Annotated in this window: 101 protein-coding genes and 1 pseudogene; 52 read left to right on the top strand and 50 right to left on the bottom strand. The window is 66.1% G+C overall.

Annotation, left to right across the window (positions count from 1 at the left end; genetic code table 11):
* Window positions 1–31: 31 nt before the first annotated feature.
* The 3 genes from ADADO0_RS02500 (at window position 32) to ADADO0_RS02490 (ending at window position 2737) form a co-directional block, all read left to right on the top strand.
* Window positions 32–1150, top strand: a complete 1119-nt coding sequence (locus ADADO0_RS02500) for a methionine ABC transporter ATP-binding protein (RefSeq protein ID WP_511303505.1) — start codon at window positions 32–34, stop codon at window positions 1148–1150.
* Entirely contained in the window at window positions 1143–1820 is a 678-nt protein-coding gene (locus tag ADADO0_RS02495; protein ID WP_511303504.1) for a methionine ABC transporter permease, read from the top strand. Before ADADO0_RS02500 ends, ADADO0_RS02495 begins: the two co-directional genes overlap by 8 nt.
* 137 nt (window positions 1821–1957) lie before the next feature.
* Window positions 1958–2737 (top strand): MetQ/NlpA family ABC transporter substrate-binding protein, encoded by a 780-nt coding sequence (locus tag ADADO0_RS02490; protein WP_511303503.1) that lies wholly within the window; start codon window positions 1958–1960, stop codon window positions 2735–2737.
* 43 nt (window positions 2738–2780) lie between these two features.
* Here ADADO0_RS02490 and ADADO0_RS02485 read toward each other — a convergent pair whose 3' ends face one another.
* From ADADO0_RS02485 to ADADO0_RS02470, 4 genes are all read right to left on the bottom strand, one after another.
* Window positions 2781–3059, bottom strand: coding sequence for a hypothetical protein (locus ADADO0_RS02485; protein WP_511303502.1), 279 nt, complete (start codon window positions 3057–3059; stop codon window positions 2781–2783).
* A 55-nt stretch (window positions 3060–3114) separates the two neighbouring features.
* Complete coding sequence (gene tam, locus ADADO0_RS02480) at window positions 3115–3888, bottom strand: trans-aconitate 2-methyltransferase (protein ID WP_511303501.1); 774 nt, start codon at window positions 3886–3888, stop codon at window positions 3115–3117.
* Window positions 3889–3907: 19 nt separating this feature from the next.
* Window positions 3908–4441, bottom strand: coding sequence for an RNA 2',3'-cyclic phosphodiesterase (thpR, locus tag ADADO0_RS02475; protein WP_511303500.1), 534 nt, complete (start codon window positions 4439–4441; stop codon window positions 3908–3910).
* A 126-nt stretch (window positions 4442–4567) separates the two neighbouring features.
* On the bottom strand, window positions 4568–5236 hold the full coding sequence (locus ADADO0_RS02470) for a GyrI-like domain-containing protein (RefSeq protein WP_511303499.1): 669 nt from the start codon (window positions 5234–5236) through the stop codon (window positions 4568–4570).
* A gap of 199 nt (window positions 5237–5435) precedes the next feature.
* On the opposite strand from ADADO0_RS02470, the gene dapF reads away from it, so the two are divergent.
* The 4 genes from dapF (at window position 5436) to ADADO0_RS02450 (ending at window position 10395) form a co-directional block, all read left to right on the top strand.
* Complete coding sequence (gene dapF / locus ADADO0_RS02465) at window positions 5436–6290, top strand: diaminopimelate epimerase (RefSeq protein ID WP_511303498.1); 855 nt, start codon at window positions 5436–5438, stop codon at window positions 6288–6290.
* On the top strand, window positions 6287–7555 hold the full coding sequence (gene mtaB, locus ADADO0_RS02460; protein WP_511303497.1) for a tRNA (N(6)-L-threonylcarbamoyladenosine(37)-C(2))-methylthiotransferase MtaB: 1269 nt from the start codon (window positions 6287–6289) through the stop codon (window positions 7553–7555). The genes dapF and mtaB overlap by 4 nt, the downstream gene beginning before the upstream one ends.
* A gap of 3 nt (window positions 7556–7558) precedes the next feature.
* Window positions 7559–8833 carry a signal recognition particle-docking protein FtsY gene (gene ftsY, locus ADADO0_RS02455; protein ID WP_511303496.1) on the top strand — a complete coding sequence of 425 codons (1275 nt, stop codon included), beginning with the start codon at window positions 7559–7561 and terminating at the stop codon, window positions 8831–8833.
* Between the two features lie 434 nt (window positions 8834–9267).
* Window positions 9268–10395, top strand: coding sequence for a zinc-dependent alcohol dehydrogenase family protein (locus ADADO0_RS02450; protein ID WP_511303495.1), 1128 nt, complete (start codon window positions 9268–9270; stop codon window positions 10393–10395).
* Window positions 10396–10786: 391 nt separating this feature from the next.
* Here ADADO0_RS02450 and ADADO0_RS02445 read toward each other — a convergent pair whose 3' ends face one another.
* The 5 genes from ADADO0_RS02445 to ADADO0_RS02425 form a co-directional block, all read right to left on the bottom strand.
* Window positions 10787–11794, bottom strand: a complete 1008-nt coding sequence (locus tag ADADO0_RS02445; RefSeq protein WP_511303494.1) for a Bug family tripartite tricarboxylate transporter substrate binding protein — start codon at window positions 11792–11794, stop codon at window positions 10787–10789.
* 39 nt (window positions 11795–11833) lie between these two features.
* The gene (locus tag ADADO0_RS02440; protein WP_511303493.1) at window positions 11834–13540 is read right to left on the bottom strand and encodes a CocE/NonD family hydrolase; all 1707 of its coding nucleotides are present in this window, start codon (window positions 13538–13540) and stop codon (window positions 11834–11836) included.
* 135 nt (window positions 13541–13675) lie between these two features.
* Window positions 13676–14854: an NAD(P)/FAD-dependent oxidoreductase gene (locus ADADO0_RS02435; RefSeq protein WP_511303492.1), complete on the bottom strand. Its 1179-nt coding sequence runs from the start codon at window positions 14852–14854 to the stop codon at window positions 13676–13678.
* A 62-nt stretch (window positions 14855–14916) separates the two neighbouring features.
* Window positions 14917–19191, bottom strand: a complete 4275-nt coding sequence (locus ADADO0_RS02430) for a translocation/assembly module TamB domain-containing protein (protein WP_511303491.1) — start codon at window positions 19189–19191, stop codon at window positions 14917–14919.
* Window positions 19191–21116 carry an autotransporter assembly complex protein TamA gene (locus ADADO0_RS02425; protein ID WP_511303490.1) on the bottom strand — a complete coding sequence of 642 codons (1926 nt, stop codon included), beginning with the start codon at window positions 21114–21116 and terminating at the stop codon, window positions 19191–19193. Before ADADO0_RS02425 ends, ADADO0_RS02430 begins: the two co-directional genes overlap by 1 nt.
* A gap of 366 nt (window positions 21117–21482) precedes the next feature.
* Between ADADO0_RS02425 and ADADO0_RS02420 the strand changes: the two genes are divergently transcribed.
* A complete protein-coding gene (locus ADADO0_RS02420; protein ID WP_511303489.1) occupies window positions 21483–22754 on the top strand; it encodes a dicarboxylate/amino acid:cation symporter in 1272 nt (423 codons plus the stop codon).
* A gap of 60 nt (window positions 22755–22814) precedes the next feature.
* Here the strand turns inward: ADADO0_RS02420 and ADADO0_RS02415 are convergent, their stop codons facing one another.
* Window positions 22815–25346, bottom strand: coding sequence for an AsmA family protein (locus tag ADADO0_RS02415; RefSeq protein ID WP_511303488.1), 2532 nt, complete (start codon window positions 25344–25346; stop codon window positions 22815–22817).
* A 30-nt stretch (window positions 25347–25376) separates the two neighbouring features.
* Entirely contained in the window at window positions 25377–27104 is a 1728-nt protein-coding gene (gene poxB / locus ADADO0_RS02410) for a ubiquinone-dependent pyruvate dehydrogenase (protein WP_511303487.1), read from the bottom strand.
* A 90-nt stretch (window positions 27105–27194) separates the two neighbouring features.
* On the opposite strand from poxB, the gene ADADO0_RS02405 reads away from it, so the two are divergent.
* Window positions 27195–28379, top strand: coding sequence for an FUSC family protein (locus ADADO0_RS02405; protein ID WP_511303486.1), 1185 nt, complete (start codon window positions 27195–27197; stop codon window positions 28377–28379).
* Window positions 28380–28433: 54 nt separating this feature from the next.
* On the opposite strand, the gene ADADO0_RS02400 is transcribed toward ADADO0_RS02405, so the two are convergent.
* Both ADADO0_RS02400 and ADADO0_RS02395 read right to left on the bottom strand, forming a co-directional pair.
* A complete protein-coding gene (locus tag ADADO0_RS02400; RefSeq protein WP_511303519.1) occupies window positions 28434–28931 on the bottom strand; it encodes a prolyl-tRNA synthetase associated domain-containing protein in 498 nt (165 codons plus the stop codon).
* 77 nt (window positions 28932–29008) lie between these two features.
* Window positions 29009–30508 carry a phosphomannomutase/phosphoglucomutase gene (locus tag ADADO0_RS02395; protein WP_511303485.1) on the bottom strand — a complete coding sequence of 500 codons (1500 nt, stop codon included), beginning with the start codon at window positions 30506–30508 and terminating at the stop codon, window positions 29009–29011.
* A 232-nt stretch (window positions 30509–30740) separates the two neighbouring features.
* Here ADADO0_RS02395 and putA point away from each other — a divergent pair, with 232 nt between their 5' ends.
* Window positions 30741–34589, top strand: a complete 3849-nt coding sequence (gene putA / locus ADADO0_RS02390) for a trifunctional transcriptional regulator/proline dehydrogenase/L-glutamate gamma-semialdehyde dehydrogenase (RefSeq protein WP_511303484.1) — start codon at window positions 30741–30743, stop codon at window positions 34587–34589.
* Between the two features lie 89 nt (window positions 34590–34678).
* A complete protein-coding gene (locus tag ADADO0_RS02385) occupies window positions 34679–35401 on the top strand; it encodes a carbonic anhydrase (protein ID WP_511303483.1) in 723 nt (240 codons plus the stop codon).
* A 6-nt stretch (window positions 35402–35407) separates the two neighbouring features.
* Here ADADO0_RS02385 and ADADO0_RS02380 read toward each other — a convergent pair whose 3' ends face one another.
* From ADADO0_RS02380 to ADADO0_RS02360, 5 genes are all read right to left on the bottom strand, one after another.
* Window positions 35408–35674 carry a MoaD/ThiS family protein gene (locus tag ADADO0_RS02380; protein WP_511303482.1) on the bottom strand — a complete coding sequence of 89 codons (267 nt, stop codon included), beginning with the start codon at window positions 35672–35674 and terminating at the stop codon, window positions 35408–35410.
* Window positions 35675–35676: 2 nt separating this feature from the next.
* Window positions 35677–36759, bottom strand: a complete 1083-nt coding sequence (locus ADADO0_RS02375; protein ID WP_511303481.1) for a WD40/YVTN/BNR-like repeat-containing protein — start codon at window positions 36757–36759, stop codon at window positions 35677–35679.
* Window positions 36760–36782: 23 nt separating this feature from the next.
* Window positions 36783–37205 (bottom strand): VOC family protein, encoded by a 423-nt coding sequence (locus tag ADADO0_RS02370; protein ID WP_511303480.1) that lies wholly within the window; start codon window positions 37203–37205, stop codon window positions 36783–36785.
* A gap of 84 nt (window positions 37206–37289) precedes the next feature.
* Window positions 37290–37697 (bottom strand): VOC family protein, encoded by a 408-nt coding sequence (locus ADADO0_RS02365; protein WP_511303479.1) that lies wholly within the window; start codon window positions 37695–37697, stop codon window positions 37290–37292.
* A 176-nt stretch (window positions 37698–37873) separates the two neighbouring features.
* Window positions 37874–39748 carry a sigma-54 interaction domain-containing protein gene (locus tag ADADO0_RS02360; protein ID WP_511303478.1) on the bottom strand — a complete coding sequence of 625 codons (1875 nt, stop codon included), beginning with the start codon at window positions 39746–39748 and terminating at the stop codon, window positions 37874–37876.
* A 230-nt stretch (window positions 39749–39978) separates the two neighbouring features.
* Here ADADO0_RS02360 and ADADO0_RS02355 point away from each other — a divergent pair, with 230 nt between their 5' ends.
* The 4 genes from ADADO0_RS02355 to cynS are packed head-to-tail and all read left to right on the top strand — an operon-like array spanning window position 39979 to window position 43583.
* A complete protein-coding gene (locus ADADO0_RS02355) occupies window positions 39979–41334 on the top strand; it encodes a CmpA/NrtA family ABC transporter substrate-binding protein (RefSeq protein ID WP_511303477.1) in 1356 nt (451 codons plus the stop codon).
* Between the two features lie 3 nt (window positions 41335–41337).
* The gene (gene ntrB / locus ADADO0_RS02350; RefSeq protein WP_511303476.1) at window positions 41338–42177 is read left to right on the top strand and encodes a nitrate ABC transporter permease; all 840 of its coding nucleotides are present in this window, start codon (window positions 41338–41340) and stop codon (window positions 42175–42177) included.
* 5 nt (window positions 42178–42182) lie between these two features.
* Window positions 42183–43070: an ABC transporter ATP-binding protein gene (locus ADADO0_RS02345; RefSeq protein WP_511303475.1), complete on the top strand. Its 888-nt coding sequence runs from the start codon at window positions 42183–42185 to the stop codon at window positions 43068–43070.
* Window positions 43071–43100: 30 nt separating this feature from the next.
* On the top strand, window positions 43101–43583 hold the full coding sequence (gene cynS, locus ADADO0_RS02340; protein WP_511303474.1) for a cyanase: 483 nt from the start codon (window positions 43101–43103) through the stop codon (window positions 43581–43583).
* A gap of 232 nt (window positions 43584–43815) precedes the next feature.
* On the opposite strand, the gene ADADO0_RS02335 is transcribed toward cynS, so the two are convergent.
* From ADADO0_RS02335 to ADADO0_RS02320, 4 genes are all read right to left on the bottom strand, one after another.
* Window positions 43816–44829: an esterase-like activity of phytase family protein gene (locus tag ADADO0_RS02335; RefSeq protein ID WP_511303473.1), complete on the bottom strand. Its 1014-nt coding sequence runs from the start codon at window positions 44827–44829 to the stop codon at window positions 43816–43818.
* Between the two features lie 8 nt (window positions 44830–44837).
* Window positions 44838–46733: a cobaltochelatase subunit CobT gene (gene cobT, locus ADADO0_RS02330; RefSeq protein ID WP_511303472.1), complete on the bottom strand. Its 1896-nt coding sequence runs from the start codon at window positions 46731–46733 to the stop codon at window positions 44838–44840.
* A 73-nt stretch (window positions 46734–46806) separates the two neighbouring features.
* A complete protein-coding gene (cobS, locus tag ADADO0_RS02325) occupies window positions 46807–47790 on the bottom strand; it encodes a cobaltochelatase subunit CobS (protein WP_511303471.1) in 984 nt (327 codons plus the stop codon).
* A gap of 130 nt (window positions 47791–47920) precedes the next feature.
* The gene (locus ADADO0_RS02320; RefSeq protein WP_511303470.1) at window positions 47921–48511 is read right to left on the bottom strand and encodes a J domain-containing protein; all 591 of its coding nucleotides are present in this window, start codon (window positions 48509–48511) and stop codon (window positions 47921–47923) included.
* Window positions 48512–48740: 229 nt separating this feature from the next.
* Here ADADO0_RS02320 and ADADO0_RS02315 point away from each other — a divergent pair, with 229 nt between their 5' ends.
* The 3 genes from ADADO0_RS02315 to ADADO0_RS02305 are packed head-to-tail and all read left to right on the top strand — an operon-like array spanning window position 48741 to window position 50082.
* Complete coding sequence (locus ADADO0_RS02315) at window positions 48741–49022, top strand: BolA family protein (RefSeq protein ID WP_511303469.1); 282 nt, start codon at window positions 48741–48743, stop codon at window positions 49020–49022.
* The gene (gene queC, locus ADADO0_RS02310) at window positions 49019–49741 is read left to right on the top strand and encodes a 7-cyano-7-deazaguanine synthase QueC (RefSeq protein ID WP_511303468.1); all 723 of its coding nucleotides are present in this window, start codon (window positions 49019–49021) and stop codon (window positions 49739–49741) included. The genes ADADO0_RS02315 and queC overlap by 4 nt, the downstream gene beginning before the upstream one ends.
* Window positions 49738–50082 (top strand): lysozyme inhibitor LprI family protein, encoded by a 345-nt coding sequence (locus tag ADADO0_RS02305; RefSeq protein WP_511303467.1) that lies wholly within the window; start codon window positions 49738–49740, stop codon window positions 50080–50082. Before queC ends, ADADO0_RS02305 begins: the two co-directional genes overlap by 4 nt.
* A 10-nt stretch (window positions 50083–50092) precedes the next feature.
* Here the strand turns inward: ADADO0_RS02305 and ADADO0_RS02300 are convergent, their stop codons facing one another.
* Window positions 50093–50620, bottom strand: a complete 528-nt coding sequence (locus tag ADADO0_RS02300; protein WP_511303466.1) for a GNAT family N-acetyltransferase — start codon at window positions 50618–50620, stop codon at window positions 50093–50095.
* A 160-nt stretch (window positions 50621–50780) separates the two neighbouring features.
* A complete protein-coding gene (locus tag ADADO0_RS02295; protein ID WP_511303465.1) occupies window positions 50781–51563 on the bottom strand; it encodes a Bax inhibitor-1/YccA family protein in 783 nt (260 codons plus the stop codon).
* Window positions 51564–51789: 226 nt separating this feature from the next.
* On the opposite strand from ADADO0_RS02295, the gene ADADO0_RS02290 reads away from it, so the two are divergent.
* Window positions 51790–52575 (top strand): hypothetical protein, encoded by a 786-nt coding sequence (locus ADADO0_RS02290; protein WP_511303464.1) that lies wholly within the window; start codon window positions 51790–51792, stop codon window positions 52573–52575.
* A 24-nt stretch (window positions 52576–52599) separates the two neighbouring features.
* On the opposite strand, the gene ADADO0_RS02285 is transcribed toward ADADO0_RS02290, so the two are convergent.
* Window positions 52600–53205: an arylesterase gene (locus ADADO0_RS02285; RefSeq protein ID WP_511303463.1), complete on the bottom strand. Its 606-nt coding sequence runs from the start codon at window positions 53203–53205 to the stop codon at window positions 52600–52602.
* A 124-nt stretch (window positions 53206–53329) separates the two neighbouring features.
* On the opposite strand from ADADO0_RS02285, the gene ADADO0_RS02280 reads away from it, so the two are divergent.
* Together ADADO0_RS02280 and ADADO0_RS02275 are read left to right on the top strand one after the other, a co-directional pair.
* Window positions 53330–54040, top strand: a complete 711-nt coding sequence (locus ADADO0_RS02280) for an ABC transporter ATP-binding protein (RefSeq protein WP_511303518.1) — start codon at window positions 53330–53332, stop codon at window positions 54038–54040.
* Window positions 54037–56583: an ABC transporter permease gene (locus tag ADADO0_RS02275; RefSeq protein ID WP_511303462.1), complete on the top strand. Its 2547-nt coding sequence runs from the start codon at window positions 54037–54039 to the stop codon at window positions 56581–56583. The genes ADADO0_RS02280 and ADADO0_RS02275 overlap by 4 nt, the downstream gene beginning before the upstream one ends.
* A gap of 5 nt (window positions 56584–56588) precedes the next feature.
* Here the strand turns inward: ADADO0_RS02275 and ADADO0_RS02270 are convergent, their stop codons facing one another.
* Window positions 56589–56852, bottom strand: coding sequence for a hypothetical protein (locus ADADO0_RS02270; protein ID WP_511303461.1), 264 nt, complete (start codon window positions 56850–56852; stop codon window positions 56589–56591).
* A 98-nt stretch (window positions 56853–56950) separates the two neighbouring features.
* On the opposite strand from ADADO0_RS02270, the gene clpS reads away from it, so the two are divergent.
* Window positions 56951–57256: an ATP-dependent Clp protease adapter ClpS gene (clpS, locus tag ADADO0_RS02265; protein WP_511303460.1), complete on the top strand. Its 306-nt coding sequence runs from the start codon at window positions 56951–56953 to the stop codon at window positions 57254–57256.
* Window positions 57257–57262: 6 nt separating this feature from the next.
* On the opposite strand, the gene ADADO0_RS02260 is transcribed toward clpS, so the two are convergent.
* The 3 genes from ADADO0_RS02260 to ADADO0_RS02250 all read right to left on the bottom strand — a co-directional run bounded on the left by ADADO0_RS02260 (window position 57263) and on the right by ADADO0_RS02250 (window position 61045).
* A complete protein-coding gene (locus ADADO0_RS02260; RefSeq protein ID WP_511303459.1) occupies window positions 57263–58186 on the bottom strand; it encodes a pirin family protein in 924 nt (307 codons plus the stop codon).
* Between the two features lie 134 nt (window positions 58187–58320).
* Window positions 58321–60483, bottom strand: coding sequence for an FUSC family protein (locus ADADO0_RS02255; protein ID WP_511303458.1), 2163 nt, complete (start codon window positions 60481–60483; stop codon window positions 58321–58323).
* 247 nt (window positions 60484–60730) lie between these two features.
* A complete protein-coding gene (locus ADADO0_RS02250) occupies window positions 60731–61045 on the bottom strand; it encodes a hypothetical protein (protein WP_511303457.1) in 315 nt (104 codons plus the stop codon).
* 260 nt (window positions 61046–61305) lie between these two features.
* On the opposite strand from ADADO0_RS02250, the gene zapE reads away from it, so the two are divergent.
* The 7 genes from zapE to lpdA all read left to right on the top strand — a co-directional run bounded on the left by zapE (window position 61306) and on the right by lpdA (window position 72108).
* A complete protein-coding gene (gene zapE, locus ADADO0_RS02245) occupies window positions 61306–62490 on the top strand; it encodes a cell division protein ZapE (protein WP_511303456.1) in 1185 nt (394 codons plus the stop codon).
* A 160-nt stretch (window positions 62491–62650) separates the two neighbouring features.
* Window positions 62651–63613, top strand: a complete 963-nt coding sequence (gene mdh, locus ADADO0_RS02240; RefSeq protein ID WP_511303455.1) for a malate dehydrogenase — start codon at window positions 62651–62653, stop codon at window positions 63611–63613.
* A 123-nt stretch (window positions 63614–63736) separates the two neighbouring features.
* On the top strand, window positions 63737–64936 hold the full coding sequence (gene sucC, locus ADADO0_RS02235; RefSeq protein WP_511303454.1) for an ADP-forming succinate--CoA ligase subunit beta: 1200 nt from the start codon (window positions 63737–63739) through the stop codon (window positions 64934–64936).
* A gap of 3 nt (window positions 64937–64939) precedes the next feature.
* On the top strand, window positions 64940–65824 hold the full coding sequence (gene sucD, locus ADADO0_RS02230; protein WP_511303453.1) for a succinate--CoA ligase subunit alpha: 885 nt from the start codon (window positions 64940–64942) through the stop codon (window positions 65822–65824).
* Window positions 65825–66236: 412 nt separating this feature from the next.
* Complete coding sequence (locus ADADO0_RS02225) at window positions 66237–69185, top strand: 2-oxoglutarate dehydrogenase E1 component (RefSeq protein ID WP_511303452.1); 2949 nt, start codon at window positions 66237–66239, stop codon at window positions 69183–69185.
* 149 nt (window positions 69186–69334) lie between these two features.
* Window positions 69335–70594, top strand: coding sequence for a 2-oxoglutarate dehydrogenase complex dihydrolipoyllysine-residue succinyltransferase (gene odhB, locus ADADO0_RS02220; protein ID WP_511303451.1), 1260 nt, complete (start codon window positions 69335–69337; stop codon window positions 70592–70594).
* Between the two features lie 113 nt (window positions 70595–70707).
* On the top strand, window positions 70708–72108 hold the full coding sequence (gene lpdA, locus ADADO0_RS02215) for a dihydrolipoyl dehydrogenase (protein WP_511303450.1): 1401 nt from the start codon (window positions 70708–70710) through the stop codon (window positions 72106–72108).
* 81 nt (window positions 72109–72189) lie between these two features.
* On the opposite strand, the gene ADADO0_RS02210 is transcribed toward lpdA, so the two are convergent.
* Both ADADO0_RS02210 and ADADO0_RS02205 read right to left on the bottom strand, forming a co-directional pair.
* The gene (locus ADADO0_RS02210; RefSeq protein WP_511303449.1) at window positions 72190–72339 is read right to left on the bottom strand and encodes a hypothetical protein; all 150 of its coding nucleotides are present in this window, start codon (window positions 72337–72339) and stop codon (window positions 72190–72192) included.
* Window positions 72340–72461: 122 nt separating this feature from the next.
* Complete coding sequence (locus ADADO0_RS02205; protein WP_511303448.1) at window positions 72462–72872, bottom strand: VOC family protein; 411 nt, start codon at window positions 72870–72872, stop codon at window positions 72462–72464.
* A 99-nt stretch (window positions 72873–72971) separates the two neighbouring features.
* On the opposite strand from ADADO0_RS02205, the gene ADADO0_RS02200 reads away from it, so the two are divergent.
* Window positions 72972–73523: a hypothetical protein gene (locus tag ADADO0_RS02200; protein WP_511303447.1), complete on the top strand. Its 552-nt coding sequence runs from the start codon at window positions 72972–72974 to the stop codon at window positions 73521–73523.
* Between the two features lie 5 nt (window positions 73524–73528).
* On the opposite strand, the gene ADADO0_RS02195 is transcribed toward ADADO0_RS02200, so the two are convergent.
* Window positions 73529–74485, bottom strand: coding sequence for a tyrosine recombinase XerC (locus ADADO0_RS02195; RefSeq protein WP_511303517.1), 957 nt, complete (start codon window positions 74483–74485; stop codon window positions 73529–73531).
* A gap of 211 nt (window positions 74486–74696) precedes the next feature.
* Here ADADO0_RS02195 and ADADO0_RS02190 point away from each other — a divergent pair, with 211 nt between their 5' ends.
* On the top strand, window positions 74697–75278 hold the full coding sequence (locus ADADO0_RS02190) for a PadR family transcriptional regulator (RefSeq protein WP_511303446.1): 582 nt from the start codon (window positions 74697–74699) through the stop codon (window positions 75276–75278).
* A 64-nt stretch (window positions 75279–75342) separates the two neighbouring features.
* Here ADADO0_RS02190 and ADADO0_RS02185 read toward each other — a convergent pair whose 3' ends face one another.
* Window positions 75343–75732 (bottom strand): MAPEG family protein, encoded by a 390-nt coding sequence (locus ADADO0_RS02185; RefSeq protein WP_511303445.1) that lies wholly within the window; start codon window positions 75730–75732, stop codon window positions 75343–75345.
* Complete coding sequence (locus tag ADADO0_RS02180) at window positions 75732–76256, bottom strand: YaiI/YqxD family protein (RefSeq protein ID WP_511303444.1); 525 nt, start codon at window positions 76254–76256, stop codon at window positions 75732–75734. Before ADADO0_RS02180 ends, ADADO0_RS02185 begins: the two co-directional genes overlap by 1 nt.
* 86 nt (window positions 76257–76342) lie before the next feature.
* On the opposite strand from ADADO0_RS02180, the gene ADADO0_RS02175 reads away from it, so the two are divergent.
* From ADADO0_RS02175 to ADADO0_RS02165, 3 genes are all read left to right on the top strand, one after another.
* Entirely contained in the window at window positions 76343–77107 is a 765-nt protein-coding gene (locus ADADO0_RS02175) for a phosphatase PAP2 family protein (RefSeq protein WP_511303443.1), read from the top strand.
* A 174-nt stretch (window positions 77108–77281) separates the two neighbouring features.
* Complete coding sequence (locus tag ADADO0_RS02170; protein ID WP_511303442.1) at window positions 77282–77572, top strand: YggT family protein; 291 nt, start codon at window positions 77282–77284, stop codon at window positions 77570–77572.
* 4 nt (window positions 77573–77576) lie between these two features.
* Window positions 77577–77885, top strand: coding sequence for a DUF167 family protein (locus ADADO0_RS02165; protein ID WP_511303441.1), 309 nt, complete (start codon window positions 77577–77579; stop codon window positions 77883–77885).
* Between the two features lie 50 nt (window positions 77886–77935).
* On the opposite strand, the gene ADADO0_RS02160 is transcribed toward ADADO0_RS02165, so the two are convergent.
* Entirely contained in the window at window positions 77936–78943 is a 1008-nt protein-coding gene (locus ADADO0_RS02160; protein ID WP_511303440.1) for a polyprenyl synthetase family protein, read from the bottom strand.
* 116 nt (window positions 78944–79059) lie between these two features.
* Between ADADO0_RS02160 and ADADO0_RS02155 the strand changes: the two genes are divergently transcribed.
* From ADADO0_RS02155 to ADADO0_RS02125, 7 genes are all read left to right on the top strand, one after another.
* Window positions 79060–79287 carry a putative signal transducing protein gene (locus tag ADADO0_RS02155; RefSeq protein ID WP_511303439.1) on the top strand — a complete coding sequence of 76 codons (228 nt, stop codon included), beginning with the start codon at window positions 79060–79062 and terminating at the stop codon, window positions 79285–79287.
* On the top strand, window positions 79274–80035 hold the full coding sequence (locus tag ADADO0_RS02150; RefSeq protein WP_511303438.1) for a tRNA1(Val) (adenine(37)-N6)-methyltransferase: 762 nt from the start codon (window positions 79274–79276) through the stop codon (window positions 80033–80035). The genes ADADO0_RS02155 and ADADO0_RS02150 overlap by 14 nt, the downstream gene beginning before the upstream one ends.
* Before the next feature lie 157 nt (window positions 80036–80192).
* Entirely contained in the window at window positions 80193–81005 is an 813-nt protein-coding gene (locus ADADO0_RS02145) for a hypothetical protein (protein WP_511303437.1), read from the top strand.
* A 56-nt stretch (window positions 81006–81061) separates the two neighbouring features.
* A complete protein-coding gene (locus ADADO0_RS02140) occupies window positions 81062–81940 on the top strand; it encodes a S49 family peptidase (protein WP_511303436.1) in 879 nt (292 codons plus the stop codon).
* 9 nt (window positions 81941–81949) lie between these two features.
* Window positions 81950–82141: a hypothetical protein gene (locus ADADO0_RS02135; protein WP_511303435.1), complete on the top strand. Its 192-nt coding sequence runs from the start codon at window positions 81950–81952 to the stop codon at window positions 82139–82141.
* Window positions 82142–82232: 91 nt separating this feature from the next.
* The gene (locus tag ADADO0_RS02130) at window positions 82233–83462 is read left to right on the top strand and encodes an efflux RND transporter periplasmic adaptor subunit (protein ID WP_511303434.1); all 1230 of its coding nucleotides are present in this window, start codon (window positions 82233–82235) and stop codon (window positions 83460–83462) included.
* A gap of 65 nt (window positions 83463–83527) precedes the next feature.
* Window positions 83528–85462: a MacB family efflux pump subunit gene (locus ADADO0_RS02125; RefSeq protein WP_511303516.1), complete on the top strand. Its 1935-nt coding sequence runs from the start codon at window positions 83528–83530 to the stop codon at window positions 85460–85462.
* Here ADADO0_RS02125 and ADADO0_RS02120 read toward each other — a convergent pair whose 3' ends face one another.
* The 5 genes from ADADO0_RS02120 to ADADO0_RS02100 form a co-directional block, all read right to left on the bottom strand.
* Complete coding sequence (locus ADADO0_RS02120) at window positions 85463–86422, bottom strand: DMT family transporter (protein ID WP_511303433.1); 960 nt, start codon at window positions 86420–86422, stop codon at window positions 85463–85465.
* A gap of 196 nt (window positions 86423–86618) precedes the next feature.
* Window positions 86619–87290, bottom strand: coding sequence for a TetR/AcrR family transcriptional regulator (locus ADADO0_RS02115; protein ID WP_511303432.1), 672 nt, complete (start codon window positions 87288–87290; stop codon window positions 86619–86621).
* Window positions 87291–87396: 106 nt separating this feature from the next.
* Complete coding sequence (gene proC / locus ADADO0_RS02110; RefSeq protein ID WP_511303431.1) at window positions 87397–88233, bottom strand: pyrroline-5-carboxylate reductase; 837 nt, start codon at window positions 88231–88233, stop codon at window positions 87397–87399.
* A gap of 68 nt (window positions 88234–88301) precedes the next feature.
* Window positions 88302–88808, bottom strand: a complete 507-nt coding sequence (locus tag ADADO0_RS02105; RefSeq protein ID WP_511303430.1) for a type III secretion system chaperone family protein — start codon at window positions 88806–88808, stop codon at window positions 88302–88304.
* Window positions 88809–89079: 271 nt separating this feature from the next.
* Complete coding sequence (locus ADADO0_RS02100; RefSeq protein WP_511303429.1) at window positions 89080–89376, bottom strand: accessory factor UbiK family protein; 297 nt, start codon at window positions 89374–89376, stop codon at window positions 89080–89082.
* A 387-nt stretch (window positions 89377–89763) separates the two neighbouring features.
* Between ADADO0_RS02100 and ADADO0_RS02095 the strand changes: the two genes are divergently transcribed.
* Complete coding sequence (locus ADADO0_RS02095) at window positions 89764–90936, top strand: polysaccharide deacetylase family protein (protein WP_511303428.1); 1173 nt, start codon at window positions 89764–89766, stop codon at window positions 90934–90936.
* Window positions 90937–90950: 14 nt separating this feature from the next.
* Here ADADO0_RS02095 and ADADO0_RS02090 read toward each other — a convergent pair whose 3' ends face one another.
* The 3 genes from ADADO0_RS02090 to ADADO0_RS02080 all read right to left on the bottom strand — a co-directional run bounded on the left by ADADO0_RS02090 (window position 90951) and on the right by ADADO0_RS02080 (window position 92817).
* Window positions 90951–91331 carry a YciI family protein gene (locus ADADO0_RS02090; protein ID WP_511303427.1) on the bottom strand — a complete coding sequence of 127 codons (381 nt, stop codon included), beginning with the start codon at window positions 91329–91331 and terminating at the stop codon, window positions 90951–90953.
* A gap of 73 nt (window positions 91332–91404) precedes the next feature.
* Window positions 91405–92094 (bottom strand): DUF2161 domain-containing phosphodiesterase, encoded by a 690-nt coding sequence (locus ADADO0_RS02085; protein ID WP_511303515.1) that lies wholly within the window; start codon window positions 92092–92094, stop codon window positions 91405–91407.
* A 15-nt stretch (window positions 92095–92109) separates the two neighbouring features.
* The gene (locus tag ADADO0_RS02080) at window positions 92110–92817 is read right to left on the bottom strand and encodes a polyamine aminopropyltransferase (protein WP_511303426.1); all 708 of its coding nucleotides are present in this window, start codon (window positions 92815–92817) and stop codon (window positions 92110–92112) included.
* A gap of 194 nt (window positions 92818–93011) precedes the next feature.
* Between ADADO0_RS02080 and lgt the strand changes: the two genes are divergently transcribed.
* From lgt to ADADO0_RS02045, 7 genes are all read left to right on the top strand, one after another.
* Window positions 93012–93827 (top strand): prolipoprotein diacylglyceryl transferase, encoded by an 816-nt coding sequence (lgt, locus tag ADADO0_RS02075; RefSeq protein WP_511303425.1) that lies wholly within the window; start codon window positions 93012–93014, stop codon window positions 93825–93827.
* Entirely contained in the window at window positions 93824–94933 is a 1110-nt protein-coding gene (locus tag ADADO0_RS02070; RefSeq protein WP_511303424.1) for a class I SAM-dependent methyltransferase, read from the top strand. Before lgt ends, ADADO0_RS02070 begins: the two co-directional genes overlap by 4 nt.
* Complete coding sequence (pgeF, locus tag ADADO0_RS02065; protein WP_511303423.1) at window positions 94930–95700, top strand: peptidoglycan editing factor PgeF; 771 nt, start codon at window positions 94930–94932, stop codon at window positions 95698–95700. Before ADADO0_RS02070 ends, pgeF begins: the two co-directional genes overlap by 4 nt.
* Window positions 95701–95908: 208 nt before the next feature.
* Entirely contained in the window at window positions 95909–96571 is a 663-nt protein-coding gene (locus tag ADADO0_RS02060; protein WP_511303422.1) for a hypothetical protein, read from the top strand.
* 77 nt (window positions 96572–96648) lie between these two features.
* Window positions 96649–97602 (top strand): ribose-phosphate pyrophosphokinase, encoded by a 954-nt coding sequence (locus ADADO0_RS02055; protein ID WP_511303421.1) that lies wholly within the window; start codon window positions 96649–96651, stop codon window positions 97600–97602.
* A 551-nt stretch (window positions 97603–98153) separates the two neighbouring features.
* On the top strand, window positions 98154–100562 hold the full coding sequence (locus ADADO0_RS02050; RefSeq protein ID WP_511303514.1) for a circularly permuted type 2 ATP-grasp protein: 2409 nt from the start codon (window positions 98154–98156) through the stop codon (window positions 100560–100562).
* A 6-nt stretch (window positions 100563–100568) separates the two neighbouring features.
* Entirely contained in the window at window positions 100569–101477 is a 909-nt protein-coding gene (locus tag ADADO0_RS02045; RefSeq protein ID WP_511303420.1) for a transglutaminase family protein, read from the top strand.
* A 9-nt stretch (window positions 101478–101486) separates the two neighbouring features.
* Here ADADO0_RS02045 and ADADO0_RS02040 read toward each other — a convergent pair whose 3' ends face one another.
* From ADADO0_RS02040 to ADADO0_RS02020, 5 genes are all read right to left on the bottom strand, one after another.
* Window positions 101487–102839: a TRAP transporter large permease gene (locus ADADO0_RS02040; RefSeq protein WP_511303419.1), complete on the bottom strand. Its 1353-nt coding sequence runs from the start codon at window positions 102837–102839 to the stop codon at window positions 101487–101489.
* Window positions 102836–103384, bottom strand: coding sequence for a TRAP transporter small permease (locus ADADO0_RS02035; protein WP_511303418.1), 549 nt, complete (start codon window positions 103382–103384; stop codon window positions 102836–102838). Before ADADO0_RS02035 ends, ADADO0_RS02040 begins: the two co-directional genes overlap by 4 nt.
* Window positions 103381–104400: a TRAP transporter substrate-binding protein DctP gene (dctP, locus tag ADADO0_RS02030; protein ID WP_511303513.1), complete on the bottom strand. Its 1020-nt coding sequence runs from the start codon at window positions 104398–104400 to the stop codon at window positions 103381–103383. The genes ADADO0_RS02035 and dctP overlap by 4 nt, the downstream gene beginning before the upstream one ends.
* Before the next feature lie 164 nt (window positions 104401–104564).
* The gene (locus ADADO0_RS02025; RefSeq protein ID WP_511303417.1) at window positions 104565–106091 is read right to left on the bottom strand and encodes a malonate--CoA ligase; all 1527 of its coding nucleotides are present in this window, start codon (window positions 106089–106091) and stop codon (window positions 104565–104567) included.
* Entirely contained in the window at window positions 106088–107458 is a 1371-nt protein-coding gene (locus ADADO0_RS02020; protein ID WP_511303416.1) for a malonyl-CoA decarboxylase, read from the bottom strand. Before ADADO0_RS02020 ends, ADADO0_RS02025 begins: the two co-directional genes overlap by 4 nt.
* A gap of 266 nt (window positions 107459–107724) precedes the next feature.
* Between ADADO0_RS02020 and ADADO0_RS02015 the strand changes: the two genes are divergently transcribed.
* Window positions 107725–108387: a GntR family transcriptional regulator gene (locus tag ADADO0_RS02015; RefSeq protein ID WP_511303415.1), complete on the top strand. Its 663-nt coding sequence runs from the start codon at window positions 107725–107727 to the stop codon at window positions 108385–108387.
* Between the two features lie 6 nt (window positions 108388–108393).
* On the opposite strand, the gene ADADO0_RS02010 is transcribed toward ADADO0_RS02015, so the two are convergent.
* On the bottom strand, window positions 108394–109734 hold the full coding sequence (locus ADADO0_RS02010) for an Nramp family divalent metal transporter (RefSeq protein ID WP_511303414.1): 1341 nt from the start codon (window positions 109732–109734) through the stop codon (window positions 108394–108396).
* Window positions 109735–109931: 197 nt separating this feature from the next.
* Here ADADO0_RS02010 and ADADO0_RS02005 point away from each other — a divergent pair.
* Window positions 109932–111573: pseudogene (locus tag ADADO0_RS02005) on the top strand (GMC family oxidoreductase).
* 91 nt (window positions 111574–111664) lie between these two features.
* A complete protein-coding gene (locus ADADO0_RS02000) occupies window positions 111665–112084 on the top strand; it encodes a DUF3597 domain-containing protein (RefSeq protein ID WP_511303413.1) in 420 nt (139 codons plus the stop codon).
* Window positions 112085–112326: 242 nt separating this feature from the next.
* Here ADADO0_RS02000 and ADADO0_RS01995 read toward each other — a convergent pair.
* Window positions 112327–113035 (bottom strand): flavin reductase family protein (locus tag ADADO0_RS01995; RefSeq protein ID WP_511303412.1); only part of this gene is annotated, 709 nt, incomplete at its 5' end.

Genomic DNA, 113035 nt, shown 5'->3' with positions numbered 1-113035 from the left:
GCCGGGCCAGCGTCATCGACGAAAGCCGGAGATGAACGTGAACGCCCATTTCCCTATCCTCACGTCCGCGACGCCCATCGGCGCCGGCAGAGGTGCAGCTTTGACAGACCCCATCATCCGCTTCGAGCATGTGGGCAAGACCTTCCAGGCCCGCCGTGGCACGCCCGAGGTGGCGGCGCTGGAGGACGTGGATCTTGCCGTGCCGGAAGGCGCCATCCTCGGCGTCATCGGCCGCTCGGGGGCCGGCAAGTCCACCCTGATCCGCCTGGTCAACGGGCTGGAGCGCGCCACATCCGGCCGCATCACCGTCGACGGCACCGACATCACCGCTTTGTCCGAGCCCGGCCTGCGCGAGGCGCGCCGCTCCATCGGCATGATTTTCCAGCACTTCAACCTGTTGGCGCGCCGCACCGCGTTCGAGAATGTGGCGCTGCCGCTTGAGATTGCCGGCGTCTCCGGCCGCGAGGTCAAGGCGCGGGTCGAGCCGCTGCTGGATCTCGTGGGCCTCGCCGACAAGCGTGATCGCTATCCCGCAGAACTCTCCGGCGGGCAGAAGCAGCGGGTCGGCATCGCCCGCGCCCTCGCGACCCGCCCTCGCGTCCTGCTTTCGGACGAGGCGACATCGGCGCTGGATCCTGAAACCACCAATCAGATCCTCGCCCTGCTGCGCAAGGTGAATGCCGAACTGAACCTCACCGTGCTGCTCATCACCCACGAGATGGCGGTCATCAAGGCGGTTGCGGATCGCGTGGCGGTGCTGGATGGCGGGCGGATCGTCGAGGAGGGCTCGACCTTCGAGCTGTTCTCCCGGCCGCGCCATGCCACCACACGCTCCTTCATTTCCGCCATCACCGGCTCCGGCCTGCCGCCCTATGTGGCGGCGCGGCTGAAGCAAGGGTCGGCGCCCGGCGGGCAGGCGCTGGTGCGCATCGTGTTCACCGGCGACCATGCGACCGATCCGGTTCTCTCGCGCATTTCCCGCCTGCTCGGGGTGGATGTGAACATCATCCAGGCCCAGGTGGACGAAATCGCCGGCGAGCCGTTCGGCGTCATCGTGGTCGGAATACCGAACGACAGCGTCACCGTGGCCGGCGTGCTGAACGCGGTGGAAACCCTCGGCCTCAGCGCGGAGGTGCTCGGCCATGTTTAATTTTCTCACCCCGTCCATGGTCGACCTGCTGATCAACGCCACTCAGCAGACGCTCTACATGGTGGCCGTCGCCGGCCTGATCGGCACCGCCATCGGCCTGCCGCTCGGCGTGTTCCTGGCCACCAGCCGCTCCGGCGAATTGTTCGCCGCGCCCTGGCTCAACCATGCGCTCGGCCTTGTGGTGAACGCCGCGCGCTCCACCCCCTTCATCATCCTGGTGGTGGCGATCATCCCTTTCACGCGGCTGATCGCGGGCACCTCCATCGGCACCGAAGCGGCCATCGTGCCGCTCACCGTGGCGGCCGCGCCCTTCATCGCCCGTCTCATCGAGGCGGCGATCCGGGAGGTGGACCAAGGATTGGTGGAGGCGGCGCGCGCCATGGGTGCGAGCCCGCTCCAGATCGTCGCCAAGGTGCTGCTGCCGGAGGCGCTTCCCGCGATCACGCTGGCCCTGACCCTCGCGGTGGTCAGCCTCATCGGCTACTCCGCCATGGTCGGCGCGGTGGGCGGCGGCGGCCTTGGGGATCTTGGCATCCGCTTCGGCTATCAGCGGTTCATGCCCGAGGTGATGGCCGCCGTGGTGGTGGTGCTGATCCTGCTGGTCCAGGCGGTGCAGAGCGCTGGCGACCTGCTGGCCCGCCGCCTCGACAAGCGCAACCGGCAGGGCTGAGCCCATCGACCATTAAACCCCTTCCCGATTGCGGAGGAGGGCGGGGAGGGGGCGACGTGCTGCCTTCCCAACAATTTTCCCCTCCCAACCCTCCCCCCCGCAAGCGGGAGAGGGCTCAAACTTCAAGGAGACTTCCCATGACCTTTCGTACTCTTCTTGCGGGAGCCGCCATCGCGCTGCTCGCTACGGGCGCGTCCGCCGAGACCATCAAGATTGGCGTCACCCCCGGTCCGCATGCGCAAATCCTGGAGGCTGTGAAGCCGATCGCGGCCAAGAAGGGCCTCGACATCCAGATCGTCGAATTCTCCGATTATGTCGTGCCAAACACCGCACTTGAGGCCGGCGAGCTTCAGGCGAACTCCTTCCAGCACCAGCCCTATCTCGACAATCAGGTGGCCGATCGCGGCTACAAGATCGTCTCGGTGGGGACCACGGTGAACTTCCCGATCGGCATCTATTCCAAGAAGTTCAAAAGCGTCGACGACCTGCCCGCCGGCTCCACCGTGGCGATCCCCAATGATCCCACCAATGGCGGGCGTGTGCTGCTGCTGCTGAAGGACAAGGGCTACATCAAGCTGCGCGACGGCGTCGGCTTCAAGCCGTCGGTCGCCGACATCACCGACAACCCGAAGAAGCTGAAGATCGTCGAGATCGACGCCGCCCAGCTTCCCCGGTCGCTGCCCGACGTCGCCGCCGCCGGCATCAACACCAATTATGCCAAGGAAGCCGGGCTCGACCCGGTGAAGGACCCGATCCTGCGCGAAGACCCCAAGGGGCCTTACGTCAACGTCATCGCCGTGCGCGTGCAGGACAAGGACAAGCCCTGGGTGAAGACCCTGGTGGAGAGCTATCAGTCCCCGGAGGTGAAGGCGTTCATCGACACCACCTTCAAGGGCTCGGTTCTGCCGAGCTGGTGAGCCGCTTTTCGGCTCACTTGCCTCCCCATAACTTGCCTCTGACTCACTTGCCTTCGAGGCGCGCGACCAGGGTGGCGCGCGCCTCGTCTAGCACGGTGTCGTAATTCTCACTGAGGCGTTCGCCCACGGCGACTTCGAGCGCGGCGCGCAGCGTCCAGAGCGAGGCGCGTTCCGCCGGATGCTCCAGCGTCTGCGCGATCGAGTCCAGTTCCGGGTCGTCCATGCGGCCGAGCAGGTCCAGCAGCACCACGGCGGCATCAGAACCAAGCGAAATCAGGATCTCGGCGTGCGGCGCGGGCGTGTGGTCTTGGCTGTCGGTCATGGCCGATCCTTCTGTTTTCTGATTGGCCGGCCAAATCCCTTGGCGCGACGATTGTTCAGCGCCGGGCGACGATGAACAGGCGCGGGAAGGCGAGCAGCACCTTGCCGTCCGTGCGTGGCTTGTAGCGGGTCGCGAGCCTGGCCTGATAGGCGGCGATGAAATCCGCCCGCTCCTGGGCATCCAGCGGGTCGAGGAACGGGCGCAGGCCCGTGCTTTTCAGCCACTCGACGATGGCGGGCACCCCCGCGAGCGGGTGCTGATAAATGGTGTGCCAGATATCCACCCGCGCCGCATGGGGCTTCAGCAGGTCATAATAGGCCTCCACCGAGGGCAGCGTCGGGCGCGTGCCGGTGGCCTCGGTGAGCTTGCCGGCCCACGGCCCGTCCAGCGCCGTGTCGCGCATGAAGGCGTGGGAGGGCTGGTCGAGATTGTCGGGCACCTGCACCGCGAGCACGCCGCCGGGAGCGAGCAGCGACATCAGCCGTGGGAACAGGGTCTCGTGATCGGGCACCCATTGCAGCACGGCATTGGCGAAGATCAGGTCCGCCGGTCGCTCCAGGGTGAAGCTGGTGGCGTCGCCCAACTCGAAGCGCAGGCGGGGCAGGCGCTTGCGCGCGGTCGCCAGCATGTCGGGGGAGGTATCGATGCCGATGGTTTCAGCATCAGGAAAGCGTTCCGCCACCAGTTCGGTGGAGTTTCCCGGCCCGCAGCCGAGGTCGACGGCAAAATCCACGCTGGCGAGCGGCACTTGCGCCAGCAGATCGCGCGAGGGGCGGGTGCGCTCGTCCTCGAACTTCAGATACTGGGCTGCGTTCCAATCCTCGGCCATGGGTCCACCGTGTTCTTATTTATGAGGAGAGCGGATAGGCCGCTTCTACCAGATAGGGACCCCCGCCCACGGAATCGCGCGAGGAAAACAGCACGAAGCGGGGCACGACGAAGGTGGGACTGCGGAAATAGCCGCGCGTCGCGAGATAATCCGCCACCTGCCAGCTTGAGGCATCGCGCAGCCGGGCAAGCGTGACGTGCGGCTTGTAGGAGCGATCCGGGGAGAAGCCGAGGCGCTGCATGATGCGTTCCTGCTCGGCTTGAAGCTCCATCAGCGCGGGATTGCTTCGCACTGCCGCGAACACCGAGCGCGGCTTGTGCCCGCCGAACTGGTCAAGCCCGCCCAGCGAAAGCTCGAATGCCCGCCTGCGCACCTGTCCCAGCCCGTACATGACCTCGCGCGCCAGCACGTCGTCCACGTCGCCGACGAAGCGCAGGGTGATGTGGTAGTTTTCCGGGTCGATCCAGCGTGCGCCGGTCAGCCCGCCCCGCAGCATTGAGAGGTCGGAGCCGATCTGGCTCGGAATTTCGATGGCTGTGAAGAGCCGCGGCACGGGCGCCTCCATCTTAAGCCGGCAGGCCGAGTTCGGATCCAGGATCGGGACCCAGGCCGGCCCGCGTCCAGGGCTGGTGCTAGTGAAAAGGATTCGCGCCGCGCTGGGAAGCGGGCGCGGGCATCCTCAGCGCAACGGTACGTAGATCTCCACTTCCAGTGCCTCCGGCGGGGTCGTCACCGGGTCCGTCTTGTAGCGTTCGACATAGAGATCCTGCGCCTCGATGTTGCGCGCGTCGAGATAATTGGCCACCGCCTCATAGGTGTTGTCCATGTCGGCGAACGAGCCCTTGTGGACGAACTTCAGCGCCCGCCCGCTGTAGGAGGCGCCGAGCGCAACCCCGCCCTGCGGCTTCTCCGTGGTGGCGCCTGAGAACGGGATCTGCGCCTCGAATTCAAAGCCGGCATCGTCACTGGAATTATAGGCGACCATGACATCGCCCGCCCGCTGGAGCCCCATGCGGTCCAATTCCGCGGTGATGGCTTTGAGCGCCGCGACGATGGCGTCGAACCCGTCCGACCAACTGGCGCTGCCGGATTTCGTCAGCACCGGCATGGGGTTGAGCACCACCTGTTCGCCCGAAATGGCGTCGGGATGCTGCGGCGTGGCGGGCGCCGCGTCCGCCGGGTCGGGCGGAACAGGCTGAACCGGCGCGGTCTGCGTCGGGCCGGGGTCGACCATGGTCGGCGGGCTCAGGGGAGGGGCAGCGGCGGGGGCATTCTGCGCCACCCCCTGGGCCGACCAGAGCACAATCGCCGACGCGCAAATGCCGCGTACCAGATCACCGAACGTCATGTCGCCGTCTTTCGCCGCAGGCCCCAAGCCCTATTTAGCATGTTCTGGCCCATCGGGTATCGAGCGCCAAGGGGGGTGGCGTGCGACCCTCTGCCCGCCATATAAGGCACGAAAGCCGCTTCCCACAGGGGGCGGTGAAGCCCGAACGCTCGCGCCCCTTGAGGACGCCGCGTCAACCCCTGCGCGATGACCTGCCGCCATGGCCAGCCTTGCGGACCGCCGATTTGTGAAGATGAACGGGCTCGGCAACGAGATTCTCGTGCTGGACCTGCGCGCCGACCCGGTGGAGGTGACGGCTGAGGCCGCGCGCGCTTTGGCGCGGCCCGGCGTGCTGCCGTTCGATCAGGCGATGGTGCTCTATCCCCCCCGGCGGCCGGACACCTCCGCCTTCGTGCGGATTCTCAATTCCGATGGCTCGGAAGCGGGGGCCTGCGGCAACGGCACCCGCTGCATCGCCGCCCTCGAGGCCGAGCTGACCGGCAACCGCCATCTCCTGTTCGAGAGCGCCGCCGGCCTGCTGGATTGTGTGGTGCAGGCGGATGGTACTGTCACCGTGGACATGGGCGCGCCCCGTTTCGGCTGTCGCGATATCCCGCTCGCCCGCGAACTGGACACCACCGCCCACGACATCGCCGGCTATGAGATGCTCGGCCCCGCGAGCTTCGTCAGCATGGGCAATCCCCATGCGGTGTTCTTCGTGCCGGATGCCGACGCTGTCGATGTCGAAGGGGTGGGCGCCGCGCTGGAGCACGACCCACTGTTTCCCGACCGGGCCAACATCTCGTTCGCGCAGATGCTCTCCCGCGACCATATCCTGCTGCATGTGTGGGAGCGCGGCGCCGGCCGCACCCGCGCCTGCGGCACGGCCGGCTGCGCCACGGCGGTCGCCGCCGCCCGCACCGGTCGCGCCGGGCGGATGTCGCGCGTGACGCTGCCCGGCGGCGACCTGCTGATCGACTGGCGCGAGAGCGACGGCCATGTGCTGATGACCGGCCCCGTGGCGCACGAATTTGCCGGCGTTCTCACCCCCGCCATGCTGAGCGAAAAGGCATGAACGCGCCGGTGGAGATGGTCACGTTCGGCTGCCGGCTCAACACGCTGGAATCCGAGCAGATGCGCGCCGCCGCCATCGCCGCGGGGCTGGAGCGCACCATCATCGTCAATTCCTGCGCCGTCACGTCCGAGTCGGTGAGCAAGGCGCGTCAGACCATCCGCCGGCTGAAGCGCGAGCGGCCCGATATGCGCATCGTCGTCACCGGCTGCGCCGCCCAGACCGAGCCACAGACCTTCGCCGGCATGGCCGAGGTGGACCGCGTGGTGGGCAATTCCGCCAAGGGTGCGCCCGCCACCTGGCAGGCGGCCCGCGCCGCGCTGGATTTCGGCCTCGCCGGTGAAGAAAAAGTCGTGGTGGACGACATCATGGCGGTGCGCGAGACCGCCCCGCACATGGCCCACGCGCTGGACGGGCGCACCCGCGCCTTCGTGCAGGTGCAGACCGGCTGCGACCATCGCTGCACCTTCTGCATCATCCCCTATGGCCGGGGAAATTCCCGTTCCGTGCCCATGGGCGAGGTGGTGGCGCAGGTGCGCGCGCTGGTCGAGGCGGGGCAGGGCGAAGTGGTGCTGACCGGCGTGGACATCACCTCCTACGGCGAGGGCCTACCCGGCGCGCCGACCCTCGGCCGGTTGGTGCGCACCATCCTGCGCCTCGTGCCGGAGCTGAAGCGCCTGCGCCTCTCCTCCATCGACAGCGTGGAGGCGGATGCCGATCTGATGCGGGCGCTCGCGGAGGAGGAGCGGCTGATGCCGCATCTGCATCTCTCGCTCCAGTCGGGCGACGACATGATCCTGAAGCGCATGAAGCGCCGCCATTCTCGCGCGCAGGCCATCGCCCTGGTCGGCGAGATGCGGCGGCTGCGGCCGGATCTCGTCTTCGGCGCGGACCTGATCGCCGGCTTTCCCACCGAGAGCGAGGCCATGTTCCGGAGCAGCCTCGACATGGTGGATGCCTGCGGCCTGAGTTTCCTGCACGTTTTCCCGTTTTCCCCGCGCGCCGGCACCCCGGCCGCCCGCATGCCCCAGGTGCCGCACGCCGTGGTCAAGGACCGGGCCCGCCGCCTGCGCGAGAAGGGCGCGGCAGCGCTGCGCCGCCATCTCAGCACTGCCGTGGGCGCGCGGCGTTCGATCCTGGTGGAGGCGGACGGCACCGGCCACACCGAGCATTTCACGCCTGTGCGTCTCTCCCGGACAGCCGCGCAGGGCACCATTCTCGACCTGCGCATCGCCGGCCACGACGGCGCGCGGCTGATCGCGGCCTGACCCATGACAGATACGCCCCCCCCCGAGAAAAAAGGCTTCTGGCGCCGCCTGACGAATTGGGGCGCCGACGAGCCGAGGCCCGCCGAAGGTGTGACCCAAGAAGCTGCGCAGGAGACCTCTCTCGATACGCCCGAGCCGGCGCCTGTCCCGCCGGCCGTCGATGTGCCCGAGGACGCGGCGCCTGCCGTCGCGGAGGTGGAGGTTTCAACCGCACCGCCCGACGTGCCGGACGAAGCGGAGCCCGCCGCCGTGCTCGATGTGCCGATGGAAGACGCGCCGCCTGCGGAGCTTGAGCCCGTCGTCCTGCCGGCCAAGTATGACGCGCAGATCGCGCCGGCTGAACCGGCGCCCGCCCCCGAAAAGCGCAGCTTCTGGAGCCGGCTTACCAGCGGCCTTTCGCGCACGGCCTCAAGCCTCACCCAGGGCATCACCGACCTCGTCACCAAGCGCAAGCTGGATGCCCAGACGCTGGAGGATCTGGAGGACATCCTGATCCGCGCCGATCTCGGCACGGCGGTGGCCGCGCGCATCGTCGAGCGGGTCGGCAAGGGCCGGCACGACAAGATGATCGCGCCCGAGGAGGTGAAAAGCCTGATCGCGGCCGAGGTGGAGACCATTCTCAAACCCGTCGCTCATCCCCTGGTGATCGACCGCTCGCAAAAGCCGTTCATCCTGCTGATGGTGGGTGTGAACGGTTCCGGCAAGACCACGACCATCGGCAAGCTGGCCTCGCAATGGCGCGCCGAGGGGCTGAAGGTGATGCTGGCCGCCGGCGACACGTTCCGCGCCGCCGCCATCGAGCAGTTGAAGGTCTGGGGCGAGCGCACCGGCGCCGCCGTGATCTCCCGCGCGCCGGGGGCGGACGCGGCCGGCGTTGCCCATGACGCCATCACCGAGGCGCGGGCGGCAGGGGCGGATGTGCTGCTCATCGATACTGCCGGCCGTTTGCAGAACCGCACCGAACTGATGGCGGAGCTGGAAAAAGTGGTGCGCGTGGTCCGCAAGCTCCAGCCGGGCGCGCCCCATGCGGTGCTGCTGGTGCTGGACGCCACGGTGGGCCAGAACGCGCTGTCCCAGGTCGAGGTGTTCAAGAAAGTCGCCGGTGTGACCGGGCTGGTGATGACCAAGCTCGACGGCACGGCGCGCGGCGGCATCCTGGTCGCCATCGCCGAGAAGCACACCTTGCCGGTGCACCTCATCGGCGTCGGCGAAGCAGCCGACGACCTCCAGCCCTTCGCCGCCCGAGATTTCGCCCGCGCCATCGCCGGGCTGGACTGACAGGCGCCGGATTTTTCCGGTTGGTTTTCCCCTCCCGAGAGAGCCCCCCTCCCAATCCTCCCCCGCAAGCGGGATAGGGCTTTTGGGCCGGCATAGAAAGTCGCTCGCGCTCTCTCTGGCCGTCATGCCCGGGCTCGTCCCGGGCATCCACGCCTCGCCCTTAAGCTCAATCCCGGCGGAGCCGCGTGGATGGCCGGGACAAGCCCGGCCATGACGGATCTAAGGGTGCTCAGGATCGACAGGCGAAGTTCGCGGCATCCCTGGAGCCAGCGGTTGCGTCCGCGGGCCGGCGCCAGCTGCCGCACTCAACTGCTACAGGCTGCTCATTCCCGGCTGTTTCGTACCCGCCTGCCTGTTGATCATTTAACACCACCTTCTCTTTTTCCGGCCGCCGTTCCATCCTTCCGTCAGAAGAAGAATTCGGGAGGAAGAGAATGCGTATGCGTGCCGCCGTTCTGCGGTCATCGCCTGTTGCGCGCCCCTATGCGCAGACCCGGCCCCTGACCATCGAGACCGTCGACCTCGACCCGCCCGGCCGCGACGAGGTTCTGGTGAAGATCGCCGCCGCCGGCCTCTGCCATTCCGACCTCTCCGTCATCAATGGCGACCGGCCGCGCCAGAACCCCATGGTGCTGGGGCATGAGGCCTCCGCGGTGGTGGTCGAGCCGGGTCCGGGTGTCCACGACCTCGCGCCCGGCGATCATGTGGTGATGAGCTTCATTCCCAATTGCGGCCACTGCCTGCCGTGCCTGGAAGGGCGGGCGCAGCTTTGCGGGCCGGGGCAGGCGGCGAACGGGGCGGGGACGTTGATCTCCGGCGCCCTGCGCCTGCGCTGCGACGATGGCACGGACACCTATCACCATTGCGGCGTGTCCGGATTCGCGGAATATGCCGTGATCTCGCGGCGCTCGATCGTGAAAATCTCCAAGGACATCCCGCTGGTGGAGGCGGCGCTGTTCGGCTGCGCCGTGATGACCGGCGTGGGCGCGGTGGTGAACACCTGTCAGGTGCGGCCTGGCCAGAGCGTCGCGGTGGTGGGCCTCGGCGGGGTCGGACTTTCCGCCGTGCTCGGCGCGGTGGCATCGGGAGCCGCGCGGATCATCGCCGTGGACCTGTCACAGGCCAAGCTCGATCTGGCGATCAGCATGGGCGCAACGGACGGGTTCCTCGCCGGCGATCCCGAGGTGGCGGACGCGATCCGCGCCGCCACCGGCGGCGGGGTGGACCATGCGCTGGAAATGGCAGGGTCGGCGCCGGCGTTCGAATTGGCCTATGCCATCACCAAGCGCGGCGGCACGACGGCGTCCGCCGGCCTCGCCAATCCCAAGGCCCGCATCTCCCTTTCGCCGGTCCATATCGTCGCCGACGAGCGGATCATCAAGGGCAGCTACCAGGGCGGCTGCGTGCCCCAGCGCGACATCCCGCGCTTCATGGCTCTCTACCAGCGCGGCAAGCTGCCGGTGCAGCGCCTCTTGTCCAGCACCGGCCCCCTGGAAGACATCAACGCCGCCTTCGACCGGCTCGACCGGGGCGAGGTGGTGCGGCACGTTATTACGTTCTGAGGGTGGTGGCTTGGCCTCTGCCCAGTATTCCAGCAGCGGCGTCTTACCCCCTCTCCCCGCGGGGGAGAGGGTTGGGGTGAGGGGGGCAAACCTATCCGTTCTGCGCGTCAGGAGCCCCCTCACCCGTCCGCTTCGCAGCCGACCTCTCCCCCTCGGGGAGAGGTGAAAGCGCACCAACCACAGGGCTTTACTAGACGCATGTGAGCCACCGCCGCGCCCCCTCTCCCGCTTGCGGGGGAGGGTTGGGGAGGGGGCCGGGGCTTCAGAAGAAGCTCCGCACCCAACCCATGTCTCAGCAATTCCCCCTCCCTAGCCCTCCCCCGCAAGCGGGAGAGGGAATAGCGTAAGGGGGAGATGGAAGCACTCCACCTCACTAAAGCCCCCCGGACCCTCACTGCATCTGAATGCCGAGGTCCTTCATCAGGGCGGTCTGGAAGGCGAGGTCCTTGCGCAGGAAGGCGTCGAAGCCCTTGGGGTCGAGATCGGAGGGATAAAGGCTCGATTCCGTCAGCAGATCCCGCACTTCCTTGGTTTCCCCCGCCTTCTTCAGGGCGCGGTAGAGGATGTTGGTGATATCCGGTGGCAGGTTGGCCGGGGCCAGCATGCCGAAATAGCCGGTGATGTCGAAATCCTTGTAGCCGAGCTGCTGGAAGGTCGGCACGTCGGGCAGCGTCGGCGGGCGCATGGTGCCGGTGGTGGCGAGCACCTTCACTTTGCCGGTCTTCATCAGCGGGACGGCGGTGACGGTGGAGATGAACGTCATGTCCACCTGCCCGCCCATGACGTCGGTGGCGAGGGTCGGCGAGTTGTAGGGCACGTCGATCAGGTCGACGCCCGCGAGCTTCTCGAACACCGCGCCGGCCACATGGGTGACATTGCCGACGCCCGAGGTGGCATAGGTCAGCTTGCCCGGCTCCTTCTTCGCCGCCGCGACGATGGCCTCGACCGAATCATACTTGGTCGCGACCAGGGCCAGCCCGTAGGACTGGGCCGCCAGGAACAGGGCGGTGAAATCGTCCACCGGCTTGTACTGGAGGGTGGTCGCCATCGCCGCATTGGCGATATGCGAGCCGGTGGTGAACAGCAGCGTGTAACCGTCCGCCGGGGTGCGGGCGACCAGCGTCGAGGCGAGCACGCCGTTCGCGCCGGGACGGTTTTCCACCACCACCGGCTGGCCGAGATCCATCGACATGTGTTTGGCGAAGGCGCGCGCCAGCACGTCCGTGGAAACGCCGGGTGCGAACGGGCACACCAAGCGGATCGGCTTGGTGGGGAAGTCCGCCGCGAAGGCGGCGCGGGGCAGGGCGCCGGCAACCCCGGCGGCAAGAGCACCGCGCAGCAGGGCGCGGCGGCCGAGCCGCAGGTCGATCGGCTGATGGGGTGTTTTGGCGTTGGGCATTTCGGTCTCCTCGCCCGCGTCGTGCACGGACACTGATGTTCAGCCGGGGATTTCGGGAAGCAGAAGCTGGGCGTCGTATGCGCCCCCGGTGTAGAGCGTGGTGACGCCGCCGAAGACATCGGCGGGACGATCCGTCGCGCTGTCATGCAGGATACGGCCCGGCAGGCCCGGATACTCGAAGTCGCGGCCCTGGACGGTCAGCACCAGCCGGTAGCCGGCGGGCACGACCACGCTGGTCGGCCAGATCTCCACGTCGACGGGATAGATTTCGCCCGGCACCAGAGGCTGCACCTCGTCGTGGGTGTGCCAGGGGCGATAGGGCGTCGAGAGCGCCGGGTCGGTCTTGCGGTGCGAGGCGCGCTGCCAGCCGCGTGCCACCGGCACCGGCTCGTGAGCCCCGGTGTAGCGCACCTCCTGGTCCTCAAGATCGAACAGGCGCAGCGTGACGAACAGGTCGGCATCCCCGGTGGTGGAGGAGACGAACAGCCGGGCAGCGAGCGGGCCGGTAAACTCGGTCTGCGTCTCGAACGGCGCGGTGGAGAAGTCGACGCCTGCGCCCAGCGCCTCGAACGACGTGCTGGCGGCAGCGGCCGGAGTAGCCGTGCCGAAGGAGAGGTTGGCGGCATCGAGGTGAAACGGCGTCCAGCGGGTGCGGGCGAGCGGCCATTCCTGCTCGAAGCGTTCATCGGCGCCGTCCGGCCGGCGCACTTCCAGGCGGATCGGCGGGGTCTTGTCCCAGCCATTGTCCTCGCCCTTCAGGACGTGTGCGAGGAACCGCTTCTGCATGGCCACATAGGGCGGCAGGTAGAAGCTGTCGTAATGGGTGCCGATATGCATGGAGAGCCATTTGCTCTGCGACGCGACCCCGAGGAACCCGTTGATATTGCCGCGCAGATGGATGCCCGGCCCGCCCCAATTGCCGGCGGACAGCACCGGCACATTGATGCGGGAGAGGTCGGCGGTGCGCTCCTTGTGCCAGGCATCGTCGAGCGGATGCGCCAGCAGGTCGGCGGGGTGATTGGTGCGGCTGCCGGCGAGAACCTCTTTGCTGAGCGCCGGCCCTGTGGTGCGCTCGCCAGTGTCGCGGTCGCGATAGGTGCTGTCGCCGCTGCCGTGCTGGTTCACCAGCGCCTGGCGCGGCCACCATGCGGTCGGGAAGCCGGCGGAGAAGATGCCGCCGTGATGGCTCCAGTCGCGATAGAAATCATTGGCGCCTTCCCACGGCACGATGGCGGCGAGATGCGGCGGCTGGAGGGCTGCCACCTGCCACTGCTTGATGGCGAAATAGGAGATGCCGATCAGGCCGACCTTGCCGTTGGACCAGGGCTGGGCCGCCGCCCATTCGATGGCGTCGTAATAATCGGTGGTCTCGCGGGTCGAGAACGGGTCGAGATAGCCCGGCGACTTTCCGCTGCCGCGAGAATCGATATTCACCACCACAAAGCCGTCCGGCACCCACCGCTCGGGGTCGACCACCTCCCACCTGAGATACTGGCCGGTGGAGCCATTGGCGCAGAGGTCGGGATAGACCCGCAGCAGGTTGTCCCACTGGCTCTTGAATGCATCGCCGAAATGCGCGTCCTTGCCGTAGATGCCCATTGCCATGACCACGGGATAGCGGCCTTCCGCCTTTGGGCGGAACACATTGGCGCGCAGCACCAATCCGTCGGACACCGGGACGGCGACGTCCTTCTCGAACACCAGTCCGTCCGGGGCGACGCCCGTGCTTGGGCTTTCCGTGGTCATGCGCCTTCTCCCTGGGTGCGTGCGAGCGCGTGTGATTGGCCGCAGGGATAACGCGTGAAAATCGATTTTTCAAGCGTGCGGATGTCACGCCCCTGGTTTCTTCGGCCGGCGTTTAGGTCCGGACAGGGGAAGACATCAAACGACTTTGGCTTCCGTCAGCGGCGCATCGCCCAGCAGGCGCGTGTAGCCGAGCGCGGAAAGATCGATGGTCCGGTAGCGGCCGTGGACGATCAGTTCCGCGAGGCCGCGCCCCACGGCGGGGGATTGTTGCAGCCCGTGGCCGGAAAAACCGTTGCACAGGTGAAGATTGGGCACCTGCGGGGCAGGACCGAGGATCGCATTGTGGTCGAACAGGTTCAGGTCGTAATGCCCGGCCCAGGCACGCCCGGTGCGGATGCGCTCGAACGCCGGCACGCGGGTGGCGAGGACCGGCCAGATGTGATCCTCGAACAGGGTGTGGTCCACCTCGAAATCCGTGCAGTCCGGGTCCGCTTCTGGCGCCGGCGAGGTGCCGCACAGAAATCCCGCGCCCTCGGGGCGGACATAGACGCCGCTCGGGTCGATCATCAGCGGGCAGTCGGCGACCGGATCGGCGCAGGTGAAGGTGAAGATCATCCGCTTGCGCGCCCGCACCGGGAGGTCGATGCCCGCCGCCCGCGCGAAATCCGTGCCGCCGGTGCCGGCCGCGTTCACCACGGCGCCGCAGCCGATGGTGCGGCCGTCCGCCAGGCGCACGGCGGTAATCCGCCCGCCCGCCATGTCCACCCCCACGGCGCGGGCGGCGGCATAGGTGACGCCCCCGGCGCGCGCCTTGCGGCGGAACGCCTGCATCAGGCCATAGCCGTCGAACCAGCCCTCGCCGGTCAGGCCGAAACTGCCCAGCGCGAGGTCCTGCGTGCTGAGCCAGGGAAAGCGCGCCACCAGCGCATCCGGGTCAAGCAGGGCGATGTCGGCGCCGAGCCCGCGCTGGAGCGCGTTCGCCGCCCGCATGTCGGCCTCCTGCTCCGGCGTCGCCAGGAACAGGTATCCGCCCTCCTTGAGGCCGATCTCCGGCCGCTCGCCCGCCACCTCCAGCCGGGTGCCGATCTCCCGCAGGAACTGGATGCCGTAGAGCGAAATCTCCACATTGATGGCCGAGGAATATTGCTGGCGGATCGAGGCGGCCGAGAGCGCCGAGGCGCACTGCTGATAGCTCGGGTCCTGCTCCAGCACGAGGATGCTGCCGGAGAAATCCGGATCGGCGGCGAGATGGCAGGCGATGGAGGAGCCCATCACCGCGCCGCCGACGATCACCACATCATAAATCTCGACCACGCGTCGTCTCCGAACTGCTGCGCGCCGATCTTAAGCCGATGTCGGCGCAGGCCCCATAGGGCTCAATAATCCCACTGCGCGCCGATGCCCACCGAGGTGCCGCCGTCGGCCCCGGTTGCGCCCTGGAGGCGGATGTTCTTGCCGAGATCGATGTCGATGGTGGCCTGGGTGGAGCCGGAGGTGGTGCCCTGCCGCACGCCCAGCGAGATCTTGTCGTTGATGCGCCGGCCGAGGCCGACTTCGCCCCCCGTGCCGGCGGAATTCACGCCGACATTCAACTGGTCGAGCCCGAGCGAGCGGCGCAGATTGCCCAACGTCGCCTGCCCGGTGCCGGAGAGCGTCGCCACCGCCTGCGCCACCTGGAGCGCCTGCCCGGCGGAGAGCTGGCCGGTGGCGCGGCCGAACAGCAGGCGCGCCACCACCTCGTCCTGCGGCAGCACCGGCGAGGAGGAGAAGGAAATCTCCGGTTGCGAGGCCCGCCCCGTGATGATGATGCGCGCCGTCACGTCCGCCGCCGTGCTCTCGGCGATGAAGTCGAGGTCGGGATCGGTGGAGCCGTTGAAGGTCAGGCGGCCGCGCGTGAAGTCCAGGCGACGGCCCAGCACGTCGAGGCGCCCGCGCCGCATCTCGAACGCGCCCTGGGTGACCGGCTCGGCGCTGGTGCCGCGCAATTGCAGGGTGCCGCCCATTTCCGCTTCCATGCCCAGGCCACGCACGAAGATGCGGTTCGGTGCGGCCACCGTCAGATCGAGGGTGGCGATGAAGGCGCCGGCAGAACGCGGGCCGCCCGTGCGGGGCGGGCGGGGCGCCGCGGGGGCAGCGCCGGGCGGCAGGTTGACATGGCGCACCTGGAGGTGTGCCGCGCTGCCGCCGGGCAAACGGTCGGGGAGGTTCACGTCCAGCGCCCGCACGTCGATGCGCCCGCCGACGGTGGGCCGGGTGGCGAACGGGCCGCTCACGGTGACGCGGCCATCGGTGACGAAGCGTATCAGTTCGCTGTTCACGAGGCCGGCGTTGTTGAGTGTCACCTCGATGCGGCCGGGAAATCCGCCGGCAGTGTCGAGGGCCATATTGCCCTGCGCCTGGAGGGTGCCGCCGTTCGGCGTCGATGCGCGTAGCGAGGAGAGGGTCACGGAGCGGTCGGTGCCGGTCAGCACAGCCTCGATCTTCTCGATGGTCACGCCATTGGGCGCATCCTCGTAGCGGCCGCCGGAAATGCGCACCGTGCCGCCGGCGCGCGGCGCGGCGAGTTCGCCCCGCAGCGTCACATTGAGCGCCGCCGTGCCGGACGCCCGTGCGCCGGTGGTCGCGAGCATCGCATTGGCGATGGCGAGCGAAATGCTCCCGCGCATGGCAAGGTCCAGCCCGCCCTGGGAGATCGGCACCGAACCATTGATCGAGACGCCGGTGAGCGCGGGGCCGGAGATGGTGGCATTCACCCCGGCGCGGCCGCCGTCCAGAGTGCCGCTGGCCCTGATGTCGTAGGGGCCGGCGCCGGCGCGGGCGATCTCGGGGGCGGTCAGGCGCGAAACAGTGATGTCGTAGCGCCCGGTCGGCGCCGTGGCGCTGCCGGTGACGCGGGCGGTCGCCGCCAGCGTGCCTGAAAGATTGAGCGCGGGGTCCGCCAGCGCGGCGAAGGAGAGCGGGACGCCGCGCGCATCCAGGCTCGCATCCAGCGTGTCGCCAAAGCGACCCTGGAGCGCGATGGTGCCGCCGCCCGCGTTCAGCGCCAGGCGGTCGAGGGTGGCGGCGCCGTCCCTATAGGTGAAGGTGGCGGGCGCAGCGAGGACCAGCGTCGCCTGGTTGCGAACGACGCGCAGCGTATCCAGCCGGAAGGTCTGCGCCCCGTCGCCGCTCGACGCGCGACCGGCCATGGTGATGGTGGCGCCCTGCGCGGCGGCATCCAGCGTCAGGCCGGTGCCGCCGTTGGCCGGTGCCGCCACGAGGCGCATGCGGTCCACGGTGACGCTGCCTGCGGCGATGCCGGTTGCTTCCACCGTGCCCACCAGGGCGGTGGAGACGCGGGGGTCGGTGATGGCGAAGTCGAACCGGGCCGTCGCCACGCGCTGGCCTGCGGCCACCACATTGTTGAAGGTGCCGGTGACGGCGATGCGTTGTGCGCCGTTGAGGATATCCAGCACCAGCGTGCCGTCGGCGCGCCCGGCGAGTTCGTCGAGCGCCAGTGCCGACACGTCGGACAGGTCCTGCGCGGAGAAGGCGAGGCGGCCCGTCAGCAGGCCGGCGGGGGTCGCCGTCAGCGCCCCCGTGAGGCGCGCCGATCCCACCGAGAGGTCGAGCCCCGAAAGGCTGCGGCTGCCGTCCGCATTGGTGGCGAAGCTTGCCCCGCCGCGCGCCGGCTTGCCGCCCACCTCCCCCGCGAGCCGGGCCGTGCCGCCCACGCGCCCGGTGAGGTCGCGGGCGGTGAAGTCGAGGGTCAGGCCCTTGATCGGCCGCCCCATGGCGGCGCCCTGGTCCACCGCCACCTGGCCGGTGACATCGAGGGCGGAGAGCTTGCCGGAGAAAACTGCCTGTCCGCGTCCCGCGCCTTCCAGGCGGGGGTCAAGCCGCTTCAGGTCCGGCAGGGCGATGGTGCCGGTGAGGTTGGCGGTCGCGGCATCGATCCGGCCATTGACGGAAATCCCGGCGCCGGGAGCCGTCACCTTGAGGTCGCGCACGGCGATCGCGCCGTCCGGGGCATAGGAAATGCCGCCCGCGAAGGCGGCGGTGCCGCCGATCAGCCCATCGAGAGTGGGGTCTCCGGTCGCCACGCCTTGGGAATTTCCCTTGATATCCAGCGCCAGCGCGCCCTGGCGGGTGTCGCGGGACACGTCCGCATTCAGCGCGAGGATGCCGCGCACCGGCCGTCCGGCGAGTGGGGCGAAGGCGGCAAGGTCCAGGCGGGGCAGGTCGATCTTGCCGCGGATGGCGTCCTGGGTGGCGCGTCCGGCGAAGGTCGCCTCCACCGCAGGCAGGCGCGCGGTGGCGCTGGTCAGGGTCGGCGGGGTGGTCTTGCTCCAGTCCCCGCGCACGGACAGCGTGCCGCCGGTGCCGAGCGCCTGCGCTACGGCGGGGTCAGCGGCGGAAAGCCCGTCCGCCACCATATCGGCGTTGAAAGTCAGAAGGCCGGAGGCTTGCGGCACCGTGCCGGCCGTCACCTTCAGGCTGCGGGCGCCATAGCCCGCGCCGGAGAGCCCGGTCGCCTGAATGTTTGCGACGAGGAGGGGGGCGTCCTGCGTCCCCTTCAGCGTGCCGTCGAGGGCAAGCGCGGTCCAGGAGATGCCGGGCGCGAGGGCGGCAAAGCGCGCGGCATCGCCAAGGCGTGCGCTGAAGGCGAGGTCGGCCCGGCGGGCGGCATCCAGCGTGCCCTTGATCTCTCCGGACAGGCCAGCCGAGGTCAGCACGAAGCGGCGCAGGTCGATGTTGAACGCGGGATCGATCCGCGCTTCCGCGCGCAGGTTCGCTGGCCCCTCGAACAGCGGCGCGATATTGGCCGGCATCGCCCGCGCCACATCGCCATTGAGCGCGAGCGTGACCACATGGGCGCCGGCGGACGCGGTGATCGCCGCCGTGCCGTCGAGACGGGCGAGGGTTCCGGCGGAGGCCTTCAGCGTTCCCTTCCAGTCGTCCAGCGTGCCCGAGCCCTTGATGCCGGCATCGAGCGCCGGCAGGCCCTCAAGCCCGGCGAGGCGCGCGGCGACGCCGCCCTGCGGCTCGCGGGCGGTGAGGTCGAGATCGAGCTGCCGCCCCTCGGGGGCGTAGCGCACCGTGCCGTTGAGCGTGCCCTCGGCGTCGCGCCGCTCCAGGTCGAATGTCATGGAGATCCCGCGCGCCGGCTCCATCAGGCGGAGCGCCGCCTCGAAGCTGAACTGGGCGGCGCTGCCCAGCACCGGGGCGGCGAGGTCGATGCGCGGCACGGCGAGGCGGTCCACCACCACCCGCACCGCCGGCAGGCCGCCGGACTGGGATGGGGTTTCGGACGGCGGCAGTTCGGGTGCGCGCAACATACCGATCCGCGCGGCCTCGAGCGAGGAGACCGAGACCGTGCCCGACAGCAGCGCGAACGGGGCCCAGGCCAAAGCGAGATCGTCGATTTCCGCGAATGTGCCCTTGGGATCGGCCAGGACGATGTGCGCGACCCGGATGCGCCAGGGGAAGGAGCCGGTGAGGCCCGAAACCTTCACGTCCAGCCCGCCGCCAGAGGCGAGCCGGCTGGCCAGCACCGCGAGATAGTCGCGGCCGAACCCGGTCTGCGCGCTGCCGAACAGCACCACCACGAGCGCCGCCGCGCCGATGACCAGCGCAGCGAAGGACCAGAGAATGAGGCGCAGGGCTCGCATCAGAAGGACTGCCCCAGGCTGACATAGATGCCGTAATCGGTGCCCGCCACCGCCGGGTCCATCGGGAAGGCGAGGTCGATCCGCAGCGGGCCGATCGCCGTGTAGTAGCGCAGGCCGATGCCGTAGGAATACTGAAGGTTGGAAAAGTCCGGGTATTGCGAGGCGAAGGCCGCGCCCATGTCGAAGAACGGCACGATGCCGATGGTATCGGTGATGCGGATGCGCGCCTCCACCGAACCGGTGAAATAGCTGAGGCCGCCGACGATGATGCCCTGGGCGTTACGCGGGCTGGCGGACTGATAGTCATAGCCGCGCAGCGTGCCGCCGCCGCCCACATAGAACAGCCGTTGCGGCGGGGGGGCGGTCATCTCGGCGCCGAGGATCGAGCCGGCGGACACCTTGCCGGCGAGGATGAAACGCTTGTCCTCGTCGAACGCGTGATAGGTCGAGATCGAGCCCTTCATCAGCACCGGCCCCGCGCCGGCACCGCCGAAATAGGCGAACGGCTCGATGGTCGCGGCGGCGCGGATGCCGCGCGAGGCGTCCAGCAGGGAATCCGTATTGTCGAAATTGGCGTCGATCGGCACGCCGGCGATGGGATAATCGGCGGTGCCGGTGGAGGTCTCCACCTGGGAGGCCTCGAGGTCGACGCCGATCTGCATGTTGAAATCATCGTTGAAGCGGTGGCGCACGCCGCCGAGGAAGGTCACGGCCTCCCGGACATAGGCGTTGGTCACTTCCCGCAGCACGGCGGCTTTCGCGACCAGATCCTCATTTGCGGTGAAGATGCCGGGCTTCATGAAAGTGGCGGAGAGATTGTAGCCGAACGGGTCGGCGTTGGGCACGGCGTCGGGCTTTTCCGCGAACCATGTGGCGCCGCCGTCGATCCGCAGGGTCTCGCCGCCGCCGAACAGGTTGCGCGAGCCCCAGAAGGCGTTGGCGGTGGAGCCGTCGGTGTTGGAATAGAGTGCGGAGAAGCCGACGTAATGTTCCTTGCGCTCGCTGATCTGCACTTCGATGGGCAATTGGCCGAGCACATTCAGCCGCTCGGCCTCAACGAAGCGCACCGAGCCGATGATCTCGTATCCCGCGAGGCGCTTGCGCAGATCGGTGAGGCGCTGCGGGGAGAACGGCTCGCCGGGGCGGATGTCGATCCGGTCCGCGACAAAATTGGGCGGCAGGCTCTGCGTGCCGCTGACGGTGAAGGGGCCGAAGGTGGCGATAGGGCCGGGCGCGACGCGGAACGTGATGTTGAGGGTATTGGTCGCGTGGTCCGCCACCACATCCTTCGACACCACCTTGGCGAACGGATGCCCGGCATCGCGCAGCCGGCTGACGATGACATTTTCCGCGTCGATCGCCAGATTGGCCCGGGCCGGCTCGCCGGCGACGACGCGCATCTGCCGAGGCGTCGGCGGGTCGGCCAGGGGACGCCCTGCGGTATCGACCACGCGCACGGTGCCGAAATTGAAGCGCGGCCCCGAGTTCACCTGCACCACCACGGGCACGGGACCTGCCGCGCGGGCGGCCTCCACGGCGTTGAAGACATCGGGTGCGTTGGGCAGGCGGCCGGCGATGGTGATGGTGAGGTTGCCGCCGTAATAGCCCTCGGAATAGAGGGCGGCGACGATCCGGTCCTGGTCGGCGAGCGCCCGGCGCACCAGCCCGGCCGCGCCGGCGGGCGGGGAGCGCTTCAGTGATTCGAGGTTCGATGCGTCCGAAATGGCCGAGCGGACCGCGCTGTCGCCGGTGACGTCGAAGGTCACGGCATAGGGCACCGCGTCCGACACCGGGGCCTCGGATTTCGCGGCATTGGGATTGAGCCAGGCGATGGCCTGATCGAAAAACGTCGGATCTTCAGCCCGCGCCGGTGTCACGGCGAGCGCGCCGACCAGCGCGAGAAACCCGCCGCAGACGAGGCGCAAGGGTGGCGGAAACTGAAAAAAAGAGGTGTACGACGCGGGGCGCCGAGGGGTGTCTCCGGCCAATGATGAGCCCGCAACGTCTGCCTGATTGGGCGCCGATATTAGCCGCCGCACGCTCCCGCGTCCATGCCGTAAGGCCATTGTCGTTAAAGGAATACTGAAGCTAAGCCGCTGAGAAGTATCGCAGTAAGAACCGCGACTGCCCGATTATTCCGCATTCGGGGGCGGCTTTGCCCACAACAGGCGCTCGACACATTTCTGACAAGATGCAAGGCTGGCGCGATGGCGGGGGCCAGGCGTCAGAGGCGCCTCACAACCGTCGGGTCGGGAGCCTGTTTGCGCCCCGGCCGAGAGACGGGGGAACAAGTGAAGCACAAACTCACGCTGTATATCGTTATTGCGCTGATACTCGGGGTCGTCATCGGCTACATCCTGAACAATACCCTCACCCCGGCGCGGGCGACCGAGGTCGCCGACAACATCTCCCTCATCACCGAAATCTTCCTGCGTCTGGTGAAGATGATCATTGGCCCGCTCGTGTTCACCTCGCTGGTGGCCGGCGTCGCCCATATGGGCGACATGAAGACCATCGGCCGCGTCGGCGGCAAGGCGATGGTGTGGTTCGTCAGCGCGTCGCTGTGTTCGCTGCTGATCGGCATGATCATGGTGAACATCCTCAAGCCCGGCGCCAGCCTGAACATGCCGCTGCCTGTCGCGGGCGCCGCGACCGGCATCCAGACCGGCTCGTTCTCGCTCAACGACTTCATCAAGCACGCGATCCCCAACAGCGCGGTGGGCGCGCTCGCGAACAATGAAGTGCTCCAGATCGTCATCTTCTCGATCCTGTTCGGTCTCGCCGCCGCCTCCGTGGGGCACCGGGCCAAGGTTCTGGTGGGTCTGATCGAGGAGGGGTCGCACGTCATCCTCAAGGTGACGGGCTATGTGATGTCGCTGGCGCCGTTCGCGGTGTTCTCCGCCATCGCCGCCATCGTGACCGAGCATGGGCCGGGCATCCTGCTCACCTATGGCAAGTACATCGCCTCGTTCTATCTCAGCCTGGTCATCCTCTGGCTGGCGATGTTCGGAGTGGGCTATCTCATTCTCGGCAAGACCGCGCTGCGGGTGCTGTCGCTGGTGCGCGCGCCGTTCGTGGTGGCCTTCACCACCGCGTCGAGCGAGGCCGCCTATCCCTCGATGATGCGGCAGCTCGAACGGGTGCCGGTGAGCGAGAAGATCGTCTCGTTCGTCTTGCCGCTCGGGTACTCGTTCAATCTCGACGGCTCGATGATGTATTGCACCTTCGCGACCTTGTTCATCGCGCAGGCCTACGGGATCGAGATGAGCTGGGGCCAGCAGATCGTCATGCTCCTCGCGCTGATGATCACCAGCAAGGGCATGGGCGCGGTGCCCCGCGGCTCGCTGGTGGTGGTCGCGGCGACGCTGGATATGTTCCATCTGCCCGCCGCCGGCCTGCTCCTGGTGCTCGGCGTCGACCAGTTCCTCGACATGGGCCGCTCGGCCACCAACGTCATCGGCAACGGCATCGCCACCACCGTGGTCGCGAAGTGGGAAGGCGAGGACGTGGACCGGGGCTATGACGAAGACGAAGAAGATGAGGATATCCCCATCGCTGCGTGAGACAACATCCTGAGATTATGCGGGGGCGGGTCGGTCACGACCCGCCCTTTTGCGTTCAGCCTACTCCGCGCACTTCGCGATGCCGCGTGTGTTGGTGTCGCCGCTGGAGACCACTGCGATGCTCGGGGCATCCAGCTGGCCCTTGACGGTGAAGGGATAGCCCACCGACCAGAGCCCCCCGTTCAAGGGGCGCGGCACAACCATGAGGTTCACGCTGTTGCTCGCGAGGTTGAGGGTGCCGCGCGCCACCGCCTCGATATTCTCGGTCTCGGCGACGATGGCCGGATCGGTGCGGCCCACCCCGTCGCTGAAGCGCAGCGGCACCCGCACGCAGCGCAGTACGCTCTCGCCCTTCATCACCGCGGGGTTGAACAGGCCGCCCAGCAGGCCGAGGCCGGCAAGGTCGAGCAGCCCGGTGCCCAGGCTGCCGTTCCGCACCCGCGCGACGATGCTGCCGTTCAGGGTCTGGAGCAGGTTGCCCTTGGTATCGAGATTGACCGAGAGGTCGAACGAAAGGCCCGCCGTACCGGTGATGCGCATGCCGCCCGCGCCCTTGAACATGGGTCCCAGCGGCCAGCCCTCGCCGGTGCCCTTGGCGGCGAGACGGGACCCGTCCTGGCTGGTGACGGCGGCACGGATGTGTCCGCCGCCGAAATTCACGCTCACCGGATCGGCGCGGAAGCTGCCATGGTCGAGCCGCAGCCGCGCGCTCAGTCCATTGCCGGAGTTTCCCCCGCCCTCGATCCGGTCCGCCGTGATCTCGATGTCGAGGTCGGAGGACCCGACCAGGTCCAGTTGGCTGCCCCCCTCAGGCTCCTGCGCGCCGACGATCTTGAGGCGCGGCGGCGGGGTGCCGTTGAGCAGGGGCGAGAGTTCATCCACACGGATCACCGGAGAGGTGAGCTTGCCGCTGATGAAGGGCCGCTCGTCGCGCAGCACGGCGCGCAGGTCGCCGTCCACCCGTGTCGTGCCGATGGTGAGCCGCCCGCGGGAGGCAACGCTGTCATCGGTCCGCGTGATCTGGCCGTCGAAGCTGAGCGGACCATCGAACGCAGAGTTCGAACCCAGCGCCGCCGTGAGCGCCGAGACTTTGGGCACAGTGAAGTCGAGGTCGATCACGGTGCCCGGAACCTTCGCGCCGGCCGCGACAGGCGGGCGCGGGTCCAGATTGACCGTGCCAGAAATGATCTTGCCGCCCGTGAGTTCCGCCGTCAGGCGCTCCAGCTCCAGGTCGCCATTCGCATCCGATAAGGTCGCCGAGCCGGCGAGGCGCCCGAGCAGCGGGCCGGTGGCGTCGGGCGCCGCGAGCACATCGTCGAGCGGAATGTCGAAATCGCCCGACAGGGTGATGCCCCTGAGGTCGAGCACATCCTTCACGTTGCCCTTCAGGCGGAACACCGGCTTATCCAGCGGTCCGGCCTGGACGGTGATGCCGTAGAACGCCACGCGCCCGCTCTGGTCGCGCCGGATCGCCGCCACCTCGATCGGGCCGATCTCCTTCAGATTCTGCGAAAACGCATTGGTCGCCACCGTGGCGCCGGCCAGCATCAGGCCACGACGACCGTCCTGAAGGTTGCCGGAAATCCGGGTGATGGTGATGTCGCGCGGCGAGACCGCCGGCTTGGCCGCCGGGTCCACGTCCATCACCACGTTGAGGTCGACCCCGGTCGCTCGCTGGAGGTCGGCGATGCCCCCGGTCACGGCAACGCGCTTGCCGTCGGTGAAATCAAGGTCGAGCGCAAGTCCGCGCATCGCCAGCACGTCCGGCTGCGCGAACAATTGCGCGCGCAAATTGGCGGTACCGTCCACCGAGCGGGCGATGCCCGCCAGCGCCAGCAGGTCGGCGATGGAGGTGGCCTGGACCGTCAGCGCCATTGAGAGGTTTTCGTCGAACGTGGGCGTCGCGGAGCGGGTCTTGAGCGTGCTGGTCAGTCCCGCCGCCCCGAGCGTCATGACGGCGCCGTAGGGCAGCGTTCCAGGCACCAAGATGTGTGGCTCCCGGTCGAACTGGAAGGCGAGGGTCACCGGCGTGCCGTTCAGCGTCGCCGTGGCGTCCATATATTCAACGCCGTCGCGCAGCCGGCTGAACACCTTCTGCACCTCGAAGGTGAATTCCCAGCCGTCCTCAACATCGGCGAAATTGAAGACCACATCCTCCACCCGCAGGCGCGGCAGCAGGGAGAACAAGGCGACGGGGGAGGAGAGCAGCGTCCCCGGCGCGGCATCGGCCGTCCCGACCAAGGGAAACTCGAACCGCCCGCGCTCGATCATGAGCGCGAACACCACCGGTTCGAACGGCAGCCTGTGCCAGTCGGCGATCAGCACCCGCAGCATGCCGATGTGCACCGGCGCTTTGCCGTCCGTGGTCGAGGTGACATTCTCAAGCTGAAGCGCGGGCCTCGGCCAGACCTGCACCGTCACCGCGCCTTCCACGGTGACGGGCTCGCCCCAATAATGGGTGAGGGCGGTCTCGGCGATGCGATGCCGCAGCGGCGCGCCGAGCGGCAGAAGCGCGAACGCCAGGAATGTCGCAACCGCGACACCCAGCACGCCCAATGCGCCGGCGGCCCCCATCAATGCCCAACGGCGCATTACGATCCTTTCGGTGAGATCGGGCGGTGATCAGCGGAAGAGATTGCTTTTCGCAAGTTCCAGCAATTCGTCGCCCCGCCCGTTGATGATGGCGCGCGCGGCATAGAGAGAGAAGCCGATGGCCTGCTCCGCCTTAATGGCGGGCGGCATCACCAGTTCCATCTTATCGGTCACGACATCCACCAGCGCGGGACCATCATGAGCGAACGCGCGCTCCAATGCCCCCTTCACGTCGCTGGGGTCCTCCACCCGGATGCCGAGGATACCGATCGCGTTCGCCATGGCGGCGAAGTCGGGGTTCTGGAGGTCGGTGCCCACGTTGAGGAAGCCGGCCGCCTTCATTTCCATGTCGACGAAGCCGAGCAGGCCGTTGTTGAACACCACGATCTTCACCGGCAGGCCAAGCTGGCGCAGCGAGATGATATCGCCCATCAGCATTGTGAATCCGCCATCTCCCGACATGGAGATGATCTGGCGGCCGGGATAGGCCCCCTGGGCACCGAGCGCCTGGGGCAGGGCATTGGCCATCGAGCCGTGGATCAGCGAGCCGATCAGTGACCGCTGGCCGTTCATTTGCAGATATCGCGCGGCCCACACCGTGGTCTCGCCGACGTCACAGGTGAACACGGCATCCTGCGCTGCCACCTCGTCGATGATCTTGGCGAGATATTGCGGGTGGATCGTCTTGTCGCCCTTCTTGCCCACCGCCAGCGCGTCGAGATCGCGGCGCGATTCGACATAATGCTTCTGCGTGGCGTCGAGGAAGCGGCGGTCTGTACGCGGCTTCAGCTGCTTCAGCAGCGCCGCCACAGTGAGCTTCACATCCCCCACCAGGCCAAGGTCGAGCCGCGACGTGCGCTTGCCGAGATTCTCCGCCCGGATGTCGATCTGCGCCACCCGCGCCTCGGTGGGATAGAATTGGCGATAGGGGAAATCGGTGCCCACCATCAGCAGCAGGTCCGCCTCGCGCATGGCGTGATAGCCGGAGGCGAAGCCGATGAAGCCGGTCATGCCGACATCATAAGGGTTCTCCCACTCCACATGCTCCTTGCCGCGAAGGGTGTGGACGATGGGTGCCTTCAGGGCTTCCGCCAGCGCCACCACCTCGTCATGGGCGCCGGCGCAGCCCGCGCCGCACAGCAGGGTGATGCGCTGCGCGCCCTCCAGCATGGCGGCGAGCTTGGTGATTTCCGCATCGGGCGGAACGATGGAGGGCAGGGCGATGGGCGTGAACGCTCCACTGGTCGGCCCCACCGCCGCGCGCAGCGCCACGTCGCCGGGTATCACCACAACGGCGACGCCCTGCTTCTGGATCGCCGTGCGCATGGCGATTTCCATCACGCGCGGCATCTGCTCGACGCTGGAGACCAGCTCGCAATAATGGGAGCACTCCCGGAACAGGTTTTCCGGGTGGGTTTCCTGGAAATAGCCGGAGCCGATTTCCGGGCTCGGGATATGCGCGGCGATGGCGAGCACCGGCGTGCGAGTCCGATGGCAGTCGAACAGGCCGTTGATGAGATGAAGATTGCCCGGACCGCAGCTTCCGGCGCACACCGCGAGCTTGCCGGTGAGCTGGGCCTCGGCACCGGCGGCGAAGGCGGCCACCTCCTCGTGGCGCACATGCATCCACTTCACCGTGGGGGTCGCGCGCAGCGCGTCGGTGAAGCCGTTGAGGCTGTCGCCGACGACGCCCCAGACCCGCTCCACGCCCGCCGAAGCCAGCGTGCGTGCCATTACGTCTGCAACCCTCGGAGCCATCGCGCATCTCCCATCGTGCGTCTTCGGTAAATCGATAGCATGAGAGCACGGCGCGCGGCATCATCGCTTTGATGCGAAAGGAATTATGGCATGGGGTCGAAGGCGGGGGCCGGCCAGGGCAAGGTTAGGGGCGAAAGCCTTGAGGAGCTTGAGGAGGCCGCGCTCGAAGGGGCCGCCGATCTCCTGGAGGGCCCGCTCCAGGCGGTGGAACGCTATGAAACCTCGATCTGGGCGGACCTGAAGGTTTTCAGCATCCGGGGCGAACGGGCGCTTGCGGCGGCCCGCGTGACCTTCGGCATCGTGGTCGCCATCCTGATTTCCCACGCGCTCGGGCTTGAGATGCCGGTGTGGGCCGCCATCAGCGTGCTTCGGGTGTTCCAGAACGACAAAAGCGCGACGCTGCGGCGCGGGGTGGAGCGCATCGCCGGCACGGCGCTGGGCGGGCTGCTCTCCTACGCCATCATGCTTGACGGGAAATACGCCCCGCTGGTCTATGTGGCGACCGGCCTCGTCAGCGCATTCGCGGTCTATGCCCAGGCGGTCAGCCGCTACAGCTACGCCTTCGTCATGGTGGGCTTCACGGTTCCCCTCATGACCTATCACGCCATGTCCTCCACCGAGCCTGTCATAACCACCATTCTAATGCGCGGCGCCGAGGTTCTGGTGGGCGTTGCCGTCGCCATGCTGGTGGATCACATCACCTCGCGCCGCCAGCCATCGAACAAGCCGCCGAAGCCGCTGATCGGCCCGGTGGACCCGGTGTTCATCGGCCATGCCCTGACGGTGGGCATCGCCGTGACCCTGGTGCCGGTGATCTGGACCACCTTCAACCTGCCGGGCCAGAGCCAGACGCCGATCACCGCCTTCATCGTGGTGAGCGCCGCGCGCGAGGGGATCGGCTGGAAGTCGCTCAACCGCTGCATCGGCTGCGCCATCGGCGCCGCCCTCGGCCTCATCGGCGTGGCGCTGCTGCCGGGCCTCGGCTTCCTGCCCTGGTTGCTGTTCCTCATAGCCGGGCTGCTGATCTTCACCCAGGTCTGCCACGGCGGAAGCATCATCGCTTATACCGGCGTCCAGGCCAGCATCGCCTTCCTGCTGATCGTGGTGCAGGAGCCGATACCCCATCTCGATCCGGCGGAGGCCTATGCCCGCATGTGGGGCATCGCCGGCGGCATCTGCTTGGTGATGGCAGTGGGCTTCGTCACCTGGCCGGTGCGCCGGCGCATCACCGAGGCGGTCGAGGAGCATCGGCTGGCTCATGAGAAGGCGGTCTAAAAGGCAGAGTAGACCTTCAACCGCTTCAAGCCATCGACGTGCGTGTCGATCTACCTATTCGTCGAGGCAGATCAACAGGGGTTTATGACCTGTGACGTCGAGAAAACGGAGCAGCGCCTCCGGCGTCAGGGTGGTGGTTTTCTCATTGGTGAGCGGGTGGCAATTGACGAAAGGCGCCTTCAGAAGCGCCTCGTCGATGGCGATGACGACATGTTGGTGCGGGTCATTCGCCGCCGCAAGGAGCGTAACCGCTCCAGGCAATACGCCGAGTTTCTCATAAAGTGCTTCAGGAGAGCCGAACGATAGGCCACCGCGCGCGCCGATCTTGGCTCGCAATGCTTTGAGATCTACCGGCGTGTCTTCCTCAATTGTGACGAGGAAGTACGTCTTTTTGGAATCCCGCAGAAACAGGTTCTTAGTGTGCGCACCGGGAATAGCGCCACGCAATTCGCGTGATTCCGCAACGGTGTGAAGCGGGGGATGCGAATGGGTTGTGGCCTCGATGCCCTGTTCGGCGAGGAAGGCCAGCAGCGTGTCGGGAATAAAGGACATGGAACCCATTGGCATAGCGTGATGTCTGCCTGCCTTCCCGGGTAATATTTCGAGAAGGCAGGCAGCGTAACTGCGCGTCAGATCTTTTGATTGTACTCGCCCACTTCCGGGTGGGTACGCAGAACATCGTCCATCGCCTTGAACATTTCGCGCATGCGCGCTTCCGAAACCGGGCTTTCCACCACGACGACAAGTTCGGGCTTGTTCGAGGAGGCTCGCACCAGACCCCAGGAGCCGTCTTCCGTGGTGACGCGCACGCCGTTCACCGTGACGAGGTCGCGGATGTTCTGGCCTGTGACCTTCTCGCCGTTCTTCTGCATCGCCTCGAAATGCTTCACCACATCAGCGACGATGCCATATTTTGCTTCGTCGGCGCAGTGGGGCGACATGGTGGGCGAGGACCAGGTCTTGGGCAATGCCAGCCGCAGCTCGGAGAGCTTCTTGCCGGGATTGCGGTCCAGCATGTCGAGCACGGCGATGGCCGAGACGAGGCCGTCGTCATAGCCGCGACCGATGGGCTTGTTGAAGAAGTAATGGCCGGATTTCTCGAAGCCCACCAGGGCGCCGGTCTCGTGGACCCGGCGCTTCATGTAGGAATGGCCGGTTTTCCAATAGTCCGCCTTCACGCCGAGCTTGATGAGTTCAGGGTCGGTTGCGAACAAGCCTGTGGACTTTACGTCCACGACGAATGTCGAGTTGGGATAAATCTGAGCGAGATCACGCGCCAACATCACGCCCATCTTGTCCGCGAAGATTTCTTCGCCCTCATTATCCACAACGCCGCAACGGTCGCCGTCGCCGTCGAAGCCCAAAGCGACGTCCGCCTTGCTCTCCAGCACCGCGTCCCGCATGGCATGGAGCATCTCCATGTCTTCCGGATTTGGGTTATATTTGGGGAAGGAATGGTCCAGCTCGACATCGAGCGGCACCACCTCGACGCCCAGCGCCTCCAGAATACGCGGTGCAAACGCGCCAGCCGTGCCGTTGCCGCAAGCAACCACGGCCTTGATCGGATGCTTCAGCTTGGCCCGGCTGGTGAGGTCTTTAATATAGACCTCCGGGAAATTCTCTTCAAATACATAAGCCCCGCCGCCCTTCAGATCGAACTTCGCACCAAGTACGATGTCTTTCAGCCGGGTCATCTCGTCAGGGCCAAAGGTGAGCGGACGATTTACGCCCATCTTCACACCGGTCCAGCCGTTGTCATTATGCGACGCCGTCACCATCGCCACCGCCGGCACATCCAGCGCGAACTGGGCGAAATAGGCCATCGGTGACATGGCAAGGCCGATGTCATGCACCTTCACCCCCGCCGCCATCAGGCCGGAGACGAGGGCATATTTGATTGAGGACGAGTAACCACGGAAGTCGTGGCCAGTAACGATTTCAGGCCGCACGCCCATCTCGTACATCAAGGTGCCGAGCCCCATGCCCAGCGCCTGGATGCCCATCAGGTTGATTTCCTTCTGGAACAGCCAGCGGGCATCATACTCCCGGAAGCCCGTCGGCTTCACCATGGGCTCGGATTCGTAGGCGTAAGTATTTGGCGTCAAAGATGGTTTCGGCGTCGGGAACATGAACGGCCTCTCCGCTGGGCGGGATGTCTGAACCTCTGCGTGAGCCCGATAGCATGGAATTGCGGCACGCAACACGCGGCAAAGACCAAGCTCTACGCCATTTTACCTGGGACTTTGCCACAATGCCGGCGCGCGGGGAAATGTTCCGCTCCAAACACTCGAAATCGGGTTGCGCTTTTTCGCTTTCGCGGTTGCGCTCTTTTGTTAAGGTTGGGCAACTGGAGCCTCGCTCATGTCAACCACCATCGGTATCAAGGTCGACGACGCACTTCGTGAACGGCTCCGGCTGGCGGCGGAACGGCATGGCCGCACGCCTCATTGGCTGGTGAAGCAGGCGATCGCAACCATGCTCGATGGCCTGGAATCGGGGACGGCCACTGATCTTTCGGCGCAAGATGCGAGCCTTTCCGATGCGCTCGCGGGTCTCGCCAGTCCCAGTCCGTTCCTGGATTTCGCGCGCGGCGTGACGCCGGAAACCGTTCTGCGCGCTCGCATCACCTCCGCCTACCGCACGCCCGAGGAAGAGTGTTTGCCCCGGCTGATCGCCGAAGCGGGGTTAGCGCCGCCACAGGCAACTGCGCGCGCGCGCGCCTTGGCTGCGGCGGTTAGGGAAAAATCCGGGCGCGGCGCGGTCGAGGCGTTGATCCATGAATACGATCTGTCCAGCCAGGAAGGCGTGGCGCTTATGTGCCTCGCCGAGGCGCTGCTGCGCATCCCCGACCGGGCGACCCGCGACGCGCTGATCCGCGACAAGATCGGCCGGGGCGATTGGCACGCCCACCTCGGCAATAGCCGCTCGCTGTTCGTCAACGCCGCCACCTGGGGGCTGGTGGTGACGGGGGCACTGACCACAACAGCCAGCGAAAGCGGCCTCACCACAGCACTGACCCGGCTGCTGGGGCGCGGCGGAGAGCCGGTGATCCGCGCCGGCGTCGATATCGCCATGCGTATGATGGGCGAGCAGTTCGTGACCGGCCAGACCATCACCGAGGCATTGGCTAATGCCCGCCGCACCGAGGCGAAGGGCTTCCGCTATTCATATGACATGCTGGGGGAGGCGGCCACCACCGCCGCCGACGCGGAGCGATATTTCGCCGCCTATGAGCAAGCCGCCCATGCCATCGGCAAGGCCTCAGGCAAGCGCGGCATCTACGAAGGGCCAGGCATCTCTATCAAGCTGTCCGCGCTCCACCCACGCTACCAGCGGGCGCAACGCGAACGGGTCATGGGCGAACTGTTGCCTCGGGCGGCCGCGCTCGCGCGCATCGCCAAGAGCTACGATATCGCCCTCAACATCGATGCCGAAGAGGCCGATCGCCTCGACATCTCGCTCGACGTACTGGAGGCATTGGCGCTCGACCCGGATCTTGGTGACTGGAACGGCCTCGGCTTCGTCATCCAGGGCTACCAGAAGCGGGCGCCTTTCGTGATCGACTTCGTGATCGACCTCGCCCGCCGCGCCCGCCGGCGTTTCATGGTGCGCCTCGTGAAGGGCGCCTATTGGGACGCGGAGATCAAGCGTGCGCAGGTCGATGGGCTGGAGGGTTTCCCGGTCTACACCCGCAAGATCCACACCGATGTGGCGTATCTTGCCTGTGCCCGGCGGCTGCTCGCGGCGCCGGACGCGGTGTTTCCGCAGTTCGCCACCCACAATGCGCAGACCCTCTCCGCCATCATGTCCATGGCGGGGCCGGACTATTATCCCGGCCAGTATGAATTCCAGTGCCTGCATGGCATGGGTGAGCCGCTCTACGAGGAGGTGGTGGGTCGCGAGAAACTGAACCGCCCGTGCCGCATCTATGCCCCGGTCGGCACTCACGAGACGCTGCTCGCCTATCTGGTGCGGCGCCTGCTGGAAAACGGCGCGAATGCCTCCTTCGTCCACCGCATCGCCGATGCCTCTTTCCCGCTCGACGAATTGGTTGCCGACCCGGTGGCACAGGCTGCGGCGATCCAGCCGGTCGGCGCGCCGCATTCGCGTATCGCCTTGCCGCGCAACCTTTTCCCCGATGGGCGGGCCAATTCCCAAGGCTTCGATTTTTCCAACGAACAGCGTCTCGCCTCGCTCGCGGTCTCTCTGCTTGCCGGGGCGCAAGCCCTGCCGCTGGCGGCCCCCGTCCTCGCCGAAGGGCGCCTGGATGGAGAGGCGCGGGCGGTGCGCAACCCCGCCGACCTGCGCGATGAGGTCGGCCGCGTTGTGGAAGCTGATCCGGTGCTTGCGGCCCGCGCGGTGAAGGAGGCCGAAACGCTGGGGACCGCATGGTCCGCCACGCCTCCATCTGAGCGCGCGGATTGCCTGCGCCGCGCCGCCGATATCATGGAAGGGCGCATGCCCGACCTGCTCGGCCTGATCGTGCGCGAAGCCGGAAAGTCGCTGCCCAACGCCGTGGGTGAAGTGCGAGAGGCGGTGGACTTCCTGCGCTTCTATGCCGGCATCGCGGAAGGCTTCGACAATGATACGCACCGACCACTCGGGCCGGTGGTTTGCATCAGCCCCTGGAATTTTCCGCTCTCCATCTTCATCGGGCAGGTCAGCGCAGCCCTGGCCGCCGGCAATCCGGTGATCGCCAAGCCGGCCGAGGAGACACCGCTGATCGCCGCCGCCGGTGTGTATATCCTGCTGGCCGCCGGCGTCCCGCCCGGTGCGCTCAGCCTGCTGCCCGGCGATGGTGTGGTCGGCGCCGCGCTGGTGGCTCAGGAAGGCGTGCGCGGGGTTGTGTTCACTGGCTCCACCGAAGTGGCGCGGTTGATCCGCCGGCAACTCGCCACCCGCCTCGGGCCGGACGGCCGGCCGATTCCGTTGATCGCCGAGACTGGCGGTCAGAATGCGCTGATCGTGGATTCCTCCGCATTGCCGGAGCAGGTGGTGGCGGACACTTTGTCCTCGGCCTTCGATTCCGCCGGCCAGCGGTGTTCGGCCTTGCGCGTCCTCTGCCTGCAAGAGGAGACTGCGGACCGCACCCTTGCGATGCTGCGGGGCGCTCTTGCGGAACTCACCGTGGGCAATCCCGCCCGGCTCTCCACCGATGTCGGCCCGCTGATCAGCACCGGCGCGCGGGACGGCATCCTCAGTCATATCGAGGCGATGCGCGCCAAGGGCCGCAAGGTGGAGCAGGCGCCGCTGCTGGAGGAATGCCGGCACGGCACCTTCGTGGCGCCGACCGTGATCGAAATATCCGATATTTCCGAACTGACCCGGGAGGTGTTCGGCCCGGTGCTCCATGTGGTGCGCTACCGCCGCGCGGACCGCGACGCTCTGCTGCGCGCCATCAATGCCACTGGTTACGGGCTGACCTTCGGCCTGCACACCCGCATCGACGAGACCATTGCCGAAGTCACGGAAGGGTTGGCGGCGGGTAATCTCTATATCAACCGCAACATCATTGGCGCGGTGGTCGGCGTGCAGCCGTTCGGCGGGCAGAACCTGTCCGGCACCGGCCCGAAGGCCGGCGGGCCGCTCTATCTGTCCCGTCTGCTCGCGGTGCGCCCGGCGTACGCGCCGGGCTCGGGTACGCCGGACGCGGGAGCGATGATCTGGAGCACTGCACTTGATGCGGTCGGCGAGATGTCCGCTTCAGCGCGGTGCGTTGCCCTGGCCGCGCGCGCGCTGGATGGGCAGGAGGTTTTCCTGCCGGGGCCGGTGGGCGAGGACAATGTCTATTCCCTCCACGCGCGCGGCACCGTGCTGTGCCTGGCCGCGACACGGCTCGGACTTGCGCTCCAGGTGGGCGCCGCGCTCTCCACCGGAAATCGCGCTTTGGTCCAGGCGCCGGCCGCGATTCTTGGCTTGCTCGACAAGCTGCCGGCCGCGCTAAGTGCGCGGATTTCGCGACTGCCACCGGGCGGGCTCGGGACGGCGGCGTTCGACGCTGTGCTGTTCGAAGGCGACAGCGACGCATTGCTCGCGCTGGACCAGGACATGGCAGAGCGGGAGGGTCCCATTATCGCGGTGCACGGGCTGTCCTCAAGCGAACTTGCAGCCGGTGTCGAGTATCCCCTGGAATGGCTGCTGCACGAACGCGTCGTCAGCACCAACACTGCCGCTGCGGGCGGAAATGCGAGCCTCATGGCCATCGGTTAAAGGTGCTGCGCGAGGCGCAGCCTCTGGTACTTCAGTGGGGGGAGTGCTACGAAAGGCGCAGATGCGGGCTGTGAGGCCGGGGGCGGGTCATGTGCAACGATCTTCAGTGCAGTCATATGTCGAGACGCGGGCTGCTGCGCGGCGGCGCGGCTCTCGGGGCAATGCTCACCTGCAGCATGGTGCCCGCCTTCGCGGAGGAGGCTCTCAAGGAGCCGCCACCGAACGCCATCAAGCCCGAGCAAGCGGTGAAGAAGCTGCTGGCCGGGAACGCGCGCTATGTCGGCGACCGGCCTTTGGAGCGGAATTTCTCCGTTGATCGCTACGCGCGGGCGAAAAATCAGTTCCCGTTCGCCTGCATTCTGAGCTGCGCCGATTCCCGCGTCGCGCCGGAACTGGTGTTCGATCAGCGTCCCGGTGAATTGTTCGTCGTCCGGGTCGCCGGGAACTTCATCGACGATTACGGCCTCGCCAGCCTGGAATACGGCATCAAAGTCCTCGGCGCCCCGCTTATCGTGGTGATGGGCCACACCGGATGCGGCGCGGTCGATGCCACGATCAAAGTGCTCCAGACCAATGTCGAACTGCCGGGCCATCTGCCCGGGCTCATCAACGCGATCAAGCCGGCGGTGGAGCGCGCCAAGGCCACCAATCCGCCCAACCTGCTGGAAGCGTCGATTGTCGAGAATGTCCGCTACAACGTCGAGAAGCTGAAGGCCGCCGCGCCCATCGTCTCCCGCTTCGTCGCGGACGGCAAAGTGCAGGTGGTCGGCGGCCTCTACACGCTGAAGACCGGCAAGGTCTCGCTGGTCTGAGGCATCTCAGCCACCGCTGATGGCGGTGAGGACGAAGACATCCGCGTTTGGGGCGAGCCTGGTCTTCAGGCTCGCCCTGCGGCCGTCCACAAACACGTTGATGTGGCGGCGAATGGCGGGCGACGTATCGCACAGGCGGTCGCGCATGCCCGGCCAGCGGGCATCGAGAGCCGCCATCATCCCCGCGACGTCCGGTGCCTCAACTTCCACCAGCCGCTCGGCACTAGGAAACAGGGCGATCAGGTGAGCTGGCAGCCGGACCAGGATCGGCACGTTCAGTCCTCCACCACCAGCGTTTCTACCGATGAGATGGAGGGCAGGTGGCGGCCGATTTCCCGCCAGGTGTCGCCCTCATCAAAGCTCGCATAGAGCGAGCCTGAGCCGGTGCCGAAATAGACCCCTGCGGGTTCCAGCGTGTCCGTGGCGAGACCCTGGCGCAGGACGTTCAGGAACGCGTTCTGCTGCGGCAAGCCCTCCCGCTTGTCCTCCCAGGTGGCGCCACCATCGCGGCTGGCCCACACCGCCGCCTTGGCGCCGGGCATGAAGCGTCCGGCGATGTCGCCGTTCAGCGGAATGAAATAGACCCTGTCGGGATCGCGCGGATGCACCGCGCAGGGAAAGCCGAAGGAGGAGGGCAAGCCCTTCTCGATGCTTTTCCAGCTCTTTCCGCCATCATCCGAACGATACATGCCGCAGTGGTTTTGCTGATAGAGGCGCTCGCTCTCTCCCGCTGCCAGGATGACGTTGTGAACGCACTGGCCGAATTCGGGGTAGTTTTGCCCTTCAGGCATGTAATCCGCGCGGGTTCCCTGGTTGCGCGGCTCCCAGGTTTTCCCACCGTCCGCCGTATAGAAGACACCGGCTGCCGAAATGCCGACCCATATCCGCTTCTCGTCCACCGGGGAGGTGACCAGCGAGTGCAGGATGAGGCCGGCACCGCCCGGAGACCAGTCCGGGCAGGTCGGGTGTTCGCGCAATGCTGCGACATGGGAAAAGCTGGCGCCGCCGTCCGCGCTGACGAACAGGCCGGCAGGCTCGACCCCGGCATAGAGCCGGCCGGGATCCGCCTTGAGGCTCCACACCGATTTGACCGGGGGTTCGCCCTCGGCATAGGCGATGCCCTGGCTTGAATGGGTCCAGGTGGCGCCGAAATCCTCCGACTTCCATACTGCCGGCCCGAACCATTCGTTGCCCCCGGCGGCGTAGATGATGCCGGTCTCGGGATCGCCGACCACATGGTTGATCGGCCATGTCTCGCAGAACGGACCGCGCAAGGTGAAGGCGCTGCGGTCGCCGCCGCTTTCCAGGATGAATGTGCCCTTCTTCGTGCCGACCAGCACCAGGATCTTGCGCGCCATTCTTATTTTCCTTTGTGAGACCTTCAGGCGGCCTGTTCTACGACCACCATCCAGGGAACACCGAACTTATCGGCAAGGATGCCGAAGCCCGGAGAGAAGAAGGTCTCGGTCAGCGGCATCTGCACCGTTCCACCGTCCCCGCTCAGCGCGGCGAAAGCGCGGTCTGCCTCGGCCTTGTCCTTGACGGTGAGCGAGAGTGCGAAGCCTTTGAATTCCGCCTTGGCGTCGCCGATGCACATGCCGTCCGACATCATCACCAGGGTCTGGCCGATGCGCAGGCTGGCGTGCATGACCTTGTCGCCGGGCGGGTTCGTCATGCCTTCGGGTGGCGGCGGGGCGTCCTTGAAGCGCATCAGCATCTCCACCTTTGCCCCGACGGCCTGAACGTAGAAATCGATCGCTTCCTCAGCGCGGCCCTCAAAGGTGAGATAGGGTTGGGCAAGCATGTTGATGTCTCCCGATAGGTAAGGATTGCCGGTCCTCTTCAAGGCGAAGCGCCGGATGGTTGCGGACGGCAGCATGGGCGCAGATCAGGCGGCGGGCATCGCCGCCACGTCCATGCAGAAGACTTCCCAGATGTGCCCGTCCGGGTCGTCGAAGCTGTGCTGGTACATGAAGCCGAAGTCCTTCACGGGGCGCGGAGCGGTGCCGCCCGCCGCAACGGCGGCTGCCACAAGTTCATCCACCTTCTCGCGGCTTTCCACCTGCAGCGCGGTCAGGGTTTCCGTATGTGTGTGCGCGTCCACGATCTCCTTGCTGGTGAATCCAGCAAAGAAGGGCTTCACCAGAAGCATGGCGTAGATGTTCGGCCCCAGCATCAGGCAGGCGCCGCTGTCGTTGGTGAATTTCGGATTGAACTCGAACCCCAGGCTGCGGAAGAAGGCCATGGAGACCTTGAGGTCGGCAACCGGGAGATTGACGAAAATCTGCTCAATCATGAAACATCCCTCTCCAATGCCTTGTTGTTCAGCGGCAATCGTCCTTGGGGCAGAGCCTTCGAGTGAGGGCTATGCCGCACCATGCCTTGAAGACGGTGTGAGATTGGGTCAGCCGACACGCCCGCCGAGATTTTTTTGAAATTTTTGAGACCCCATGGCCTCTATGGGCGCCACGTCTAGCGTCCCAGTCCCAGCGTCTTCATGCGCGAGGCGAGGGTGGTGGGTTTCAGCCCCAGCAACTCGGCAGCACCGCCGGGGCCCGACACCTTGCCGGCGGAGGCCTCAAGCGCGGCGAGAATGCTCGCCCGCATGCGCTCCCGCCGCTCTTCCTCGGTTTCGACGCCGCTGGCTGGTGCGGTGGTGACCGGTGGAGGCGCGCTGCGCTCGCTTCCCGGCAGGTCGATGGACAGCCTGCCGTTGCTCGCCAGGATTATGCCGCGCTCAATGACGTTCTGAAGTTCACGCACATTGCCCGGCCAGTCGTAGGCGGTCAGGCGACGCGCGTCCGCCTCGCTGAGTTGCAGGGCCTCGCGCGCCGGCTTGCGCATGGCGGCGAGGAAATGCATCGCCAAGAGCGGGATATCCTCGCGCCGCTCCCGCAGCGGCGCGGATTCAACCGGCATCACGTTGAGGCGGTAGAACAGATCTTCGCGGAACCGCCCGGCCCGCACCTCGGCCCGCAGATCCTTGTTGGTGGCGGCGATGATGCGCACATCGACGCTGCGGGTGCGCTCCTCGCCGACCCGCTCGAACTGGCCTTCCTGAAGCACCCGCAGCAGCTTGCTTTGAAGCTCGATGGGGATTTCGCCCACCTCGTCCAAGAACAACGTGCCACGGTCTGCCAGCTCGAACCGCCCGATGCGATCGCGAAGTGCGCCGGTGAATGCACCACGCACATGGCCGAAGAATTCGCTCTCGAACAGTTCGCGCGGGATGGCCGCGCAGTTCACGCGGATCAGGGGCCGCTCGCAACGCTCGCTGGCCTCATGGATGGCGCGGGCAATCAGTTCCTTTCCTGTGCCGCTCTCGCCGGTGATGAGCGCGGTCGCGTCGGTGGGAGCGACCAGTTCCACCTGCCGTAATACCTTCTGGATTGCCGCCGAGCGGCCGATGATGCCGCGATGGCTGCTCTCCGCGCGGATTTCCTCCTGGAGATAGGCGTTTTCCAGCTCCAGTCGCTTGCGCAGACTGTCCACTTCGTCGAGCGCTGCGCGCAATTGCTCGTGCGCCTCGCGCTTCGCCGTGACATCGCGAAACACCACCACGGCGCCGATCAGCACACCGCGATCGCGCAGCGGCGTGGAGGTGTATTCCACCCACACCGGCTTGCCGGAGCGATGCCAGAACACCTCGTTCTCCACATTATGCACCGCGCCATCGCGGAACGCGGCATAGATCGGGCATTGCTGGTGGGGGTAATGGCTGCCGTCATGGCGGTGGTGATGCACCATGGTGTGCATGTCGCGGCCGATCATCTCCTCCGCCGTCCAGCCCAGCATCTGCTCGGCCGCGGCGTTGACGAAGGTGGTCTTGCCCTCGGCATTCACGCCGTAGATGCCTTCGCCCACGGCGCCGAGCAGCAGGCGGTTTTCCCGCTCGATGTCACGGAACGCGCGCTCCACCCGCTGCCATTCGGCAATCCCCTCGCGCATAAAGCTGTCGGCGTCAGCATCAATATCCCGGCGGGATCGGGCGTCGAGATCACTCAAGGTGAGCAGCATGCGCCGGCCGCGCGGCGTGTTCACCAGCGTGCCGCCGCACTCCACGCGCAGCGCGCCACCCTCGGCATGGCGCGGGGCGAGGGAGCGTGTCCAATATGCGCCGCGATCCAACACCGCCTGCGTGAACACCACCAAAGCGGACGCCTGTCCGGGATGAAGGTCGAACACCTGCATGGCTTTCAGTCGCCCGCGGTCGAAGCCTAGCAGGCGCGCGGCTGCCGCGTTGGCATCGAGGATCGCCCCGGTTTCGATATCGATCGCCAATTGCGCCTCGATGCCGCCGTCGAAGGCCGGGCCGAAGGGGCCGGTGTGTTGGGGTAGGTCGGTCATGGAAAGCGCTGCGGGAGAGGGGGCTGCGCATATGTTGGTGGCCCCGGCGATCTCCGTCTACGATTTTTCGTAACTTAATTCCGAAAAATCGGAATTCACGAAATTCCGTAAATTAATCGCTGCCCGCCAAACCTTGATCCGCCTTGCAAAACGGTTCTGGCACACAGCTTGCCTAAAGGAAGCCGACCTTCCCGAGGCCCGCAGAGGCCTAAAGCAAAGCGAGGCGTTCAATGGCGAGCTTCGATTCCTTCCGGCCTTCCCGCTTCTTCTCCCGGTGCGCCTGCGGCCGGCATGCCTCGCAGGAGGCGCATGATCTCGCTGTCGGCGGCGACAGCGAGGACCGGCTCTATGCCTCTGCTGTCGAGGCCAGCGTGCTTCAGGCCGTCATTCCCGACCCGACGGCCCGCCGCGCCTTTCTTAAGAAGGTTGGCGCCTCCGCGGCGCTGGCTGCGATCTCCCAGTTCCTGCCACTCGGCAAGATGACGGAAGCCTTCGCGCAGGGCACCGGCGCGCTGGAGAAGAAGGATCTGAAGATCGGCTTCATCCCGATCACCTGCGCGACGCCCATCATCATGGCGCACCCGCTGGGCTTCTATTCCAAGTACGGGCTGAACGTCGAAGTCATTAAGACCGCCGGCTGGGCGGTGATCCGCGACAAGACGCTGAACAAGGAATACGACGCCGCGCACATGCTGGCGCCCATGCCGATCGCCATTTCCATGGGCGTGGGCTCGACCGCGGTGCCCTACACCATCCCGGCCATCGAGAATATCAACGGGCAGGCGATCACGCTCGCCATGAAGCACAAGGACAAGCGTGATCCGAAGGACTGGAAGGGCTTCAAGTTCGCCGTCCCCTTCGACTATTCCATGCACAATTACCTGCTGCGCTACTATCTGGCTGAAGCCGGTATCGACCCGGACACGGATGTCCAGATCCGCTCCGTGCCGCCGCCCGAGATGGTCGCCAACCTGCGCGCCGAGAATATCGATGGCTTCCTCGGGCCGGACCCGTTTAACCAGCGCGCTGTCTATGACGGCGTGGGCTTCATCCACATGCTGTCCAAGCAGATCTGGGACGGCCACCCCTGCTGCGCCTTCGCGGCGAGCCAGGAGTTCGTCACCACCATGCCGAACACCTTCCATGCCGTAACCAAGGCGATCATCGACGCCACCGGCTACGCCCAGAAGGCGGAAAACCGCAAGCAGATCGCCGAGGCCATCGCGCCCGCCAATTATCTCAATCAGCCGCAGATCGTGCTGGAGCAGATCCTCACCGGCACCTACGCGGACGGCCTCGGCGCCATCAAGACCGATCCCAACCGTATCGCATTCGATCCCTTCCCCTACAATTCCTTCGCCATCTGGATCCTGACCCAAATGAAGCGGTGGGGTCAGGTGAAGGGCGACGTCGACTATGCCGGCATCGCCAAGAAGGTGTTCCTGGAAACCCAGACCGCCGACCTCATGAAGGAGCTGGGCCAGACCCCGCCGAGCAGCTCCAAGACCATCGTGGTGATGGGCAAGCCGTTCGATCCCACAAAGCCGGACGCATACGTGGCGAGCTTCGCCATCAAGCGGAGCTGAGGCATGTCCGGGTCCTTGCGCCTGCGGGCTTTGATCGTCTCGGCGCTGCTGCTGGCCGCCTTCCTGCTCGCCTGGCATTTCGCCGTGCAGGGCGGCACCAAGGCGGTCATGATGGACCCGGAATATGCCAAGCTGATGGGCCTCACCGCGACCCAGGGCAGTTCGGCCATGCCGGGTCCGCTCGCGGTGGGCCAGACGCTGTGGAAGCATCTTTCCGACCCCTTCTATGACAAGGGGCCCAACGACAAGGGCCTCGGCATCCAGCTTGCCTATTCCATTGCCCGCGTGACGGTTGGTTATGGGCTTGCGGCTCTGGTGGCGATCCCGCTCGGCTTTCTGATCGGCATGTCGCCGCTGATGAACCGGGCGCTGGACCCGTTCATCCAGATCCTGAAGCCGATCTCACCGTTGGCCTGGATGCCGCTGGCGCTCTACACCATCAAGGATTCCCAGCTTTCCTCGATCTTCGTGATTTTCATCTGCTCGCTGTGGCCGATGCTGATCAACACCGCCTTCGGGGTGGCAGGGGTGCGCAAGGAATGGCTGAACGTCGCGCGCACACTGGAGGTCGGCACGCTCCGCCGGGTTTTCACGGTGATCCTGCCGGCGGCGGCACCCACCATTCTCACCGGCATGCGGATCTCCATCGGCATCGCATGGCTGGTGATCGTTGCGGCGGAGATGCTCGTGGGCGGCACGGGCATCGGCTACTTCGTGTGGAACGAGTGGAACAACCTCTCCATCACCAATGTGATTGTCTCGATCCTCGCCATCGGCGTGGTGGGCATGCTGCTTGACCAGATCCTCGCCGTCATCACCCGTCTTGTCACATGGCCGGAGTGAGGATCATGACCTCCCGCTATCTCTCTATCGAGGGCATTGCCCGTCGCTTCTCCAAGGGTGGCGGCAAACCCACGGCCGTGTTTGAGGACCTCTGGTTCTCCATGGACAAGGGCGACTTCGCCTGCATTATCGGCCATTCCGGGTGCGGTAAGACCACCGTTCTGAACATCCTCGCTGGTCTCGACGCACCGGACGAGGGGGTGGTGACGGTGGATGGCCGCGCCATCGAGGGGCCATCTCTTGATCGTGCCGTGATCTTCCAGAGCCATGCTCTGCTGCCGTGGCGCACCGTGCTGGGCAATGTCGCCTATGCCGTATCCTCCAGGCATCCCAAATGGAGCCGCGAGCAGGTCCGCGCACATGCGGAAAAATTCGTTGCCCTGGTTGGGTTGAAGGGTGCTGAGAACAAGCATCCCTCAGAATTGTCCGGCGGCATGAAGCAGCGCGTCGGCATCGCCCGCGCGCTCTCCATCGAGCCCAAGATGCTGCTGATGGACGAACCCTTCTCGGCCCTCGACGCGCTGACCCGCGGTACGCTGCAGGACGAGGTACGGCGCATCTGCCTGGAGACCGGGCAGACCGTCTTCATGATCACCCACGACGTGGACGAGGCGATTTACCTCGCCGACCGCATCGTTCTGATGACCAACGGCCCAGAAGCGGTGGTCGCTGAGATCGTCGAGAACCCACTGCCGCGTGACCGGCGGCGCCTCGACATCCACAAGCAGAGCGACTTCTACGCGGTGCGCAATCACCTCATCGACTTCCTGGTGGAACGCTCGCGCACCTTCAAGGCCGGCATGCCGGCGGACTATGAGCGCCGCCGCCCGCCGATGGTGCGACCCTCGGCTGCTCCAAGCCCTTCCCCCGACGGCGATATCCGCGCCGCCTGATCCCGAACCCGAGACAAAGAGGAGAGAACCATGAAGCGCGAAGACCTCAGCGAGAAGATCCTCGACATCAAGCGCAAGAACGGCTGGACCTGGAAATACATCACGGGCGAGATCGGCGGCATGTCGCCGGTTCTGGTCGTGGGCGCGCTGCTCGGCCAGATGAAGCTGGTGAAGCCGCTGGCGAAGGCGGCGGCGGAACTGTTCGGCCTCTCCGAGGAGGAAGAGCGCATGCTCAACGAGGTGCCCTATCGCGGCACGCCCATGCCGCCGACCGACCCGCTGATCTACCGCTTCTATGAGATGGTGATGGTGAACGGCCCGGCGTGGAAGGCGCTGATCGAGGAGGAGTTCGGCGACGGCATCATGTCGGCCATCGACTTCGACATCGACATCGCCCGCCAGCAGAACGCCAAGGGCGACCGCGTGCAGATCACCATGAGCGGCAAATTCCTCCCCTATCGCTACTACGGCGCCGAGCAGGGGATCCCGGAGTATGGCTTCAAGGAGGGGTGAGGAAGCCGCACTTTGTGGCATGCTTTCACTGCCCAAGTGAGCGCGAAAGCGCGAACGCAGAGCCGGGGCCTAGCGTAAGATTCCGGCGAAGCCGTCACCTCGCGACCAGCGCTTTTCCATCTCCGCCGCGCGGCGTCGGAGATGGATCGAGACGCCTCCGGCGAACCCTTGTGCTGGGTCCCGGGTTTCATTCCGCGCCTTCGGCTCTGCATGCCCCCGGGAAAATGCTGCTCTAATCCATCACCGCGAAGCGCAGCAGGATGGTGCGTTGGAGCGGCGAGAAATTGTCGTCGGAGAGCAGCGTCAGGATGGTCTCGCCGGCGGCGTTCACCGTCGCCGTGAGGCCTTCCATATTGTCGATCTCATAGCCCATGTCCGCAGTGACGAGGATTTCACCCTCCAGCACCGCGCCTGGCTTGACGCCGCCGAGGGCGAACCGGCGGATCTGCATGGAAACGCCGGTGCTGAAGGCGAAATGGCGCTCCAGCAGGAACAACTCGCCCTTCGGCCCGAGCGCGGCATCGGTGGCGCTGAAAAGGTCGCTCTTGCGGATCGTGAACGATCCCGGTGTGGGGCCGCCGATGATGAAGCCGGGAAGGTCGGAGGTTTCGGTCGCGCCCTGTTCGCCGATCGCGATCAGCGCGCCGGTCATGGGTGGGCCGGGCACATAGACCAGAGCTTCAAGCCCCAGATTGTTGCGCAGCCGCTTCACGCCTGGCGGCACGGGCACCGGAACGCCGGTCTTTCCAAGCGGATCGGGGCCGGGATAGGACCACAGCTCGTTGATGTCCTCGAAGGTCACGTAGACCGCGTCCGGCGCCACCGCGAGGGCTTCGGCATCGCCTCGCCCGCGATGGGCCTGCAGACGGCCCTTCTCGTCCAGCATGGCGGCGGCCATAACCTCCGAGAGGCCGGTGGGGCGGTCTCCGGCAGTGTCCAGCTTGCCTTTCAAAAACACCCCGGCATCCGTGACGGCAATGAAGTCTCGCCCTGTGGGATCCAGTACGAAACCGGAGATACCGCCGAAGCCGGGAAAATCCGAGGTGAGGCGAATGCCGCCGCGAAATTCCAGCTTGCCGAAGCGCGCGTCCTGGGACTGCGGGCGGAAGGTTGCGATCGGCGACGCCTCCACCTTTATCGCGACCGGGGTCTCCGGCAGAGCATCAGGCTTGGCGCAGGCGCGGCCGCCGACCAGCACGATGCCGGTGAGGGCTAGCGCCGCAAACCCAAGGCGTAAAGCGCGCATCACGCCTCTCAGTGGAGCCGACGTCCGGTGCCGCGTCCCGGTTTAGGCGCGGCTTCGGAGAACAATTCCGCCAGCTTTTCGGTCATGACGCCACCCAGCTCTTCCGCATCGACGATGGTGACGGCGCGGCGATAATAGCGGGTCACGTCATGGCCAATGCCGATGGCGATCAGTTCGACGGGCGACCGGTCTTCGATCTGCCCGATGATGTGGCGCAGATGGCGTTCGAGATAATTCCCGGCATTCACCGAAAGGGTGGAATCGTCCACCGGCGCGCCATCCGAGATCATCATCAGGATCTTGCGCGCTTCGGGCCGTGCCAGCAGGCGCTGGTGCGCCCAATCGAGGGCTTCGCCGTCGATATTCTCTTTCAGCAACCCTTCGCGCATCATCAGGCCGAGGTTGCGCCGGGCGCGCCGCCAGGGCGTATCGGCAGATTTATAGATGATGTGCCTGAGGTCGTTGAGGCGGCCCGGATTGGCAGGCTTGCCGGCAGCAAGCCAGCTCTCGCGGGATTGTCCGCCTTTCCAGGCGCGCGTGGTGAAGCCGAGCACCTCCACCTTCACGCCGCAGCGTTCCAGCGTGCGGGCGAGAATATCCGCGCAGGTGGCGGCAACCGTGATCGGCCGGCCGCGCATGGAGCCGGAATTATCGATGACCAGCGTCACCACCGTGTCGCGAAACTCGGTGTCGCGCTCGCGCTTGAAGGAAAGCGCGGCGGTCGGGTCGGTGACGACGCGCGACAGCCGGGCGGGGTCCAGCACGCCTTCTTCTAGGTCAAACTCCCAGGCGCGGTTCTGCTGGGCCAGAAGGCGCCGCTGAAGCCGGTTGGCGAGGCGGGCGACCACGCCCTGGAGGTGCGACAACTGCTTGTCGAGATACGAGCGAAGGCGCGCCAGTTCCTCGGCGTCGCAGAGATCCTCGGCGGTCACTTCCTCGTCAAACTTGACGGTGTAGGCGTGATATTCCGGGCCGCTCTTGTCGAGGCCGGGCGGGGTACGCGGCTGCCAGGGTTCGGCCGCCTCGTCGCTGTCGCCCAGGTCGCTGTCGTCGGGCATGTCGGCGGGAGGCCCGCTTTCGCTCTCGACCGCGCTTTCCGGCAGTTCTTCCTGCGCCAACTCCGCTTCCATTTCGGTTGCGCCCTGCTGGCTGTCGTCTTCGCTGCTCTCGCCTTCCTCTCCGGCCTGCTCGTCGCGGCCGTTGCTGTTCTCGTCGTCGTCGGTCTCCTCGTCGCTCTCAAGCGACGATTCCTCGCCCATTTCCAGCGAGGTCAGGAGATCGCGGGTGATCTGGCCGAACATCTTCTGGTCTTCGAGACTGTCGGCAAGGCGGGACAGCGCGCCTTCCGCCCGGCTCTCGATATAGTCGCGCCACAACTCGACGATCTTGCGCGCGGCGGGGGGCGGGCCCTCTCCGGTGAGACGCTCGCGCACCATGAGCGCAACCGCCTCTTCAAGCGGCGCGTCGGCGCGGTCGGTGATGTCGGCATAGGGACCGCGATGGTAGCGATCCGTCAGCATGGCAGCGAGGTTACGCTGGACGCCGACCATGCGGTTGGCGCCCACAGCCTCCACGCGAGCCTGCTCCGCCGCGTCGAACACCGCGCGGGCGAGATCGCCGGTGGGCACCATGCGGCGGTGGACTGAGGGGTCATGGCAGGCGAGCCGTAGCGCGAGCGCGTCCGCATGGCCACGCAGCACCGCGGCATCCTGAGACGTGAAGCGGCGGGGCGGCTCCGGCAGGCGCACGCGATCCGGGCCGAGGTTCGGCCGCTCGGAGGCGAACGTGACCTCGAACTCGGACACGCCCGCGATCGCCTTGAAGCAACTGGCCACGGCCCGCTTGAACGGCTCGACCGGAGCTTCCTTCGGAGTGGTCTTTGCGACCTTGTTGGACGGAGCCATGTCTGAACCGCGCTTTATCGGATCGAGCACCTAATCGAACCTTCCCCGCCGGGGCGGGGAAGGTATTCCGCGCTCAGGAGAGTGCGACGTTGACCGAGCTTTCCGCCAGTTCCTGGCCGAAACAACGCTGGTAGAATTCCGCCACCAGTGAGCGTTCCAACTCGTCGCACTTGTTCAGGAAGGTGACACGTAGGGCGAAACCGAGGTCCTTGAAGATGTCCGCGTTCTCGGCCCAAGTGATGACGGTGCGTGGGCTCATCACGGTGGAAAGATCGCCATTGATGAACGCGCTGCGTGTCAGGTCGGCCAGGCGCACCATGCGGTTCACCGTGTCCTTGCCCTCGGGCGTGCGGTAGTGCTTGGCCTTGGACAGGACGATGTCCACTTCCTTGTCGTGGGCCAGATAGTTCAGGGTGGTGACGATGGACCAGCGGTCCATCTGGCCCTGATTGATCTGCTGCGTGCCGTGGTAGAGCCCCGTGGTATCGCCCAGGCCCACTGTGTTGGCGGTGGCGAACAGGCGGAACGAGGGGTGCGGCCGGATCACCCGGTTCTGGTCGAGCAGCGTCAGGCGGCCCGAGACTTCCAGCACGCGCTGGATCACGAACATCACGTCCGGGCGGCCGGCGTCATATTCGTCGAACACCAGCGCGATGTTGTTCTGAAGCGCCCAGGGCAGGATGCCGTCACGGAATTCCGTGATCTGCTGGCCGTTCTTGACGACGATCGCGTCCTTGCCGATCAGGTCGATGCGGCTGATATGGCTGTCGAGATTGATGCGCACGCACGGCCAGTTCAGGCGCGCGGCGATCTGCTCGATATGCGTGGATTTTCCGGTGCCGTGATAGCCGGTCACCATGACGCGTCGGTTGTGGGCGAAGCCGGCAAGGACGGCGAGCGTGGTCGGCCGGTCGAAAAGATAGTCCGGATCGAGGTCGGGAACGTGAGGGTCCTTCTCGGAGAAAGCGGGAACCTCCATGTCGATATCGATGCCGAATACCTGGCGCACCGACACCTTCATGTCCGGCGTAGGGGCAATGGTCTCCGTACCGCTCATAACTCCTCCGTCTGCGCGCGTTCTCGCACGCGTCTCTTGCTGCTTGATCCGCGCGGCACCTTAAAGGTTTTTCCGCAAGTGCAAAAACTCCCGCGCCGCGCGAGATGTCGCGGCGGGCATTCCCGTTACGTCAGCAGAAACCGGCCTGCTTCAGGGCGTTGTAGGCCTGGATAACGTTTCTCAGCCGTTCCTCGGCGGACCGGTCTCCGCCATTGGCATCGGGGTGATGCTTTTTCACCAATTCCTTAAAGCGCGCCTTGATCTCCACCGGGTTCGCCGAAAGCTCCAGACCCATCAACTCAAGCGCGCGCCGCTCGGTTGCGCGAATCGTCCGGGTTTCTGCTTGCGGTGCCTCGAAGCCGGCGGCACCGCCCATCTCATGGCTGAAGCCGAAGGGGTCGCGATGGCTGCCGGATGCATCGGCTTCGCTACGCGTACCCATCTTCCAGGTTGGGCGATGACCGGTCAGCGCATCCTTCTGGTAGGCGTAGACTGCATCGTCGCTCATGCCCCTGAAGTAGTTGTAGGACTGGTTGTACTCGCGCACATGGTCCAGGCAGTACTGGAAATACTCCCCTTCAGCCTGCCGGCCCTTGGGCGCCCTATGGGTGCCATCGCGGTCGCAACCCGGCCACTGGCAGTGCGGGCATTCCGTCCGGCGGGAGCGATCTTCCGTCGGTTTTACCCGGATGCGGTCGAACAGGGGGGAGTCGATCTTCATGACACGATTATGGGGGCCATGCCGCGGCGCGGCAAGAACGGGAAACGGCGTGTGCCGTATCGCTAGGGCAGGGGAAGCGGCGCCTGAGGCACCGCCGAGGGTTTATATAGGCGATGGACGCCGATTGCGCCATGGCGAGGCGCATTTGTTCCGTTTTGTCTTGTGTCTCAAGGCGACCGGCGGTGCGCGGCGATTGACGCGCGCCGGGCCGTGGCGGTACCGGTAGAGCATGTCGAACGCCGATCTCGCCCGCATCCGCAGTGCTCTTTCCCTAGGGCTGAGCCCGCTCGCACTTGAGGTGGAGGACGAGAGCCACCAGCACGCCGGACACGCCGGCGCGCGTAGCCGCAGCGATGGCGGCATCACCCACCTCCGGGTCCGGGCAGTGTCCGAGGCGTTTCGGGGCAAGAGCCGGCTGGACCGGCACCGGCTGGTGAACGCCCTGCTGGCCGGAGAAATGGCGCAGGGGCTGCACGCGCTCGCCATCGAAGCCAAGGCGCCGGGAGAATGAACGCCCCCGGTGAAGGCGGAGCACTGGTGCTGTTCTCGGGTGGACAGGATTCCACCACCTGCCTCGCCTGGGCGCTGGAGCGGTTCGAGCGGGTCGAGACCGTGGGCTTCGACTACGGTCAGCGGCACCGGGTCGAACTGGAGCATCGCAAATCGCTGTTCGTGGCGCTCGCCAGGATGAACGGCAAGTGGGCGCGCCGGCTGGGCGAGGACCACACCATTTCGCTCGCGGCCCTCAGCAAGGTCTCCGACACCGCGCTCACCCGCAACGTCGCCATCGAGATGTCCGACAGCGGTCTGCCCAACACCTTCGTCCCCGGCCGCAACATCATCTTCCTCACCTTCGCCGCTGCGTTCGCCTATCGGCGTGGCCTCCGGCACATCGTCGGGGGCATGTGCGAGACCGATTATTCCGGTTATCCCGACTGCCGCGACGAGACCATCAAGGCGCTGCAGGTGGCGATAAATCTCGGGATGGACAAGGATTTCGTCCTCCACACGCCGCTCATGTGGATCGACAAGTCCGCAACGTGGGAACTGGCCGAGACGCTCGGCGGCACCGTGCTGGTCGACCTGATCGTGGACGATACCCACACCTGCTATCTCGGGGAGCGCGGCGCGCGGTACGACTGGGGCTATGGCTGCGGAACCTGCCCCGCGTGCCAGCTGCGGGCTGACGGGTTTGCCCGCTACAAAGCCAGCAAGGGGGCGGTTGCATGAGGGCGATATTGATAGCCGGGATCATGATGGCCGCGCTTTCTGCCGGCGGCGCGGAAGCGGCAAGCTTCGACTGCACGGCGGCGAAGTCGGACGATGAAAAAGCCATTTGCTCCGACATGGCGCTCAGCGATCTCGACGTGAAGATGGCGACGTTATTCGAGGTTGCGACCCATCTTGTCGCCATGGGCCAGCGCGGCACGCTCCAGGACGAGCAGCGCCAGTTTCTTGTCGAACGCGCCTCCTGCGGCGCCGACCGCCAATGCCTGAGGCTGGCCTACCAGGGGCGGATCAATGTGATCCAGAAGGTGCTTCAGGGGATCTACGCGCGCGGCCCGTTCTGAAGGCGGCGTGTCATGTCGGCGGCAGGGTCTCTCCGCCCTCGCCGAGTTCCCGCTGCATCAGAACCGTATCGATCCAGCGGTCGAACTTGAGGCCGGTGCTGCGCATCACGCCGACATCGTGGAAGCCGCAGGCGCGGTGGAGAGCGATGGAGGCGAGATTGTCGCTGCCGCCGATCACGGCCACCATCTGACGGAAGCCTTTTTTGGTGCAGGCCGTTATCAGTTTGTCCATCAGCGTTCGGCCGATGCCACGCTTGTGGGCCTGCGACGAGACGTAAACCGAATTTTCCACCGTGAAGCGATAGGCGATGCGCGGCCGAAAGGCGCTGGCATAGGCGTAGCCGAGCAGCATGCCGTCCGCCTCATCCAAGGCGACGATGTAGGGATAGCCGCCGGCCGTCGTCACCTCGAACCGGCGCCGCATCTCTGCGGCATCCGGCGGATCAAGCTCGAAAGAGGCGGTTCCGGTCCGCACCGCCTGGCCATAGATCGCGGCGATTGCAGGGATGTCGGCGGGCGTGGCGGAGCGGATGATCATGCCCATTGTCATAAAACGTGCTGCGGCGCGGGGGAAGGCGCCCCGGCGCCGCGCCCACCGCGAAGCTATGTCCTGGACGCGTGAAAACGTCCGCGCCCGCCCGCAACGAAAAAGGCCCCGGCTTGCGCCGGGGCCTTCGTCATTCAGGCTGTGCCCTGGATCAGTTGCTGTTGCGGTTGCCGAACAGCTGCAGGAGCATCATGAACAGGTTGATGAAGTCCAGATAGAGCGTCAGGGCGCCCATGATGGCCTTCTTGCCCATCACCGTGCCGTCGTCGCCAGCGAAATACATCTCCTTGATGCGCTGGGTGTCGTAGGCGGTGAGGCCCGCGAACACCAGCACGCCAACCACGGACACGATGAACTGAAGCATCGAGGAGCCGAGGAAAACGTTCACCAGCGAGGCGATGATGATGCCGAACAGGCCCATCATCAGGAACGAGCCCATGCCCGAGAGGTCACGCTTGGTGGTGTAGCCCCACAGGCTCAGCGCGCCGAACGAGGCGGCGGTGATGAAGAACACGCGGCCGATGCTCTCGTGGCTGTACACGAGGAAGATCGTCGACAGCGAGACGCCCACCAGGGCGGCGTACACCCAGAAGGTGAGCTGGGCAGCGCCGACGCTCATGCTCTGGATGCGGAAGCTCAGGAAGAAAACCGCGGCGAGCGGCGCGAGCATGACAACCCACTTGAGCGGGCTCACGAACATCGTGTAGCCGAACTGGGTCAGGTACTGGCCGCCACCAATGGTATATTCGGTCGGCGTGGCACTCACGGACAGCATGAACACGCCAAGCGCGGCAAGGCCGGTGATCGCCAGGCCCAGTGTCATGTAGTTGTACACGCTGAGCATATAGGACCGCAGACCCTGATCGATCGCGGCCTGTGAGCGCGTCGCCGTCGATCCGAACCGGCCTGCGACGTTGCGATCATAATCGGACATCGTCTCTCTCCACTTACCCCGAGCGTCCAGGTAGAGCCCAGCCCATTCTCGGTCGCTACCAATATGGGCATTTCCAAATCAAGCGGCAAGCAGGGTCGTGATGAAATTTCCGTAACGTCACCTACCGTCAGGTCTGGACGTATGGGCGGCACCATGGTGAGGTGGCTTGTTTCGCCTTAGGGTTGAGGACATGCTGACGCGCGCCAGGAAAGGGCGGCATCTTCTCTTGGCTGTTACCTCGCTGCTCAGCGGGTCGATGCCGGATACCGCTTGGGCGGGCGCATGGACGCAGCAGGAATCCGAGGGATCTGCCTATCTCCAGACCACCGCCACATGGTCAAATCAGGCGTTCGATGGCACCTCCAGGCTGTTCGCGGGCCAGACCTACGACAAGGTCTCCACGCAATTATTTCTGGAATACGGCGCCAGCGATTGGCTGACGCTCCTGGTTGCCCCGGAACTCATCCAGATCGACATGGGCGCGCCGGCTTCTGCGCGCTACGCGGGCCTGGGCTACACCGACGTCGGCGCACGGCTGCGCCTGGGACATGGCGAGGGCTGGGTGATCTCCGCCCAGGGGCTCGCGCGCATCGCGGGCGCAAACCCAAGCGAGGGACTCGCAGCCATCGGATATGTCAACGGCGAAGCGGAAGCCCGGCTTCTTGTCGGCCTCAATTTCTCATTCTGGGGCCTGCCGAGCTTTCTGGACGTGGAAGCCGCCCAGCGTTTCCGCTATGGCGCGCCGCCGAACGAATTCCGCCTGGATGCCACGCTTGGCGTGCGCGTGGCGCCGCAATTGCTGGTGCTGGTCCAGTCTTTCAACGTGATATCCGAGGGGCAGGGGGAGGGACCCTGGTTCGACCTGTCCTATGAATATTACAAGGTCCAGGTGGGCGGGATGTATGACGTCACCCCCAAGCTCTCCCTGGCATTGAGCGTCGTCACCACCTGGTATGCCCGCAACGCGATCCAGGAGAACGGCATCGTCGGTGCGGCACTGTTTCGCTATTGAGGCGCCCACTGCCGGCGTGGCGTCTCAGCGTTTGCTCTTCACTTGCGCCAGAAGCCGTTCTACGGACGGCAGGATTGCCGCGACGATCCGGTCGATCCCGGCGGCTGTGGGGTGCATGCCATCGTTTTGGTTCAAGCTCCGGTTTCCTGCCACCCCTTCCAGGAAGAACGGGTAGAGCGGCACGGAAAAGCGCGCCGCCAGAGCCGGATAGATGGCATCGAAGCGTTGCTGGTAGTCGGCGCCCAGGTTCGGCGAAGCCCGCATGCCGGTCAAAAGCACCGGCACATTGCGCGCCTTCAGGCGGGTCAGGATTTCCGTGAGATTGTCGCGGGCAATCTGCGGGTCCAGCCCGCGCAGCATGTCGTTGGCGCCGAATTCGAGAATTACCGCATCGGTGTCGGCGGGCACGCTCCAGTCGAGCCGGGCAAGGCCCGCACCGCTAGTGTCACCGGAAACGCCGGCATTGGTGACGGTGACGTTGTGGCCCTTGGCCTTCAGCGCGGCTTCGAGCTTCGCGGCGAAGCTGTCGGCGCGCGCCAGCCCATAGCCGGTGGTGAGGCTGTCACCGAAAGCCACGAGCCGGATCGGAGCGGCATCGGCCTGCGCTGACGCGATCGTGAACGTAGCCATAAGGAGTAGAAGCCCTTTGCGCAGAGGCAGTGGAGCGCCATATGGGACGAGCGCCGCAATTTTGGCGGCGCAATATATGATCTTCTGCAAGACGTTCTTCTGCAAATCACTGGTTCCCGAACGCATGAATGCCATCGCTCCTATGCCGGCCATCGCCCTCAACGGCGTCGATCTATACCTCGGCGCGGGCGCCGCTCGCGTGCACGTTCTGAAAAGCCTCTCGCTCGCGATCGCGCCGGGCGAGACAGTAGGTCTGGTGGGGCCATCTGGTTCCGGCAAATCAACGCTCCTCATGGTCATGGCGGGGCTGGAGCGGGCGGACAAGGGTTCGGTGAAGGTGGCGGGGACCGAGTTGAGAGGTCTCAACGAGGACGCCCTGGCACGGTTCCGTGGTGCTCATGTGGGGATTGTCTTCCAATCCTTCCACCTCATACCCACCATGACAGCGCTGGAGAATGTTGCCGTGCCGCTGGAACTTGCCGGCCTGGCAGATGCCTTCGCGCGCGCCGCCGCCGAGCTTGAGGCGGTGGGACTGGGCGGACGGCTTTCGCATTATCCCTCGCAATTGTCGGGCGGCGAGCAGCAGCGCGTCGCGGTGGCCCGTGCCCTTGCGCCGCATCCGGCGATCCTGGTGGCGGACGAGCCCACGGGCAATCTCGACGAGGCAACTGGCTTGCAGATCATGGACCTGATCTTCGCGGCCCACCGGGCGCGCGGCACCACCGTCGTGCTCGTCACCCATGATGCCGGCCTTGCGGCGCGTTGCGGGCGCGTGGTGCGGCTGCGTTCCGGCCAGATCGAGGCGGATGATGCGCGGACGACGGTCCTGGCATGAGCATCATGACTGCCCGCGCGCCTGTGGCCCTTCGTTTTGCGTTGCGCGAATTGCGCGGTGCGCGGCGTGGCTTTTTCGTCTTTCTCGCCTGCCTGACGCTGGGCGTCATGGCGATTTCCGGCGTTGGCTCGTTCGCGCGTGCGCTCACCGAGGGTCTGGCGCGCGAGGGCCGATCCATCCTCGGTGGCGATGCTTCTTTCGCCCTGATCCAGCGCGAGGCCAGCCCGCAGGAATTGCAGCTTCTCGATGCCGGAGGGACGCTCGCGCGGGTCGCAACCATGCGCGCCATGGCGCGGGCCGCCTCGGGTGATGCCACGCTGGTGGAATTAAAGGCGATAGATGGCGCCTATCCCCTGGTCGGGTCCGCCGAAACCGTGCCGGCAATGCCCATGCCCGACCTGCTCGCATTGCGCGATGGCATCTATGGCGCCCTCGCCGACGAAACGTTGCTGGCGCGCCTCTCCCTGAAAATCGGCGATCACGTCGCGGTGGGCGAGGAGACCTTGGAGATCCGGGGCCAGATGACATCTGAGCCGGACCGGCTTTCCGCCGGCGTTGGCTTCGGGCCGCGTCTCATGGTTTCGATCCAGGCCTTGCCGGGCACGCAACTGATCCAGCCTGGCAGTCTGGTGCGCTGGATATACCGCGTTCGCCTGGCGGACCCGAGCGACCAGGCTCTGGCCGCCTTCGTCAAGCGCGTGCGCGAGGGGGCTCCGGAGGCGGGCTTCGAAGTGCGCACCCGCGATGCCGCTTCCCCCCAGCTTGAGCGCAATGTGCGGCGTATCGCGCAATATCTCACACTGGTCGGCCTCACGGCGCTTCTGGTGGGCGGGGTCGGCGTCGCCAATGCGGTGTCGAGCCATCTCGCGGCCAAGCGCGAGACCATCGCCACCCTGAAGGCGCTGGGCGCCACGCGCGGAACGGTGTTCGGCACCTATCTCACGCAGGTGGCCATGCTGGCCGCGATGGGCATCGCCGCAGGGCTCGTCCTGGGCGCGGCGCTGCCGTTCATCGCCACCTGGGCGGCGCAGAGCCTGATCCCGTTTCCGCTCGCCCCAGAAATCAGCCCGTTCTCCTTGGTCATGGCCGCGCTCTATGGCGCGCTCGTCACCCTCGCCTTCACCCTCTGGCCGTTGGCGCGGGCGCAGGAGGCGCCGGTCTCAACGCTGTTTCGCGATGCGCTGGGGGAAGGCCGCCGCCGCCCGCCGCTGCTTTATGCCGGGCTGTGCGCGCTCGCCATGCTGGCATTGGCGGGGCTGGCGGTCGCGACGGCGGACGACCTGCGTGCAGCGCTGATCTTCCTCGCCGCCGCCGCCGCCGTGTTCGTCCTGCTGCGGGGTGTCGCTCTGCTGCTCATGGCAATTGCCCGCCGCCTACCGCGCCCCTCCAACACCATGGCCCGGCTCGCGCTCGCCAATATCCACCGCCCGGGTGCGCTGACGCCGACGGTGGTGCTGTCGCTTGGTCTCGGCCTGTCGCTGCTCACGACGATTGCTTTGATCGACCGCAGCCTGACCGACGAGATTTCCGGCACGCTGGCGGAAAATGCGCCGAGCTTTTTCTTCGTCGACGTGCCCAGCGGGCAGGAAGCGGAATTCAAGGCGTTCCTTGCCCAGAAGGCGCCGGGCGCGGCCTACCGTTCCGTTCCCATGCTGCGCGGACGCATCGTCGCGCTCGGCGACACGCCGGTGGAGCAGGCCAAGCCCTCTGCGGACGCCGCATGGGTGCTCCAGAGCGACCGGGGCATTTCGTTCGGCAATGAGGTGCCGGAGGGCTCGACCCTGGTGGAGGGCAAGTGGTGGAGCGCGGATGAGACTCAGTCGCTGGTCTCGTTCGAGAAGAAGCTCGCCGTCGGCCTCGGGCTGAAGATCGGCGACACGGTGAGCGTGAACGTGCTCGGCCGCGAGATCACCGCGCGCATAGCCAATCTGCGCGATGTGAAATGGGAGCGGCTGGGCATCAATTTCGTCATGGTGTTCTCACCCGCGACCTTCGCCGGGGCGCCGCATTCCGGGCTGGCGACACTGACCTATCCTCAGGGGGCCGGCGCCGCGCAGGAGGTGGCGCTGCTCAAGGAGATGGCACGCGCCTATCCGGCGGTGACGACCATCAGGGTGAAGGAGGCACTGGAGCAGGCCAATAAGATGGTGGCCGATCTCTCCTTCGGCATCCGCATTGCCAGCCTCGTCACCTTGCTGACGTCGGTTCTCGTGCTGGCGGGTGCGCTGGCGGCGGGGCATCAGCACCGGGTCTATGACGCGGTCATCCTGAAGACGCTCGGGGCAACCCGTGCCCGGCTGCTGGGTGCCTACGGTCTCGAATATGCCGGCCTTGGCCTCGCGACCGCCGTGTTCGCCATCGGCGCCGGCACGCTTTCGGCCTATGTGGTGGTGACGCGGGTGATGGACATCGGCTTTTCATTTTCCATCTGGGCGGCGCTCGGCGCCATCCTTGTGGCCCTGGGTTTCACGCTGGGCTTCGGACTTTTGGGGACGTGGCGTGCCCTGAGCGCGCCGCCGGTGCGCGTGCTTCGGCATTTGTGAGGCGGTCAGCGCCGCCTCACCTTGTTGATCACGAGTTCGTCGATCTCCAGCCGGCCGATGCGGGCGCGCCCCACGACCAGCCGGCCGATTGCGATCGCGCCGATCGCTATTGCCCCGACGGCCATCGCCCCGAGCGCGAAGCTGCCCACCGCAACGGTGCCGGCAGAAAGCGCCCCCGCCGCTCCCGCGCCAAGCTTCACGACCCGTCGCGGCTTGGTTGGCGGCATCGGTGCGGTGCTCTGCGGGGTCTGGTTGCCGCGCCGGTACATGGTGTTCTCCTGCCGCTGATTGGACGAAACCGTCATCTTATGGCAAGCTAGCACCAATCCTCATTTCTGCCGCCGCGCGCGCATTGGGAGCTAGCCCGATGGATGAAACACATTTGAAGCCGCGCGCGAAGACGCGCACCAAGGTCCAGCGCCCGCGCCTGCACAAGGTTCTGCTGGTCAATGACGACTTCACGCCGCGCGAATTCGTGGTGATGGTGTTGAAGGCCGAGTTCCGCATGAACGAGGATCAGGCGAACATGGTCATGATCACAGCCCATCGGCAGGGCGTCTGCGTGGTGGCCGTGTTCACCCGCGACGTCGCGGAGACTAAGGCCACCCGCGCCACGGATCTGGCGCGCGGCGAGGGCTATCCCCTGTTGTTCACGACCGAACCGGAGGAGTGAGCGCACTCATTCCGGCAGCGGAATGAATTCGTGCTCGCCCGGCACCTTCGGAAAATTACCGGCCTTCCAGGCTTCCTTCGCTTCCTCGATGCGCTCGCGCCGCGAGGAGACGAAGTTCCACCAGACATAGCGCGGCCCTTCGAGTGCCGTCCCGCCCAAGAACATCATCCGGCTCGGCCGGCGTGCCTTCACGGTGATGCGGTCGCCGGGGCGGAAGACCAGCAGCCGTCCGCCCTCGAACACGTCGCCGGCGATCTCGACCTCGCCTTCCACGAGATAGATTGCGCGCTCCTCGGTGTCGGCATCGAGCGGAGCGCTGGCGCCGGCCTCAAGCATGACTTCGGCATAGAGCCAGTCCGAAAGCATGCCCACAGGCGCCTTCACCCCGAAGGCAGAGCCGGCGATGATGCGCGCCTTCACGCCGTGGTCCTCGATCTCGGGGAGTTCGCTTGCCGCGAAATGCTGGAACGAGGGGTCGACCTCCTCACGCTCCGCCGGCAGGGCAATCCAGCTTTGAATGCCGTACATGCTGCCTTTGGCATCTCCCTGGCGCGCGTCCAGGGGTGAGCGTTCCGAATGGGTGATGCCCCGCCCCGCGGTCATCAGGTTCATCGCGCCCGGCGTGATCTCCAGTGCGTTGCCCTCGCTGTCGCGATGCATGATGCGTCCGTCGAACAGATAGGTGACCGTGGCGAGGCCGATGTGGGGATGCGGCCGCACGTCGAGCCCCTGGCCCGCCATGAATTGCACCGGCCCCATCTGGTCGAAGAAGATGAACGGGCCGACCATTTGCCGCTTGCCGTGGGGCAGGGCGCGGCGGACCGAGAAGCCGTCGCCGAGGTCGCGCACCCGCGGCACGATCACCAGTTCCAGCGCATCGCAGGATTGCTTGTCGCCCGCAATTGGGTCGCTCGATGGCAGCCAGCTCATGGGGTCTTCTCCCTCACTTCGATGATCAGGAGTGTGGCACGCTCCGCGCCGGCCGTCGCGTGCACGGATGCAAAGAGCGATGGGCTGCCGTGCATCCGACATCGCGGTGTGTCGGCGGGGAGTGCGTCTTCGCACTAGGGACGGGTGAGTGCTCCGTCCACGTCCTCCAGTGGAAGCGAGGGGCTGGTCTTTTTCGGCGGTGCACTGGCCGCCAGGATCGCGCCGAGGTCGGAGAGCGGGCGCAAGACAGCTTCGGAGAAGCTTAAGTAGTCCGCCACGAACGGCAGGAGCCGACGCGTGCCAGGATCGGAAGCGGATTCCAGCGCGATGGAGAGAGCCGCCTCCAGCTCCGGTGCGCGGGTGGGACTTGATGCCGGCGGCGCCTCGCCCAGCGCACCGTCGAACGCCCGAAGGGTCCGGGCCCGGGCCGCCTCCAGCGCTGTGGTGAGTTCCTCGCGCGGCGACATTGTGCCGAGCCGCTGGGCCACGTCCTCCAGCAAGGCGAGATAGGTGGTGAGCACTTCCAGGGTCGAGACCAGGGCAATCACGTCGCCGGCTGTGCGGTGCCCAAGGGCGGTCTCGGCTCCGATCTGCGGCAAACGATCAGCCAGTGCGCGAAGGTCCAGAGCCATGCCGGAGGTCTTGTTGCGGGCCGCGGCGGAATCGCCCCGGGGCCAGGATTCCGCGAATGCCGCCCGGCATCGCCGCACCAGGGTCACCACCTGCATACGGATCTGGTCGGTCACATAGACCGGCAAAACCAGCCAGGCCGTTGTGAGCGCGACGATTGCGCCGATAATGGTCTCATAGACCCGCGCGATCATGCCGTCGGTGCCCAGCCCGGCGACAAGATGCAGCGCCACCATCACGGACAGGCCGGTCGCGGCGGATGCCACATCGTATCGGTCGCGGTTGGTGACCAGCGCGATCATCTGGCAGAGCAGGCAGATGCCCGCGAGTACCCAGACTTCGCTCTCCAGCACCAGGACGCAGCCGAAGCCGATCACCACGCCGATGAGGGTGCCGACGCTGCGGTAGCGGGCGCGGACATAGGTTTCGCCGACACTGTTACCGAGGACAAACATCACCGTCATGGTGGCCCAATAGGCATGATCCAGCCCGATTACGAAATCGAGCAGTGTGGTAACGCCGGTGGCGACGAGCCCCTGGATGGCGACCTTGGTATAGGGTGAAAGGGTGCCTGCCGTGGCTGGGAGCACGGGCGTCGCCGGGCCGTCGCCGGTGCGGGCGGAGGGGCCTTCCCGCTGTAGGTTGGAAAGTTCGGACACCACCAGCGACAGGCGTTCGAACGCTGTCACCGCGCGCAGGAGGGCAAGCTGTTCGGCCCCCTCCATATCCTGCGACATGGCGACTTGCCGCAGCTTGGAGATCGCGCTGCCCATGCGCGCCCGCTCGGGAAACGGCTCGCTCAGGCCGGTCTGGAGATGATGCGCCAGCAAATCCGCTGCCGACGCCAAAGGCATTCGCCAGGGTGCATCCGAGGCATGGGTTTGGGGCACGCAATCGCCGAGAAGCTGCGTCGCGATGCGCAGGCGATAGGCGAGGGAGCGCACCGCCTCGATATAGGGCCGGGCAAAGGGCGCCTCGGCCGAGGCATTCACGAGTGCGGCGCGCACCCGCACTCGCACGGTATCGTGAAGCGCATCGGTGGTGCTGGGAAGTTCCAGATTCTCGCGCACGGCGGCGGCGATGGAGGCAAGATAGGCCCCGATCACCTCTCCGGCGTCTTCCACGGTGCGGTGATAGGCAGCGAGAGCGGACGGGCGGGGAAAGGTGAGACGCACCACAGCGGCCACCACAGCTCCCTGGCACGAGGCGGCGAGCAGATAAGCCAGCTCGAGGCGTGTGGGATGGAGCGTGGCGGCGACCGTCATGATGATGACCATGGCGAAGCCCAGCCGCTGGCCCTCCATGCCGTATCGGCGGATGTAAAGAGCGCCGCAGGTAAGGGGCACCAGTAGAAGCTTCAGCAAGACCCCGTTGGCGTTGGATTCGCCGGGGCCGATGATGAAGACCAGCAGGAGAAGGCTGAACGTAACCCCGAACAGCTTGGCGAAGCTGCGGGCCTCGGCCCGCCGGTTGGCCGCTGGCGTAAAGGTGATCAGCACCAGGGCCGTCATGGCGCCGGCCATGGGAAAGATGACGTCCAGGCCGAGCGCGAACCATCGTGATGTCGCGTAACCCAGGCAAATAACGATGGTGTAGGAGATTGCCAGGTGGAAGGCTCGGGTGGCGTCCACGTATCCGGGATCGTGGTTCTGCAACCAGACGCGCATGGCGCTCACCAGGGGCCTAGCTTGGCGCGGGTGTGCATCCTTGTTTGCCGTCACTCCGGCCTCCCCACCGAAGCCCGGCATTGCCGGACGGTTAGACGCACCTTGCTCAAGGAGTGCCATCTAACCCTTAACGCATCTTGTATCAAAACACAGCGAACGGCCGCGCAGGACATTCGGTCCTGCACGGCCGTTCTTGTCTTCAAGCCCAGCGCGAAGCTGTACTGCCTGCTTTAGGAAGCGTACGTGCTCAGCGGCTCGGCGCGACCATGTAGCCGGTGCCGGGCGTCACTACATAAGCGGAGGGCTCGGAATAAGCCGGCACGTAAACCTGCGGGGCGGGCGACACGATGGTGGAGTTACGCCCGCCAACGCCGGCTGAATATTGATCCTGCTGGATGGTGTATCCGCCCGTGCGGCTCAGATAGTCCATCTGCTGGGTCTGGATGAAGGAGTCGTTGACCTTCGTCTCAGAATCGTCGGCCATGGCGGCGCTGGGAAGGCCGGCGCCGGCAATGAGCGCAAGAGCGATAAGACCGGAACCTGTAGCGATGAGCTTGTTCATGTTCGTATCTCCTTGAAGCACGGCGCGGCGTGAGCAAATTCAAGCTCTCTCCGGTCCGTGGGCGGGCGCCTCGTAGGCAGGGCCGTCGCCGTGGATTTGTTGAAGAAACGCGCCAACGGCCGGTTGGTTTCCTTCTATTTGCAGACATCTTGCGTTCCCGGCGCAGCTCAAGCCGGCATACGGCGGCGTTTGGGATCATTTCCTCTCGGCGCAAAGCGCGCTAAAGCACACTCTTCAGACGGGCGCTGGCGGGAGACGGCATGGCGAGCGAGACGACGTCGCGGGTGCGGGATCGCTACGCCGCCATGATTGCCAATGGCGAAATCTCCAAGGACTCCGCGCAGGCCGCGATCATTGGCGCCTTCGCGCGGCTGGAGGGCGAACTGCGGGATCGCGGGCTCGCCCGCAAATCCTCGGCGCTGGGCTGGCTGTTCCACCGGCAGGCGCCGGTGCCGCCGCGCGGCCTCTACATTTACGGGCAGGTCGGGCGCGGCAAGACCATGCTCATGGACCTGTTCTTCGAGTGCGCGCCGATCAAGGAAAAGCGCCGGGCGCACTTCCATGAATTCATGGCTGATGTGCACGAGCGCATCTTCCAGGAGCGTGAGGCGCAGAAGAACGGCACCAAGAAAGTGACCGATCCGCTCCAGCCCGTGGCGGACGAACTCTCAGCGGAAGCCAAACTGCTGTGCTTCGACGAGTTCCACGTCACCGACATCGCCGATGCCATGATCCTGGGGCGCCTGTTCCAGAAGATGTTCGCCGAGGGCGTTGTGGTGGTGGCGACCTCGAATGTCGCGCCGAAGGATCTCTACGCCGGCGGGCTCAACCGCGCGCTGTTTCTGCCCTTCATCGGCATGATCGAGGAGCGGATGGAGGTGCTGAACCTCGATGCGCGCACCGACTACCGCATGGAGAAGCTCACCGGTCTGCCGACCTGGTATGCCCCTCTGGGGCCCGAGGCGACAGCAGCGCTGGATCGCGCTTTCGAGAAGCTGGTGGGGCCGGGCGGCGCCCGCGAGAGCGAAGTCGCCATGAAGGGGCGCGTCATTCCTGTGCCGGCCTGCGGCAACGGGGTGGCACGCTTCTCGTTCGCCGATCTGTGCGAGAAGCCTTTGGGCGCCGGTGACTATCTCAAGATCGCCCGCACCTTCCACACCGTCGTTATGGACGACATCCCGGTGCTGGACGGCGACCGGCGCAACGAGGCCAAGCGGTTCATTTCGCTCATCGACACGTTTTACGATGGAGCGGTGAAGCTGGTGGCTTCGGCGGCGGCGGAGCCGGAGCAGCTTTATCTCGGCACCGATGGCGCGGAGGCGTTTGAATGGGCGCGGACCGTGTCGCGCCTGCACGAAATGCGATCGGGCGATTATCTGGCGCGTGCGCACGGACGGGCCGATTCCACCGCCAGCGGGTCTACTTCGGGGCTGGTGGAGACCTGACCCGGCTTCGGATTCCGTATGCCAAGGTGCCGCTTGCTGCAGTTGCTCACGATTCCGTGCTTTGTGCCGTGCGTGCGTCTTGAACCCCTGTCAGGATGGGAGTAGTCAAGCCCCGCGCGGTCCTGGCCGCACTCCTTTGCCGTATCCGAGGAAACCCTTAATGGCGCGCAACAAGATTGCACTGATCGGGGCCGGCCAGATCGGCGGCACGCTTGCTCTCCTCGCTGGCTTGAAGGAATTGGGCGACGTCGTTCTGTTCGACGTTGCGGAAGGTACGCCCCAGGGCAAAGCTCTCGATCTCGCCGAATTGTCCCCGGTTGCGGGCTTTGATGCCAAGCTGACCGGTACCAACACGTATGAAGGCATCGCCGGTGCCGACGTGGTGATCGTCACCGCAGGTGTTCCCCGCAAGCCCGGCATGAGCCGCGACGACCTGCTCTCCATCAATCTCAAGGTCATGGAGCAGGTGGGCGCTGGCATCGCGAAATACGCGCCCGACGCGTTCGTGATCTGCATCACCAACCCGCTGGATGCCATGGTGTGGGCACTGCAGAAGTCCTGCGGACTGCCCAAGGAGAAGGTGGTCGGCATGGCCGGCGTGCTCGACGGCGCGCGCTTCCGCTACTTCCTTGCCGACGAGTTCAACGTGTCGGTGGAAGACGTAACCGCCTTCGTCATGGGCGGCCACGGCGACACGATGGTGCCATTGACCCGTTATTCCACGGTCGCCGGCATCTCCGTTCCAGATCTCATCAAGATGGGCTGGACCACGCAGGAGCGCATCGACGCTATCGTCCAGCGCACCCGCGACGGCGGCGCCGAGATCGTAAATCTGCTCAAGACCGGCTCTGCCTTCTATGCCCCGGCCGCTTCCGCCATCGCCATGGCGGACAGCTACCTTAAGGACAAGAAGCGCGTTCTGCCTTGTGCCGCCTACCTCTCCGGCGAATATGGCCTGAAGGACATGTATGTCGGCGTGCCGGTGGTGATCGGCTCCAAGGGGGTGGAGCGGATCGTTGAGGTCGAACTCAACCGCGAGGAAAAGGCCGGCTTCGACAAGTCTGTGGGTTCGGTGCAGGGCCTGATGGAAGCCTGCATCAAGCTTGCTCCCAGCCTCGGCTGATCAATTCGCGGCGGCCTTCAGGGCCGCCGTTTTTATGTCGGCGAAGTTCAGCTTCGCCGGTTTGGCCAGCGGTAAGCCCGCGCGCAGGCGCCAGGGTGATGCGCAACTTGGGGACCAAGCCCGATGAACATTCATGAATACCAGGCCAAGGCGCTTTTGAAGACATACGGGGCGCCGGTGTCTCGCGGCATTGCCGTGTTTACGCCTGCGGACGCCGAAAAGGCCGCCGCCGATCTGGGCGGTCCGCTTTGGGTCGTCAAGAGCCAGATCCACGCCGGTGGCCGTGGCAAAGGCAAGTTCAAGGAAGCCGCAGCCGGCGAGAAGGGCGGCGTGCGCCTTGCCAAGTCGGTCGACGAGGTCAAGACCTTCGCCGAGCAGATGCTGGGCAACACCCTGGTCACGATCCAGACCGGCCCGGTCGGCAAGCAGGTGAATCGCCTCTACATCGAGGAAGGCTCCGACATCGCGAAGGAGTTCTACCTCTCGCTCTTGGTGGACCGTGAGACCTCCCGCGTCGCCTTCGTCGTCTCCACAGAGGGTGGCATGGACATTGAAGAGGTGGCCCATCACACCCCTGAGAAGATCATGACCTTCTCGGTCGACCCGGTCACCGGCGTCGAGGGCTTCCACGGCCGCAAGGTGGCGGCCGCGCTCGGCCTGACGGGCGACCTCGCCAAGCAGGCCGGCAAGCTGACCGCCGTGCTCTACAAGGCGTTCACCGCCTCCGACATGGCGATGCTCGAAATCAACCCGCTCATCGTCACCAAGGACAACCGCCTGGTGGTGCTCGACGCTAAGGTGTCGTTCGATTCCAACGCCATGTATCGCCACGCTGACCTGGCTGAGCTGCGCGACGAAAGCGAAGAGGATGCGAAGGAGATCGAGGCGTCGAAGTACGACCTCGCCTATATTGCCCTCGACGGCACCATCGGCTGCATGGTCAACGGCGCTGGCCTCGCCATGGCGACGCTCGACATCATCAAGCTCTACGGCGAAGAGCCGGCCAACTTCCTCGACGTGGGCGGCGGCGCCAGCGAAGAGAAGGTCACGGCCGCCTTCAAGATCATCACCTCGGATCCCAACGTGAAGGGCATCCTGGTGAACATCTTCGGCGGCATCATGAAGTGCGACGTGATCGCGCGCGGCGTGATCGCGGCGGTTAAGGCGGTGGGGCTCCAGGTCCCGCTGGTGGTGCGCCTCGAGGGCACCAATGTGGAAGAAGGCAAGACGATCATCCGCGAGAGCGGGCTGAACGTCATTCCCGCCGACGACCTGGATGATGCCGCGCAAAAGATCGTTGCGGCCGTGAAGAAGGGAGCCTGAGCGATGTCCGTGCTCATTGATCGCAACACCAAGCTCATCACCCAGGGCTTCACCGGCAAGAACGGTACGTTCCATTCGGAACAGGCCATTGCCTATGGCACCAAGGTTGTCGGCGGCACCTCGCCCGGCAAAGGCGGCACCACCCACCTCGGTCTGCCGGTGTTCGACACCGTGATCGAGGCCCGTGAGGCAACCGGCGCCGACGCTAGCGTCATTTATGTCCCGCCTCCCGGCGCGGCCGACGCCATTCTCGAAGCGATCGACGCCGAGATCCCCCTCATCGTCTGCATCACCGAGGGCATCCCGGTGTTGGACATGGTGAAGGTGAAGCGCGCGCTGTCGGGCTCCAAGTCGCGCCTGATCGGGCCGAACTGCCCTGGCGTCGTGACCGCCGGCCAGTGCAAGATCGGCATCATGCCGGCCAATATCTTCAAGACCGGCTCGGTGGGTATTGTGTCGCGCTCCGGCACGCTGACCTATGAAGCCGTGTTCCAGACCACCCAGGAGGGCCTCGGCCAGACCTCGGCGGTTGGTATCGGTGGCGATCCGGTGAAGGGCACCGAGTTCATCGACGTGCTGGAGATGTTCCTGGCGGACGACGCCACCACCTCTATCGTCATGATAGGCGAAATCGGCGGCTCGGCGGAAGAAGACGCCGCCCAGTTCCTCCGGGATGAGGCCAAGCGCGGCCGCAAGAAGCCCATGGTCGGCTTCATCGCCGGTCGCACGGCCCCTCCCGGTCGCCGCATGGGCCATGCGGGCGCCATCATCTCCGGCGGCAAGGGCGGCGCCGAAGACAAGATCGCCGCGATGGAAGCAGCGGGCATCCGCGTTTCTCCTTCGCCCGCGCGTCTCGGCAAGACCCTGTCGGAACTGCTGAAGGGCTGACCCTTCGACAGAGCCGCAAGGCATCCGTTTTCAGTCGATGGGCCGCTCCTCGGGCGGCCCATTTCTTTTATGGCCCCCCGAGGTATCGATTTCCCCCTCGTTCGTGCATCCGGATGGCTCGGCGGGCCCGACATCGGCGGGTCAAAATTTTCAGTTAGTTAAACGTGATGCCGGACGCAGGGCAGACATGCTCGAAAGCCGCGCAAGGGGGGTTCGGTTCGGCACCATGCGGGTCTATGTATCATGAGGGGAGCCATATCAGGTTGATGCTCGGCCCCCGCAGATACGCAGGCGCGCGGTGAAGTTGAGACGCACGCCCCAGATTCGTGATTAAACTGGCTTTTGGACTTGGTTTTAGGCGCAACATGCGCTTCTAAATGCTTCGGCTCCGAAGCCATTCGGGATGGAACCCATGTCTCGCGCGGAACAGAACGACCTCTTCCTCTCCACCTCCTTCCTGTATGGAGGTAACGCTCAGTGGATCGAAGATCTCTATGCCCGCTATGAAGCCGACCCCGAATCGGTCGATCCACAGTGGCAGAGCTTCTTCGCCGCGCTGAAGGAAGACCCCGCGCAGGTGATCCAGAACGCCAAGGGCGCGTCCTGGAAGAAGCAGGGATGGCCGATCCACGCCAATGGCGATCTGGTCTCGGCGCTCGACGGCAACTGGGCCGATGTCGAGAAGGTGGTCGCGGAAAAGGTGAAGGCCAAGGCCGAAGCCAAGGGCTCCGTGATCTCCGCCACCGACGTGCAGCAGGCGACGCGCGACTCGGTCAAGGCGCTGATGATGATCCGCGCCTATCGCATGCGCGGCCATCTTCATGCGGACCTCGACCCGCTCAAGCTCACCCCGCCGCGCGAGGCGCCTGAGCTTGATCCGGTGTCTTACGGGTTCTACGAGGCCGACCTCGACCGCAAGATTTTCATCGACCATGTGCTGGGTCTGGAATTCGCGACCGTCCGCGAGATGATCACGATCCTGCGCCGGACCTATTGTCGGACCATCGGCGTCGAGTTCATGCACATCTCCTCTCCCGAGGAGAAGGCTTGGATCCAGGAGCGCATCGAGGGACCGGACAAAGAAGTGTCCTTCACCCGCGAGGGCAAGCGCGCGATCCTCAACAAGCTGGTGGAAGCCGAGGGCTTCGAGAAGTTCATCGACGTCAAGTACACCGGCACCAAGCGTTTCGGTCTGGACGGCGGCGAAAGCTTGATCCCGGCGATGGAACAGATCATCAAGCGCGGCGGCAATCTCGGCGTGCAGGACATTGTGTTCGGCATGGCCCATCGCGGCCGCCTCAACACGCTGACCCAGGTGATGGGCAAGCCCCACCGCGCCCTGTTCCACGAGTTCAAGGGCGGCTCCTGGGCCCCCGACGACGTGGAAGGCTCGGGCGACGTGAAGTACCATCTGGGTGCGTCGTCGGACCGCGAGTTCGACGGCAACAAGGTCCATATATCGCTGACCGCGAACCCCTCGCATCTTGAGATCGTCAATCCCGTCGTGCTCGGCAAGGCGCGCGCCAAGCAGGACCAGCTCGATGACGTCGAGCGCGTCAAGGTGCTGCCCCTGCTGATCCATGGCGATGCGGCGTTCGCCGGCCAGGGCGTGGTGGCGGAGTGCTTCGGCCTGTCGGGCCTGAAGGGGCACCGCACCGGCGGCTCGATCCACTTCATCATCAACAATCAGATCGGCTTCACCACCAATCCGCGCTATTCGCGCTCCTCGCCCTATCCCTCCGATGTGGCGAAGATGATTGAGGCGCCGATCTTACATGTGAACGGCGACGACCCCGAGGCCGTGACCTTCTGCGCGAAGGTTGCGATCGAGTATCGCCAGCGGTTCCACAAGCCTGTCGTCATCGACATGTTCTGCTACCGCCGCTTCGGCCACAACGAGGGCGACGAGCCTTCGTTCACCCAGCCGCACATGTATCAGGTGATCCGCAATCACCCCACCACGCTGGAAATCTATTCCAAGAAGCTGGAGGCCGAGGGCGTCATCGCCGACGGCGAGATCGATGCCATGCGGGGCGCCTGGCGCGACCGGCTGGAAGGCGAATACGAGGCCGGCCAGGCCTACAAGCCGAACAAGGCCGACTGGCTCGACGGGCGCTGGTCCGGCTTCCGCGCCACCCATGAGGACGATGACACCCGCCGTGGCGACACCGGCGTGCGGATCGAGCTTCTCAAGACCATCGGCGAGAAGATCACCAAGGTGCCGGAGGGCTTCCACCCCCACCGTACAATCCAGCGCTTCCTCGATAATCGCCGCAAGGCGATCACGGACGGCGTGGGCATCGACTGGGCGACCGGCGAGGCTCTGGCCTTCTGCACGCTGCTGACGGAAGGCCACCCGGTGCGCCTCTCCGGCCAGGACGTGGAACGCGGCACCTTCTCGCAGCGCCATTCGGTGCTGACCGACCAGGAGACCGAGGCGCGCTGGAAGCCCTATAACCACCTGATCGAGACCCAGGCCAAGTACGAGGTCATCAATTCGATGCTCTCGGAAGAGGCGGTGCTCGGCTTCGAGTATGGCTACACCCTCTCGGAGCCCAACACGCTTGTGCTTTGGGAAGCGCAGTTCGGCGACTTCGCCAACGGTGCGCAGGTGCTGTTCGACCAGTTCATTTCCTCGGGCGAGCGCAAGTGGCTGCGCATGTCCGGCCTCGTCTGCCTGCTGCCGCACGGCTACGAGGGGCAGGGGCCCGAGCATTCCTCCGCCCGCCTGGAGCGTTATCTCCAGATGTGCGCCGAGGACAACATGCAGGTGGCGAACTGCACCACGCCGGCCAACTATTTCCACATCCTGCGCCGGCAGATGAAGCGCGAGTTCCGCAAGCCGCTCATTCTCATGACGCCGAAGTCGCTGCTGCGCCACAAGCGGGCGGTGTCGCGGCTCGACGAGATGGGCCCCGGTACTTCGTTCCATCGCGTGCTGTGGGACGATGCCCAGCTCTCGAAAGACGGCATCCAGCTGGTGCCGGACGACAAGATCCGTCGCGTCGTTATGTGCTCGGGCAAGGTCTATTATGACCTGTTCGAGGAGCGCGAGAAGCGCGGCGTCAATGATGTCTACCTGATGCGCGTGGAACAGCTGTTCCCGTTCCCGCTCAAGAGCATGGTGCAGCTCCTCTCGCGCTTTAAGGGCGCGGAGATGGTGTGGTGCCAGGAAGAGCCGAAGAACCAGGGTGCCTGGGCCTTCGTGCAGCCTTATCTCGAATGGGTGCTGGAGAATATCGGCGCGGCCAACAAGCGTCCCCGCTATGCCGGCCGGCCGGCATCGGCCGCCACCGCAACCGGACTGATGTCCAAGCATCTGGCGCAGCTCAAGATATTCCTTGAAGAGGCGCTGGGCTGAGTAAACTGAAGGCCCTTCCTCGAAGGGTCTGGTGATCGAGGCGGGATCGGAACGCACCCTCAGGTGCATCCGGTCCCGCCGCTAATCCTGCGCCGGGCCAGGTCCGGCGCGCCTGAGGCGTGAGGGAGGCCCCCCTGGGGGCGAATGTAATGGCGACCGAAATCCGCGTACCAACCCTGGGCGAGTCTGTTTCCGAGGCGACCATCGGCAAGTGGTTCAAGAAGCCCGGCGATACCGTGAAGGTCGACGAGCCGCTGGTCGAGCTTGAGACCGACAAGGTCACGGTAGAAGTGCCCGCCCCGTCCGCCGGCGTGCTCACCGAGATCATTGCCAAGGATGGCGAGACCGTCGGCGTCGGCGCTTTGCTGGGTTCCATAGGTGAGGGCAGCGGCGCAGCCGCAGCGCCCGCCCCGAAGGCGGCCGCCAAGCCCGAAGCAAAGACCGAAGCCCCCAAGGCTGCTCCGGCTGCCGCCCCGGCCCCTGCACCAGCGCCCGCTGCCGCGAAGCCCGCCGCAGTTGACAATGGCCCGGCGGTCGGTCGCATCGCCGCCGAAAGCGGCGTGTCGCCGGCATCCGTCGATGGCTCCGGCAAGGACGGCCGTGTGACCAAGGGCGACATGATCGCCGCCCTCGCCGCGACCGAGAAGGCGCCTGCCGCTCCAGCGCCGGCTCCCGTTGCCGCCCGTGCGCCTTCTCAGGCCGAGGATGCGGTCCGCGAGGAGCGGGTCAAGATGACCAAGCTGCGCCAGACCATCGCCCGTCGTCTGAAGGACGCGCAGAACACCGCCGCCATGCTCACCACGTTCAACGACGTGGACATGACCGCCGTGATGGCGCTGCGCTCACAGTTCAAGGATGCGTTCGAGAAGAAGCACGGCACCAAGCTCGGCTTCATGGGCTTTTTCACCAAGGCGGTGATCGCGGCCCTCAAGGACATCCCGGCGGTAAACGCCGAGGTCGATGGCCAGGACCTCGTCTATAAGAACTACTACAACATCGGCATCGCGGTCGGCACCGAGAAGGGTCTCGTGGTCCCGGTGGTACGCGACGCCGACCTTCTGTCGGTCTCCGGCATCGAGAAGGCCATCGCCGGCTACGGCCGCAAGGCGCGTGACGGCAAGCTCGGCATCGAGGACATGCAGGGCGGCACCTTCACCATCACCAACGGTGGCATCTATGGTTCGCTGATGTCCACACCGATCCTCAATGCGCCGCAGTCGGGCATTCTCGGTATGCACCGCATCGAGGAGCGCCCGGTGGCCATCAAGGGCCAGGTGGTGATCCGCCCGATGATGTATCTGGCGCTCTCCTACGACCACCGCATCGTCGACGGCCGCGAGGCCGTGACCTTCCTGGTGCGGGTCAAGGAGACCCTGGAGGATCCGGCGCGGCTCGTGCTGGATCTGTGAGTTCGACTTTTCCGCCGTCATGCCCGGGCGTTGCCCGGGCATCCACGCGACCGCTGGCGGATGTGGGTGGCTGGGATACGATCCGGCCGTGACGGCCTGATCGGAGTTATTTCATGTCTTACGATCTCATAGTCATCGGCACCGGCCCGGGCGGTTATGTGTGCGCCATTCGCGCCTCTCAGCTCGGCCTCAAGGTGGCTGTCGTGGAGAAGCGCGCCACCCATGGCGGCACTTGCCTGAACGTCGGCTGCATTCCCTCCAAGGCGCTGCTTCATGCCTCCGAGATGTTCGAGGAGGCCGGGCATTCCTTTGCCGCCATGGGCATCCAGGTCTCGGCGCCGACGCTCGACCATAAGACCCTGCTTGCCTTCAAGGACAAGGCGGTGGACGGCAATACCAAGGGCGTCGAGTTCCTGCTGAAGAAGAACAAGGTGGACGTGCATTTCGGCACCGGGCGCATCACTGCGCCGGGCAAGGTGGAAGTGACCGCCGCCGACGGCAAGAAGACCGAGCTTGAGACCAAGAACATCGTCATCGCCACCGGTTCCGACGTGGCGCAGCTTCCCGGCGTCACGATCGACGAGGAAAAGATCGTCTCCTCCACCGGCGCGCTGGTGCTTCCCAAGGTGCCCGCCAAGCTCATCGTGGTGGGCGCGGGCGTCATCGGGCTGGAACTGGGTTCCGTGTGGCGCCGCCTGGGTGCGCAGGTGACGGTGGTGGAGTTCCTCGATCGCATCCTGCCCGGCATGGACGGCGAGGTCGCCAAGAGCTTCCAGCGTCTGCTGGAGAAGCAGGGCGTCGCCTTCAAGCTAGGTACGAAGGTCACGGGCGTGGACACCGCTGGTGCGGGCGCGAAGGTCACCGTGGAGTCGGCTGCCGGCGGCGCGGCCGAGACGCTTGAGGCGGACGTGGTGCTGGTCGCCATCGGCCGCGTTGCCTACACGCAGGGCCTGGGCCTCGCGGAGATCGGCGTCGAGACCGACAAGCGCGGCCGTGTGGTCATCGACCCGCATTTCAAGACCAATGTCGCCGGCATCTATGCCATCGGCGACGTGGTGGCCGGGCCGATGCTCGCACACAAGGCCGAGGATGAAGGCGTCGCCTGCGCCGAGATTCTGGCCGGCAAGGCCGGGCATGTGAATTACGGCGTCATTCCCGGCGTCGTCTACACGCAGCCCGAAGTGGCCTCAGTGGGCAAGACCGAAGAGGAACTGAAGGCCGAGGGCATCGCCTACACGGTCGGGAAGTTCCCGTTCCTGGCCAACGGCCGGGCCAAGGCCAACGCCCAGACCGACGGCTTCGTGAAGATTCTGGCCGATGCCACCACCGACAAAGTGCTGGGCGCCCATATTATCGGCTTTGAGGCCGGTGAGATGATCCACGAGTGTGCCGTGCTGATGGAGTTCGGCGGTTCTTCGGAAGATCTGGCCCGCACCTGTCACGCCCACCCGACCCGCTCGGAAGCGGTGAAGGAAGCGGCCATGGCGGTGGAGAAGCGCGCCATCCACATGTGAGTGGAGCGGCGTTTGAATGCCGAAAGGCCCGGCCTGCGCAAGCGGGCCGGACCTTTCGCGTTTCTGAAAGCCGTGAGGGCGTCAGCCGCCGGTCTGGGCGGTGGGAGCCGAGGCCGTCGTCGTGGTGGTGGTTGTGGCAGTGGAGGCCATGCCGGGGCAGTCGCCGGCAAAGGCGGGGGCGGTGACGCCGAATATAGAGAACATGTAGAACGCGAAGGTCAGGCGCTTCATGAGTGCACTCCATTGTCTGGAAACCACAGCCTACGCCTGTTTTGTCCAGCGCCAAGCCCGTTGTCGCGCCAGATCTGCCTTAAGGTAGGGCAAGTCTGGCGCGACAACGTGCGCGGCCCGCCTCATGTCGGGCTGAACGTGACCGCCTCGATGCGCCAGCCGTCGATATCCACCAGAAAGGCGGCGTAATAATTCGGGCCGTAGACAGGCCGCGGCCCCGGCGCGCCATTATCAGTGGCACCCGCCGCAAGGCCGGCGGCGTAGAAGGCGTGGACAGCCGCCCGGTCGGGCGCCCGGAAGCAGACATGGAGGCCGGGCGGGCAGAGGATTTCCGCGCCGCGCCGCTCCTCCAGCCAGAAGGGGGTGTTCTCGGTGTCCTCCCATGTTCCGGGGATGGCATAGCCGGCCGACGCGCTGCCCGAGGTCTCGTCGAACATCAGAACGCGCTTCATGCCCAGCGGAGCGAGCACAAGATTGTAGAAGGCGGCCGCGCGTTCGAGATCGGGCACGCCGAAAGAGACATGGTCGAGCATGGGGTTCTCCTCAAGTTCGCCATGCTGCCTCCGAATAGGGCTCAGGGGGAGTCCCGCGCGGCCATTGCCGGCAAGCCAAATCCGCCTAGATATAGGGCCATGCCCACCCATCCTCCCCGCCGCCCGACACCGCCCTGGCTGCGGCCTCTCCTGCTGGTTCTTGCCGTCCTGTTCCTGGTGGAGGCCTGGCTGTGGCGTCATCTCGGCCCTCTGGTTCGGCGCTGCGCGCAGTTCATTCCGTTCGCGCGGCTCAAGGCAGCGGTGAGCCGCTGGGCGGAGCAGCTGCCGCCCTATGCGGCGCTGGTGCTGTTTCTAATTCCGCTTCTGCTGGTGGAGCCGCTCAATGGCGTCGCGGTATGGGCTTTTGCCCATCGGCACTGGAGCGTGGGGGTGCTTTGCCTTGTGGCGGAAAAGCTGCTGGGCGTGGGCTTGATGGCGTTTCTCTACGCCGCATGCGAGCGGCAGCTGCGCTCAATTCCTTGGTTCGCCCGGCTGGTGGATTGGTTCCTGCGCCTGAAAGCCTGGGCGGAGGCGGAAGTCGCGCCGTTCAAGGCCCGCGTGGTGGAGTGGAAACACCGCCTGTCCGGCTCTGGAAGCCTGCTGGCCCGCCGCATTGCGGCCCTGCGGCGGCGCATCTTTTCGGGTCTCTGACCCCTTCACGCCCTCGGGTGCGCGGCGCGATAGGCCTGCATAAGGGCGGTATCGTCGAGCGCGGTATAGATTTGCGTGGTGGACAGCGAGGCGTGGCCGAGCAGTTCCTGGATCGCCCTTAGCTCGCCTCCCTTTGCAAGCAGGTGGGTGGCAAAGGAATGGCGCAGCGCGTGGGGTGTCGCGCTGTCCGGCAGGCCGAGGGCGCCGCGCATGCGCTCCACCGCAAGCTGGACGATGCGGGGAGACAGTGGACCGCCGCGCGCGCCGCGAAACAGCGGCGCGTCCGGCGCCAGCGCATAGGGGCACAAGGCGACATAGTCCGCGATTGCCCGTGACACCGGGGCGATCAAGGGCACCATTCGGGTCTTGTTGCCCTTGCCCAGAACCGTGATGCGGCCTTCGGTGTCGGCTTTCGGTGCTTGGCTGGCGGTGAGGCCCAGCGCCTCGGAAATGCGCAAGCCCGCGCCGTAGAGCAGGGCGATCACCGCCGCATCCCGTGCCAAAATCCATTGCTCGCGGGCTTCCCCCGCCCGCGTGTTGGCGTCCGAAAGCGCCAGCGCCGCCTCCACGCTCACCGGCTTGGGCAGGCCGCGCGGCACCTTCGGCGCGCGGACAGCTGAAAGCGGGCCGACCCGTCCCAGGCCCTCGCGCTCCAGGTGCCGGGCAAACGAGCGCGCCGCCGCCAGAAGCCGCACCAGGCTGCGCGGGGCGGCGCCGCCGTTCCGACGCGACGCCAGCACCGCCCGCACATCGGAAGGCACGAGGGCCGCGAGTCCCGCCAGATCCGGCTGGCCGCCCAGATGGTCGGTGAGGATGCGCATGACCTGCGTGAGGTCGCGGGCATAGGCCTCGCGGGTCTTGGGGGAGAGGCGCCGCTCATGGGTCAGGCGCGCCAGCCAGCCGGCGACGGCGGTGGCGACATCGGGGGCGCAGATCGAGAGCAGGGCACCTTCCGTGCGCATGGCCCTGTCTTCGTCGGTCATGGCCATGGGGCGCTCCGCCGGTTTGTGCCAACTCTGCCTATTCATTCCGCCGGAAAAATGAAGGACGCGCTAACCCCTCTTGCATTCCAAATGTATCTAACGATATAACGATCGTATGTTATCTTTAGATATATCAAAGGAACGCTAAATGTTTGGATGCAGATCCCACGGACATCATGATCGTCACGCGATGGCGCGGCACGAAGAAGGCGGCGGTTTCGGTGGCTTTGGCGGCCGAGGCGGCCGAGGGCGGGGCGGCGGCGACATGTTTCGGCTCGGCCGGATGCTGGCCCAGGGCGACCTCAAGCTGCTGGCCTTGTCGCTGATCGCCCAGCAGCCGCGCCACGGCTACGAGATCATTAAATTAATCGAGGAGAAGACCGCCGGCTGGTATTCGCCGAGCCCCGGCGTGGTCTACCCGACCCTCACCTATCTGGAAGAGGCGGGTTATGTCACAGCCGAGGCTGACGGCGCGAAGAAGCGTTACGCCATCACCCCCGAGGGGCAGGCCCATCTCGATGCCAACCGCGATTTCGTGGATTCGCTGCTTGGCCGGCTTTCGGAAATCGGCCAGAAGATGAGCCGCTTCCGCCGCTGGGTCGGCGGCCCGGACGAGGCCGGGGCTGCCCCCTCCGACCTTCCGCGCCTCATCGTTGCGGCGATGGAAGATCTGCGCGATGCCGCGAAAGTACGCCTCGAAAGCGAGCGGAGCGCGGAGCTGCGCGTGGTGGAAATTCTCTCTCGCGCGGCGCGCGAGATTCGCGGAGACTGACCGCTTCGCATAAAGCGCGAATCTGCAAGGCGTCATGGCCGGACAAGCCGGCCGTGACGAGACTTCAGATCAGCGCGATCAGGATCAGGAAGATCCCCGCCGTCGCGACGGTCCAGGCCAGGGAGCGGACATAGGGAACGCCGAAGGCATACAGCGGGATGTAGAGCACGCGGCCCCAGAAATAGAGGCTCGCGCCCAGCACCGTGAGCCAGGAATGAACCATCGCGGCATCGGCGATAAGAACCGCCGCCGCGAACAGTGGAAACGTCTCCAGTGCATTCTTGGACGCGCGCTCCAGGCGTCCGCCGATGCCGCCGAGCGGGGTCACCTGCTGGTCGCGCGGCCCCGCGTTCCAGGCAGAACCGCGTTCCTTGGTGGCAAACCATGCGGGGAGCAGAATCTGGATGAACACCAGGGCCACGCTGAGGGCGAGATAGGTCAGTTCGATGGTCATCACGCAGTCTCCGAAGGCCCTGGGGGCGTGGTGTTGAAGCCGGCACGCTTCAGCCGCACGATGGCAAGGTCGAGCGCCGATAGGAAGGCGGAGCGGTCACGGGGCGAAAACGGTCGTGGCCCGCTGGTGACTTGGCCGGCGGAGCGCAGGGAATCCATCAAATTCCGCGTTGCCAGCGCATCGCCGATGGTCGCCTCGGTGAAGGCGCGTCCGGTGGGCGAGATGACATCCGCGCCGGCCTTCACGCATCGGCTCGCAAGCGGGATGTCGGCGGTGACGACGACGTCACCTTTCGAGACGCGCTCGGCAATATAATCGTCCGCCACATCCGGCCCGCTGGGCACCACCACCCGATGGATCGAAGGGCTGCGGGGAATGGCGATGGGTGTGTTGGAAACCACATGCGTCTCGATGCCGTGGCGACCGGCGACGCGATAAATCTCGTCCTTCACCGGGCAGGCGTCCGCATCGACATAGAGGGCAATGGGCGCGGCGCGGGGCGTATTCGGCTTCTGCAACGACATGCTTTCTCATGGCAGGCTCCCGCGCGCGCCGCAATGCGTCCTCAGGTCGGTTGACGGGGCGGGCGGGGGTGGGTTTCACTCGGGTCATGACGCAGACCCCCAACACATTCGGCTCCCGGCTTCGGCGGATTCCCCTTCTCGGGCCGGTCTTCTCCCGGGTCAGTGAAATGGAGCGGGTGACGCTGGCGGTCATCATGACCACCGCGCTCGCCTTCTATGCGTTTCTGGCCCTCGCCGACGAGGTGCTGGAAGGGGAAACCCACCGGCTCGATGAACGCATCCTTCTGGCGCTGCGCGAGACCGGCGACCGGTCCGATCCGATCGGCCCGAGATGGCTGGAAGAATCCGTGCGCGACCTCACGGCGCTGGGCGGCACCACCATTCTCACGCTGGTGACGGCGGCGGTGCTGATCTATCTGCTACTGATCGGCAAGCGGCTTACCGCCTTCATGGTGCTGGTTTCAGTTGCCGGCGGGACCGTGCTCGCGAGCGTCCTGAAATGGGGCATTGCCCGGCCGAGGCCCGACCTCGTGCCCCATGGCATGGAGGTTTACACCTCGAGCTTCCCAAGCGGCCACTCCACCATGTCTGCAGTGGTGTATCTCACGCTGGGCGCGCTGCTGGCACGCTCCCAGCCGCAGCAGCGGGTGAAGGTATTCCTGCTAGTTCTCGCGGCGGCAGTGACGGTGATCGTTGGTGTCAGCCGGGTCTATCTTGGCGTCCACTGGCCCACCGATGTGCTTGGTGGGTGGGCTCTTGGCGCGGGCTGGGCCTGCCTGTGCTGGCTCGTGCTGCTGTGGCTGCAGATGCGCGGCGAAGTGGAGCCCGAAGGACGCGGCCCGGCCGCGTAATTGAGAGAGGGGGCAATTCCCTCTCTCGCAAGCAGGAGAGGAATTGCGTTTCCGCCCCCTTCAGGCACACCCGCCGCAGCAAACGCTCTGTTCAAGCGGGCCGGGCTTGGTTATTGCTGCGCACAAGAGCGGGCCGCGCGTCGGCCCGTCGGTCTGCCGAGGAATTCCCCGACGATGCGCGCCATTCTCGACGTCATCCTGATCGTCCTGCAGCTTTATGTGTGGGTCCTGATCGCCGCCGCGGTTCTGTCCTGGCTGGTGGCGTTCAATGTGGTGAACCCCTACAATCCGGTCGTGCGGACCGTTGGCGAGTTAATTTTCCGCATCACCGAGCCGGTCCTCAAGCCCATCCGCTCGATCCTGCCGAGCCTGGGGGGCCTGGATCTCTCGCCGATGGTGCTGATCCTGATCATCTTCTTCATCGAGCGGGTGATCGGCCTTTACATCTACCCTTACGTTTTCTGATCCCTTGCCCGTGTTCAGCGATACGCCCGACGGGCTGGATGTGCGCGTGCGCGTCACACCCAAGGGCGGCCGCGACGGGCTGGACGGCATAATGGCGCTCGCCGACGGGCGCGTCGTGCTGAAGGTGCGTGTTCGGGTTGCGCCGGAAGACGGCGCCGCCAATGCGGCGGTTGGCAAGCTGCTGGCCTCGGCGGCTGAAATCGCGGCCTCGCAGGTCTCCCTGCTCTCGGGCGCCACCGCCCGCGTCAAGACCTTCCGCCTTAAGGGCGACCGCGCCAAGATGCGCACCGCCATTGCGGCGAGACTGCCCTAGAGACGCGAACCGCTGACGCTGTTCGCTTGGCCTAATGTGGTTCGGCCGGCCTAGTAGGCCCGCGAGATGCAGAAATCCACCGCTTCCATCAGCGCGTCCTTGCCCGCGCTCGGCTGGAACAGCGCCAGCGCATCCTTGGCGATGGCGCCGTAATGGCGCGCGCGCTCGATGGTGTCGCCGAGCGCCCGATGCTTGTTGAGCAGGCCGATGGCGTGGGCGAGATCCTCATTCGTGCCCTCGCCGGCTTCCAGGCACCGCTTCCAGAAGGCGCGCTCCTCCGCGTCTCCCCGCCGGAATGCGAGAACCACGGGCAGGGTGATCTTCCCTTCCCGGAAATCGTCGCCGACATTTTTGCCGAGCTTGGCCTGGCTGCCGCCATAGTCCAGCGCGTCGTCCACAAGTTGGAACGCGATGCCGAGATTCATGCCGTAGGAGCGACAGGCGCCAAGCTCACCCTTGGGGCGGGCACCAAGCACGGCACCGACCTCGCAGGCGGCCGCGAACAGTTCGGCGGTCTTTCCCCGGATCACCGCGAGATAATCATCCTCGGAGGTCTCGGTGTTCTTCGCGGCCGAAAGCTGCATCACTTCGCCCTCGGCGATGACGCAGGCGGCGTTGGAGAGGATGTCGAGGCACTGGAGCGATCCCACCTCGACCATCATCTTGAACGCCTGCCCCAGCAGGAAGTCGCCGACCAGCACGCTGGCCTCGTTGCCCCAGAGCTTGCGCGCGGCGAGCTTGCCGCGCCGCATATCGCTCTCATCCACCACATCGTCGTGGAGCAGGGTCGCGGTGTGCATGAACTCCACCGACGCGGAAAGCTTAATATGGCCCTCGCCGCGATAGCCGCTCAGCGCGGCGCAGGCGAGCGTCAGCATGGGCCGCAGCCGCTTGCCGCCACCGGAGATCAGATGGTTCGCCACCTCGGGAATCATCGCGACGTCGGAGCCGGTGCGCGCGAGAATGGTCGCGTTTACACGCTCCATGTCCGCCTTGACCAGGCTTACCAGGGCGTCGAGCGAAGGCTCGTTAGGCTCGAACGGAAGGACGACCGCCAAAGAATGGCCCCCGCTTGTCAATCACGCGGGCGCACCATAGGGATGCGAATGGGTTCCGCGCAAGCCGGGAGGCTCGATTTGAGCCAAGCGCGGCAATCAGACCTTACGGAGCGGCGATGCGTGAAGTTGTGCGGACCAACGACATCGTGCTGATCTCTGCCGTGGAGGCGTTGTTCAACGCCGCCGACATCGGCCATCTGCTCGCCGATTCGCATGTCAGTGCGCTGGAAGGCTCCATCGGCATCCTGCCGCGCCGCATCCTGGTGCTGGACGAGGATCTGCCGCGCGCCCAGCGTCTGCTCTCGGAGGCCGGGCTGGGCGACGTGCTCTATGACGGCCCCTGAAAGTCCAACGACACGCGATGCGGTTCTGGACGGCCGCCTCCTGCTGGCGCAGCCGGCGAAGGGCCACAGGGTGGGGCACGACGCCATCCTGCTCGCTGCAGCGGCGCCGAACGATGCCCATGTGATCGCCGACTTCGGCGCCGGGGTCGGCGGCGCCGGCCTTGCCGCCCTGGTCCGCCTGCCGCAGGCGCGGGGCGTGCTGGTGGAAATCGATCCGGCCTCGTCCGAACTCGCCGCGCGCAACATCACGCAGAACGGCCTTTCGGGGCGCTGCGTGGCGGTGTGCGGCGATGTCCGGGCCATCGCTCGGCCGGGCTGGAGCGGCGCGCCGGAGCCCGGCTCGCTCGACCTCGTGCTCACCAATCCGCCCTTCAACATGGCGCGCGCCCACCGCGCCTCCCCAGATCCCTCGCGCGCCCTGGCGCACATGGCGGACGAGACGACGCTGAACGACTGGGCGACCGCCGCCCTCCGTGCACTGCGGCCGGGCGGCACGCTGGCAATGATCCTGCGCCCCTCCGAACTGGCGCCGCTTCTGGCCGCCCTCGACGGGCGCTATGGCGCAGCCGTGCTACTGCCGATCCACCCGCGCCCCGACGCTCCGGCGGTGCGCCTTGTGGTGCGCGCTGTGAAGGGCCGGCGCACCGCCCTCAGCATCGCACCCTCCTTCATCCTGGCGCGGGCCGACGGCACGACCAGCGAAGCAGCCGAAGCGGTGCTGCGCGGCCGCGCGCCCTTGCCCTTCTGAAAAGTCTCAGATCGGGACCACGGCCTGCGCATCGGCGGGAAAACGGGCGGACGATACCGGCAGGGTCATTTTTTGCCGGGGTCGCGATTGATTTCCATCATCGTGGCTCGCATTGTTCTGACGTCAGGTCAGGGTCTGCGGGCGGGGTCGGATTTTCATGCAGGCCAGTTGGGTGAGGCGCGCCGTCACGGCGGGCGTCGTGGGTGTGCTGCTTTCGGGCGCAGGGCCATCCGGGCCTGCCAACGCAATCCCGTCCGATGTCCGCCCCTCGGAGGTCGCAACCCCTCCTGATTCCAACGCGAAGCCCAAGGTCGCGGGTCCGAAAGGGCCGGAGACCAAGGTTCCCGAGGCGAAAGGCCAGGAAGCGCTCAACGCGCTGCCAGCATCCACCGCGCTTTCCACCATCGACCCCGCCAGAACCCCGTTCGTCCCTGCGGCACCGGTCGCGCCCAAGGTGGCGGCCGGCCAGCCCAACCTCACCGTCGACAAGGCTGTGAACGTGGTGGAAGGCTGGTCCATCGGCGTCAGCAAGAGCATGGGCGGCTGCGTGGCGGCCGCCACCTACAAGGACCAGACCACCATCTGGTTCGGCTTCAGCCGGAAGGAAGACGAGGGCTTCATCGCCTTGACCAATCCGGCCTGGGCGCCGTTACAGGCGCGCAAGCGGTACGACCTCACCCTGGCGACGGAAGAATTGGGAGAGTGGCGCGGGAAATTCACCGCCATTCTGCATCACGGGGAGAAGGGGGTTTTCGTGCGAAATCTCCACACCCGCTTCGTTCTCGACCTGACACGCATCAAGGTGCTCGCGGTGCAGACCAGATCCACGGTCGTGGCGCGTCTGTCATTCGCCGACATCAAGCCGGCCATGGACGCCCTGGTGGATTGCCAGATCGCGTATCTCGAAGGCCGCGACCCGGTCGCGAGCGGGCAGAAAGCGAATTCCGGCACGGTTTCGCCAGGCAAATAGGCCGCTCTTGCGTTGCAGACCTTGAATTCTCCTGAATCGACCCGCATCTGGCAGCAATGCCTGACGAATTCCTGCCGACCCTTAAGCGCGGCCTCGGCCGTATCCTGCCGGCCAAGTGGCGCGGTGACGCCCCGATCATTCCCGTGGTGCGACTCAGCGGCGCCATCGGCATGAACACGCCGTTCCGGCAGAGCCTGACGATCTCCAGCATCGCCAAGCCACTGGAGAAGGCCTTCGCGATGAAGAAGGCGCCAGCGGTGGCGCTGGTGATCAATTCGCCGGGCGGCTCTCCGGTGCAGTCCCACCTCATCTATAAGCGCATCCGGGCGCTTGCCAGCGAGACCGACAAGCACGTCTTCGCCTTCGTCGAGGACGTCGCCGCCTCCGGTGGCTACATGATCGCCTGCGCCGCCGACGAGATCATTTGCGATCCTTCATCAGTGGTGGGATCGATCGGCGTGATCTCCTCCGGCTTCGGGTTTGAGAAGCTGATCGAGAAGATCGGCATCGAGCGCCGCGTCCATACCGCCGGAACCCGCAAGATGATGCTGGACCCGTTCCGCCCCGAGCAGCCCGAGGATGTGGAGCGGCTGGAGGGGTTGCAGCGGGAAATTCACCAGACGTTCGCAGGGCTCGTGAAGAGCCGCCGGGGCGATACGCTGACCGGGACGGACGAGGAGTTGTTCTCTGGCGAGTTCTGGATCGGCAGTCAGGCCCTCGGCCTCGGGCTGGTGGATGATCTGGGCGATCTGCGCTCCGTGCTGCGCGCACGCTACGGCGAGAAGGTGCGCATGCCCCTGATCACCTCGGGCGGCTGGCTGTCCTCGCGGCGCCAGGGCGGCGTCAGCGCGGCCGCGCTCCATGGTGCCGGGCTTGGCGAGGGCCTGATGGCCAGCGTCGACGAACGCGCCGTCTGGGCACGCTACGGACTGTAGGAGATTCCCATGCCGCCACTGGTGCTTGCAGCATTGGGCGCGCTCGGCGCCACCCTAGTGGTCCGTTTCCTGCGGCGGGAGAGCGGGCGGGTCAACGACATTATCGACCCGCATCGCGGTCCCGAGCCGGTCGAGGCGACCGGACAGCCGCTGGAGAAGGACCCGAAGACCGGCGCATACCGTCCCCGGCAGCAGCGTTGAACCCCTCTAAGGGGTAAAGATTACAGCAAATTCACTAAGTCGCGAGGGTCGCGCACGGTATCTTGACGCAACGGTCGCTCAAGGGCTGCGGATGGTCGCCGAGATGTTGCAGAAGCGGGACAGTGGAGGCGCCGTAACGTCGCCGAAGACACGCCGAAAGCGTCGGGGCACCGGCTGGATCGCGGGCCTCCTTCTGCTGGCGGCTGCTGGCGGCGCCGGATACTATTTTTTCGGGCGCGAGACCAGCACCGCCACCGGGCAGTTCGCGACCGCTCCTGTGGTCAAGGGCGACCTGGAACAGAGTGTAACCGCGCTCGGCACGATCAAGCCCAAGACCTACGTGGACGTCGGCACCCAGGTGTCCGGCCAGTTGCGCAAGATCTCTGTGCAGATCGGCGATACGGTGAAGAAGGAGCAGTTGCTCGCCCAGATCGACCCCACCGTCTACCAGACCCGCGTGCTCGGCGATCAGGCGCAGCTCGACAATCTCAAAGCCCAACTCGCGCAGCAGAGGGCGCAGCTCGATCTCGACAAGCTGCGCGAGAACCGCGCCACCCGCCTGCTCGCCACCCAGGCCGGCAGTCAGGATACCTCGGATGCTGCCTCCGCCACGGTGCGCATCGGCGAAGCCAAGATCGACGCGCTCCAGGCCCAGATCAAGCAGACCCAGGCGACGCTCGACGGCGACCTCGCCAACCTCGGCTACACCAAGATTTTCGCGCCCATCGACGGGGTGGTGGTCTCCACTTCCGCCACTGAAGGGCAGACCCTGAACGCCAACCAGACCGCCCCCATCGTGCTTCGCCTCGCGGACCTCGACACCATGCAGGTGTGGGCGCAGGTGGCGGAGGCCGATATTCCCAAGGTGAAGGTCGGCATGTCGGTCTATTTCACCACGCTGGGGATGCCGGACCGACGCTTCAACGCCAAGGTCGTGCAGATCCTCCCGACCCCGGACACCGTGAACGACGTGGTGCTCTACAATGTGCTGATCGACGTGCCCAACACCGAGCGCCTGCTCATGACTTCCATGAGTGCGCAGGTGTTCTTCATGCTCGGCGCTGCCAAGGATGCCTTGCTGGTGCCGGCAGCGGCGGTCCGCCCGGCGGCGCGTGGCGCCCGGCGAGAAGTGCGCAACGAAGCCACCGTTCGGGTGCTTGTGGATGGCAAACCCGAAGTGCGCCAGGTCAAGGTCGGTCTGTCCAGCCGCAGCCAGATCCAGATCACTGAGGGGCTCAAAGAAGGCGAGCAGGTCATCACCTCCGCCGATCCCGCCGCCCAGCAGGCGAACCGGCCGCCCATGCCGCCGAGGCTGTTTTGACCATCGCCGACCCGCAGCTTCACGCGGCCGCCGCGCCGGGCGCGCAGGTCGGGCACCCCGGCGCGCTGCTCGACATTCTCCATGTGAGCAGGGTCTATCCCTCGGGCGACAGCGTGGTTCGCGCGCTGGACGATGTTTCCATCACCATCATGCCGGGCGAATACGTGGCCATCATGGGCCAGTCCGGCTCCGGCAAGTCCACCTTGATGAACATCATCGGCTGCCTCGATCGGCCGACCATGGGATCATACAAGGTCCAGGGCCGCGATGTTGCCGAGCTTGATTCCGATGAACTGGCGGCACTGCGCTGCCGCACCTTCGGCTTCGTGTTCCAACGCTACAATCTGCTGCCCTCGATCACCGCTGAGGAGAATGTGGAAATCCCGGCGATCTATGCCGGGCGCTCCAAGGCGGAACGGGTCAGCCGCGCCCAGGCGCTGCTGGCTCGACTCGGCCTGGGCGATCGCGGCGAGCACCGCCCCTCGCAACTCTCAGGCGGCCAACAGCAGCGTGTCTCCATTGCCCGCGCCCTCATGAACGAGGCGCCGGTCATGCTCGCCGACGAGCCGACAGGCGCCCTCGACAGCCATTCCGGCGCTGAGGTTCTGGAACTCCTCGCGGAGTTGAACCGCGAGGGCCGCACCATCCTGCTCATCACCCACGATCCGGAAGTGGCCGCCCACGCTCGCCGCGTGGTACGCCTTCAGGATGGGCGCGTGATCTCGGACGAGGTGAACCGTGATCCCGGCTTCATCCCCGCAGCGGCGCCGGCCGTCGCGTCGACCCTGAAAATTCGCAATAACTTCCTGCCCGATCTCGGGGAGGCGGTGAAGATGGCGTTCCGCTCCATGGGCGGGAACCTGTTTCGCACCATCCTGACCTTGCTGGGTGTGATCATCGGCGTTGCCGCCGTTATCGCCATGCTGGCGATCGGCCAGGGCAGCAAGCAATCGGTGCTGGACCGCATCGCCTCCATGGGCACCAACCTTCTGGTGGTGCGCCCTGGCGCGCCGGGTGTGCGCTCCACCGGCTCCAACGCCTCGCTCACTTTGGAGGACGCCGACGCCATCGGCGCGGAAATCCCCAACGTGATCGCGGTGTCGCCGGAACGATCCACAAATGCGACGGTGCGGGTCGGCAATATCGACTATGCCACCACGATCCAGGGCGGCGGCCCCGGCTACACCGCCGCGCGTGACTGGGCTCTGGCCGACGGCACCATGTTCACCGCGCAGGATGTGGAAGGCTATGCCCCGGTCGTGGTGATCGGCCGTACCGTGGCACGGGTGATGTTCCCGGACGGCCGCAGCCCGGTCGGGCGCTATATCCTGATCAAGAATGTGCCTTATGAAGTGACCGGGGTGCTAGCCCCGCGCGGGGCAAACGCCTTCGGCATGGACCAGGACGACATCGTCCTCATGCCCATCACCACCGGCTTCATGAGGGTGTTCGGCCGCCGCTTCCTCACCTCCGCGACCATCGCGGTGGATGATGTGGAGCAAATCGACAAGACCCAGGAAGCCATCGAGGTCCTGCTGCGCCAGCGCCATCGCGCCGAGGATTTCCAGCTTCGCAACACCTCGTCGATCCTGGAAACCGCTACCGCCACCGCCGACACGTTGACGCGCCTTCTCGGATCGGTGGCGGCGATCTCGCTCCTGGTGGGCGGGATCGGCGTCATGAACATCATGCTTGTGAGCGTCACCGAGCGCACGCGGGAGATCGGCATCCGCATGGCGACGGGGGCCCGGCGCTCCAACATCATGCTTCAGTTCAATACCGAGGCGCTGGTGATCTGCGGCGCGGGCGGGCTGGCTGGCGTTGCACTGGGGCTGGGCACGGCGCTGCTTTTAAAGAGCCTCGGCTCGCTGGTGATCCTCACCGCCGGGCCGCCGCTGCTGGCCTTCGGCTGCGCCTTCCTCACCGGCCTGGTGTTCGGCTATCTCCCGGCCCGCAAAGCGGCCGGTCTCGATCCGGTGGCTGCGCTGGCCTACGAGTAGTCAGGAACGCGGGGGCGCGCAGGTCACGCCGGCCGCCGCGATCGGCGCTCCGGATGGCGCGGTTGCCGCCTCCAGCTTGCGGGCGCGGACATCATCATGGAGGCGCCGCGCCTCCTGCTGGATCGAATAGAGACCCGCCCCCACCACCAGCACTGTCCCGACCACACCCCAGACGTCGGGAACGTGGGAGAAGATGAAGTAGCTATAGAACAGTGCGCACGGCACCAGCACGTAGCGCAGCGGCGAGATGGCGGCGACCGGCGCATTGCGGAAAGCGTAGACCAGCATCACGTTGCCGACGCCGAACGCAAAGCCGGAGCCGAGAATATAGAGGCTCGGCGCAAGGCTCGGCATGCTCCATGTTTCCCAGCCCGAGCACACGATGCTGACGGCGCTCAGGCACAGCGCCGTGGACAGCGCCACGACCGAGCCGGGAACCTGCATGGAGATGCTGCGCGTGGAGATATCGCGCAACGACCCGGTGAAAGCCGCCAACAACGGCAGTAGCGCGACCAGGACAAAGGTCCGGGGATCGGGATGGGTGACGATGACCGCGCCGGAAAAGCCGACGAAGATCGCCGCCCACCGCTTCGCGCCCACCTTCTCGCCCAGCAATGGAACGGCGAGCGCGGTCGTGATCAACGGCGCGACCATATAGATGGTGGTGGCGGTGGCGATGGGCAGAAGCCCCAACGCAAGCACGTAGGTGAAGGTGGTGAAAGCGTCGAAGCCGGAGCGGACCAAGACCGGTGGCCGTAACGCCAGGTGAATGGCCCGTCCCTCCCCAGAAACCAATATCACTGCAACCAGCACCACCACGGCGACCAGGGAGCGAAGCGTGAGAATCTCGCTCATGGGAAGGCTCATCAGCGACAGCTTGATCAGCATGTCGTTGGTGATGAACATCATCATCGCGCCGATCATAGCAACAATGCCGCGCATGCTGCCCACCGCCGTCACGACACGTCTCCCGGGGAGAAAATGCTGTGGCAGATGGGAGAAAAAGACATCGGGATAGGTTCCGCCACGCAACAGACGGGGTGATTTTAACCGATTTTCACCACCGGCGGGTTTGCGGAATCAGCGCAGCCGCGCACCGAGCCCGGCGCCTTCCGCATGGGTACGCCACGCCCTCGCCCTAAAGACGAACGCCGGGTTAATGACCCTCGTGCGCATGGACAGCGGTCTCAACATCGGGTTGGGCCCGGCCCCTGCGGCGCGGCGAGCGCCAGGGATTGGCGATGGTGGCGAGGTCGTCGAACACGCCGAGAAGCTTGGCGCCGCTGCGCAATTCCTGGTCCAGACGGGCCATGGTGCGGGACAGGCCGGGGTCCTCGTCCTTCAGCCACACATCCAGCAGGCGGCCGAACAGGAACGCGAGGCCCCGCGCCCGCAGGTCTCCGGACAAGCCGGTCGCATTGAGGCCGGCTGCGGCCAGCATCCAGCGTTGTGAGCCTGTGGAGAGCTTGAGAAGGCTAAGCGCCAATCGCGGATCGTGCCGCACGGAGCGCATGAGGGAAGCGACGGCCGCACGGTGCGGCTCAAGCGCATCGAGGCGGCGCATCAGCACCTCGAACAGGCGCTCGTGCGGCGGCTCCTGAATGTCGCGACCGTCATTGTCTGCGCCCTCGGCGAGCACCTGCCGGTCGGTATCGCGGAAGAAGGCTTGGAGCAGATCGTGGGTGGAGCCGAAGGCGCCGCGCATTTCCGAGAGCGGCACCCCCGCCCGCGCCGCCACCTGGTTCAGCTCGACGCGCTCAAAGCTGTCCTCGCCGACGAGGTCGAGGAATGCGCTGAGGCAAGCTTCGCGGGTCGTCTCGGAAACCATGGCGCTCTCCGGTTCACCAATGCCAGAGATGGGCGCGCAGGTGCGCGCCCACAAGGTGGCTCTTGAGCGAGCAGATTGGATCAACCTGCCAGATTGGCGCTCGATGCTAACGCCCGAGTTCGCGCGAGCGCGCAGTCGCGGCCTCTACGGCCTCCGTGAGCAGGGGGCCGAAACCGCGCTCCGGGTTCATCAGCACCGCGAGCGCGGCGGCGGTGGTGCCGGCGGGCGAGGTAACGTTCTCGCGCAAGATGCCGGCATCAATGCCGGACTGGACCATCAGCGCACCCGACCCCGCCACAGTGGCGCGGGCAAGCCGTCCCGCGAGATCGGCCGGCAGACCAGCGGCGACGGCGGCGGCGGCAAGCGCCTCGGCCAGCAGGAACACATAGGCCGGCCCCGAACCGGAAACAGCGGTGGCCGCATCCATCAGCGCCTCGTCCTCGATCCACTCCACCGGGCCAAGCGTCGTGAGCAGAGCGTCGGTCAGAGCGCGCCCGGCCTCGTCCACATGGCGATTGGGGACCGCGACCGTGATGCCCTGGCCGATGGCAGCCGGCGTGTTGGGAATGGTGCGCACCACGGCGGTGCCATGGGGCAGCGCCTCCTGAAGGAAATCGAGCGTGCGCCCCGCCATGATCGAGATCACCAGCGTGCCCGGCGCCACCAGGGCGCGCACGGTGGCGAGCACCACCGGGGCCAACTGGGGCTTCACGGCAAGGACAATCACCGCCGGTGCGGCAATGTCGGAGAATTCAGGATTTGCCAACGCCCCCTTGGCCGTGAGGTCGGCGAAAACCTCGGGCTTCAGGTTCGGGTCGAGCACCACGGCATGGGCGGGAGACAGGCCAAGGTTCAGCCAGCCTTCCAGCATGGCACTACCCATCTTGCCGGCGCCCACCAGCACGACGGGGCCGCTCAAGGACTTCAACGAATCAACGGGCATGGGACAGCCTGCATGGGCGCCGACGCCGGAAAGCCGGCGCCGCACGCATTGAGAGGACATCCCTAGTCTTAAGCTTCTCCGACGGTGTCGAAAAGCGCCGTGTCCATGGCTTCGCGCGCGCTCTTGCCCGCCCAGACCACGAATTGGAAGGCGGGATAGTACCGCTCGACCGCATCGAGGGCAGCTTCGAGGATCGCCTCGCACTGCCGGTCGGACGCCGTTGCTCCGCCTGCCAGGACCAGGGCGTGGCGGAACATGATCACGCCTTCCTGATTCCAGAGGTCAAAATGGCCGAGCCACATCTGCTCGTTGATGAGCGCGAGCAGCTTCAGCACCTCAGGCCGCCGGTTGTCCGGCACCTTGAAGTCAAAGGCACAGGCGAGATGCAGCGCCTCTATCTCATCCATCCACTGGAACGAGACGTGACAGTCCGTCCAGCGGCTTGTGAGTGAAAGGGTGATCTCGTCCTCTTCGGAACGCTCGAAGGACCAGTCGTGAACGGCTGCGAGCCGTTCAACCAAGTCCACCGGGTTCGCCGGAGCATCAGCTTCAGCGTCGATGTCGATGAGAGACATGCCTCGACCTCGCGGTTTGAGGGACGCGGAGACGGTCGAACGCGGGCCGAAACGCCACTCAAACCGGGCATCCAAAAGCCAGCCAGGATTTGCGCGACGCAGCGTACCGGCGGCCCCACCGCCCCCTGGGCCGGTGTGCCGTGGCGCTCCGAGCCCCGTCGCGCTTAGCGCGACGATAAGCTCCGAATCGCCACTTTAATCACTATATCGCGGCGCAGCGCGAAGCCGCTACGACATATTGCGGCAGGGGGGCCTCCCCCTGCATTCAATCTCAGAACTGGCTGGACCCGTCATAGGTTGGGCCATTGTTCGCGGGCGCAGCAGAAAGGCGTGCTTCCAGCTCGGCGATCCGGGCGGCAAGACGCTCGTTCTCCAGCCGGGCGGCGGCGACCATATCCTTCACCACCTCGAATTCCTCGCGCTTCACGAGGTCGAGGTCGCGCAGAAAGCGTTCGGTCTGCGCTTTCATCACGGTTTCCACTTCCCGTCGCGCACCCTGGGCGACGCCGGCGGCGTCGTTCACCAGCCGCGCCATCTCATCGAACAGCCGGCCTGTGGTCTGGGTCATGACGGGTCTCCGCTCGCGCGCTGAATTTCAAGATCGCCAGACAATGGGGAGGACGGGCCGGGATCGCAAGGCGCTTGTCGCCAGGAGCGTGGGGTTGGTGGTATGCCACGGTGCTGCCCAGGTTCCCGGCAATATGGTGGCGCCGCGCCAGCGAAAGGCTCGGCAATCGAAATTGAACGGCACCGGCGCGCGATATCGTCTATGCCCTCGCCAGATCGACGGTGGGAAACCGCGTGTCTGGCCTCCGGCATCCAAGAACGTGGCTTTTTGGACACAGCCGGAGCTGTTGGGAGCATCAAAATCATGTCGGATGCACCAGCTTCACGATTTGTCCACCCAAAGGGAGGCAAACTCCCCTTGTCATCGACCTCTTGGAAAGTCGGCGCCGTGAAAGTGATTGTCGCAGTTTCAGCGTTCGTGGCCACGGTTGCGCTCGGGCTGGGTATCGCGTCGAGCCAGATGCTGTCATCGGCTCCGGCGCCCGCACCGACCCAGGAGGCTGCCGCAGCCGCGCCGGCTTCATCGTTCAATCCGTTTGGTTTCCTGGCGGTGTTCGGCCTTGCCCCGACTCCGGCGCCCGCTGCTGTACCGGCAACCCCTGCCACCACCCAGCAGGCCCGCACCGCTCCGGCTGTGCTGCCGACCGCGCCGGCGCCATCGAATCACAAGGTGCTGCCCTCGCTGCCCGACCTTGCCGCGATCCCGCCTGCTCCGGCGCCTTCCGCTTCGACAGCAAGTGCCACGCCCGCAATTCCCGCCGGTCCGCGCGGTCCCATGGCTTTCAATTCCGCACAGGTGGACGGCCCCTATATCGCGCTGACGTTCGATGACGGCCCGAACCCGGAGACCACCCCCAAGCTGCTCAAGATGCTGGCCGAGCGGAACATCAAGGCCACCTTCTTCGTGCTCGGCAGCAAGGCCGTGGCAAGCCCGGAGACGCTCAAGAGCATCGTCGCGGCCGGGCATGAAGTGGGGAATCACTCCTGGAATCACCCTCAGTTGCCCAAGCTCACCGTCGCGGCGGTGGATAAGCAGATCGAGGACACCTCTGCGGTCATCGAGAGCGCGACCGGCACCAGCCCGAAATATCTGCGCCCGCCCTACGGCGCCATGACCCCTTCGCTTCAGCACCATATTGAGCAGAAGTACGGCATGAGCCTGATCTACTGGTCGGTGGATCCGCTGGATTGGAAAGTCCGCGATGCCAATAGCATCTATGACCAGATCATGAAGCAGGTCCGCCCCGGCGCCGTGGTGCTGGCCCATGACATCCACGCCACCACGGTGGCGGCGATGCCGCGCGTGCTCGATGCGTTGATCGCCAAGGGCTACAAGTTCGTCACGATCTCCGAACTGATCGCCATGGACAAGCCGGCCGCACCGAAGGTCGCCGCCGTCCCCGCTGCTCCGGCGCCGCCTCGCAAGAAGCCGCGCCCCGTGCAGCCTGCCACAACTGGTGCTCCGGCGCAGATGATGCCGATGCAAATCACCCCGACCCCAACGTCCGGTAAGTCGGCTTCCGCTATTGCCCGCCCGCCCGTGGTCAGCGGCCCGTTCTGATCGACAGGCGAAACCTATCCCTCGGTGACGGGAAACGGCACGCCGGGAAGATAGAGCCGGATCGGGCGGATCTCATACACCGCCGATGGATTGACCCGGCGCAGATCGCGGGCCGCAGCGATCGCGTCATCCCGGCTCGCGCAATCCAGCATATAAAGGCCGAGAAGCTGTTCCTTGGTCTCGGCGAATGGACCATCGATGATGATGCCGGCGCCTGGGCCGCGCAGGGTGCAGGCATCGGCCGTGGCGCCGAGCCGGGCGGCGGGGCCAAGGCTCCCGTCCCGCGTCAGGCGATCATGGACCTTGTTAAGGTCGTCCATCAGAGCCGCGTCTTCATCCGGGCTCCAGGACGTGACCACCTCTTCCTCGTGATAGGCAAGGATGGCGTAGAGCATGTCGATCTTTCTCCCCGTGCGGGCTTCGCGCCCGTTCTAAAGACGCTGGCAGTGCGCCGATCCCGACAGGCGGTCAGCCGGGGATGTCCTCTTCGGCACCCTCAGTGATTTTCACCGCCTGCGGCCAGCGCTCCAGAGCCTCATGGCCGATCGGCGTCAGGTCGTAGACGCCGCGCTCGGCCCGAACAAACCAGCCGTAGACATTATCGATCAGGATTTTTCCTGCGTCCGGAGCCGCAGCGCGCAGGTCGCGCGGGCGCATGGGGCCAGACGCCATCGCTGCCGCGCAGAGCAGCGCCTGCTGGCGATAGGCGGTCATGATCGGCACGCGCGAGCCGCCGCCGGCAACCGGATCGCCCTGTCGCCGCCGGTGCTCCTCAACCAGCCGGGAGCGGTGGCGCGGGTCCTTGCGCGGCATTGGCGAAATCGGGCTCACCAGGATCGTCACCTCGCCCGATGGCGACACCCCGAGCATGCCGAAACCGAGACGGCGGCAGAGATTGCGAAAGCGGGAGTCGCTTTCCCGGCCGTTTCCCCGAAGCGAGGTACGCGCCGCAAGCCACACCTCGTCGCAGGCGCCCGCACGATCCACGGCTTGAAGCACCAGTTCGAGATTGAAGCTGAGCTTCAGCTCGCCGATCACCACGAACGGCGTGCCATCCCGCGCCACGGCCACCAAGTCGCAGCCGCCGATCTCGCCCTTCACGGAAAAGCCGAGACCTTCCAGAAACCCTTTTACGGGAAGATAGAGAGAGGTCTCCAGGCTCAGCCCTCCCGATCACGCGCGCCGGCGCGCCGGGGTCGCCGGACGCTGGCCGATATGGGTGGCGATCCAGATGATGTGGCGCGCGCCCCCCGAACCGTTCGCCCGCACCCGCACCTCGTCGACCGCGAAGCCTGCTTTGCGCAGGCGCTGGGTAAAGCTCGGGTCCGGTCCGGAGGACCACACCGCCAGCACGCCGCCCGGTCGCAGCGCCGCTTTCGCTGCCGCCAGCCCCGCCATGTTGTAGAGAACGTCGTTGGCGTCGCGGGTCAGCCCGTCCGGCCCATTGTCCACATCCAGCAGGATCGCGTCGAAGTCAGCGCTGGAGGTCTGGATGAGCGCCGCGACATCCCCCTCGCTGACGCGCACGCGGGGATCGTCCAGGCAATTGGCGAAAATCTCCGCCATCGGCCCGCGCGCCCACGCCACTACGGCCGGCACCAGTTCGGCGACCACGATCCCGGCTTGCGGGCCCATCACAGAGAGCGCAGCACGCAGCGTGAAGCCCATGCCGAGACCGCCGATCAGCATGCGCGCCTGCGGCCGGTCCTTCAGCCGCTCGCAGACAAGGGTCGCGAGCGCCTTTTCCGAGCCGCTGAGGCGGCTGTTCATCAGTTCGGTCGCCCCCGTCATGATGGAGAATTCAGCGCCGCGCCGCATGAGGCGAAGTTCGCCGCCGCCTCCGGGCACTTGGGCCGTATCGAGCTGGGACCAGGGAATCACGGGGGGGGGGGACTCTTCAAGATTTCGATGCGCTCATTGCGCACCGCCCTAGATAGGACAAAGCGCGGGTGCATCGCCAGATGGAAGACGCCATCGCTGGCCCTCCACCTTGACGGACCCACCGCCTGCGGGCAAACCGGCTGCCATCGCCCGTGCCGAAACCGGCTCCACGGCCCATGTCCCAAGGGAGCCTCATGCTCACCTTCGCGCTGCCTTTCCCTGCCCTCGACCCGGTCCTGATCCAGCTTGGGCCGTTTGCCATCCGCTGGTATGCGCTGGCCTATATCGCCGGCCTGTTGCTCGGCTGGCAGCTCGCGCGTTGGCTTGTGGCGCGGCCCGCGCTCTGGGGCGGCACGGCCCCGATGAAGCCAGTGGACCTGGACGACGCGCTGTTCTGGGCCACCTTCGGGGTGATCCTGGGCGGCCGGGCCGGCTATGTGCTGTTCTATAATTTCAGCTATTTCCTCCAGCACCCCGCCGAGATGGTGATGGTGTGGAAGGGCGGCATGTCGTTCCACGGCGGCCTTGCCGGCACCTTGATCGCCCTGGTCCTGTTCGCCCGCTCGCGGGGCATCCGCGTGATGTCGCTGCTGGATGTGGCAGGCGTGGTGGCGCCGCTGGGGCTGCTGTTCGGCCGGCTGGCGAATTTCATCAACGGGGAATTGTGGGGCCGGCCTTCGGATGCGCCATGGGCGGTGGTCTTTCCCTCTGGCGGTAATGTGCCCCGACATCCCAGCCAGCTTTACGAAGCGGCGCTGGAAGGCGTGCTACTGTTTGTGATCATGCTCGTCTGCGTACGGACGGGGGCGCTGAAGCGGCCTGGCCTTGCGGCAGGCATCTTCGGTATCGGCTACGGGCTCGGCCGCATCGTCGGCGAATTCTTCCGCGAGCCGGATGCGCAGGTGGGCTACCTCGCCTTCGGCACCACCATGGGCATGCTGCTGTCGCTGCCAGTGGTGTTCGGGGGCATGGCTTTGGTGCTCTACAGCCTACGCGAGGCGCGCCAATGACGCCTCTGGAAATCGAAATCCGCGCCTTGATTGCGGATGAAGGGCCGATCCCGGTGTCGCGCTACATGGCCCTGTGCCTCGGGCATCCGCGCTATGGCTATTACATCACCCGCGATCCGCTCGGCGCGAAGGGTGACTTCACCACCGCGCCCGAGATCAGCCAGATGTTCGGCGAGCTTCTCGGCCTTTGGGCCGTGGCGACCTGGCAGCAGATGGGGTCGCCCGATCGCATCCATCTGGTCGAACTCGGGCCCGGACGGGGCACGTTGATGGCCGACGCGCTGCGCGCCGGACGGGTTCTGCCGGCGTTCGGCGAGGCAGCGCAGGTGCATCTGGTGGAAACCAGCCCGGCGCTGCGCGCCCGGCAGGCGGCGGCTCTTCCCGGCATCACGCCATCATGGCACGACTGCCTGGAAGATGTGCCCGACGGACCCGCCATCATTATCGCCAATGAATTCTTCGATGCCCTGCCGATCTCGCAATTCGTGCGCGGCGCACAGGGCTGGCACGAGCGCCGGGTCGGCCTCGGCGCGGATGGCAAGCTGGTGTTCGGCCTCGACCCGCGCCCCTCCCCCATGGGCGAAGCCCTGAGCCGGCGCTTTCCCGATGCACCCGAAGCCGCGGTGCTGGAGCATCTGGAGAGCGGCGCCGAAGAAGCCCTCGCGGCCCGGCTCGCCGCGCAGGGCGGTGCCGCGCTGGTGATCGATTATGGGCCGAAGGCAAGCGGTCTGGGCGACAGCTTCCAAGCGGTGCGCGACCATCGATTCGCCGATCCGCTGGAGGCGCCGGGCGAGGCGGACCTTACCGCCCATGTGGATTTTGCCGCCTTCGCCCGCAGGGCGCGCGCCGCCGGCGCCATCGCTTATGGGCCCCTGACCCAGGGCGACTTCCTTCTGCGTCTAGGTCTCGTGCAGCGCGCCGAACGGCTTCAGCAGAACACCAACGCCTCCCAACGCAAGGCCATCACCGCGGCGCTCTCTCGCCTTGCCGGCAGCGGCACGGACGAGATGGGCGCCCTGTTCAAGGTGCTCTGCCTGTGTGATCCCACTTTTGGTCCGCCTCCGGCCTTCGGAGCGGAAGACGCCTTCGCGGAGCCGGACGCATGAAGATCGAAGCCGCCTCGCTCGCCGCACTCCCCGGCATCCGCCACGCCTTCTTCACCCGGCGGGGCGGGGTCTCTGAGGGCATATATGCCAGCCTCAACGGGGGCATGGGCTCGCACGACGATCCCGACCACCTGACCGAGAACCGTGCGCGTATGGCCCGCTCGATCGGCGTGGAGCCCGGCATGCTGATGGCCTGCTGGCAGGTGCATTCCCCCGACGCCGTTGTGGTGACCCAGCCCTGGACCCGCGAGGACGCACCGAAGGCCGATGCGGTGGTCACCGCCATTCCCGGCTTAGGTGCCACCATCACCGTGGCGGACTGCGGACCGGTGCTGTTCGCGGACCCGGTGGCGCAGGTGGTGGGGGCCGCCCATGCCGGCTGGAAGGGCGCCTTTGGCGGAGTGATCGAGGGCACGCTGAAGGCCATGGAGGGCCTGGGCACGCGGCGCACCGACGTGCGCGCCGTCATCGGCCCCCTGATCCGCCAGCAGAGCTACGAGGTGGGCGAGGATTTCATGGGCCGTTTCCTGGACACCGAACGCGCATTCGCGCGCTTCTTTAAGGCCGCCGAGCGCCCCGGCCACGCCATGTTCAACCTGCCCGCCTTTATCGCTCACCGGCTGGCGGAGGCGGGCGTGGTTCATGTGGAGGATCTCGGCCTCGACACCTATGGCGACGAGGACCGCTTCTTCAGCTACCGCCGCTCGACGCACCGCAAGGAGCAGGACTACGGCCGGCTGGTGGCGGCGATCACGATCGAGGCCTGAACCATCCTCAACACATTCGTGACCGAATAGTTAAGAGGCGGACCCGAAGCCGACAAAAGTCAGTGTCGCTGCGGCTTTTCCGATGGAGGAAAAGGGTCCGATTCGTGGAAAAACTGTGTCTGCCTTAACGGTGTCTTAACCGCCGCGCTGGACCTGTCGGTTAATAAACGGTAACCCTCCTTCATCAGGTCGGAAGAAGGGGTGGCGGATGAGCAATGCGACGGTGAGCCGCCACGGCGCGCGTCCTCTCCTTCTCGCAATGCGGGTCGCCCTGGTCGGCATGGGCCTCGCGCTCGCCGGCTGCCAGACCGATGGTTCGGGAATGGCCGGCGGATCGTCCCGCACACTCGCTTTCGAATCCATTGATGGGCCGCCCAAGGCCACGTTCGAGAAGCTGGTGGGCCATCTCACCACTGAGGCGGAAGCCCAGAAGGTGGAAGTAGTCTCCCGCAGCCAGCCCGCCGCCTACCGTGTACGCGGCTATCTCGCCGTCAACAGCTCCAAGGACAAGACCTCAGTCGCCTATGTGTGGGACGTGTTCGACGCCAGCAAGCAGCGTGTTGCTCGGCTGTCCGGCGAGGAAGTGGTCAAGCGGGTGAAGGGCGACGCCTGGCAGGTGTGCGACGAAGCTGTGCTCACCCGGATCGCCGGAACCTCCATGGCCTCGCTTGCCGAAACCCTCGGCATCCCCCCCGTCAGCGGCCAGCGTGCCTCCGCGCCGCAGCAGGCTGCGCCCGCCGCGGCGGAAGCGGCGCCCGCCACGGCTCCGGCCGAGCCGCCCGCCGCCGCGCCCACCCCCGTAGACATGGGCGATGGTGTCCCTATGGCGGATGCGTCAACCTCTTCGCCGCTCGCCTTTGCCGCGCAGTGAACGGCTTTACAAAGTTTCTTCCCGCCGCCAATCAGAGCGTTGAGGGGATGTTTCCCCGAGTCAGCGGGCGGGCGTAGATGTCGAGCGAGAACGGATCCATGAAGCTTGTGGCCGGCAATTCCAACCGGGCCCTTTCCGAGGCGATTGCGGCCTATCTGGCCACGCCTTTGACCAAGGCCGTTGTCCGTCGCTTCGCCGACATGGAGATCTTTGTCGAGATCCAGGAGAATGTGCGCGGACAGGATGTGTTCGTCATCCAGTCCACCTCTTTCCCCACCAATGACCACCTCATGGAGCTGCTCATCATCATCGATGCGCTGCGCCGTGCCTCCTGCAAGCGCATCACCGCCGTCCTGCCATATTTCGGCTATGCCCGACAGGACCGCAAACCCGGCCCCCGCACGCCGATCTCGGCCAAGCTGGTGGCCAACCTCATTACCCACGCCGGCGCCGACCGCGTGATGACGCTGGACCTGCACGCCGGCCAGATCCAGGGCTTCTTCGACATCCCCACTGACAACCTCTATGCCGCGCCGGTCATGGTGCGCGATATCAAGGAACGGTTCGACCTCAGCAACCTCGTGGTGGTCTCCCCGGACGTGGGCGGCGTCGTGCGCGCCCGCGCGCTGGCCAAGCGTATCGATGCCCAACTCGCAATCGTCGACAAGCGCCGCGAGCGCCCTGGCGAGAGCGAGGTGATGAACGTGATCGGCAATGTGGCCGGCCGAAGCTGCATTCTGGTGGACGACATCATCGATTCCGGCGGCACGCTGGTGAACGCCGCCGAGGCGCTTTTGGAGCGCGGCGCGAGCGAAGTGCACGCCTACATCACTCACGGCGTTCTCTCCGGCGGCGCCGTGGCCCGCATCACCGCCTCGAAGCTGAAGGAATTGGTGATTACCGATTCCATCCAACCCACTGAAGCGGTGCGCGTGGCGCGCAATATCCGGGTGCTATCCATCGGCACGCTGATCGGCGAGGCCATCGCCCGCACCGCGCATGAGGAATCGGTTTCCTCGCTGTTCGACTGAAGCTCTCCCCCCCGTGAACCGGCAGTTATTGCCTCTCGCTGAGCGTCAAAGTTCGTTAGGCGCAAAAGCTGGGCGGCTTTCACCTCGCCCCGAGGGGCCGTTGCATAGTTGGCAGTGGCCTCTCTCGATTGCGGGTAGGGCTGGGGAGGGGGCAGAAGCCCGACCCAGAAGCTCCCACCCGACCCAACGGCAAGTCGAACGCTTCATCCGGGCCTCTCCGTCATGAATGCAGGTCTTCGCGGGAGTCCTGCGAGGTGATCATCCCCGGTATTTTTCGATCATTGTAAATTTCCTCGGAAAGCTTAGCCGTTCAATAGGTTGCGGTGCTTTTTTGGGAGAAGTCGCTTTCCCTGCGGGCGGATCGCGGGTCTAATGCGTTGCAGCGACGGCCAGACGCGTGGTGATCCTGCGTGACCCGATTTTTTGCGGGGTCGGTCAAGGCGGAAAGGCTGAGCGTGTCCGGGGCGGAGCAGCGCAGCGAAGCATTCAAGGAAGCCGCCGTCGCCAGTGTGCTCGGTAGCTACGCGACTCTGCCCGGCGTGCGGGACGAGATGATGGACGCGGAGGGGCATCCGCGCCCCCACTGGGTTCCCTTTCTCTCCGCGCTCGCCGAAATGGGACCGGAGGAAGTGCGCCGCCGTTTCGACGCGGCCGACCGCTATTTGCGCGAAAGCGGCGTCTTCTATCGCGTCTATGACGACGCCGGCGGGCGTGAGCGCGCCTGGGCGCTCAGTCACATTCCTCTGCTGATCGAAAAGAAGGATTGGGACATCCTGTCCGCCGGGCTCGCCGAGCGCGCCGAATTGCTGGACCGGCTGCTCGGCGATCTCTATGGCCCCGCCACCCTCATCAAGACCGGCGCGCTGCCGGCGGCGGCGGTGGCCGGCAGCCCGGAATTCCTGCGCCCCCTGGTGGGTGTGAAGCCGCGCGGCGGGCGATATCTCAGGTTCTACGCGGCGGATGTCGGGCGCGGGCCCGATGGGCGCTGGTGGGTTCTCTCCGATCGTACCCAGGCGCCCTCCGGCACCGGCTATGCGCTGGAAAACCGCCTCGCGCTCAGCCGCGCCCTGCCAGATGTGTCGCGCGCCATGAACATGGAGCGCCTCGCCGGCTTCTTCCAGGCGTTCCGCACCTCGCTCATCAAGCTGGACCGCACGGGGGAGGGGCGTATCGGGCTGCTAACCCCAGGCCCGCTCAATGAAACCTATTTCGAGCACGCCTTGCTGGCGCGCTACCTCGGCTTCCTGCTGGTGGAGGGCGAGGACCTCACGGTGCGCGGGGACGGCTTGTTCGTGCGCACGGTGGCCGGCCTGCGGCGGCTCGACGTCGTGCTGCGCCGCCTCGACAGCGATTTCGCCGACCCACTCGAACTCAACGGGCGCTCGCGCCTCGGCGTGCCCGGCCTGGTTCATGCGGTGCGTTCCGGCGGCACGGTGCTGGCCAATGCGCTGGGCTCCGGCCTCGTGGAGGCCCCCGCCCTCATGGCGTTCCTGCCCCGTCTCGCCACCCGCGCTCTCGGTCACGGACTTGCCCTGCCGCATGTCGGCACTTGGTGGTGTGGGCAGGAGGCGGAACGCACCCAAGTGATGGAAAATCTGGATTCCCTGGTCATCGCCTCCGCGTTCGGAAATTCCGTCGCCGGCATGAACCTGCGGGAGACCATCCTCGGCGCCGACCTCGGTATTCCCGAGCGCCGCAAGCTCTCCATGCTGCTGGCGCGGCGCGGCGCGGACCTCGTCGGCCAGGATGTCGCCCGGCTCTCCACCATGCCGGTGTGGACCGGCGACCGCCTGGTGCCGCGCCCGTTCACGCTGCGGGTGTTCCTCGCCGCCACCGAGGATGGCTGGAGTGTTATGCCTGGCGGATTCTGCCGCATCTCGGAAAGCGTTGATGCACGCGCCTTCTCGATCCAGCGCGGCGACCGCTCGGCCGACGTCTGGGTGCTGGCGGAAGGCGATGTCTCCACCACCACGTTGCTGCCGAGCCCGGACAATGTGCGGGTGCGCCGTTCCTCGGGCACGCTGCCGAGCCGGGCAGCAGACAATCTCTTCTGGCTTGGCCGCTATGTGGAGCGGGTCGAGGCGACCTTGCGCCTCGTCCGCGCGCTGGTGGGGCGTCTCTCCGAAACGGAAGTCACATCCAGCCCGCTGGTGACGCGGCTGCTGACCCTGCTCTCCGCCGCCGGCGCCATGCCCCGCGATCTGCCGCGCGCCACCGCCGGCCGCTACGCCATCGCCGCCCTGACGCGCCAGGACCTGTCGGGCGCGCTGCCGCAACTGGTCAAGAGCGCCCGCGCGGCGGCATCCGTGATCCGCGACCGCTTTTCGCCAGATGCCTGGCGCGCCCTGGTGGATCTGGAGGCCTGCGTCGAGGCGCCGGTGCCCACCTCGCCCACAGAGGCGGACGCCTATGAGCGTGCGGATGCGGCGCTGCGGATCGTCGCCGCCTTCTCGGGGCTCGCCAGCGAGAATATGAACCGCCTGACCGGCTGGCGCTTCCTGGAGATGGGTCGGCGCATCGAACGCTCCATCACTCTGATGCGCTTCGTGCGCGCCTTCGCCGAACCCGGCGCACCGCGCGGTGCGCTCGATATCCTGCTGCAGCTGGCGGACAGCCAGATCACCTATCGCAGCCGCTATGTGATGATGGAGGCGCGCGGCCCGGTGCTCGACCTGATCCTCCTGGACCCGGACAATCCCCGCTCCTTCGCGTTCCAGGTGTTGCGCATGGCGACCCACCTCAAGGTGCTGCCCGGCCGCGACCCGGACGAGCCGCCGCCGTTCGCCGAGCGCCTCGTGGCGCGGATGCAGGCCGACCTCACGGCCTCAAGCGCTGACAGTTTCGACCTCGGCGACTTCGAGGCGCTGGAGAGCGACCTGATGCTGTTGTCCGACGAAATCGCCTCGCATTATTTCATCCAGGAAGCCTCTGCCGACGCCTCCTGGCCGGGCCAGGGGTAGGCACCCATGCTCTACGATATCCGCCAGACCACCACCTATACCTACGGCGTCCCGGTGCGTGCGGCGCGGCAGGTGTTGCGCCTGACGCCGGTGGATCGCGGCGCCCACCAGCATGTCATCGCCCACATGCTGGACACCAAGCCGGAGCCGACAGACATCGAGCACGGCCAGGATTTTTTCGGCAATCCGGTCTGCTACGTCACCATCGACACCCCCCATAAGGTGCTCGACATCACCATGAAGGCACGCATCGAGGTTCACGACGTGCCGCTGCCCGACCCACTGGAGACGCCGATCATCGATCTGGTGCGGGCGGAAGCGTTCAATTCGTTCGACCTCAGCCCTGCCTCGCCGGTGCACGCGCTGTTTCCGACCCGCCATATCCCCATCGACCCCGCCATCACCGACTGGACGGCGGAAAGCTGCCCCGCGGACCGGCCGATCCTGGTGGCAGGGCTGGAACTGATGCACCGGATCAACAAGGCCTTCACCTACCTGCCGGGCTCGACCGACGTGCGGACCCTGCCTTCGGAGGCGTTCGCCGCCAAGAAAGGCGTGTGCCAGGACTTCGCCCAGGTGATGATCGCCGGGCTGCGCGGCATGGGCCTGCCGGCGCGCTATGTCTCGGGCTATCTGCGCACCGTGCCCCCGCCGGGCCAGGCGCGTCTCGCGGGGGCGGATGCCACCCACGCTTGGGCCGAAGTGTGGTGCGGGGCGGATTTCGGCTGGATCGGCCTCGACCCGACCAACGCCATCCCCGCTGGGGAGGACCACATCATCCTCGCCATCGGGCGCGACTATGCCGACGTGTCGCCGGTGGACGGGGTGATCCTCGCCTCGGGCCAGCATCGGCTCGCGGTGGGCGTCGATGTCATCCCCGTGGAGCGCCCCCAGGCGGACGCGCCGGCCTCCTGAGGCGCAGCGTCAGCGGCCCTTGCCCATCACAGCGTCCGGCAGGCCGGTGGCGATCTGCGGAAACAGGCAGAGCAGGATCACCGCCATCAGCATCAGCAGCACGAACGGCACTGTGCCCCAGATCACGTCCTTCAGCGGGATGTCGGGGGCGATGTTCTTGATGACGAATATGTTGAGGCCGACGGGCGGATGGATCAGCCCCATCTCCATGACGATGGTCATGACGATGCCGAACCAGATCAGGTCGAACCCCGCGGAGCGGAGCGGCGGTAGGATGATCGGCGCGGTCATCAGGATGATGGAGACCGGCGGCAGGAAGAAGCCGAGCACCACCACCAGCAGCAAAATGGTGGCCAGCAGAAGCCATTTCGAGAGCTGCAGCGCCACGATCGCCTGCGCCGCCGCCTGGCTGATGTGCAGATAGCTCATCACATAGGAATAGAGCAGCGACATGCCGATGATCAGCATCAACATGGTGGCTTCGCGGATCGTCGAGGTGAGGATCGGCGCGAGGTCGCGCGGCGTCCACACCTGGTAGATCGTCGCCACCAGCACCAAAGCGAGGATGCCGCCGAGGCCCGCCGTCTCAGACGGGGTGGAGTAGCCGCCATAGAGCGCGATCATCACGCCGGTGAGCAGCACCACGAAGGGCAGCACCCGCGGCAGCACCGCGAAGCGGTCCCGCATGGTGATGTTTTCTTCGATCAGCAGCGCCGAGGACGCGCCGCCGGCTGCATAAACCGCCTTGGCGCGGGCGAATTCCTGGCGGAATCGGATCACCGCATAGCTGGAGAACAGCACCACCAGCAGCAGGCCCGGCCCGAGCCCGGCGAGGAACAGGCGCCCGAGCGACTGTTCCGCCGCCACCGCATAGAGGATCATCGTAATGGAGGGCGGCAGCAGGATGCCGAGCGTGCCGCCCGCCGCGATGATGCCAGCGGCGAACGAGCCGGAATAGCCGCGCCGGCGCATTTCCGGGATGCCGGCGGAGCCGATGGCCGAGCAGGTGGCGGGCGAGGACCCGGCCATCGCCGCGAACAGGGCGCAGGCGAACACGTTGGCGATGCCGAGCCCGCCGGGAATGCGGTGCATCCAGGCATGGAGCGCGGAATACAGGTCCGCGCCGGCCCGCGACTTGCCGATGGCCGCGCCCTTGAGGATGAACAGCGGGATCGACATGAGGGTGATGGAAGCCATCTCCTCATAGACGTTCTGCGTCACCGTATCGAGCGAGGCGGACGGCATGAAGCTGAACATGAACACCACCGCCACCGCTCCGAGGGCGAAAGCGATGGGGATGCCCAGGAACATGGTGAAGAGCGTTGCCGCCCCATACATCAGCCCGACGGCAAGGGTGCTCATGCGCGCCGCCCTCCCGTCAGAGCGGTCAGGATCTGCAGCAGGATCTGCAACGAGAGCAGCGTCATGCCGAGGGTCATCACCCCATAGGGGATGAACATGGGCGGCGCCCAGGTGGAGGAGGAGACATGCCCGTCCACCCACGCCTCCTCCAGCAGCACGAAGGATTTCCAGGCGAAGAAGGCGCAGAAGGCGAAGCTAGCCACATCCACCAGGAACAGCCGCACCGCGTTGACGCGCGGCGGCAGAAGCGCGGACAGCGCCTCGATCGCCACATGGCCGCGCCGGCTCTGCACATAGGCGGCGGTCATGAAGGTCGCTCCCACCAGCAGGAACATGGCGGCCTCGTCCTGCCAATAGGTGGGCGCGTGGAAGAAGAAGCGCACCGCGACGCTGTAGGAGAGGATCGCGCTGGCCGCCACCAGCGCCAGCGAGGCAACGACCAGGATGACCCCGTTGAGCAGGGTCAGAGCCCGGTGCAGCACCGCAACCGCGGGATGGGCGGGCGGCGCGAAGGCGGCCGGCCCCGCCTCGGCCCCGTGGCTCACGCCTGGACCTCCTCGGCGAGCTTCAGCAGCTTCGCGGAGAGCGGCGTCTTTGCGGCGTAATCCTTCCAGGCGGTGTCGCGGGCGATCGGCTTCCACTGGTCGATGACCTGGGTGGAGAGATCGTTGATCTGCGCTCCGGCCTTCTTGAACACCTCAATCACATGCAGATCGTCATCCTGCGCACCCTTGAGGCCGAACGGCTCCATCTCGGCGCCGACCGTGGAAAGCAATTCCTGCTGTGCTTTCGGCAAGGCGTCATAGATGCTCTTGGACATGAGCAGGGGCTCGAGCATGAACCAGTAGGATTTGCCGCGACCGGCCGCGAGGTTCTTGGACAATTCCTCAAGCCGGAACGAAATCAGGCTGGTGGAGGACGTGATGCCGGCATCGCAGGCGCCGGTCTGCATGGCGACGTAAAGCTCGTTGGAGGGCAGGTTCAGAACGGCCGCGCCCGCCGCCTGGAGCATCAGGTCCATCTCGCGCGATCCGCCGCGCACCTTCATGCCCTTGGCATCCGCCGGGGTGAGCAGCGGCTTGTCGCGGCTCGCCGCCCCGCCCGCCTGCCAGACCCAGGTGAGGATCTTGACGCCCTTGCCTTCAAGATAGGTGGTGAATTCCTTGCCGACCGGCTGGTTCTTCCAGGCAAGCCCCTGAGCATAGGAGGAGACCAGGCACGGCATCAGCCCGATGTTGCATTCGGGGGCTTCGCCGCCGGCATAGGAGATCGGGTAGAGCGAGAGGTCGAGCGCGCCTTTGCGCAGCGCGGAGAATTGCGCATTGGTCTTCATCAGCGAGGAGCCGGGATAGACCTCGAACTTCACCTCGCCGTTGGACCGCTTCTCCACCTCGGCGGCGAACTTGCGCACCAGACGGTCGCGGAAGTCGCCTTCATCCCCGTTCGAGGAGGGAAACTGGTGGGAAATCTTGAGCGTGGTGGCCGCTCTCGCGGTTCCGGTGAGCTTGATGAGGGCGGGCGCGGCGAGCGCCCCGGCAAGCACAGTGCGACGGGTGATCAACATGGCGTCATCCTCCCTTGGGCCGCGAGCGGCCCTGTGGCATTTCCTGTCCCTATGTCCCGTTCCGGTTGATCCGGCGGGTTTATATTCACCCTCCAACGTCGGCGGTTTGGCGCCCGGCTTTGACGTTGGGAGCCCACCGGTTGGCGCCGGTGGGCGGATACTCATGCAACGCTACGATAGATATCCTTGTAGGTCTCGCGCAGAACGTTCTTCTGCACCTTGCCCATGGTGTTGCGCGGCAGTTCGTCCACAAAGAACACGCGCTTGGGGAGCTTGAAGCGGGCGAGGCGCTTTTCCAATTCCTCGTGCACTTCGGCCTCGGTCAGGACGGCGCCCTTGGCCTTGACGATCACCGCGGTGACGCCTTCGCCGAAATCCTTGTGAGGCACGCCGATGACGGCGCTTTCCACCACGCCGGGCAGCGCGTCGATCTCGCCTTCCACTTCCTTCGGGTAGACGTTGAACCCGCCGGTGATGACAAGATCCTTGCCGCGCCCGACGATCTGGACATAGCCGCGCTCGTCGATCTTGCCGAGGTCACCGGTGATGAAGAAGCCATCGTGGAATTCCGAGGCGGTCTTCTCCGGCATCTGCCAATAGCCCTTGAACACATTGGGGCCGCGCACCTCGATGCTGCCGATCTCGTTCTGCTCCAGAACCTTGCCGCTCTCCGGGTCGGTGATGCGCACGTCGATGCCGGGCAGCGGGAAGCCCACGGTGCCGGCGCGGCGGTCCCCGTCATAGGGGTTCGACGTGTTCATGCCGGTTTCGGTCATGCCGTAGCGTTCGAGGATCGCCTGCCCGGTGCGCTCCTGGAACGCGCGGTGGGTTTCAGCCAGCAGCGGCGCGGAGCCGGACACGAACAGGCGCATGTGCGCCGTCGCCTCGCGAGTCAGCCCCGGCTGGTCGAGCATGCGGGTGTAGAAGGTGGGCACGCCCATGAGGCTGGTGGCCTTGGGCATCAGCGACAGGGCTTCCTTGGCGTCGAACTTCGGGCAGAAGATCATCCGCGCGCCGGCCAGCAGAATGATGTTGGTGGCGACGAACAGGCCGTGGGTGTGGAAGATCGGCAAGGCGTGGATCAGCACGTCGTCCTTGGTGAACCGCCAATAGTCGCGCAGCGTACGGGAATTGGAGAGCAGGTTCTCGTGGGACAGCATGGCGCCCTTGGCGCGGCCGGTGGTGCCTGACGTGTAGAGAATGCCGCCGAGATCATCCGGCCCGCGCGCCACATCCTCGAACGACTGGGGGAAATCCGCCGCAGCAACGGTCAGCGTGCCGACGCCGTCGGCGCCCAGCGTCTCGACACAGGGGACACCGAGGGACGCTGCGAGCGCGCGCACGTCGTCCTCGATTTCCGGCCGGCAGACCAGCACGGTCGGCTTCGCGTCCGAGAGGAAATATTCCAGTTCAGGCAAGGTATAGGCGGTGTTGAGCGGCAGATAGACCGCGCCCGCGCGCACCGAGGCGAGATAGAGCACCAAGGCGGCCCAGGTTTTCTCCACCTGCACGGCCACCCGGTCACCGGGCTTTACGCCGCGCGCCACCAGGAGGTTCGCGAGCCGGCCGGACTGGGCGAGGGCATCGCCATAGGTTTCCTGCCCGCCATCGGGGTGGAACACCAGCGGCGTGTCGAGCGTGGGAATGGCGGCCCGGAAGGCCGCGAACAAATGGTTCGTGGAGGTCATTGCGTTGATACCAAAGCGCGCGAGGCGTTCTCCCCGCGCAGGAGTTTCTTCACCGCCTGGCTTGCCACCACGTCGCCCTTCACGGCGAAGGTCTCGTGGTTCTTCTCAATATCGGCCAGCACGTAGCGATAATTGACCATCAGGCCAGCGGCCTGGGCGACGCCCTTGGACGAGAGATCGCCCATGGGATTGATGCGCTCAAGGCGCGCACCGTTGCCCAGGTGGAAGCGTGCCACCGGGTCGAGCGGGCGTCCCCTGGAGGATTTCGCCACCAGGAAGAAATAGGCCGCGAGGGCGCAGATGACCGGGGTGAGTTCCGCCTTCGCCTCGGCTGTCTGGGCCCATTCCGGCGTATCCATGTGCCGCAGCGCGTGCCGGTCGGCGGCATTCAGCACGGCGGATGTCTCGTTCGCCCGTTCGGCATCCAGCCACGCCCGGAAGGCGGGGACGGGGGAGAGCGTGACGAAGGTGGTGAGCGAGGGAATCTCGCGGGAAATCTCTTCCACCACCTGTTTGATCAGGAAATGGCCGAACGAGACGCCCGCCAGCCCACGCTGGCAGTTGGAGATGGAATAGAAAACAGCTGTGTTTGCGGTGCCCGGATCGATCTGGGTACGCGACTGATCGAGGATCGGCGCGATGGCGCTTGCCGTCTCCTTCATCAGCGCCACTTCGACGAAGATTAGCGGCTCGTCCACCAGAGCGGGGTGGAAAAAGGCGTAGCAGCGGCGGTCGGGCGAATCCACGCGGGCGCGCAGGTCGTTCCAGTCCTTGATCTCGTGCACCGCCTCGTAGCGGATGATCTTTTCCAGCACGTTGGCGGGTGTCGACCAGTCGATCCGCCGCAGCACGAGGAAGCCGCGGTTGAACCAGGACGAGAACAGGTGGCCGAAGTCGCGGTCCACCGGCGCCAGATCCTTGCGCCGCGCCATGGCATCCATCAAATCCTCGCGCATGCGCACCAGGCTGAAGGTGGCACCGGCGGCGAGGTTGAAGCGGCGGAACAGCTCCTGGCGGCGCGGTTCGCTGGCGCCGTGCAGTTCGGAGATTGCGGCTTCCGACGGATTCTTGGCATAGGCGGCGATGGCCTTGTCCAGGCGCGGCAGGTCGGGACCGAAGGTCTCCAGCAGAGCCTCGAAGAAGGCGATGCGCTCGCCGGTCTTCATGCGGGAATAGCGGTCAAGAATATCGGTGGCCAACGCCACGCCGGACGCTTCGCCGCGCCCCGAGAGCAGGTCGTCGCAACGGTCCACCAGCGTTGCCGCCTTGGTGGCGCCGTTGACCCGGCTGTTGCGGTCCAGCAGCGCCCGTCCGCGCTCCGCGATGGTGGTGAGCAGATCACCGAAAAAGCTGGAATTGGAAGTCATGCGTGCCGCTCCGCCCGATGTATCCAGCCCCCATGGGACAGGGGCGCGCGCCGCATTGCAAGACGACCTTCGTGCAAGACGGACGACCTTCGTGCAAAATGCAGGCGCCAAAGCGATAATCTGGACAGCGCGTCCGCATGCGATGTGCGTTCCCTTGAACCGGGCGCCATGAAGCGTCCGACGCCGGCAAAAGTCAATCATCATGTATGCAAGATTGTAATGCATGCATTTTTCAGCGTGTTATCGTTGTTCCCGGAGGAACATGCATGCGTGGCGAGGCGACCCCGCGCCTGAGGGAGGCGCTGGAAGACGACATCGTGTCCGGCCGCCTGCGGCCCGGTCAGCGTCTGGATGAGGTGGGCCTCGCCGAGCGTTTCGAGATGTCGCGCACGCCGATCCGCGAGGCGCTGATCCAGCTTGCCTCCTCCGGCCTTGTGGAGATCCGCCCGCGCCGGGGGGCGTTCGTGACGCTGCTCGGGCCGCGCGCGCTGATCGAATCCTTCGAGCTGATGGCGGAAATCGAGGCCGCCTGCGGTCGCCTCGCGGTGCGGCGCATGACCGGCGAGCACCGCGCTGCTCTGGAAGGCGCCCATGCCGCCTGCGCCGCGGCGGTGCGGGCGGGGGACCGCGCGGCTTATTACCCCGCCAATGCGGTGTTTCACCAGACGATCTATGCCGCCACCGCCAACCGCGTGCTGGCGGAGGAGGCCCGCCGCCTGCAATTGCGCCTCCAGCCCTATCGCCGCCTCCAGCTTGGCGCACCGCGCCGGGTGGAGGCTTCGTTCGCCGAGCACGAGGCGATCCTCGCCGCCGTCCTGGCAGGGGATGCTGATGCGGCTTCGGAGCATCTGCGCGCCCATGTGCTGGTGCAGGGCGAACGCTTCATCTCCCTGCTCGCCGCGCTCCAAGAGCAGGCGGACGAGACGTGAGGCGACTCAAGCCCCGCTGAAGAAATCCACCAGCAGCTTGATGTTGAGCGAGATGATCAGCAGCCCGGCCAGCGCCGCCAGCACACTCTGCCAGCGCGGCGCGACGAAGATGCCCATCTTGCGCTTGTCGGCGGTGAACATCACCAGCGGCACGATGGCGAACGGCAATTGCAGCGAAAGCACCACCTGGCTGAGGATCAGCAGCGACGAGGCGCCGCTCTCGCCATAGGAGATGGTGATGACCGCCGCCGGCACGATGGCGATGCCCCGCGTGATCAGCCGCCGCAGCCAGGGCTGGAGGCGGATGTGCAGGAAGCCCTCCATCACCGCCTGTCCGGCGATGGTGGCTGTCACCGTGGAACTGAGGCCGCAGCACAAAAGCGCCACCGCGAACAGCATGGGGGCCAGCGAACCGCCCAGCAGCGGGTTAAGCAGCTCGTGCGCCTTGCCGAGATCGTCGATCTGCTGCCCGCCGCCATGGAAGGCGGAGGCCGCCAGGATCAGGATCGAGGCGTTGATGGTCAGTGCGAACATCAGGGCGAAGGTGGAATCCCAGGTGGCATAGCGGATCGCCTGCCGGATGCCGCTCTCCGTCTGGTCGTGCCGGCGGGTCTGCACGATGGCCGAATGCAGGTAGAGATTATGCGGCATCACCGTCGCGCCAAGAATGCCGAGCGCGAGATACAGCATGTCCGGGTTGGTGACGATCTCTGTGGTCGGCGCGAAGCCGCGGATCACATCGCCCCAATTGGGGTCGGCCATCGCGATCTGGACCGCGAAGCAACTGGCGATGACCAGCAGAAGTCCGACGATCAGCGCCTCCACGAACCGGAAGCCGAGCTTCTGAAGCCAGAGGATCAGGAACACGTCCAGTGCCGTGATGATGACGCCGATCTCAAGCGGGATGCCGAACAGCAGGTTGAGGCCGATGGCGGTGCCGATCACCTCCGCGAGGTCGGTGGCGCAGATCGCGGCTTCCGCCAGCCCCCACAGCACGAAGGCGACAGGCTTGGGGAAGCTGTCGCGGCACGCCTGGGCGAGATCGCGCCCGGTGGCGACGCCGAGCCGCGAGCACAGCGCCTGGAGCAGGATGGCGATCAGGTTGGACAGCAGCGCGACGGTGAGCAGCGCGTAACCGAACCGCGAGCCGCCGGCGAGCGAGGTCGCCCAATTGCCGGGGTCCATATAGCCGGTGGCGACCAGATAGCCCGGCCCCATGAAGGCGAACAGCCGGGCGAAGCCGCGCTTGTTGCCGACCTCCACGGTGCCGTGGACATCCGCCAAAGATGGATCGCCGCGCTCGCGCCGCCACCCCTTGGCACTTGCTCCCGTCACCTGATCCAGCATGGCACACTCTGAAAATAAGAATTAATCGCAATAAAGATGCGTTGGTTCCCTTACCTTGTCAACGCAATTGCGAACGATTTGCAAATTCCTTCCACGCGGGTCTTCCCCTGCGTTCCCAGGGAAAACTCCTGGCCGACGCTTGCCGGGCGGCGGCGCTGCCCCCAAAGTCCGGCAAAACGAAACGGGAGGAGCGCGCCATGTCTTCGGTAGCGTCATCGGCAGCGGGAACGGACGTCTACGATTATGTGGTCGTGGGTGCGGGCTCGGCGGGGTGCGTGCTCGCCAACCGCCTGTCGGCCGATCCCAATGTGCGGGTCGCGGTGATCGAGGCGGGCGGCAAGGACAATTGGATCTGGTTTCACATCCCGGTCGGCTATCTCTTCGCCATCGGCAATCCGCGCGCCGACTGGTGCTTCAAGACCGAGCCCGAGCCCGGCCTCAACGGGCGCAGCCTGTCCTATCCGCGAGGCAAGACCATCGGCGGCTCGTCCGCGATCAATGCCATGGTCTATATGCGCGGGCAGGCGGCAGATTATGACCATTGGCGCCAGCTCGGCCTGTCCGGCTGGGGTTGGGACGATGTGCTCCCGCTGTTCAAGAAACACGAGGATCATTTCCTCGGGCCCAATGCCAGCCACGGCACAGGCGGGGAATGGCATGTGGAATTCCCGCGCATAACCTGGCCGCTGCTCGATGCGGTGCGCCGCGCGGCAGCGGAAGGCGGCATCCGCCCGATCGATGATTTCAACACCGGCGACAACGAGGGAAGCTGCTATTTCCATGTAAACCAGAAGCGCGGCCTGCGCTGGAGCGCGGCCCGCGGCTTCCTCAAGCCGGTGCTCCATCGCCGCAACCTCGATCTCATCACCGCCGGCCATGTGGAGAAGGTGACGTTCGACGGCCGACGCGCCACCGGCGTGCGCCTGCGCACACAGGGCGGCACCCGCACGCTCACGGCGCGCCGTGAGGTGGTGCTGGCGGCGGGTTCGCTCGGATCGCCCCAGCTTCTCATGCTTTCCGGCGTCGGGCCGGGTGAGCATCTCGCCGCCCATGGCATCGACATGGTGCTGGATAAGCCCGGCGTCGGCGCGAACCTTCAGGACCACCTGCAATTGCGGACCATCTTCAAGGTGCGGGGCATCGGCACGCTGAACGAACGTTACCACTCGCTGTTCGGCCGCGCCGGCATGGGCCTGGAATATGCCTTCCTGCGCAAGGGCCCTCTCACCATGGCGCCGTCCCAGCTCGGCATCTTCACCCGCTCCGGCCCGGACAAGGACCGGGCGGATCTGGGAATTCCATGTCCAGCCGCTCTCTCTGGACAAGTTCGGTGATCCGCTTCACCGCTTCCCGGCCTTCACCATGAGCGTGTGCAACCTGCGGCCCACCTCACGCGGCACGATCCGCCTGAAAAGCGCGGACGCCGCCGCGCCCCCGGAAATTCGGCTCAATTATCTCTCCACCGACGAGGACGTGCGGGTCGCCGCCGCATCGATCCAGGTGGCGCGCCGCATCGTCTCTCAGCCGGCTTTGGCGCCCTATGCCCCAGACGAAATGCTGCCCGGCCCCACGGTCGCCAACGACGATCAGGAGGCCCTCGCTCGCGCGGCAGGCCAGCTCGGCACCACCATTTTCCACCCCGTGGGCACGGCGCGGATGGGTCTTCCCTCCGACCCCATGGCGGTGGTCGATGCGCGCCTGAAGGTGATCGGCCTCGAAGGCCTGCGGGTGGTGGATGCCTCCGTCATGCCCACCATCGTCTCGGGCAACACCAACTCGCCCACCATCATGATCGGCGAGAAGGGTGCGGCCATGATTTTGGAGGATGCGCGCGGCTGAGAACCGCCCCCGCCGGCCGCGTGAAGATTGCGGCGAACTTTTATCCGCCGCGCCGGTTGTCCCTCCGACACGCCCCTAACAGGAGGAACACATGAGTATATTTGGACGGATCATGTCTGCCATTTTCGGCCAGAGCGCGAACGCCGCGCCGCCGCCCGGCGGCACCTCCGGCGGTGCGGCTCCGCCCGTGGCGGGCGCAACCACTGCGCCGACCACAGCCGGTGCTTCGCCGAGCGCGACCGCCACCGGCCAGCAGGTGGATGTCGGCGCCGTGCTCAACAAGCTCGCGCAGGAGAACAAGGAGAAGCTCGATTGGCAGCACTCCATCGTCGACCTGATGAAGCTGCTGAACATCGATTCCTCGCTCGCCGCCCGCAAGGAACTGGCGCAGGAACTCCAATATGACGGCGACACCGGCGACAGCGCGAGCATGAACATCTGGCTGCACAAACAGGTCATCGCCAAGCTCGCCCAGAACGGCGGCAAGCTGCCCGCCGAATTGCAGCACTGATAGAGGCTGCGGTTGCTCTACATGGCGAAACCGCTCTCTCCACCCGCGCGGTCTAACCCTCCCCCCTTGAGGGGGGAGGGCAGGGTGGGGGGTATGCCTCCACTTGGTTCGGCGGCGGTGGTTCTGGCGACGCCATACCCCCCACCCCAAACCCTCCCCCTCGAGGGGGGAGGCAGGCAGCGAACGGGCAGGGCAGAGCCGGCCCAAATGAGAGCGGGCCGCAGACGAGGCCGCCTCAGGGCTCAGACGTCCAACACCAAGTCGCTCTCCGGCACTGCCTGGCAGGTGAGGCATTCTCCGTCCTCAAGCTCCGCTGGTCCCCCGACGTGGCGGACCGAGCCGGTAATCACCCCCACCGCGCAGCTTTCGCATTGGCCGACCCGGCAGCCGCTTGGCACCGTGACGCCGTGGTTCTCCGCGAAGGCCATCAGGCAGCCCTCCAGCGGTGTCCAGGTGAAGGTGCGGCCGGAGCGCGCGAATCTGACGGCGTGGGATGCTGCGCCGTCGAACGCGGGCTGAGGCGGGGAGACGAACCGCTCGCGGAAAATCTCGAACGGTGGGACGCCGCGCGCAATCAGGGCGGCCGCCGTCTCGTCCATCATGGCATCGCCCGCGCACATATAGAACCGCGCCCGCCGCCGGATCAGATCATCCGAAATCAGCGCCGCCGCGAACCGCCGCCCCGGCCCGTGCGGATCGCCCGCGCTCGGCCGGCTGTAATGGGTGAGAAGGCTGACATTGGGCAGGCAGCCGGCGAGCTCGGCGAGGCGCTCCGCGAAGGCGTGGCTCGCGCCATCACGGCAGCCATAGTGCAGCACGATTTCCGGCTCATCAGGTGCGCCCGCGAGGGTTTCCAGCAGCGAGAGAAACGGCGTGATGCCCACCCCGCCCGCGATCAAAACAATGGGAAACTCATTGCGCGACGGCAGCACGAAACTTCCCGCCGGCGCC

Origin of the sequence: Aquabacter sp. (assembly GCF_965279295.1) — a bacterium.
GTDB lineage: Bacteria > Pseudomonadota > Alphaproteobacteria > Rhizobiales > Xanthobacteraceae > Aquabacter.
The sequence above is the reverse complement of the archived record's forward strand: the minus strand, read 5'-3'. Positions and strand labels throughout refer to the sequence as shown.

Coding starts and splice junctions, on each gene's coding strand:
- ADADO0_RS02500 (WP_511303505.1), top strand. CDS start 32: ATGAACGTGAACGCCCATTTCCCTATCCTCACGTCCGCGACGCCCATC.
- ADADO0_RS02495 (WP_511303504.1), top strand. CDS start 1,143: ATGTTTAATTTTCTCACCCCGTCCATGGTCGACCTGCTGATCAACGCC.
- ADADO0_RS02490 (WP_511303503.1), top strand. CDS start 1,958: ATGACCTTTCGTACTCTTCTTGCGGGAGCCGCCATCGCGCTGCTCGCT.
- ADADO0_RS02485 (WP_511303502.1), bottom strand. CDS start 3,059: ATGACCGACAGCCAAGACCACACGCCCGCGCCGCACGCCGAGATCCTG.
- tam (WP_511303501.1), bottom strand. CDS start 3,888: ATGGCCGAGGATTGGAACGCAGCCCAGTATCTGAAGTTCGAGGACGAG.
- ADADO0_RS02470 (WP_511303499.1), bottom strand. CDS start 5,236: ATGACGTTCGGTGATCTGGTACGCGGCATTTGCGCGTCGGCGATTGTG.
- dapF (WP_511303498.1), top strand. CDS start 5,436: ATGGCCAGCCTTGCGGACCGCCGATTTGTGAAGATGAACGGGCTCGGC.
- mtaB (WP_511303497.1), top strand. CDS start 6,287: ATGAACGCGCCGGTGGAGATGGTCACGTTCGGCTGCCGGCTCAACACG.
- ftsY (WP_511303496.1), top strand. CDS start 7,559: ATGACAGATACGCCCCCCCCCGAGAAAAAAGGCTTCTGGCGCCGCCTG.
- ADADO0_RS02450 (WP_511303495.1), top strand. CDS start 9,268: ATGCGTATGCGTGCCGCCGTTCTGCGGTCATCGCCTGTTGCGCGCCCC.
- ADADO0_RS02445 (WP_511303494.1), bottom strand. CDS start 11,794: ATGCCCAACGCCAAAACACCCCATCAGCCGATCGACCTGCGGCTCGGC.
- ADADO0_RS02440 (WP_511303493.1), bottom strand. CDS start 13,540: ATGACCACGGAAAGCCCAAGCACGGGCGTCGCCCCGGACGGACTGGTG.
- ADADO0_RS02430 (WP_511303491.1), bottom strand. CDS start 19,191: ATGCGAGCCCTGCGCCTCATTCTCTGGTCCTTCGCTGCGCTGGTCATC.
- ADADO0_RS02415 (WP_511303488.1), bottom strand. CDS start 25,346: ATGCGCCGTTGGGCATTGATGGGGGCCGCCGGCGCATTGGGCGTGCTG.
- poxB (WP_511303487.1), bottom strand. CDS start 27,104: ATGGCTCCGAGGGTTGCAGACGTAATGGCACGCACGCTGGCTTCGGCG.
- ADADO0_RS02405 (WP_511303486.1), top strand. CDS start 27,195: ATGGGGTCGAAGGCGGGGGCCGGCCAGGGCAAGGTTAGGGGCGAAAGC.
- ADADO0_RS02400 (WP_511303519.1), bottom strand. CDS start 28,931: ATGTCCTTTATTCCCGACACGCTGCTGGCCTTCCTCGCCGAACAGGGC.
- ADADO0_RS02395 (WP_511303485.1), bottom strand. CDS start 30,508: ATGTTCCCGACGCCGAAACCATCTTTGACGCCAAATACTTACGCCTAC.
- putA (WP_511303484.1), top strand. CDS start 30,741: ATGTCAACCACCATCGGTATCAAGGTCGACGACGCACTTCGTGAACGG.
- ADADO0_RS02385 (WP_511303483.1), top strand. CDS start 34,679: ATGTGCAACGATCTTCAGTGCAGTCATATGTCGAGACGCGGGCTGCTG.
- ADADO0_RS02375 (WP_511303481.1), bottom strand. CDS start 36,759: ATGGCGCGCAAGATCCTGGTGCTGGTCGGCACGAAGAAGGGCACATTC.
- ADADO0_RS02370 (WP_511303480.1), bottom strand. CDS start 37,205: ATGCTTGCCCAACCCTATCTCACCTTTGAGGGCCGCGCTGAGGAAGCG.
- ADADO0_RS02365 (WP_511303479.1), bottom strand. CDS start 37,697: ATGATTGAGCAGATTTTCGTCAATCTCCCGGTTGCCGACCTCAAGGTC.
- ADADO0_RS02360 (WP_511303478.1), bottom strand. CDS start 39,748: ATGACCGACCTACCCCAACACACCGGCCCCTTCGGCCCGGCCTTCGAC.
- ADADO0_RS02355 (WP_511303477.1), top strand. CDS start 39,979: ATGGCGAGCTTCGATTCCTTCCGGCCTTCCCGCTTCTTCTCCCGGTGC.
- ntrB (WP_511303476.1), top strand. CDS start 41,338: ATGTCCGGGTCCTTGCGCCTGCGGGCTTTGATCGTCTCGGCGCTGCTG.
- ADADO0_RS02345 (WP_511303475.1), top strand. CDS start 42,183: ATGACCTCCCGCTATCTCTCTATCGAGGGCATTGCCCGTCGCTTCTCC.
- cynS (WP_511303474.1), top strand. CDS start 43,101: ATGAAGCGCGAAGACCTCAGCGAGAAGATCCTCGACATCAAGCGCAAG.
- ADADO0_RS02335 (WP_511303473.1), bottom strand. CDS start 44,829: ATGCGCGCTTTACGCCTTGGGTTTGCGGCGCTAGCCCTCACCGGCATC.
- cobT (WP_511303472.1), bottom strand. CDS start 46,733: ATGGCTCCGTCCAACAAGGTCGCAAAGACCACTCCGAAGGAAGCTCCG.
- cobS (WP_511303471.1), bottom strand. CDS start 47,790: ATGAGCGGTACGGAGACCATTGCCCCTACGCCGGACATGAAGGTGTCG.
- ADADO0_RS02320 (WP_511303470.1), bottom strand. CDS start 48,511: ATGAAGATCGACTCCCCCCTGTTCGACCGCATCCGGGTAAAACCGACG.
- ADADO0_RS02315 (WP_511303469.1), top strand. CDS start 48,741: ATGTCGAACGCCGATCTCGCCCGCATCCGCAGTGCTCTTTCCCTAGGG.
- queC (WP_511303468.1), top strand. CDS start 49,019: ATGAACGCCCCCGGTGAAGGCGGAGCACTGGTGCTGTTCTCGGGTGGA.
- ADADO0_RS02305 (WP_511303467.1), top strand. CDS start 49,738: ATGAGGGCGATATTGATAGCCGGGATCATGATGGCCGCGCTTTCTGCC.
- ADADO0_RS02300 (WP_511303466.1), bottom strand. CDS start 50,620: ATGATCATCCGCTCCGCCACGCCCGCCGACATCCCTGCAATCGCCGCG.
- ADADO0_RS02295 (WP_511303465.1), bottom strand. CDS start 51,563: ATGTCCGATTATGATCGCAACGTCGCAGGCCGGTTCGGATCGACGGCG.
- ADADO0_RS02285 (WP_511303463.1), bottom strand. CDS start 53,205: ATGGCTACGTTCACGATCGCGTCAGCGCAGGCCGATGCCGCTCCGATC.
- ADADO0_RS02280 (WP_511303518.1), top strand. CDS start 53,330: ATGAATGCCATCGCTCCTATGCCGGCCATCGCCCTCAACGGCGTCGAT.
- ADADO0_RS02275 (WP_511303462.1), top strand. CDS start 54,037: ATGAGCATCATGACTGCCCGCGCGCCTGTGGCCCTTCGTTTTGCGTTG.
- ADADO0_RS02270 (WP_511303461.1), bottom strand. CDS start 56,852: ATGTACCGGCGCGGCAACCAGACCCCGCAGAGCACCGCACCGATGCCG.
- clpS (WP_511303460.1), top strand. CDS start 56,951: ATGGATGAAACACATTTGAAGCCGCGCGCGAAGACGCGCACCAAGGTC.
- ADADO0_RS02260 (WP_511303459.1), bottom strand. CDS start 58,186: ATGAGCTGGCTGCCATCGAGCGACCCAATTGCGGGCGACAAGCAATCC.
- ADADO0_RS02255 (WP_511303458.1), bottom strand. CDS start 60,483: ATGCGCGTCTGGTTGCAGAACCACGATCCCGGATACGTGGACGCCACC.
- ADADO0_RS02250 (WP_511303457.1), bottom strand. CDS start 61,045: ATGAACAAGCTCATCGCTACAGGTTCCGGTCTTATCGCTCTTGCGCTC.
- zapE (WP_511303456.1), top strand. CDS start 61,306: ATGGCGAGCGAGACGACGTCGCGGGTGCGGGATCGCTACGCCGCCATG.
- mdh (WP_511303455.1), top strand. CDS start 62,651: ATGGCGCGCAACAAGATTGCACTGATCGGGGCCGGCCAGATCGGCGGC.
- sucC (WP_511303454.1), top strand. CDS start 63,737: ATGAACATTCATGAATACCAGGCCAAGGCGCTTTTGAAGACATACGGG.
- sucD (WP_511303453.1), top strand. CDS start 64,940: ATGTCCGTGCTCATTGATCGCAACACCAAGCTCATCACCCAGGGCTTC.
- ADADO0_RS02225 (WP_511303452.1), top strand. CDS start 66,237: ATGTCTCGCGCGGAACAGAACGACCTCTTCCTCTCCACCTCCTTCCTG.
- odhB (WP_511303451.1), top strand. CDS start 69,335: ATGGCGACCGAAATCCGCGTACCAACCCTGGGCGAGTCTGTTTCCGAG.
- lpdA (WP_511303450.1), top strand. CDS start 70,708: ATGTCTTACGATCTCATAGTCATCGGCACCGGCCCGGGCGGTTATGTG.
- ADADO0_RS02210 (WP_511303449.1), bottom strand. CDS start 72,339: ATGAAGCGCCTGACCTTCGCGTTCTACATGTTCTCTATATTCGGCGTC.
- ADADO0_RS02205 (WP_511303448.1), bottom strand. CDS start 72,872: ATGCTCGACCATGTCTCTTTCGGCGTGCCCGATCTCGAACGCGCGGCC.
- ADADO0_RS02200 (WP_511303447.1), top strand. CDS start 72,972: ATGCCCACCCATCCTCCCCGCCGCCCGACACCGCCCTGGCTGCGGCCT.
- ADADO0_RS02195 (WP_511303517.1), bottom strand. CDS start 74,485: ATGCGCACGGAAGGTGCCCTGCTCTCGATCTGCGCCCCCGATGTCGCC.
- ADADO0_RS02190 (WP_511303446.1), top strand. CDS start 74,697: ATGGCGCGGCACGAAGAAGGCGGCGGTTTCGGTGGCTTTGGCGGCCGA.
- ADADO0_RS02185 (WP_511303445.1), bottom strand. CDS start 75,732: ATGACCATCGAACTGACCTATCTCGCCCTCAGCGTGGCCCTGGTGTTC.
- ADADO0_RS02180 (WP_511303444.1), bottom strand. CDS start 76,256: ATGTCGTTGCAGAAGCCGAATACGCCCCGCGCCGCGCCCATTGCCCTC.
- ADADO0_RS02175 (WP_511303443.1), top strand. CDS start 76,343: ATGACGCAGACCCCCAACACATTCGGCTCCCGGCTTCGGCGGATTCCC.
- ADADO0_RS02170 (WP_511303442.1), top strand. CDS start 77,282: ATGCGCGCCATTCTCGACGTCATCCTGATCGTCCTGCAGCTTTATGTG.
- ADADO0_RS02155 (WP_511303439.1), top strand. CDS start 79,060: ATGCGTGAAGTTGTGCGGACCAACGACATCGTGCTGATCTCTGCCGTG.
- ADADO0_RS02150 (WP_511303438.1), top strand. CDS start 79,274: ATGACGGCCCCTGAAAGTCCAACGACACGCGATGCGGTTCTGGACGGC.
- ADADO0_RS02145 (WP_511303437.1), top strand. CDS start 80,193: ATGCAGGCCAGTTGGGTGAGGCGCGCCGTCACGGCGGGCGTCGTGGGT.
- ADADO0_RS02140 (WP_511303436.1), top strand. CDS start 81,062: ATGCCTGACGAATTCCTGCCGACCCTTAAGCGCGGCCTCGGCCGTATC.
- ADADO0_RS02135 (WP_511303435.1), top strand. CDS start 81,950: ATGCCGCCACTGGTGCTTGCAGCATTGGGCGCGCTCGGCGCCACCCTA.
- ADADO0_RS02130 (WP_511303434.1), top strand. CDS start 82,233: ATGGTCGCCGAGATGTTGCAGAAGCGGGACAGTGGAGGCGCCGTAACG.
- ADADO0_RS02115 (WP_511303432.1), bottom strand. CDS start 87,290: ATGGTTTCCGAGACGACCCGCGAAGCTTGCCTCAGCGCATTCCTCGAC.
- proC (WP_511303431.1), bottom strand. CDS start 88,233: ATGCCCGTTGATTCGTTGAAGTCCTTGAGCGGCCCCGTCGTGCTGGTG.
- ADADO0_RS02105 (WP_511303430.1), bottom strand. CDS start 88,808: ATGTCTCTCATCGACATCGACGCTGAAGCTGATGCTCCGGCGAACCCG.
- ADADO0_RS02100 (WP_511303429.1), bottom strand. CDS start 89,376: ATGACCCAGACCACAGGCCGGCTGTTCGATGAGATGGCGCGGCTGGTG.
- ADADO0_RS02090 (WP_511303427.1), bottom strand. CDS start 91,331: ATGCTCTACGCCATCCTTGCCTATCACGAGGAAGAGGTGGTCACGTCC.
- lgt (WP_511303425.1), top strand. CDS start 93,012: ATGCTCACCTTCGCGCTGCCTTTCCCTGCCCTCGACCCGGTCCTGATC.
- ADADO0_RS02070 (WP_511303424.1), top strand. CDS start 93,824: ATGACGCCTCTGGAAATCGAAATCCGCGCCTTGATTGCGGATGAAGGG.
- pgeF (WP_511303423.1), top strand. CDS start 94,930: ATGAAGATCGAAGCCGCCTCGCTCGCCGCACTCCCCGGCATCCGCCAC.
- ADADO0_RS02060 (WP_511303422.1), top strand. CDS start 95,909: ATGAGCAATGCGACGGTGAGCCGCCACGGCGCGCGTCCTCTCCTTCTC.
- ADADO0_RS02055 (WP_511303421.1), top strand. CDS start 96,649: ATGTCGAGCGAGAACGGATCCATGAAGCTTGTGGCCGGCAATTCCAAC.
- ADADO0_RS02050 (WP_511303514.1), top strand. CDS start 98,154: ATGATGGACGCGGAGGGGCATCCGCGCCCCCACTGGGTTCCCTTTCTC.
- ADADO0_RS02045 (WP_511303420.1), top strand. CDS start 100,569: ATGCTCTACGATATCCGCCAGACCACCACCTATACCTACGGCGTCCCG.
- ADADO0_RS02040 (WP_511303419.1), bottom strand. CDS start 102,839: ATGAGCACCCTTGCCGTCGGGCTGATGTATGGGGCGGCAACGCTCTTC.
- ADADO0_RS02025 (WP_511303417.1), bottom strand. CDS start 106,091: ATGACCTCCACGAACCATTTGTTCGCGGCCTTCCGGGCCGCCATTCCC.
- ADADO0_RS02020 (WP_511303416.1), bottom strand. CDS start 107,458: ATGACTTCCAATTCCAGCTTTTTCGGTGATCTGCTCACCACCATCGCG.
- ADADO0_RS02015 (WP_511303415.1), top strand. CDS start 107,725: ATGCGTGGCGAGGCGACCCCGCGCCTGAGGGAGGCGCTGGAAGACGAC.
- ADADO0_RS02010 (WP_511303414.1), bottom strand. CDS start 109,734: ATGCTGGATCAGGTGACGGGAGCAAGTGCCAAGGGGTGGCGGCGCGAG.
- ADADO0_RS02000 (WP_511303413.1), top strand. CDS start 111,665: ATGAGTATATTTGGACGGATCATGTCTGCCATTTTCGGCCAGAGCGCG.